81 protein-coding genes and 3 pseudogenes are annotated in these 97630 nt (G+C 70.5%); 44 read left to right on the forward strand and 40 right to left on the reverse strand.

All coding sequences use genetic code 11. From position 1 onward, the window contains the following. Positions 1-44: 44 nt before the first annotated feature. The gene (locus ABZ570_RS04850; RefSeq protein ID WP_358056865.1) at positions 45-332 is read left to right on the forward strand and encodes a hypothetical protein; all 288 of its coding nucleotides are present in this window, start codon (positions 45-47) and stop codon (positions 330-332) included. On the opposite strand, the gene ABZ570_RS04855 is transcribed toward ABZ570_RS04850, so the two are convergent. Continuing rightward, entirely contained in the window at positions 329-1507 is a 1179-nt protein-coding gene (locus tag ABZ570_RS04855) for an acyltransferase (protein WP_358056867.1), read from the reverse strand. The two genes, ABZ570_RS04850 and ABZ570_RS04855, sit on opposite strands and share 4 nt — an antisense overlap. Positions 1508-1931: 424 nt before the next feature. Between ABZ570_RS04855 and ABZ570_RS04860 the strand changes: the two genes are divergently transcribed. The 3 genes from ABZ570_RS04860 to ABZ570_RS04870 all read left to right on the forward strand — a co-directional run bounded on the left by ABZ570_RS04860 (position 1932) and on the right by ABZ570_RS04870 (position 6253). Next, the gene (locus ABZ570_RS04860; protein WP_358056869.1) at positions 1932-2456 is read left to right on the forward strand and encodes a GNAT family N-acetyltransferase; all 525 of its coding nucleotides are present in this window, start codon (positions 1932-1934) and stop codon (positions 2454-2456) included. Between the two features lie 582 nt (positions 2457-3038). Beyond that, positions 3039-5237, forward strand: a complete 2199-nt coding sequence (locus ABZ570_RS04865) for a TRAP transporter fused permease subunit (RefSeq protein ID WP_358057058.1) — start codon at positions 3039-3041, stop codon at positions 5235-5237. Beyond that, on the forward strand, positions 5234-6253 hold the full coding sequence (locus ABZ570_RS04870; RefSeq protein ID WP_358056871.1) for a TAXI family TRAP transporter solute-binding subunit: 1020 nt from the start codon (positions 5234-5236) through the stop codon (positions 6251-6253). The genes ABZ570_RS04865 and ABZ570_RS04870 overlap by 4 nt, the downstream gene beginning before the upstream one ends. A gap of 258 nt (positions 6254-6511) precedes the next feature. Here ABZ570_RS04870 and ABZ570_RS04875 read toward each other — a convergent pair whose 3' ends face one another. Further along, the gene (locus ABZ570_RS04875; RefSeq protein ID WP_358056873.1) at positions 6512-7801 is read right to left on the reverse strand and encodes a hypothetical protein; all 1290 of its coding nucleotides are present in this window, start codon (positions 7799-7801) and stop codon (positions 6512-6514) included. Between the two features lie 479 nt (positions 7802-8280). Here ABZ570_RS04875 and ABZ570_RS04880 point away from each other — a divergent pair, with 479 nt between their 5' ends. Continuing rightward, entirely contained in the window at positions 8281-9948 is a 1668-nt protein-coding gene (locus ABZ570_RS04880) for an amidohydrolase family protein (RefSeq protein ID WP_358056875.1), read from the forward strand. A 219-nt stretch (positions 9949-10167) separates the two neighbouring features. Here the strand turns inward: ABZ570_RS04880 and ABZ570_RS04885 are convergent, their stop codons facing one another. Genes ABZ570_RS04885 through ABZ570_RS04925 form a run of 9 tightly spaced genes read right to left on the reverse strand, consistent with a single transcriptional unit; the run spans position 10168 to position 18979 of the window. Beyond that, positions 10168-11589 (reverse strand): FAD-dependent oxidoreductase, encoded by a 1422-nt coding sequence (locus tag ABZ570_RS04885; RefSeq protein WP_358056877.1) that lies wholly within the window; start codon positions 11587-11589, stop codon positions 10168-10170. After that, entirely contained in the window at positions 11573-11851 is a 279-nt protein-coding gene (locus ABZ570_RS04890) for a (2Fe-2S)-binding protein (RefSeq protein ID WP_089006521.1), read from the reverse strand. Before ABZ570_RS04890 ends, ABZ570_RS04885 begins: the two co-directional genes overlap by 17 nt. Next, positions 11848-12996, reverse strand: a complete 1149-nt coding sequence (locus tag ABZ570_RS04895) for an FAD-binding oxidoreductase (protein WP_358056879.1) — start codon at positions 12994-12996, stop codon at positions 11848-11850. The genes ABZ570_RS04890 and ABZ570_RS04895 overlap by 4 nt, the downstream gene beginning before the upstream one ends. Then, the gene (locus tag ABZ570_RS04900; RefSeq protein ID WP_358056881.1) at positions 12989-13924 is read right to left on the reverse strand and encodes an ornithine cyclodeaminase family protein; all 936 of its coding nucleotides are present in this window, start codon (positions 13922-13924) and stop codon (positions 12989-12991) included. Before ABZ570_RS04900 ends, ABZ570_RS04895 begins: the two co-directional genes overlap by 8 nt. Next, entirely contained in the window at positions 13921-14373 is a 453-nt protein-coding gene (locus ABZ570_RS04905) for a DUF126 domain-containing protein (protein WP_358056883.1), read from the reverse strand. The genes ABZ570_RS04900 and ABZ570_RS04905 overlap by 4 nt, the downstream gene beginning before the upstream one ends. Beyond that, complete coding sequence (locus ABZ570_RS04910; protein WP_358056885.1) at positions 14354-15640, reverse strand: aconitase X catalytic domain-containing protein; 1287 nt, start codon at positions 15638-15640, stop codon at positions 14354-14356. The genes ABZ570_RS04905 and ABZ570_RS04910 overlap by 20 nt, the downstream gene beginning before the upstream one ends. Then, complete coding sequence (locus tag ABZ570_RS04915) at positions 15640-17013, reverse strand: aldehyde dehydrogenase family protein (RefSeq protein WP_358056887.1); 1374 nt, start codon at positions 17011-17013, stop codon at positions 15640-15642. The genes ABZ570_RS04910 and ABZ570_RS04915 overlap by 1 nt, the downstream gene beginning before the upstream one ends. A 49-nt stretch (positions 17014-17062) precedes the next feature. Next, positions 17063-18067 (reverse strand): proline racemase family protein, encoded by a 1005-nt coding sequence (locus ABZ570_RS04920; RefSeq protein ID WP_358056889.1) that lies wholly within the window; start codon positions 18065-18067, stop codon positions 17063-17065. 3 nt (positions 18068-18070) lie between these two features. Beyond that, positions 18071-18979 (reverse strand): dihydrodipicolinate synthase family protein, encoded by a 909-nt coding sequence (locus tag ABZ570_RS04925; RefSeq protein WP_358056891.1) that lies wholly within the window; start codon positions 18977-18979, stop codon positions 18071-18073. A 203-nt stretch (positions 18980-19182) separates the two neighbouring features. Here ABZ570_RS04925 and ABZ570_RS04930 point away from each other — a divergent pair, with 203 nt between their 5' ends. From ABZ570_RS04930 to ABZ570_RS04960, 7 genes are all read left to right on the forward strand, one after another. Next, complete coding sequence (locus ABZ570_RS04930; protein ID WP_358056893.1) at positions 19183-20355, forward strand: branched-chain amino acid ABC transporter substrate-binding protein; 1173 nt, start codon at positions 19183-19185, stop codon at positions 20353-20355. 65 nt (positions 20356-20420) lie between these two features. Continuing rightward, a complete protein-coding gene (locus ABZ570_RS04935; protein WP_358056895.1) occupies positions 20421-21314 on the forward strand; it encodes a branched-chain amino acid ABC transporter permease in 894 nt (297 codons plus the stop codon). Further along, positions 21314-22351, forward strand: a complete 1038-nt coding sequence (locus ABZ570_RS04940; RefSeq protein WP_358056897.1) for a branched-chain amino acid ABC transporter permease — start codon at positions 21314-21316, stop codon at positions 22349-22351. The genes ABZ570_RS04935 and ABZ570_RS04940 overlap by 1 nt, the downstream gene beginning before the upstream one ends. Next, positions 22348-23166, forward strand: a complete 819-nt coding sequence (locus ABZ570_RS04945; RefSeq protein ID WP_358056899.1) for an ABC transporter ATP-binding protein — start codon at positions 22348-22350, stop codon at positions 23164-23166. The genes ABZ570_RS04940 and ABZ570_RS04945 overlap by 4 nt, the downstream gene beginning before the upstream one ends. Then, on the forward strand, positions 23159-23887 hold the full coding sequence (locus ABZ570_RS04950; protein WP_358056900.1) for an ABC transporter ATP-binding protein: 729 nt from the start codon (positions 23159-23161) through the stop codon (positions 23885-23887). The genes ABZ570_RS04945 and ABZ570_RS04950 overlap by 8 nt, the downstream gene beginning before the upstream one ends. A gap of 4 nt (positions 23888-23891) precedes the next feature. Continuing rightward, on the forward strand, positions 23892-24902 hold the full coding sequence (locus tag ABZ570_RS04955) for a proline racemase family protein (RefSeq protein WP_358056901.1): 1011 nt from the start codon (positions 23892-23894) through the stop codon (positions 24900-24902). A 20-nt stretch (positions 24903-24922) separates the two neighbouring features. Next, positions 24923-25621 (forward strand): GntR family transcriptional regulator, encoded by a 699-nt coding sequence (locus ABZ570_RS04960; protein WP_358056903.1) that lies wholly within the window; start codon positions 24923-24925, stop codon positions 25619-25621. A gap of 45 nt (positions 25622-25666) precedes the next feature. On the opposite strand, the gene ABZ570_RS04965 is transcribed toward ABZ570_RS04960, so the two are convergent. Beyond that, positions 25667-26665, reverse strand: a complete 999-nt coding sequence (locus tag ABZ570_RS04965; protein WP_358056905.1) for a LysR family transcriptional regulator — start codon at positions 26663-26665, stop codon at positions 25667-25669. Positions 26666-26733: 68 nt separating this feature from the next. Here ABZ570_RS04965 and ABZ570_RS04970 point away from each other — a divergent pair, with 68 nt between their 5' ends. From ABZ570_RS04970 to ABZ570_RS04980, 3 genes are all read left to right on the forward strand, one after another. Next, positions 26734-27675, forward strand: a complete 942-nt coding sequence (locus ABZ570_RS04970; RefSeq protein WP_358056907.1) for an EamA family transporter — start codon at positions 26734-26736, stop codon at positions 27673-27675. A 60-nt stretch (positions 27676-27735) separates the two neighbouring features. Next, a complete protein-coding gene (locus ABZ570_RS04975; protein WP_358056909.1) occupies positions 27736-28461 on the forward strand; it encodes a DUF2510 domain-containing protein in 726 nt (241 codons plus the stop codon). A 241-nt stretch (positions 28462-28702) separates the two neighbouring features. After that, positions 28703-30091: an alkaline phosphatase PhoX gene (locus ABZ570_RS04980; protein ID WP_358056911.1), complete on the forward strand. Its 1389-nt coding sequence runs from the start codon at positions 28703-28705 to the stop codon at positions 30089-30091. A 328-nt stretch (positions 30092-30419) separates the two neighbouring features. On the opposite strand, the gene ABZ570_RS04985 is transcribed toward ABZ570_RS04980, so the two are convergent. Then, positions 30420-30737: a helix-turn-helix transcriptional regulator gene (locus ABZ570_RS04985; protein WP_358056913.1), complete on the reverse strand. Its 318-nt coding sequence runs from the start codon at positions 30735-30737 to the stop codon at positions 30420-30422. After that, positions 30734-31099 carry a type II toxin-antitoxin system RelE/ParE family toxin gene (locus ABZ570_RS04990; protein ID WP_358056915.1) on the reverse strand — a complete coding sequence of 122 codons (366 nt, stop codon included), beginning with the start codon at positions 31097-31099 and terminating at the stop codon, positions 30734-30736. The genes ABZ570_RS04985 and ABZ570_RS04990 overlap by 4 nt, the downstream gene beginning before the upstream one ends. Positions 31100-31502: 403 nt before the next feature. On the opposite strand from ABZ570_RS04990, the gene ABZ570_RS04995 reads away from it, so the two are divergent. Then, positions 31503-31838, forward strand: coding sequence for a hypothetical protein (locus tag ABZ570_RS04995; RefSeq protein WP_358056917.1), 336 nt, complete (start codon positions 31503-31505; stop codon positions 31836-31838). A gap of 580 nt (positions 31839-32418) precedes the next feature. Here the strand turns inward: ABZ570_RS04995 and ABZ570_RS05000 are convergent. From ABZ570_RS05000 to ABZ570_RS05045, 10 genes are read right to left on the reverse strand one after another with little or no spacing between them, the layout of a single operon-like run. Next, positions 32419-33423, reverse strand: coding sequence for an LLM class flavin-dependent oxidoreductase (locus ABZ570_RS05000; protein WP_358056919.1), 1005 nt, complete (start codon positions 33421-33423; stop codon positions 32419-32421). After that, the gene (locus ABZ570_RS05005; protein ID WP_358056921.1) at positions 33420-33746 is read right to left on the reverse strand and encodes a TIGR04076 family protein; all 327 of its coding nucleotides are present in this window, start codon (positions 33744-33746) and stop codon (positions 33420-33422) included. The genes ABZ570_RS05000 and ABZ570_RS05005 overlap by 4 nt, the downstream gene beginning before the upstream one ends. After that, positions 33743-34117, reverse strand: a complete 375-nt coding sequence (locus tag ABZ570_RS05010) for a nuclear transport factor 2 family protein (RefSeq protein WP_358056923.1) — start codon at positions 34115-34117, stop codon at positions 33743-33745. Before ABZ570_RS05010 ends, ABZ570_RS05005 begins: the two co-directional genes overlap by 4 nt. A gap of 55 nt (positions 34118-34172) precedes the next feature. Further along, on the reverse strand, positions 34173-35819 hold the full coding sequence (locus tag ABZ570_RS05015) for a DUF885 domain-containing protein (RefSeq protein ID WP_358056925.1): 1647 nt from the start codon (positions 35817-35819) through the stop codon (positions 34173-34175). After that, the gene (locus tag ABZ570_RS05020) at positions 35816-37048 is read right to left on the reverse strand and encodes an amidohydrolase family protein (protein ID WP_358056927.1); all 1233 of its coding nucleotides are present in this window, start codon (positions 37046-37048) and stop codon (positions 35816-35818) included. Before ABZ570_RS05020 ends, ABZ570_RS05015 begins: the two co-directional genes overlap by 4 nt. Before the next feature lie 10 nt (positions 37049-37058). Further along, positions 37059-38033: an ABC transporter ATP-binding protein gene (locus tag ABZ570_RS05025; RefSeq protein ID WP_358056929.1), complete on the reverse strand. Its 975-nt coding sequence runs from the start codon at positions 38031-38033 to the stop codon at positions 37059-37061. Continuing rightward, positions 38030-39007: an ABC transporter ATP-binding protein gene (locus ABZ570_RS05030; protein ID WP_358056931.1), complete on the reverse strand. Its 978-nt coding sequence runs from the start codon at positions 39005-39007 to the stop codon at positions 38030-38032. Before ABZ570_RS05030 ends, ABZ570_RS05025 begins: the two co-directional genes overlap by 4 nt. Before the next feature lies 1 nt (position 39008). After that, complete coding sequence (locus ABZ570_RS05035; RefSeq protein ID WP_358056933.1) at positions 39009-39926, reverse strand: ABC transporter permease; 918 nt, start codon at positions 39924-39926, stop codon at positions 39009-39011. Further along, a complete protein-coding gene (locus ABZ570_RS05040; RefSeq protein ID WP_358056936.1) occupies positions 39923-41017 on the reverse strand; it encodes an ABC transporter permease in 1095 nt (364 codons plus the stop codon). The genes ABZ570_RS05035 and ABZ570_RS05040 overlap by 4 nt, the downstream gene beginning before the upstream one ends. 10 nt (positions 41018-41027) lie before the next feature. Continuing rightward, positions 41028-42635 (reverse strand): ABC transporter substrate-binding protein, encoded by a 1608-nt coding sequence (locus tag ABZ570_RS05045; protein WP_358056938.1) that lies wholly within the window; start codon positions 42633-42635, stop codon positions 41028-41030. A gap of 287 nt (positions 42636-42922) precedes the next feature. On the opposite strand from ABZ570_RS05045, the gene ABZ570_RS05050 reads away from it, so the two are divergent. The 5 genes from ABZ570_RS05050 (at position 42923) to ABZ570_RS05070 (ending at position 47420) form a co-directional block, all read left to right on the forward strand. Next, the gene (locus ABZ570_RS05050; protein ID WP_358056940.1) at positions 42923-43459 is read left to right on the forward strand and encodes a cupin domain-containing protein; all 537 of its coding nucleotides are present in this window, start codon (positions 42923-42925) and stop codon (positions 43457-43459) included. A gap of 65 nt (positions 43460-43524) precedes the next feature. Further along, positions 43525-44445 (forward strand): dihydrodipicolinate synthase family protein, encoded by a 921-nt coding sequence (locus tag ABZ570_RS05055; RefSeq protein ID WP_358056942.1) that lies wholly within the window; start codon positions 43525-43527, stop codon positions 44443-44445. Beyond that, positions 44442-45629: an FAD-dependent oxidoreductase gene (locus ABZ570_RS05060; RefSeq protein WP_358056945.1), complete on the forward strand. Its 1188-nt coding sequence runs from the start codon at positions 44442-44444 to the stop codon at positions 45627-45629. The genes ABZ570_RS05055 and ABZ570_RS05060 overlap by 4 nt, the downstream gene beginning before the upstream one ends. Next, positions 45622-45933, forward strand: coding sequence for a (2Fe-2S)-binding protein (locus ABZ570_RS05065; RefSeq protein ID WP_358056948.1), 312 nt, complete (start codon positions 45622-45624; stop codon positions 45931-45933). The genes ABZ570_RS05060 and ABZ570_RS05065 overlap by 8 nt, the downstream gene beginning before the upstream one ends. Further along, on the forward strand, positions 45930-47420 hold the full coding sequence (locus ABZ570_RS05070; protein ID WP_358056951.1) for an NAD(P)/FAD-dependent oxidoreductase: 1491 nt from the start codon (positions 45930-45932) through the stop codon (positions 47418-47420). Before ABZ570_RS05065 ends, ABZ570_RS05070 begins: the two co-directional genes overlap by 4 nt. Positions 47421-47606: 186 nt before the next feature. On the opposite strand, the gene ABZ570_RS05075 is transcribed toward ABZ570_RS05070, so the two are convergent. Beyond that, positions 47607-49001: a PKD domain-containing protein gene (locus ABZ570_RS05075; protein ID WP_358056954.1), complete on the reverse strand. Its 1395-nt coding sequence runs from the start codon at positions 48999-49001 to the stop codon at positions 47607-47609. 257 nt (positions 49002-49258) lie between these two features. On the opposite strand from ABZ570_RS05075, the gene ABZ570_RS05080 reads away from it, so the two are divergent. After that, the gene (locus ABZ570_RS05080) at positions 49259-49669 is read left to right on the forward strand and encodes a hypothetical protein (protein ID WP_358056957.1); all 411 of its coding nucleotides are present in this window, start codon (positions 49259-49261) and stop codon (positions 49667-49669) included. A gap of 338 nt (positions 49670-50007) precedes the next feature. On the opposite strand, the gene ABZ570_RS05085 is transcribed toward ABZ570_RS05080, so the two are convergent. Next, entirely contained in the window at positions 50008-50466 is a 459-nt protein-coding gene (locus ABZ570_RS05085; protein ID WP_358056960.1) for a DUF1801 domain-containing protein, read from the reverse strand. A gap of 120 nt (positions 50467-50586) precedes the next feature. After that, positions 50587-51042, reverse strand: coding sequence for a carboxymuconolactone decarboxylase family protein (locus tag ABZ570_RS05090; RefSeq protein ID WP_358056963.1), 456 nt, complete (start codon positions 51040-51042; stop codon positions 50587-50589). 166 nt (positions 51043-51208) lie between these two features. Here ABZ570_RS05090 and ABZ570_RS05095 point away from each other — a divergent pair, with 166 nt between their 5' ends. After that, positions 51209-53458 carry a tetratricopeptide repeat protein gene (locus ABZ570_RS05095; RefSeq protein WP_358056966.1) on the forward strand — a complete coding sequence of 750 codons (2250 nt, stop codon included), beginning with the start codon at positions 51209-51211 and terminating at the stop codon, positions 53456-53458. A 39-nt stretch (positions 53459-53497) separates the two neighbouring features. On the opposite strand, the gene ABZ570_RS05100 is transcribed toward ABZ570_RS05095, so the two are convergent. Next, positions 53498-55138, reverse strand: coding sequence for a low temperature requirement protein A (locus tag ABZ570_RS05100; RefSeq protein WP_358056969.1), 1641 nt, complete (start codon positions 55136-55138; stop codon positions 53498-53500). 5 nt (positions 55139-55143) lie between these two features. Here ABZ570_RS05100 and ABZ570_RS05105 point away from each other — a divergent pair, with 5 nt between their 5' ends. The 3 genes from ABZ570_RS05105 to ABZ570_RS05115 are packed head-to-tail and all read left to right on the forward strand — an operon-like array spanning position 55144 to position 58181. Next, positions 55144-56742: a radical SAM protein gene (locus tag ABZ570_RS05105; RefSeq protein ID WP_358057061.1), complete on the forward strand. Its 1599-nt coding sequence runs from the start codon at positions 55144-55146 to the stop codon at positions 56740-56742. Further along, complete coding sequence (locus tag ABZ570_RS05110; protein ID WP_358056972.1) at positions 56739-57560, forward strand: methyltransferase domain-containing protein; 822 nt, start codon at positions 56739-56741, stop codon at positions 57558-57560. The genes ABZ570_RS05105 and ABZ570_RS05110 overlap by 4 nt, the downstream gene beginning before the upstream one ends. A gap of 33 nt (positions 57561-57593) precedes the next feature. Then, positions 57594-58181 carry an SRPBCC family protein gene (locus ABZ570_RS05115; RefSeq protein WP_358056975.1) on the forward strand — a complete coding sequence of 196 codons (588 nt, stop codon included), beginning with the start codon at positions 57594-57596 and terminating at the stop codon, positions 58179-58181. Positions 58182-58313: 132 nt separating this feature from the next. Here the strand turns inward: ABZ570_RS05115 and ABZ570_RS05120 are convergent, their stop codons facing one another. Next, positions 58314-59984, reverse strand: a complete 1671-nt coding sequence (locus ABZ570_RS05120) for a PQQ-dependent sugar dehydrogenase (RefSeq protein ID WP_358056978.1) — start codon at positions 59982-59984, stop codon at positions 58314-58316. Positions 59985-60422: 438 nt separating this feature from the next. Beyond that, the gene (locus ABZ570_RS05125; protein WP_358056981.1) at positions 60423-60725 is read right to left on the reverse strand and encodes a helix-turn-helix transcriptional regulator; all 303 of its coding nucleotides are present in this window, start codon (positions 60723-60725) and stop codon (positions 60423-60425) included. 65 nt (positions 60726-60790) lie between these two features. Here ABZ570_RS05125 and map point away from each other — a divergent pair, with 65 nt between their 5' ends. The 11 genes and pseudogenes from map (at position 60791) to ABZ570_RS05180 (ending at position 68012) form a co-directional block, all read left to right on the forward strand. Next, entirely contained in the window at positions 60791-61567 is a 777-nt protein-coding gene (map, locus tag ABZ570_RS05130; protein WP_358056984.1) for a type I methionyl aminopeptidase, read from the forward strand. A gap of 76 nt (positions 61568-61643) precedes the next feature. After that, positions 61644-61843: pseudogene (locus ABZ570_RS05135) on the forward strand (IS481 family transposase); the annotation flags it as partial. A 696-nt stretch (positions 61844-62539) separates the two neighbouring features. Next, complete coding sequence (locus tag ABZ570_RS05140) at positions 62540-63196, forward strand: YeeE/YedE thiosulfate transporter family protein (RefSeq protein ID WP_358056987.1); 657 nt, start codon at positions 62540-62542, stop codon at positions 63194-63196. Next, positions 63196-63612 (forward strand): YeeE/YedE thiosulfate transporter family protein, encoded by a 417-nt coding sequence (locus ABZ570_RS05145; RefSeq protein WP_358056990.1) that lies wholly within the window; start codon positions 63196-63198, stop codon positions 63610-63612. The genes ABZ570_RS05140 and ABZ570_RS05145 overlap by 1 nt, the downstream gene beginning before the upstream one ends. 419 nt (positions 63613-64031) lie before the next feature. After that, positions 64032-64751 (forward strand): annotated as a pseudogene (locus ABZ570_RS05150) (IS5 family transposase); the annotation flags it as partial. Positions 64752-64875: 124 nt separating this feature from the next. Further along, positions 64876-65145: pseudogene (locus ABZ570_RS05155) on the forward strand (sporulation protein); the annotation flags it as partial. 130 nt (positions 65146-65275) lie between these two features. After that, positions 65276-65497 (forward strand): hypothetical protein, encoded by a 222-nt coding sequence (locus tag ABZ570_RS05160; protein ID WP_358056993.1) that lies wholly within the window; start codon positions 65276-65278, stop codon positions 65495-65497. A gap of 143 nt (positions 65498-65640) precedes the next feature. Beyond that, positions 65641-65907: a GlsB/YeaQ/YmgE family stress response membrane protein gene (locus ABZ570_RS05165; protein ID WP_358056996.1), complete on the forward strand. Its 267-nt coding sequence runs from the start codon at positions 65641-65643 to the stop codon at positions 65905-65907. 140 nt (positions 65908-66047) lie between these two features. Next, complete coding sequence (locus ABZ570_RS05170; protein WP_358056999.1) at positions 66048-66698, forward strand: cation transporter; 651 nt, start codon at positions 66048-66050, stop codon at positions 66696-66698. Beyond that, positions 66695-66970, forward strand: coding sequence for a hypothetical protein (locus ABZ570_RS05175; RefSeq protein ID WP_358057002.1), 276 nt, complete (start codon positions 66695-66697; stop codon positions 66968-66970). Before ABZ570_RS05170 ends, ABZ570_RS05175 begins: the two co-directional genes overlap by 4 nt. Positions 66971-67304: 334 nt before the next feature. Beyond that, positions 67305-68012, forward strand: coding sequence for a VOC family protein (locus ABZ570_RS05180; RefSeq protein WP_358057005.1), 708 nt, complete (start codon positions 67305-67307; stop codon positions 68010-68012). Positions 68013-68136: 124 nt separating this feature from the next. Here the strand turns inward: ABZ570_RS05180 and ABZ570_RS05185 are convergent, their stop codons facing one another. Beyond that, positions 68137-68613, reverse strand: a complete 477-nt coding sequence (locus ABZ570_RS05185) for a hypothetical protein (protein ID WP_358057008.1) — start codon at positions 68611-68613, stop codon at positions 68137-68139. Positions 68614-69316: 703 nt separating this feature from the next. On the opposite strand from ABZ570_RS05185, the gene ABZ570_RS05190 reads away from it, so the two are divergent. Then, positions 69317-69817 (forward strand): hypothetical protein, encoded by a 501-nt coding sequence (locus ABZ570_RS05190; RefSeq protein WP_358057011.1) that lies wholly within the window; start codon positions 69317-69319, stop codon positions 69815-69817. Between the two features lie 167 nt (positions 69818-69984). On the opposite strand, the gene ABZ570_RS05195 is transcribed toward ABZ570_RS05190, so the two are convergent. After that, complete coding sequence (locus ABZ570_RS05195; RefSeq protein WP_358057014.1) at positions 69985-71502, reverse strand: FAD-binding oxidoreductase; 1518 nt, start codon at positions 71500-71502, stop codon at positions 69985-69987. A 1031-nt stretch (positions 71503-72533) separates the two neighbouring features. Here ABZ570_RS05195 and ABZ570_RS05200 point away from each other — a divergent pair. Together ABZ570_RS05200 and ABZ570_RS05205 are read left to right on the forward strand one after the other, a co-directional pair. Next, a complete protein-coding gene (locus ABZ570_RS05200) occupies positions 72534-74117 on the forward strand; it encodes a class I adenylate-forming enzyme family protein (protein ID WP_358057017.1) in 1584 nt (527 codons plus the stop codon). Positions 74118-74214: 97 nt separating this feature from the next. Continuing rightward, positions 74215-76368, forward strand: coding sequence for an MMPL family transporter (locus ABZ570_RS05205; protein ID WP_358057020.1), 2154 nt, complete (start codon positions 74215-74217; stop codon positions 76366-76368). A 50-nt stretch (positions 76369-76418) separates the two neighbouring features. On the opposite strand, the gene ABZ570_RS05210 is transcribed toward ABZ570_RS05205, so the two are convergent. After that, positions 76419-78794: an acyl-CoA dehydrogenase family protein gene (locus ABZ570_RS05210; RefSeq protein WP_358057023.1), complete on the reverse strand. Its 2376-nt coding sequence runs from the start codon at positions 78792-78794 to the stop codon at positions 76419-76421. Between the two features lie 22 nt (positions 78795-78816). Further along, positions 78817-80460 (reverse strand): fatty acyl-AMP ligase, encoded by a 1644-nt coding sequence (locus ABZ570_RS05215; RefSeq protein WP_358057026.1) that lies wholly within the window; start codon positions 80458-80460, stop codon positions 78817-78819. 178 nt (positions 80461-80638) lie between these two features. On the opposite strand from ABZ570_RS05215, the gene ABZ570_RS05220 reads away from it, so the two are divergent. After that, positions 80639-86308, forward strand: a complete 5670-nt coding sequence (locus ABZ570_RS05220; protein ID WP_358057029.1) for an SDR family NAD(P)-dependent oxidoreductase — start codon at positions 80639-80641, stop codon at positions 86306-86308. Positions 86309-86382: 74 nt separating this feature from the next. On the opposite strand, the gene ABZ570_RS05225 is transcribed toward ABZ570_RS05220, so the two are convergent. Genes ABZ570_RS05225 through ABZ570_RS05235 form a run of 3 tightly spaced genes read right to left on the reverse strand, consistent with a single transcriptional unit; the run spans position 86383 to position 89151 of the window. Further along, positions 86383-86853 (reverse strand): SRPBCC family protein, encoded by a 471-nt coding sequence (locus tag ABZ570_RS05225; protein ID WP_358057032.1) that lies wholly within the window; start codon positions 86851-86853, stop codon positions 86383-86385. 31 nt (positions 86854-86884) lie between these two features. After that, on the reverse strand, positions 86885-87910 hold the full coding sequence (locus tag ABZ570_RS05230) for an SDR family oxidoreductase (RefSeq protein WP_358057035.1): 1026 nt from the start codon (positions 87908-87910) through the stop codon (positions 86885-86887). After that, a complete protein-coding gene (locus tag ABZ570_RS05235; RefSeq protein ID WP_358057038.1) occupies positions 87907-89151 on the reverse strand; it encodes an aminotransferase class III-fold pyridoxal phosphate-dependent enzyme in 1245 nt (414 codons plus the stop codon). The genes ABZ570_RS05230 and ABZ570_RS05235 overlap by 4 nt, the downstream gene beginning before the upstream one ends. Positions 89152-89273: 122 nt before the next feature. Between ABZ570_RS05235 and ABZ570_RS05240 the strand changes: the two genes are divergently transcribed. After that, on the forward strand, positions 89274-90107 hold the full coding sequence (locus ABZ570_RS05240) for an enoyl-CoA hydratase-related protein (protein WP_358057041.1): 834 nt from the start codon (positions 89274-89276) through the stop codon (positions 90105-90107). A 16-nt stretch (positions 90108-90123) separates the two neighbouring features. After that, positions 90124-90606, forward strand: a complete 483-nt coding sequence (locus ABZ570_RS05245) for an SRPBCC family protein (RefSeq protein WP_358057043.1) — start codon at positions 90124-90126, stop codon at positions 90604-90606. 137 nt (positions 90607-90743) lie between these two features. Here the strand turns inward: ABZ570_RS05245 and ABZ570_RS05250 are convergent, their stop codons facing one another. From ABZ570_RS05250 to ABZ570_RS05260, 3 genes are read right to left on the reverse strand one after another with little or no spacing between them, the layout of a single operon-like run. Then, positions 90744-91529: an ABC transporter ATP-binding protein gene (locus ABZ570_RS05250; RefSeq protein WP_358057046.1), complete on the reverse strand. Its 786-nt coding sequence runs from the start codon at positions 91527-91529 to the stop codon at positions 90744-90746. Continuing rightward, positions 91526-92512 carry an ABC transporter substrate-binding protein gene (locus tag ABZ570_RS05255; protein WP_358057049.1) on the reverse strand — a complete coding sequence of 329 codons (987 nt, stop codon included), beginning with the start codon at positions 92510-92512 and terminating at the stop codon, positions 91526-91528. The genes ABZ570_RS05250 and ABZ570_RS05255 overlap by 4 nt, the downstream gene beginning before the upstream one ends. 28 nt (positions 92513-92540) lie before the next feature. Next, entirely contained in the window at positions 92541-93626 is a 1086-nt protein-coding gene (locus tag ABZ570_RS05260) for an iron ABC transporter permease (protein WP_358057052.1), read from the reverse strand. A 276-nt stretch (positions 93627-93902) separates the two neighbouring features. Here ABZ570_RS05260 and ABZ570_RS05265 point away from each other — a divergent pair. Further along, positions 93903-97630 (forward strand): S8 family serine peptidase (locus tag ABZ570_RS05265; RefSeq protein WP_358057055.1); only part of this gene is annotated, 3728 nt, incomplete at its 3' end.

Consider the following 97630-nt stretch of genomic DNA (forward strand, 5'->3'; position numbering starts at 1 on the left):
GCACCACTATCAGCCCATCGCCTTGACGCTCGGCGCCCGCAACCATGTCGGCTACCAGCAGGTCCAGGCCTCTGATCACCGAGGAACACGGCATCCGGGAGATCACCTGGCGACTCGGCCTGGCCCGCGGCACCGTCCGCCGCTTCGCCCGCGCCGTCACCGTCGACGAGCTCCTGGCCAAGCCCACAGCGGCCGGCCCAGCGTCCTCCGACCACCTCGACCACCTGCACCAGCGCCTCAATGCCGGCGTCACGAACGCCACGCAGCTGTTCACCGAGCTCAACGCCCGCGGCCACCGCGTCAGCACCACCACCGTGACTTCGGCGCCCTAGGACCGGCCGGCACCGATCGTCGCGGGCTCGCCGGCCGGTCGCGGCGTCCGCCGGTCTGCCGGGAGCTGCCTCGGTACGACTACTCGGTGCGCCGGCTGCCGCCGCGCCGCGAGCCGGTGGCGGGTCCACCGCAGCACAGGGCGCTCCAGGCACCAGTACGACAGTTCGACCGCCACGACGGTCAGCGCGAGACCGAGGATCGTCCCGAGCCAACCGGTCCGCGATTCACCGAACATCATCCGCATGCTCTGGCCGGCCAGAAGGTTCCACAGGTAGAGCCCGTAGGAGATTTTGCCGATGTGCACGAGGGGCCGGGCCGCGAGCAGTCGCGCGGGCCCGCGGTCAGGCCGCGCGACGAGGCCGAGGATGAGCACCACGGTCGCTACCGACAGCAGAGGCAGCCCGACCAGGTTCATCACGGTCGTGCCGATGCGGAAGGCCGGCACGAAGTAGCAGAGCACCAGGAAGCCGAACGCGGCCCAGGTCAGCGGTACCGGGACGGCCAGCCGGCGACCGTGTGTGGCGAGCGCCGCCAGGCACCCGACGGCCAGCGCGTCCATCCGTGCGGGCGTCGAGTAGTAGACGAAGTCGTGCCAGGTGGTGGAGTCGTTCAGCAGCGCGCGCAGCGTGACGGCGACGGCGATCACCGCCCCGCAGCACCACATGGCGATGGTCCGCCCCCGCGGCTCGACGAGCGCGCGCCGCAGCGCCGCGGGCCAGAACAGGTAGAAGTGCTCCTCGACGGAGAGCGACCAGGTCCAGCCGAGTCCACCGGCGTCGAAGATCACCGGGTGTACCAGGCTCGTGAGGTAGAACAGCCCCACGGCGATCTGGAGGGCGACGGTCCAGGACGGCTGCTGCGTACCCCAGACGAGGGCGTGGACCACGAGCAGCAGCAGCAGCGCTGGCAGCAAGCGGGCGGCCCGGCGCGCGTAGAACGCGGGCATGTCCACCGTGTCGGTCCGGGTGTGCTCGTCCATCAGCAGCGTCGTGATCAGGTACCCGGAGAGCACGAAGAACATGGCGACGCCCAGGTGACCGCCGGGGGTCACAGGTGGCACGGCACCCCAGAGGTTGAGGTGCAGCAGCAGCACGCCGATGATCGCCAAGGCACGGACGCCGTCCAGGGCGGGCTGGTAGCCGAGGTTACGAGCGGTTGCGCCGTGGAAAAGCAATGGGTCGGGCTCCTTTCGCTGTGCGTCAGGCCGTCCCCGCGCGGCCGCGTCCGTCGCCTCTCCCTACCCGATTCGACGAGGTCGTACTGCCGCATCGGCCATGGCAGAAGCTCCGAATAGCCTGTCAGACATCGTCCGTCCGGTGGATGCCGGGGCTGGTCGGGCCCACCGACGGCGCCAAGGAAATACTCATGGTGAAGCTCCGCCTCCGTTGTGTGCTGAAGCCCGTGCGGCCGTCCGGCTCGTGCCCCCCTCGGGGGAAAGCGCCAGATGATCGACAGGCGGCAGGTCCCCACGGACCAGGAGTCCCAGCCTCGGCCGACGCGTGTGAGGTGATGTTCCGACGGTTGGCGCGACTCGTCCGGCCGTGGGCGGCTGCCCTCCCATGGGCGGTCCGTCGACCTGATCCTCGATATGCTCGACCATGCCGTTCGATCTGCAGCCCGTGCTCTGCCAGGGTCTCGTTGGCGTCAGGCCCTTGCGCTCGGCAGACTTCGATGAGCTCTATCAGGTTGCTCGTGACCCTTTGATCTGGGCTCAGCATCCCGTCAAGGATCGGTACCGCTACGACGTCTTCACGCGGTTTTTCGCGGAGTCCCTGGCATCCGACGGTGCTCTGGCGGTCACCTCGGCGACGGGCGACATCATCGGGTCGTCCCGATTCCACGGTTACGATCAGCGACGCAGCGAAGTCGAGATCGGGTGGACGTTTCTCGCCAGGTCGTACTGGGGTGGCCCGGCGAACGGCCAGCTCAAAGCCCTCATGCTGGGACACGCGTTCCGCTTCGTCGAGCGTGTCGTGTTTCTCGTCGGCCCAGACAATCGGCGTTCCCAACGAGCACTGGAGAAGGTCGGTGCGGTTCGCGTGGGAACCCGGCCTGACGGGGCAGGCCACGACAGCATCCTGTTCGAGATGCGGCGTCCAGCGGGCTCCACGAAGTCCGGGTGAGTCCTGGGGCCGCGCTGGTCAACGGTTGAGATGAGGCTTCGGAGGCGGCGGGACGGCGTTCGTGGTCGCGGGCCAGCAGGCGACAGAGGTTGAGCCGGGCAGGGTGCGCTCCACCACCCAGCACCTCGTCGCACCGCAGCGATCAACCAGGTGCACCGGATCGAGGAACGCTGACGCCGGTCGCTGGCGGCGCCTCCCGTGTGCTGGGTCGCGAAGCAATCGACGTGAGACGGTTGCGCCACGGCCGGGCCCAGCATCAGCAGGCGGGCGGTGAGTTCCCCGTACACCCGCCAGCACGCGGGCGCAGACTCCAGGTACGGGTGCCTCGGCGCATCCTCGACCGGTACCAGCCCCCCACAACCACCACGTTCCATGTCGAGGAACGTAAAGCCGCACCCTGCGCCAGGGTCAACCAACATGCGCTGGGTAATTGTCGGCCGTCACTTGGCGCAATCACGTCCGACAATGGTTCCCATAGTGTACGAGATTCGCGTATCGTGCCCCCTCGTGTCGCCCGTTCGCCCCTCCGACGGCCCCGCGCCGGCCCCCCTGCCCGCCGGAGCGCGGGACTCCGCGTCCGAGGTGGGCAACGAACCCGTCTCGCTCCCGCCCGACGACGGCGCGGCCGGCGAGCCGGCGCGGGCCGACGATCGTCCAGTCGCCACCCACCACGACGCCCGGGAACTCGCCGCCCAGTTCGAGGACGAAAAGCCGGGACGCGTCCTGTCCGGGCCGGTGGGGCTGCTGTTCACCGGCGTCACGGTCGCCGTCGCACTGCTCGCCCTCTGGCAGGTGTTCTTTCCGCTCTCCCAGGGCAGCAAGTACTACCTGATCATTTTCCTGACCGGCATCCTGCCGATGGTGTTCCTGGCGTACCCGTCCGGGATGCGGCTGCGGCGGCGGGCGACCGCCCCGGCGGCCGACGACCCGGCGGCTGCGACCGGCGACGCGATCGGCCCGGCGGGCAAGGAGGACGAGCCGGCGCGGCGTGGGGTGCCCACCCCGGTCGACTGGCTGCTGGCCCTCGCCGCGCTGCTGAGCTGCCTCTACCCGGTGCTACCGGTGGCCTTGGGCGCGGGCGGCGGCGGGTACGACGCGTTCCTCGACCGGCAGGGCCTGCTGGTGCCGCTGGACGTGGCCATGGGCACCGTGCTGATGCTCCTGCTGCTGGAGGCATGCCGGCGTACCACCGGCTGGATTCTCCCCGCCGTCTGCCTGCTCTTCCTGGCCTACGGCTACTACGGCGGGCTGCTGCCGCAGTCCTGGGCCGTGGCGCACGCCGGGCTCGACTTCGGCCAGCTCATCGACGCTTTCTACAACTCCGACAGCGGCTTCTACGGCACCCCACTGGACGTGGCCGCATCGTACATCGTGCTCTTCACCATCTACGGGGCGGTGCTGGACCTCTCCGGGGCCGGGCGATTCTTCGTGGAGCTCTCCGCAGCCGCGTTCCGTCGGTCCCGTACCGCCGCCGGACGGACCGCGGTCGCCTCGGGCTTCCTGCTCGGCACCGTCTCCGGCTCAGGGGCGGCCACCACGGTCAGCATCGGGGCGGTCACCTGGCCGATCCTGCGCCGCGCCGGATACCCCGCCGAGCGGGCCGGCGGCATGCTGGCCGCCGCCGGGGTCGGTGCGATCCTCTCCCCGCCCACGCTGGGCGCGGCGGCCTTCATCATCGCCGAGTACCTGGGCGTGTCCTACCTGCAGGTGCTCGGCTGGGCGACCGTGCCGACGATCCTCTACTACCTGGGTATCCTGCTCTCCGTCGAGATCGACGCCCGGCGCTCCGGCGTCCGCCCGGTGGTGATCGACAGCGGTTCCGCCTGGCGCCTGCTGGCCCGCTTCGGCTACCACTTCCTCTCACTCATCGTGATCATCGTGGTGCTCGCGGCGGGCGCCTCGGCCACCCGCGCCGTGGTGATCGCCACCATCCTGGCCGCCGCACTGTCCTTCCTGGACCGGCGCCACCGGCTCACCCCGGCCCGCCTCGTCGAGGCGCTCCGCGGCGGCGTACGCGGGGTGCTCGCGGTGAGCGCGGTCTGCGCCGCGGCCGGCATCATCACCGCCACCACCACGAAGACCGGCCTCGGCCCGCAGGCCGCCGCGCTGCTGATCGGCGGGGCCCAGGCGGTCAGCTCCGACCCGGCCGTGGTGCTGGTGCTCACCGCCCTGCTCGCCGCCGTCGCGCTCAGCCTGCTCGGCCTGGCCGTCCCGGTCACCGCGTCGTTCGTGATCGGTTGGGTGATCATTGGCCCGGCGCTGCTCAACCTCGGCGTCGCCGCCCCCGCCGCGGCGATGTTCGTCTTCTACTTCGCGGTGCTGTCCGAGGTCTCCCCACCGACCGCCCTCGCCGCGGTGGCCGCCGCCGCGGTGACCGGCGGCCGGCTGGTCCCGACCATGTGGCAGACCCTGCGGTACGCGCTGCCCGCGTACCTCATCCCGATCGCCTTCGTCATCACGCCGACCGGTCTCGGGCTGCTCGGCATCGGCGGGGTGGAACGGATCGCGGTGGCCGGCCTGATCTGCGTGCTCAGCGTCACCATGCTGGCGGTCGCGGCGGGCGGCTGGCTGCCCGGCGTCGGCCCGGCCGGCGTGCCGGAGCGGATCCTCGGCGCGGTCGCCGGGCTGGTGCTGCTCTGGCTCGAACCCGTCCCCGTCACCGTTGGCGCCGTCCTGGCCGCGCTGACCGTGGCGGGGGTGCTCGTCCGACGTGGATCCGCCGGCCGTGCCGGCGTCCCGTCGGTGCCGAAGCAGCTGGACCATGGGGAGGACAGAGAGTGAGACGGATCGACGTACGGGTTGCCGCAGGCGTCGGAGTGCTGGCCCTCGTCGCGGCCGGAGCCGCCGGGTGCGGGGGCCGGCAGGACGGAGCGGCAAAGGACGACACCGCCAGCGAGGTCACCTGCCAGGTCACCAAGGACACCCGGATCGGCATCGCCACCGGCAACGCCACCGGTGTGTACTACGTGGTCGGCAACGCGCTGGCCGGCCAGCTCTCCGCGACGACCGGCGGCAAGCTCACCGGGACCGCCGCCGAGACCGGCGCCTCGGTGCAGAACGTCGAACAGCTCGTGGCCGGCCAGTATGACGTCGCCTTCTCGCTCTTCGACACCGCGGTCAACGCGGTGCAGGGCAAGGGCAGCTTCAACTCGCCGCAGCCGGTCAAGGCGCTGGCCCGGATCTACGACAACTACACGCAGGTGGTCGTCCGGGCCGACGCGGGGATCACCTCGGTCGCCGACATGAAGGGCAAGAAGATCTCCACCGGCTCGCCCAAGTCCGGCACCGAGGTCATCGCCAACCGGCTGCTCACCGCCGCCGGCCTCGACCCGGCCAAGGACATCCAGGCGCAGCGGCTCGACCTGACCAAGACCGTCGACGGCATGAAGGACGGCAGCATCGACGGCTTCTTCTGGTCCGGCGGGGTACCCACCGGCGGCGTCACCGACCTCTTCACCACGGCCGGGGACAAGGTCAAGTTCATCGACATCAGCCCGCTGCAGCCGAAGATGGCCGAGGTGAACCCGGCGTACCAGGCCGGCACCATCGGCAAGGACGTGTACAAGACCGCGGCGGACACCCCGACCATCGTGGTGCCGAACGTGCTGCTAGTCCGGGACAACCTGGACGCCAACGTGGCATGCGCGATCACGAAGACGGTCTTCGAGAAGAAGGACGCTCTCGCCCAGGCCAACCCGGCCGCCAAGGCGATCGACCTGCAGAACGCCCGCAAGACCGACCCGGTGCCGCTGCACCGGGGCGCGGACAAGGCGCTCAAGGACCTGGGCACGAGCTGATCCGGCAACGCCGGGCCCGGACCCAGGGGCCGGGCCCGGCACCCCGACCGGGAGGCCCCCTGGCGCTCCCCGCTCCCGGCCGCCTACGCCGGCACCGCCACCCGCCGGACCGCACCTAGCGGCTCTGGCCGGCGCGCGCCCAACTGCCCGCGCCGATCCTGTTGCCGGCGGGCCCACGGAGCTGGGAGCCTGGCCACGCGGGCCCGGTCGACGGCCCACCGAGCTACGCCTCCGAGTTGGTGAGCACCGGTGCGGCTCTTATGGCGCGTCTCCCTTCGTGACGCGCACCACCGCGTTCGACTCGTCCTCCGAAATGACCTCGATCGTGACGTTGGTAGCGGGGTCGTGGAACAGCGGCACCTCATCCGCCCCGATGCCGAGCGTCCCGATGTCGGGCTCGGTGCACGGCCCCTGACGGCCGGACCCGGGCTTGGCGTCGTGCACCTGGATTGATCCGTCGCCGTTCGGGATCGATGTGTCGACCTTGTACACGAGCACTCCGGGGTCGCAGATCGTGCCCGCGTCGTTGCCCACTGCACGCCGCAGCTCCGCGGCCCAGGCGGTGTAGGGGCCGGTACGCACCACGACGAGCTTCTTCGCGGTCCCCGGCGGTCCGCCCTGCTCGATCGGAGTGAGCGTGTGCTCGGTGACTCCGCTCTGCGTCACGCAGCCGATCTGCGGGCGCTGCAGCCAGTCGAGCTTCCACTTGTTCCAGCCCATCAGCTCGGGCGCGCGGCCGGAGATGTTGCCCATCATGTCCCAGCCGCCGACGAACCGGTGCGTGCCGCCGATGCCGGTGGCGTTGTAGGACTCCGGCAGCGAGAACGCGTGGCCTGTCTCGTGGTTGAGGATCTTGAAGCCCCAGCCCCACATGTCCTGACCGAACGTGTCGCCGTTCTTGAGCACGGTCCCGTCGGCCACGATCGAGCGCGTGTAGTCGTTGAACTCGGGGGAGAAGGCGATGTGGCTGGCGTTGCGTGACGGCACGATGTACAGCAGCCGGTAGCCTGAGAAGTCGACGTCCGGGTCGGTCACCTTGACCACGTCGCGCACGTACTCGAGCTGGTTCTCCACGGTGAACGTGTTGCGCGAGAGCCCGTACTCGGTGTCTGGCAGCGGCATGCGGAACCATTGCGGCACCGTCGTGATCTCAAGGTTGAGCCGTCCGTAGGAGGAGCGGCGGAACCACTCAACCGACGGCGCGAGGAAGTCGTAGTAAGTGCCGGGGTCCGCGTACGGCGCCTGGTTGTCCTCGGCGCGGGCGTTCGGGAAGTCCACGAACAGCATGATCGCGCGCACGGTGTCGACCGGACGCACATGCAGCTTCCAGTCGCTGTCGAGCCCATGGTGCAGGTTCGTGTCGAACCCCGCGCTGGTCCCGTCGGGCCAGCCCTCCGGCGGCCTGGTGATCTCGCACGCCTTCGCGTTTTCCAGCTCGGCGGGCGTGACGGGCGGCGCGGAGTGCGCAGCCGGAGAGGCGACGCCCACGCCGGCCACCATGGTCAGGGTGGCAAGTGCTGCCCCCAGCGTTGCCCTGGCTGTCCGCATCGCTGCCCTCCGCTCGCCTCACCCGTCAGGGCCGGCTTCGACCTCCGTCTATCACGGAGTATCCGCCGCCGGTTCTACCGGGGCTTCGGATGGCTGTCTCGAATGGAGGCGAGCGCCTTCCAGCAGTTGTTGAACGACGTGCTCGTTCGGCACCGATGGTGAACTTTCCCGCCGGCGCGGCCTCGACCGCGGCGCGGTCGACGATGCCGAGACCCGGCGAACCCGCCGGCTTCGGTCGAGTTCGCCTCGGCACGTTCGCCCGTCGGCGGTGGGCTGAGGGCGGTCCTGGGGCGATGCCAGGTGTCGGCATCGACGTCTAGCGCTGTAAATCAATACCATGTTACGTTGCACTTTCATCGATGATCGACCGGATCGAGGATCGTGCGGAGACCGGCTCGACGGCTATCTGACGCAGCGTGGTGGCGGGCCGATGTCCACACACGACGAGCACGCAAACGGAAATCAGAAGGGGGAAGTCGATGGGACACGGCTTCACACGTCGGCGATTTCTGGAAGCTGGCACTGGCGCCATGGTGGGCACGTACGTGGCCCTCACGCCAGGTGCCGCCCGAGCGGAAGACGCGGGTGCACCGGCCAGTCAGGCATCGGCCGACCGGGCACCCGAGGAGGGCACGGGCCCGTTTCACAAGCTGGTGATCCGCGGCGGGACCCTGATCGACGGCACCGGAGCCCCGCCACGCGGCCCGGTTGACATCGTCGTGGTGAACCAGCGGATCACCCAGATCAAGCAGGTCAGCGAGCGTGACCTGCAGAAGGACAGGCCACCGTTCGACGCCGACCACGTGGTCGACGCGACCGGCATGTTTGTGATGCCGGGATTCGTCGACCTCCACGTGCATGCAGGCGGACCGCCAAAGAACCCGGAGACGTACGCCTACAAGCTGTGGCTCGCGCACGGTGTCACGACCGTACGCGGTGTGGCCCTGGCGTCGAACGACATCTCCGTCAGAGACAAAGAGCGCAGCGAACGCAACGAAATCGTCGCCCCGCGCATCTTCAACTACCAACACCCGGGAAACGCTTGGGGCAAGGGCCCGGTCAACAGCGCGCAGAGCGCGCGGGAGTGGGTGCGCTGGGCGAAGGACCACGGCGTGGACGGGATCAAGATCAGATCGGGAGCGCACATGCGCCCCGACATCATGGCTGCACTCCTCCCCGAAGCGAAGAGACTCCAGATGGGTACGGTCGCGCACCTCGATCAGACCGGTGTGGAGCAGATGAACGCCATCGACGCCGCCCGGCTCGGGCTGGGCACGGTCACCCACTTCTACGGCCACTTCGAGTCGCTCGTGCGCCCGGGCGTAAAGCTGTTCCCGTCCGACTACGACTACCGCAACGAACAGGTGCGCTTCAGCCAGGTGGCCGACTGGGTGAACAAGATCTACCCCGTCCGCGGCCAGGAGTGGCACAGGTACCTGCGGGAGCACCTCGAACTGGGAACCGTGTTCGACCCCACGTTCAACATCTACGTCGCGAGCCGGGACGTGACGAGGATGCGCGGCGCGGAGTGGCACGACAAGTACACGTTGCCGTCGCTGTGGGACTTCTTCCAGCCCAGCACCGCCGCCCACGGCTCGTACTACTGGGACTGGGGCACCGAGGTCGAAACGGCCTGGAAGGACTTCTACCAGGTCTGGTTCAAGCTCATGAAGGACTACCACGACATGGGCGGGCGGATCACCACCGGCTCAGACTCCGGCTTCATCTACCAGACCTACGGCTTCGCCTACATCATGGAGCTGGAGATGCTGCGAGAGGCTGGTCTCACCCCGCTCGAGGTCATCACGGCGGCGACATTGAACGGCGCCAAAACGCTCTACGAGCCGATGGGTATCGACAACCCGCCGATCGGGACGGTCGAACCCGGGAAACTCGCGGACCTCGTCATCGCCCCAGAAGACCCCACGGCGGACCTCACCGTGGATCCCTGGGGGCGGCGGGGAGGCGGTTTCAAGGCGCTGTACGGGACCGGCCATCAGCGCCTCAACCCCCAGACCGGCCAGATCGAGCGGGTCGGTGGCATCAGGTGGACGATCAAGGACGGTGTCGTCTACGACGCGAGGCGACTGCTCGAAGACGTGGCTGTCGAGGTGGAGAAGCAGAAGGCAGAAAGAGGCACCTCGTAGGTAGGTGGGCCGCACCTCGAACGGCCGGGTCCGCACGGCACACCAGGACACCCATGGTGACGAGCGCCGGTAGGAGCTGACGATCAACGCCCAAGGGGCGACCGCGGTCGCCCCTTGGGCGCCCGGGCGCGGTGGCGGGAGGACTGGCGGTGGTCGGTGCGCTTCGGCAGCGGGGTCGCCCTGCGTCGGGTCGTGTGCCCAGCCTCCCATCCTCCTCACTCAGCTGGCGGGTGAGTCGTGCTCCGCCGGAGAGGACGTTGCCAACGCGCCGAGGGTGAGGGGAGACGAGACGGGGCGTTCGGCGAAGCCGGAGGTGCGGGAGGCCTCTTGACCGAGGATGCAGCCGACGGCGTAGCCGCAGGTGCGTGCCTGGCAGTAACCCATGCCGGCTCGGGTGAGCATCTTCGCCGACCGGCCGTCGTGCGCGTCGAGGTCCTGCTGCATGGACCGCAGTGCCCCGAAAGGAACCTCCTCGCAGCGGCAGACGGTCGTGTCGTCGGACAGCCGGTCCACCCATCCTGCGGGCACCGGGTGGGACCGGTGCATCGCCTGCGCGAAGCGGCGGAGCGCCGCCCGCGAGCGGCGCAGCCGAGGTGCGACCGACGCGGCGCCCGCCGCGACGGTACCGGCGATCTCGCCTTCCACCGTCGCAAGCGCGGCACCGCCCACGCCGCAGGCTTCGCCGGCGACAAAGACACCCTCGACCGATGAGCGCTGCTCGTCGTCGACCTCGCACACCAGCGACCCGTCGACATCCACGCGCGTCGCGCAGCCGAGCGCCAGCGGCAGCTCCAGTTGCGGGGTGAAGCCCCACCCCACAGCCAGCACATCCACCGCCATCGTGCGCTCACTCCCGGGCACCACCCGGCCCCTGTGGTCCAATCGCATAATGGTGACCCGTTCCACAGCGTCCGTGCCGTCAGCGGAGACCACGACGGACCGGGTATGGACCGGAATCCGGCGCCGCGCCAGCACCCGGGCGTAGCTGGCGCCCTCGCCGAGCTTGCCCACATTACGGATCACGGCGCCGAGCTCCCTCAGCCACGCCAACGGGGAGCCGGCCTCGTGAACGCCCACGACGCTCGCTCCCGACTCGGCCAGCCCGGCCGCGACCGGAAGCAGGAAGGGGCCGGTTCCGGCCACCAGCACCCGCTGTCCGGCGACGACGCCGTGACCCTTGAGCAGAGCCTGCACACCCCCCGCCGTCATCACGCCCGGAAGATCCCACCCGGGGAACGGGATCTGACGGTCGTACGCCCCCGGGGCCAGGATGAGCCGACGGCTGCGGAGTTCGGCGGCTCGTTCGCCCCCACCGGTCCGGTCGACCACGTGCACGACGAAGCCGTCCCGGTCGCGGGTGACCGTCCACACGTGGTGTTGGGAGAACTGGGCAGCGGCCGCGAGCCCGGCCACAAGACGGCGATATGTCGCCAGGTCATGGTGAAGGTGGGCCACCTCGGCGGCGGACACCCCACGCTCGTTGGGTGCCGGGTGGCGCCAGTACTGGCCGCCGGGCACCACGCCGGCGTCTACGATGGCGGTGCGCGCGCCGGCGCGGGCGGCGCTGGTCGCGGCGGCCAGCCCGGCCGGCCCGGCACCGACGACCAGCACGTCGAAGATCCGCTCAGACTTCGAGGTCACCGTGACCGGTTCCTTCCTGCGTGCTGACCTCCATGCCCGGCTCGGCGAGCCGGAGGCAGGCGCGTTCGTTCGGGCGCCCGTCGACGACGACGAGACAGTCGAAGCACACGCCGATACCGCAGAACAACCCCCGCGGCCGGCCGCCGCGTCGGGTGCTGCGCCACGACCGCACGCCGGCCGCGGTCAACGCGGCACCCACGCTCTGCCCCGGCCGGAAGGGGATCTGGCTGCCGTCGAAGGAGAAGTGTGGCTGGCTCGTCATGCGGTCACCTGTGCGAACCTCGACGGCGCGAACGCCGAGGGGTCGATGTCCGGCTGGCCGTTGGCCAGCATCTGGCTGATCAGCCTGCCGGTTGCCGGGGCCAGACCGATGCCGGCACCCTCGTGCCCGCAGGCGTGGAACACCCCGGGAATCCGGGGGTCTGGACCGATGACCGGCAGGTGGTCTGGACAGTAGGGGCGAAACCCGCGGTAGGTCCGCATCAGCCTTACGTCGGCGAGGAAGGGGAAGAGGCGCACCGCCAGCGAGGCCAGCCGCCGCAGCACCGCCACGGACATGGTGTCGTCGAACCCCACCCGCTCCCGGCTCGCGCCGATGAGAACCGTTCCGCCCTGGGTGCCTTCGACGACGGTGGACGTCTCCAGCCCGGCGTCGTCGGACGCGACGTTCTCGACGTAGTCAGCGGAGTACACCTTGTGCCGGACCACCCGGGGCAGCGGCTCGGTCACCAGGATGAACCCGCGGCGGGGGAGGACCGGGATCGGCGCGCCGAGCCGCTCGCCGACCTGACCACCCCAGGTTCCGGCGGCGTTGACGATCGCGTTGGTGGGGTAGCTGCCGGTGCGCGTCCGGACCGCCGTGACCCGTCCGTCCGGACCCCGTTCGGCCGCCACGACCTCCTCGCCGCGGACCACCGTGGCGCCGAGGGACCGGGCCGCCGCGAGGAGTGACACCGCCGCCAGTACCGGCTGTACCTGCATGTCCTGGGGGTAGAGGACTCCTCCGGGCAGGTCCGGGGCGAGGTTCGGCTCGTGGTCGTGGAGCTGGTCCGCGCTCACCGCGACCGTCTCCACGCCGGCGGCCCGCTGCCCCTCGGCGAACCGGGTCAGGGCTGCGGCACCCGGATCCGAGGTGGCCACCACCAGGCCACCCTTCTCTTCGAGTTCGAACGGGTCGGGGCCGAACTCGGCGGCCAGCTCCAGCCAGCGCGTACGGGATGCCAGAGCCAGGTTCAGTTCGGGGCCGGGTTCCTTGTCGGAGACGAGGATGTTGCCCTCACCGCGGCTGGTGGTGCCGCCAGCCACCGTTCCCCGCTCGAGGACGGTCACCGTTAGCCCCTCACGCGCGGCATAGTAGGCGCAGGCGGCCCCCACGATGCCCGCTCCGACGACGACCACGTCAGGCATGCCTTTTCTCCGTCCAGCGCTGGTAGGCCAGATCGGCCACCACGAGGTCCTGCCAGCCCATGCCGACGCTCTTGAAGACCGATGAACCGGTGGTGGGCGCCAGGTGCACCGCGTCGCGAAGCTCGATGAGGCCGTCCTGGCGGACGACGCCGGCGCGTACGGCCTGGATGATGTCACCGGCTTCGCGCAGGGCGACGCCGTGGGACTCGACCACCACCCGTTCGGCAGCGCCGATCGTCGCCTCGTCGAGTTCACGGACGTCCGGCTCGTGGGAGCCCACCGCGACGACACAGGTCCCCGGGCGCAACCGGCGGCCGTCGAAAAGCGGCTGGCGGGCTGTGGTGGCGCACACCACCACGTCCGCATCCGCGACGTCCTCATGGCTACCCACGCGCGCGTCCAGACCGCCGTCCCGGACCCTGGCCACCAGGGCCGCCGCGCGGTCGGGGTCCCGGCCGACCACCGTGACGGCGCCGAGGGGCCGAACGGCTCGCAGCGCCTCCACATGCCCCCACGCTTGCGGGCCGGAGCCGAACACGACCAGGTGCCGCGCCTCGGGCGCGGCGAGGTGGTCCACCGCGACCGCGGAGACAGCAGGAGTTCGCAACGTCGTCAGGGCCGTGCCGTCCAGCAGCGCCACCGGGGCCAGCGTGACCCGGTCGTAGAGCACGTACAGCGCCTGGACGCGGGGGAGTCCACGGTCGGAGTTGCCCGGAGCCACCGTGCTCAGCTTCACGCCCACGACGGCCGCGGTCTCGGCGGGCATCAGCAGCAGCTGTCCGTGCTCCACGTCGTGAATGGAGCGCTGCAGGGACGCCTGCGGGTCGAGCCCGCCGGACAGGGCCTTCGCCAGTGCGGTGACGGCATCGGCGAACGGCACCAGGCCGAAGATGTCGGCTTCGTCGAGGTACGGCAGTGTCGCGATCATCGGCTTCTCGCAATGACGGTCGCCGCGAGGGGCGCGGTGTGGGCAAGGACGGCGGCTCGGGTGCCGGTGTGCAGTCGTGCCAGATCGGCGTGGGCGAGCTGCACGATGGGCAGGGTGGTGCCGTAGATCTCGGCGGCGACAAGGGCCCCGATCACCAGGATCGCGTCGCACTCGGCCAGGAGGAGGGCCGCCGGCGCGTGGCCCGACCGGATGAGCTCGGCGAGCACGGCGGTGGAGGAGCTGGAGCCGCGCCCGGCCTGCATCGCGAGGACCTGCCCGGCGACCGTGCAGCCGCGTTGCGGATGGTGGGCGTCGACGATCATTCCGGACGGGTCGACCCCGCCCCAGAACGAGAGCGGCTCGTCGAGCGCGAGTACGGCGCCGTTCGCCTGCCCCGGATGGAGGGAGCGGCCGGACAGCGTCACCGGGTCAGCCCCACAGCCGCTCATCGCGTACCACCCTCCCGGCCCTCGCCGAGGCGACACACTCGGCCAGGCTTCCCAGCACCGTGTCGATTCCGAGATTGGCCGGCGCGTACCAGGCCCACTTGCCCGAGTTCGTCATCACGGTGCGGATCCCGTCCCGCAGCACGGGCGTCACGTACGTGCAGGTGTCGGTGAGGATGCGGCCACCCGCATCGCGCACCGCGTCGGCGTACCCGCGTTCCTCCGCCTCGGCCAGCACGGCCCGGCTGGTCGACACGAACACGTCAACCGACGAGCTGAACGGCGGGCCGCCCCGCAGCTCGAGCGCCAGCGCCGCGAACTCGGAGAGCGAGAAGTGCGGGGTGCCGAGGCTGATGGCGTCGATTGACTCTGTAGCGGCGGTACTCAACCGCTCCCGCGCTCGCCTGAGGTCGTGTGTCGTCACCGGCACCGTGGTGGCCTCAGGCCCGCGCACCGCGTCCAGCGTCGGCGCCTCCGGCGTCACCCCCACCACGTGGAACAGCGCGACGCCGCCGGCGGATGCGGCGGTCGCGCCGAGCGCCTTGAGCCGGTCCTCGGTGACCCCGCCGTCGTTCAGGTCGCCCGGCAGACCGGTGAGCGCCGCGACCCGGGTTCCGGCGAGCTCGCCGAGCAGCGCCCCGATCGCGGGCCAGGCGACGTCGTCGTCGAGCAGCGCGGCGGGGACCGCTGAGAAGTCGAGCACCAGCGCGGCGGCACGGTTTCGCTTCAGGTGCAGGCCCGAGTAGGGGACCCGGCCGGCAACGCCGGCGGCGATGTCGATGAAGTCGCCGTACCGGTCGGTGCGCGCCCCGAGTACCGAGTTGACGAAGGCGATGGCGTTCGACTCCGCCCACGCTACGTGGCTGCCTTCGGTCGGTCGGTGGCCGGACTGGTACGGCGCGCACGACCAGGTCGGCTCGCAGCCGAGGGCCACGTGCGCGTCCATCAGGCGCCGGCCGTTCTCGGCCACCTCGACGTCGGCGCGTACCAGTCCGGGATGCAGCAGGTCGAGCGAGCCGACGTTGAGCGTCGTACGCACCCGCACCCGGCCGCCGAGGGAGACCAGCCGCTCGGTGAACTCCAGCCCCGCCACGCCGTGGTACAGGCAGCCGTCGGCGTGCGCTGACTCGATCGGCACCAGCCGTTCGGCCCCGTTCGCGCGCGCGACCCCGACGATCAGCCGCATGCACATCGCGGTGGCCGGGCCCTGCTCTCCGGCCAGCATCGACTGTTCCTCGGCCGTGAGGACCAGGCCGTCGTCGCCGGGCATCAGGCTCCTTCGCCGGGGGCCAGCGTCACAGTGTGCAGCGAGGTGAAGAAGTCCTGCGCGGCCTTGCCCTGCTCACGGCCGCCCACACTGGATGCCTTCTCGCCGCCGAACGGCAGGTAGAAGTCGACCCCGGTGGTCGGTGCGTTGACCTTCACCAGGCCGGCCTCCAACGCGTCCGCCATGGCGAGCGCGGCGTTGAGATCGCGCGTATACACGCCGGCGGCGAGTCCCTGTGGAACATTGTTGGCCACCGCCACCGCTTCCTCGAGCGTAGGCACCGCGTGCAGCGTGGCGATCGGCCCGAACACCTCGTCGCACGAGAGCGGGTGGTCGGCGGGGACATCCTCGAGCAGGGTCGGACGCACGAACCAGCCGGGGTCGTCGGTCGCCACGCCGCCGGTGAGGAGACGGGCTCCGGCGGCGGTCGCGCTGCCGGCGGCGGCCAACACCTTGTCCCGGGCGGCTTCGTTGATGACCGGCCCCACCGCGGTCGTCGCCTGCGCGGGGTCGCCGAACCCCAGCGCCTCGATCGCCGCGACGAGCGCGTCCCGCAACGGCGTGACGTCCCCGACGACGATCACCCGCTTGGTCGCCGTGCACTTCTGGCCGGCGAACCCCATCGCGGCCGCGGCGATCTGTCTGGCGGTGGACTCCACGTCGGCGTCGGGCAGGACGATCGCCGGGTTCTGGCCGCCCATCTCCGCCTGTACCCGCACCCCGCGGGCCGCGGCCGAGCGCACCACGTCGCCACCGACCGCCGTGGATCCGGTGAACGACACCACGTCGGCCTCGGCCACGATCGCCCGGCCGGTGTCGCCGTCACCGGGAAGGACCGTGAACAGCCCCTCGGGCAGGACCTCGTCCAGCAGGGTGGCCAGCCGCAGCGCCGTCGCCGTCGCGTCCGGCGACGGCTTGAGCGCCACGGCGTTGCCGAACGCCAATGCCGGTGCGGCCTTCCACAGCGGGATGGCGATGGGGAAGTTCCACGGGGTGATGAGCCCGGCGACGCCGAGCGGTCGGCGCCGGGTGAAGAGCAGGCCGGCGCTCGACGGCTCGTGCATCGCGCCCACCGGGTCGTACACCTGCTGTGCGTAGTAGCGAAGGATGGCCACCGCCCGTGCTACCTCACCGCGCGCTTCGCCGACTGGTTTGCCGACCTCGCGAACCGCCAGTCGGGTCAGTTCGTCGGACGCCGCCGCCACCGCGTCGGCGGCGTCGGACAGTGCCTGCGCCCGCGCGGCCGCGGGGCCGCGCCCCCATTGGGCCTGGGCCGCGCGAGCGCGGGCGAACGCCTTCGCCACCTCGTCGGCACTGGTCACGGGCGCCTCGACAACGAGGTCTTCGGGTGCGTGCGGTGAGTAGCTCTTGATCACGAAGGCTCCCTCAGCGTCGGTACGTGGGCCGGGTGGGGATGAGGTCAGGTCAGAGCAGGAAACCCGCCGGGAACGGGTCGTCCGGGTCGAGGAAGTACTGTGCCGTGCCGGTCAGCCAGGCACGCCCGGTGATGGTCGGTACCACTGCGGCGGCGCCGCTGGCGAGCCGGGTCTCCTGGATGAGCCGGCCGATGAAGCGGGTCCCGATAAAGGACTCGTTGACGAAGTCGATGTCCAACGCCAGCTCGCCACGCGCGTGCAGCTGTGCCATCCGGGCGCTCGTGCCGGTACCGCAGGGGCTCCGGTCGAACCAGCCCGGGTGGATGACCATCGCGTGGCGCGAATGCCGGGCGTCCGAGCCGGGAGCGATGAGCTGTACGTGGTGACACCCGCTGATGTCGGGGTCGTCGACGTGGACCGGGCGGCCCTTCTCGTTGATCGCTTCCATGATCGCCAGCCCGGCGTCCAGCAGGGCCTGCTTGTGTCCCCGGTCGAACGGCAGGCCGAGGTCTTCGAGGTGGACCATTGCGTAGAAGTTGCCGCCGTACGCGAGGTCGTAGCGGACCGTCCCGAAGCCGGGCACCTCGACCGTCGCGTCCAACTGGTGGGAGTAGGACGGCACGTTGCGAATCGTGACCGCCTTGGCCGCGCCGTCGGAGACGGCGACCTCCGCGACCACGAGGCCGGCGGGCGTGTCCAGGCGGATCGTCGTGACCGGCTCGGTCACCTCCACCATGCCGGTCTCCACCAGCACGGTGGCGACCCCGATGGTGCCGTGTCCGCACATCGGCAGGCAGCCGGACACCTCGATGTAGAGCACGCCCCAGTCGGCGTCGGGCCGCGTCGGCGGCTGCAGGATCGCTCCGGACATGGCGGAGTGCCCGCGTGGCTCGTACATCAGCAAGGTGCGCAGGTCGTCGCTGTTGTCGAGGAACCAGCGGCGGCGCTCCATCATCGTGGCGCCGGGCAGTGGCGCCACGCCGCCCGTGATGACCCTGGTCGGCATGCCCTCGGTGTGCGAGTCGACGGCGTGTAGTAGTCGGCGTGCGCGCATGTCTCAGGCCAGTCCGGCTTCGAGGGCCGCCTCGGTCGCGGTGCGGACCGACCGCTCCTGCTCGGCGGTCAGCGGCTGCCGCGGCGGCCGGCAGACGCCGCCCTTACGGCCGGCGATGTCCATGGAGAACTTGATCGCCTGGACGAACTCGGTCTTCGAGTCCCAGCGCAGCAGGGGGTGTAGCAGCCGGTACAGCGGCAGCGCGGTCTCCAGGTCCCCTGCCACGGAGGCCTCGTACAGCGCCACGGTCGAGCGGGGAAAGGCGTTCGTGTATCCGGCGACCCACCCCTTGGCGCCCGCGATGCCGACCTCGAGGACGACGTCGTCGGTGCCGATCATCAGGTCCAGCCCGGGCGCGAGCTCCGAGATCTCGTAGGCCCGACGCACGTCGCCGGTGAACTCCTTGACGCCCACGATGAGGCCCTCGTTGTACAGCGTGGCGAGGATCCGGGGCGTCAGGTCGGTTTTGGTGTCGATCGGGTTGTTGTACGCGGTCACGGGCAGGCCGGCCTTGGCGATCTCACGGTAGTGCTCCAGGACGGCGCGCTCGTCCGTGCGGTACGCGTTCGGAGGCAGTGCCATGACGGCCTGCGCACCGGCCTCGGCCGCCTGCTCGGCCCAGCGCCGTGACTCCAGGGCGCCGTAGGCGCCCACGCCAGGCATGACGACGAAGCCCTCGGGTGCGGCCTGGACCGCCACCTCGACGGCCTTCGCGCGCTCCTCGTTGGTCAGCACCTGGTACTCGCCCAGGGATCCGTTCGGGGTCACCCCGTGGGCGCCGTTCTCGGCCAGCCACCGCACGTGGTCGGCGTAGGCGTCGAAGTCCACGGACAGGTCGTCGCGGTAGGGCAGAGCGGCTGCGACGAGTACGCCGTGCCAGGGGCGGGTACGGGCAGCGGGGGAAGCAGTCATGTCGGAGAGCCCTTTCGTTGCCGTCAGTGCAATATCACATAGCAATTCACGGAGCTCAAGTCAAGCTTCGGTAACACCGCAACGTGCACCTCTGGAGCCGTGATGTGCTCTGTGCCATAGTGCAGTGCTACGTCACACGGCAGTGTTACCGATCGCTACGTGGGCCGTCCGCGGGTCGGTCCTTGAGAGAAGTGGGTTGGACAATGACGGCATACCTCACCCGCCGGCTGTCGCGAGTCGCCCTCGTGGGCGGCGCGGCGGTGGCGGCCATGATGCTCTCCGCCTGTGGTAACGGGCTCGCCTCGGGAGGGGGCGAGCAGTCGGACAACGGGCCCATCGTCCTCGGAATGCTAACGCCGCTGTCGGGGAGCAGCTCGGCCATCGGCCCGTACATGAAGAACGGCGCGCAACTCGCCGTTGACGAGATCAACGGCAAGGGTGGCGTCAACGGGCGCAAGCTCGAGCTCAAGGTCGAGGACGAGGCGTGCGACGCCAAGAGCGCCACGGCGGGCGCCAACAAGCTGGTCACCGAGGGTGTGAAGATCTCGGTCGGCGGCTACTGCTCGGGTGCGACGCTCCCGACACTGCCGATCTTCGAGAAGGCCGACGTGCCCATGCTCATCCCGGCCGCCAACTCCAACGAGCTGGTCAAGCAGCACAAGAAGAACGTCTTCCTGATCAACGGCACCGGCGTGCAGCAGTCCGATGCGGCGCTCAAGTTCATGAAGAAGGTGGGTGCCACCAAGGTCGCCCTCATGGACGACAACACCAGCTACTCCAAGGACATCGCGGACACCACCGCCAAGCTGCTGACGGGCTCGCCGGCGCTCGCCGGACGCGAGTCGGTCACCGCGGGTGAGAGCGACTACAGCGCCAACGTCAACGCCATCCTGAAGACCCAGCCGGACTTCATCTACTGGACCGGCTACTACCAGGAGGGCGGCCTCATCATCCGCCAGCTGCGGCAGGCCGGCTACACCGGCAAGATCATGGTCGCCGACGGATCGGTCGACCAGAAGCTGGTGGACATCGCCGGCCCAACGGTCGCCGAAGGCGTCTTCGCCACCATGACGCAGACCCCGGACACGATCCAGGGCGCCGAGAACTGGATCGCGGACTACAAGAGCAAGTTCGGCGCCGACCCCGGTCCGTACTCCACCCAGGCCTACGACGCCGTCCGGGTGGCCGCCGAGGCGGTCAAGCAGGCCGGCTCGACTGACGGCGACGCCGTCATCAAGGCGCTCGAGGGGATCGACGGTTTCCAGCTGTTCTCCGGGCCGCTGAAGTTCACGCCCGACCACACGCTCTCCAGCGGTGGCTTCCAGATCCTCGTGGTGGAGAACGGCAAGATCGTCCTCAAGGACACCCTGCAGTAGATCGTCTGCTCCCGGCGGCGCCCTCCCAGGAGCGCGCCGCCGGGGCGTTCCCCCGAAGGGCTCCCATGACCCAACTCATCTGGAACGGTCTCTTCGTCGGATCGTTCTACGCCCTGGTCGCCCTGGGCTACACCATGGTGTACGGCATCATCAGGCTCCTCAACTTCGCCCACGGCGACCTGTACATGGTCGGTGCGTTCGTCGGTTTCGGCGTCCTGAGCGTCGCCGGCGGGCTGGTGACCGGCCACGGCTTCGTGGCGCTGCTCATCGTCCTGGTCATCTCGATGCTGGTGACCGGAACGGCCGGCCTGCTGCTCGAGCGGATCGCCTACCGTCCCCTGCGCAGCGCACCCCGGCTCTCCGTACTGATCACCGCGGTGGGCGCCTCGTTCGCGCTCGAGTACGGGATGCGCCTGGTGGCCGGGCCCAACCCGGAGGTCTACCCGGTCCGGCTGGCGGGCGACTCGATCAACGTGCTCGGCGCCCGCATCACCATCCAGCAGGCCAGTCTCATCCTGATCGCGGTCCTGCTGATGGCCGGCCTCCAGTGGCTCGTCATGGGGACCGGGACCGGGCGGGCCATGCGCGCCATCTCCCAGGACCCGACGGCGGCCCTGTACATGGGCATCAACGTCGACGCCGTCATCGCGCGCACCTTCTTCATCGGGTCCGCCCTCGCCGGCGCCGCCGGCGTGATGGCCGGCGGCTACTACGGGAAGATCGACTTCCTGATGGGGTTCATCATCGGGCTCAAGGCGTTCACCGCGGCCGTCATCGGCGGCATCGGCAACATCAAGGGCGCGATGCTCGGCGGCCTGACGCTCGGCCTGCTCGAGTCGATCGGCACCGCCTGGATCGGCGGGCAGTGGCGCGACGTCTTCGCCTTCAGCTTCCTCATCGTCCTCCTCACGCTTCGCCCGACTGGCATCCTCGGCGAGCGCGTTACGGAGCGTGTCTAATGACCACCAATTTCGCAACCTCGCCCGCCCGCGCCCGTGCGCTCGTCGAGCGAATCCAGCAGAACCGCTACCTCGGCCTGATCGGACTGGCCTTCGCGTTGTTGGCGCCGTTCGTCACCGCGACCAACTACGCCCTGTCGGTCATGACCTCCGCGCTGCTCTTCGTGATGCTGGCGGTCGGCCTCAACATCGTCGTCGGCTACTGCGGCCTGCTCGACCTCGGGTACGCCGCGTTCTTCGCCATCGGCGCCTACGTCAGCGGAATCCTCGCCACCAGGTACGGCTGGCCGCTGCTGGCCACGGTGCCGGTCGTCATCGTCGCGGCGGTGGTCGCGGGCATCGTGATCGGCGGGCCCACCCTGCGGCTGCGCAGCGACTACCTGGCGATCGTGACGCTCGGCTTCGGGGAGATCATCCGGATCACGGCGAACAACCTCACCATCACCGGTGGGCCGTCCGGCATCTACGGAATCCCCGGCATCACGCTGCTCGGGCTCGACCTGACCGGCCCGGTCGGCCTCTATTACACCTGTGTGGTCGTCGTCGCCCTGGCCGTCCTCGGCGCGGCCCGGCTCGGACGCAGCCGGCTCGGACGCGCCTGGCGGTTCATCCGCGAGGACGAGGACGCCGCCGAGGCGATGGGCATCAACACGTACCGGGTCAAGCTCGCCGCCTACATCGGCGGCGCCATCTGGGGCGGCCTCGCCGGCATCCTCTTCGGCGCCCAGCTGTCCGCCATCTCCCCACCGAGCTTCACCTTCCTGTGGTCGGCCCTCATCCTGATGGCCGTCGTGCTCGGTGGCATGGGCTCGACGCCCGGCGTCGTGCTGGGCGCCATCTTCATCAGCGTGCTGCCCGAGCTTCTCCGGCAGGCCGCCGACTACCGGTACTTCGTATTCGGGCTCCTGCTCATCGTCGTGATGATCTTCCGTCGGCAGGGACTGTGGCCGGCGCGGGCCGTGGAACGGCAGTCCCGGCGTGACCTGCGCAAGGCCACGGAGCAGGACATGCGCAAGGCCAAGGAGGTAGTGCCGTGAGTACGCGAGAACCCGCACCGCTGCTGCGGGTGCAGGATCTGCACCTGGACTTCGGCGGCGTGAAGGCCGTCGACGGGCTGACCTTCCAGGTCGACGAAGGCGACGTCCTCTCGCTCGTCGGACCCAACGGCGCCGGCAAGACCAGCGCGTTCAACTGCATCACGGGCTTCTACAAGCCCACCGGCGGCTCGATCACCCTGCACGGCGCGGACATCACCGGCCTGCGGCCGTCCGCGATCGCGGCCCGGGGGATGTCGCGCACCTTCCAGAACCTGCGCCTCTTCGGTGAGCTGACGGTGCTCGACAACGTCCGCGCCGGGATGCACCTCCGGCTGCGGCAGAACGCCCTCGACGCGCTACTGCACACGCCGCGGTTCCGGCGCTCCGAACGGGAGGCGACCGACGAGGCGAACCGCTGGCTCGACTTCGTGGGCCTGCGCGGTGACCGTGGTGGCCTGGCGCGGAACCTTCCGTACGGCGAGCAGCGGCGCGTCGAGATCGCCCGCGCCCTCGCCCGCGGGCCCAAGGTGCTCCTGCTCGACGAGCCCGCCGCAGGCCTCAACTACGGCGAGAAGAGCGAGCTGCTCGATCTGCTGCACCGCATCAGTGTGCTGGGCATCGCCATCGTGCTCATCGAGCACGACATGGATCTCGTCATGCAGGTGTCGCGCCGGGTCGTCGTACTGAACTTCGGCCGGGAGATCGCCGACGGCACTCCCGACGAGGTACGCCGCAACCCGGACGTGATCGAGGCGTACCTCGGCAAGGACGACGAGGAGGAGGCCACGAGCGAGGAGATGATGAGCCATGAGTGACGCCGCCGGCCGCTATGCACTCGAAATCAACGCTCTCGACGTCCACTACGGCCGCGTCCACGCCCTCCGGGGCCTGACCCTGACCGTCGGCGAGGGCGAGATCATCACTCTGCTCGGCAACAACGGCGCGGGAAAGACCAGCACCCTCGCCACGGTTTCCGGCGTGGTGCGGTCCACCGGCGGCACCGTGCGCGCGTTCGGCACGGACATCACCAAGGCCAAACCCTGGGAGATCGTGGGCGCCGGGGTGGTGCACGTGCCGGAGGGGCGCCGCATCTTCTCCCGGCTGACCGTTCACGAGAACCTCCAACTCGGCGGCTACCAGGTGAACGACAAGGCCGCGGTCAACCGCCGGATCGACGAGGTCTACTCCCTGCTACCCCGGCTCGCCGAGCGGCGCAACCAGCAGGGCGGGAACCTGTCCGGCGGCGAGCAGCAGATGCTCGCCGTCGGTCGCGCGCTCGTCGCCGGGCCGAAACTGCTGATGCTGGACGAGCCCTCGATGGGGCTCGCGCCACTCGTGGTAGCCCAGATCATGGATCTGATCCGCCGGATCAACGCCGACGGCACCTCGGTGCTGCTCGTCGAGCAGAACGCCCGTGCCGCGCTCAAGATCGCTCACCGAGCGTACGTGGTGGAGAACGGTGTGATCACCCTGCAGGGAGCGGCCCGCGAGCTCGCGCGCGACTCCCGCGTGGTCGAGGCGTACCTGGGGGCCTGAGGCGATGCGGGACATTCGTGCCACCGACTACCACACGGCGGGAGAACCGTTCCGCATCGTCACCGAAGGCGTCCCGGAGATTCCCGGCACCACCGTGCTGGAACGGCGCGAACACGCCCAGCGCGACGAACAGGTCGACGCGGTGCGCCGCCTCCTGGTCAACGAACCGCGTGGCCACGCCGACATGTACGGCTGCTTCGTCGTGCCACCTGACGACGCGGGCGCACACTTCGGGGTGCTGTTCTGGCACAAGGACGGCTACTCGACGGCGTGCGGACACGGCACCATCGCGCTGGGTGTGTGGGCCGTCCGGAGCGGGCTCGTGACCGCCGCCCCCGACGGGGAGACCGACGTGGTGATCGACGTACCGTCGGGTCGCGTCACGGCCACGGTCTCCTGCGCGGCCGGCGAGGTCCGCGAGGTCAGCTTCCGTAACGTGCCGGCATACGTACTGGGCCAAGGCATCACCGTGAACACCAGCCGGGGCCCGGTGCGCGCGGACATCAGTTACGGGGGCGCGATCTACGCCTCCGTCGACGCCTCGGCCCTCGGCCTGTCGGTCAACCCGGCCCATTACGGTGATCTGCTGGCACTCGGCCGCGAAATCAAATGGAAACTCAACGAGACCGAATGGGCCCGGCATCCGAGCGAACCGCGGCTTGACGGTATCTACGGCACGATCCTTTTCGAGGATCTCGGCCGACGGTCCGGCGGCCCACACCAGCGCAACATCACCGTCTTCGCCGACGGTGAGGTCGACCGGTCACCGTGCGGGTCAGGCACGTCCGCGCGGGTCGCGCTGCTAGCATCGTCGGGGCAACTCGCCCCTGATCAGGTGCTGACGCACGACTCGGTGGTCGGAACACGGTTCCTCGGCCGGGTCGTGCAGGAGCTGGAAGCAGAAGGCCGCCCGGCCTATGTTTCGGAGGTGCGAGGGATGGCCTACCGAATTGGTGAACACCATTTCGTTCTCGAGGCCGACGATCCCGTCGGACTCGGATTTACGCTGCGATGAAGGAGACAGGGAGTGACCCCGTGACGACCGGGCGCCTGGCCCCGGACACGCTCTCTCTGCCGCAGTTCGGGGGCCGGCCCAACCTTCGACAGGAGATCGCCCATGCCCTGCGGGGCGCGGTCATCACGGGACAGATGCGACCCGGCGTGCTGTACTCCGCGCCGACGCTCGCTGAGCAGTTCGGTGTCTCCGCCACGCCGGTGCGCGAAGCGATGCTCGACCTCGCCAACGAGGAACTGATCACGATCGTCCGGAACAAGGGCTTCCGGGTCAGGGAGCTGAGTGACCGGGACCTGGACGAGATCACCTCGCTGCGCGCGCTGATCGAGGTGCCCACCGTGGCCGAGGTCGCCCGGGCCATCAACGAGCCCACCCGGGCAGCGGTCGAGGAGCTGCGTCCCCTGGCGAAGGAGGTGGAGCGGCTCGCCGAAACCGGCGACCTCATCGGCTATGTCGAGGTCGACCGGCGTTTCCATCTCTCGTTGCTCGCCTTCGCCGGCAACCGGCATCTCATCGACGTGGTGGGGAACCTGCGGGCCCGCAGCCGGCTCTACGGCCTGCAAGGGCTCGCCGAGCGCGGCGAGCTGGGGCGTTCGGCCGCCGAGCACGAGCAGATCGTCGATCTGGTGGTGGCCGGCGATGCGCCGGGGGTGGCGGAGCTGATGCGACGCCACATCGGCCACGTCCGCGGCTCCTGGGCCGGCTATCACGAACCCTGACCGCCAGCACCACGCGATGCCCGGCCCTACCGGGCGCGTACGACGTCATTGGCTCCGTCGTTCCGAAAGAACGATCCGCAGGCGGTTGCCGGCCGCACCCCACCGATGCTCGGCTCGGAGGTCGCCCCCAGGCCGGCCGGGCCGGTGCGGGGCGGCACTCCAGTACCCGCGGCGGTTCTGCCCAGGTTGGACCGTCCGGTAGGTTTCGCAGGCCAGGTTGACGAGTTCGGTCAGGTGGGCGGGTGGGTCGTCCTTCCACCAGGCCAGCCAGACCGGTATCGGCTGGGCGTCGTGGACGGCGCGGTACGCCACGCCGGGCCTGGGGTTCTGGTTGGCGGTGGCCTCGGAGGTGATGCCGACGGCCTGGCCGGCGGCGATGAGGGTGAGCCATTCGTCGACGCCGTGGGTGGTGCGGATGGTCGCGGGTTCGGCGCCTGGCGGAAACAGGGCGGGCGTGGTCGTGCCGGTTCGGCTGTCGATGGCGACGGTGTACCTGGCCAGGTCGGCGGTGCGTACCGATCGTCGCCGGGCCAGCGGGTTGTCGGTGGCCACGGCGGCGTAGCGGGCCTCCACGCCGAGCAGTGCGGTGTCGAAGCGGGGATCGTCCAGGTGCCGGCGGATCACGGCGACGTCGGCGGTGCCCTCGCTGAGCCCGGCGGTCGGGGTGTTGGACTGGACGAACACCAGCGGCACCTGGGGGTGGGCGGCGGCCCAGGTCTTCTGCAGTCGTCGGGTGTGTTTGCCCAGCGCCGCCCAGGCGTAGCCGACGCGCACCTCGGTGCGCGATTCCTCGACAATCCGTCGCAGGTGGGCGACCTCGTCGAGCACCCGGCGCGCGGCGGCGACGACGCGGGTGCCGGTGGGGGTGAGCGAGACGTGCCGGGTCGTTCGCTGGAGCAGGCGAGCGCCGAGGGCCGCCTCCAGGGCGCTGACGGAACGCGAGACCGCCGCCTGGGAGACCCCCAGGATAGCCGCCGCGTCGGTGAAAGTGCCGGCCTCGACCACTGCGACGAGGGTACGGAGCTGACGCAGCTGCACATCCATACGCCGAGCGTATAACTCTGGCGGCTAGTGCATTTCTCGTATCAGTCGGCGCGTTCGACACTGCCCTCATGACCGCGAAGACGGCAGGTGAACTTACTGCTCAGGGTCTCCGCCAACCGGCCGACGCCGGCCGTGGGCCGCTGCTGCGCGGAATCGCCACGATGACCGGAAGCGCGGCGAGCAACCAGGTCGGGGCGGCCCTGGGTGCCCACGCGTTCGCCACCCTCGGGCCCGCCGGGGTCGTCGCCGTGCGGCAGTTCGTCGCGGCGGCGATGCTACTGCCGGCCGTACGCCCGAACCTGCGTCGATTCACCTGGGCGCAATGGTGGCCGACCCTGCTGCTCGGGCTGGTCTTCGCCACGATGAACCTCAGCCTCTACACCGCGATCGACCGGATCGGGCTCGGCCTGGCCGTCACCCTGGAGTTCCTCGGCCCGCTGGCCGTCGCTCTGGCCGGTTCCCGAACCCGACGCGACCTGCTCTGCGCCGCGGGTGCCTGCGTCGGCGTGTACGTCCTGGTCCTACCGGGCCCGGCCAGCGACTACGTCGGGGTCGGGCTCGGCCTGCTCGCAGCCGCATGTTGGGCGGCGTACATCCTGCTCAACCGGCTGGTCGGGACCCGCCTGCCGGGGTTGCAGGCACCGGCGGCGGCAACCCTGGTGTCTGCACTGCTCTACCTGCCGGTCGCGGCCACCCTGCTCGTGCAGGGACGGCTGGCGGGCATCGGGATCCTCTACGCCATCGGTGCGGGCATCCTCAGCTCGGTCGTACCCTACGCCGCCGACCTGGTCGCGCTGCGTACCGTGCCGGCCCGCTTCTTCGGCGTGTTCATGAGTATCCACCCGGTACTGGCCGCGCTCGCCGGCCTCGTCCTGCTCGGCCAGGTGCTGAAACCGCACGAGTGGCTCGGGATCGTCGTCGTCGTGTCGACCAACGCCCTGGCCGTCCAAACCGTCACGGATCGTGAGGCCGCGACTGGCCTTCCTCGGAGACTTGAAACTGGCCGCTGACACACGTCGAAGCTCACGGCCCTCTTCATCCGCGCGGATGATCGTGGCAAGGTTTCCTCCGTGCAGGGTGGCGGGGACGGCACGACGGGTGGGCCGCGGCCCGGTTGGTACCCGGATCCCTCCGGGCGGCAGCCGGTCCGCTGGTTCGATGGCGACCGGTGGACAGCGCACGTGCTCGACGGCCGGCAGCAGCCACAACTGGACCCGCTGCCCGGTAACGCCGCCCCGGCGCCCGTTCCGCCCGGCCCGCCGCCGGGGGTGTCCGGTGCGCCGGCCCCCGCGCCGGGGCAGCCGTCCGCGAAGCTTCCGGTCGGGTCGCTGGTCGTACGGTGTCTGCTCCTCGGCATCGTGGCGGTGCTCCTGGTGCTCGGCTTCCTGGCGCTGCCGTACGCCGAGCTGGACAGCCCGCCCCGCGACTTCAACTACGCGCCGGTGCGCTATCTGGAGTTGGGCGCCTGGCTCAACGTGTACGACACGAAGATGAGCGCCTGGGGACGGGCGTACTCGCTGGGGCTCGGTCCGCTGATCGCGTTGGTGGTGTGGGCGGCGGTCGCCGGCACCGTGCTGCTGGTGGCGCTGGTGCCCCGCTACCGGGACCGCGAGCCGTGGTGGACGGTGCTGGTCTTCGCGCTGGTGGTCGCGGCGGTGTTCGGGGCGATGGTCGCCTCGCCCAGCAACGGCACCATTCTGCTGAGGTCGGCGGCTGGTTACCTGACGGTGCTGGCGGCGCACGCGCTGCTGGTGTTCACCTGCCCGCTCAAGAGCCGGCGGCGGCGGCCACGCTGATCGCGGTGCTTCGCGCGCCCTGCGGCAGCCGCCGAGGCGGCCGGGGCGACGCGCCGCTGCCGGCGGCCGGTCGGTGCTGGTCAGGGATTTTGACCGGTTGAGCCACGTCGGCTGTCACAGTTGGCAAGATCAAATCGATCGACATCTTGACGGGTGGGACGGGATGTGACGTAGTGGATCGAGCGGTTCGAATCGACATCGACCGGCCCGCTATGGTCTGTGACGTCTAGGAGGCTTGTCCGTGTCTTTGTCTCGCCGCCAGTTCCTGTCCAGCTCGTTCGGCGCCGGTCTCGCCGTGGCCGTGGTCGGTTCGGTCGACGCCCTGTTCACCGCGGCGCCCGCGCTGGGGATTTCCGGCCCGGAGGTCGGGTACGGTCCGCTCGTGCCTGACCCGGCCGGCATGCTCGACCTGCCGGTGGGCTTCCGCTACACGGTGCTGTCGCGCGAAGGCACCGCCCGGCCGGACGGTGGCATCGTGCCGAGCCGGTTCGACGGTATGGGGGCCTTCGCTGACCAGGCGCGCGGCACTCGCCTGGTCCGCAACCATGAGTGCTCCCCGACCGCGAAGATCACGGTCGTGGCTCCGCCGGAACGCACGTACGACCCGGCCGCCGGGGGCGGGACCAGCACGCTCGCCGTCGACGCGTCGAACCGCGCCGTCTCCGAGCACGTCAGCCTGGGCGGCACGGCCGTCAACTGTTCCGGCGGCCGGACGCCGTGGCACACCTGGCTGACCTGCGAGGAGACCGAAGACAAGGCGGGGGCCCGCGGGTACACGAAGGACCACGGGTTCATCTTCGAGGTTGACCCGTACGACGATGCTCGCAACACCGATCCGACACCGCTGACCGCGATGGGCCGGTTCCAGCACGAGGCGGTCGCGGTCGACCCGCGCACCGGCATCGTCTACGAGACCGAGGACGCGTTCGTGGCGCCGCTGGGCAGCTTCTACCGCTTCTTGCCGAACCGGCCGCTCGGCGGCCACGGGAGCCTGCGGGCAGGCGGCGTGCTGCAGGCTCTGCACGTCCCGGACCTGCCGGACCTGTCGGTGGTGACCGAGGCCGGCACCTCCTTCGCCGGCGTCGAGTGGCTGGACGTGCCGGACCCGCTGGCGACGACGGAGTCGGTCCGTGCGCAGGACTACCGCAAGCCCATCACCGGTGGGTACAAGATCGAGGGCGCCTGGTGGGGGGAGAAGGACGCCTGCGCCTACTTCGTCTCGTCGTTCGCCCGGCGTGAGCTGGGCTCGGCCCGCGACCACGACGGGCAGGTCTGGCGGTACGACCCGCGAGCCAACACGTTGCGACTGGAGACGATCTTCACCCGTCCGACGCCGGCGCCGGAGAACCCGGAGTTCGACGCCCCGGACAACATCTGCATGTCGCCGTACGGGGGCCTGATGATGTGCGAGGACGGGATCGGGGACCAGCACATCCTTGGTACGACCGCCGACGGCGAGGTGTTCGTCTTTGCCCGTAACCGGGTCAACGTCGGCACCGCGGGGGATCCGGAGTATGGCGAGCTGGCCGGCGCGGCGTTCTCCGCCGACGGCCGGACCATGTTCTTCAACGTCTACAACCCGGGCATCACGTACGCCGTCACCGGCCCCTGGAACCGCCGCCAGGGCTAACCCCGCAGCCGCCCTGCGTGCTCCCCGGTCCACAGGTGATCGGGGAGCACCGCCTCGTCACGAGAGCCGATGGCTTGGAGGACCCCTACACACCCTGAAGCGAGCCGTCAGACCAGCTCAGGCATCCGCTGTGCCGCGATCCGCACAGCATTCACCCGCACTGCAGTGGGCCTGACCCGCTCTGACGGACATCTGAGATCAGGAGCCGGTGGGCTCCAGCTGACCTCCACGCCGTCGCCACCGCCCTGGCGGCTATGATCGGCCAACCGCACCCACTCGCCAGCCTCACCGACGTCGATGGTGCGCCGCGAGTTGACTGGTGGTGGGGCTATGCGATGGCGGCGATGTCGCCGTCGTCGAAGTAGATTGCCTGGTGGAGGCGTCCGCCGAGGGCGGCGGCGTAGCGGGCTACGACGTCTTGGCCGGAGATTTTGCCTTGTTCGATCTGGGAGACGCGGCCTTTGGTGACGCCCATGCGGTCGGCGACCTGCTGTTGGGTCAGGCCGCGGGCGCGGCGTACCTCGGCGAGGCGGTGTCCGATCACGGTGGTGAGTAGTTCCTGCTTGCCCGCTTCGACGGCCTGCTCGCCGCCGGCGCGCTCGATGTGGGCGGTGCGGATGTCGCGCCAGCGTACGTAGCTGCTCATGGCTGTCTGTTCTCCTCCTCGGCGCGTTCCTTCAGGTAGATCTCGTAGCGTTGCTCGGCCAGAGGGATCGCTTCGGTGTACCACTGCTGCCAGCGTCCGGCTTTGTCTCCGGCGACGAGCAGGATGCTGGAGCGCCAGGGGTCGAAGGCAAACAGGATGCGCACGGTGCCGGGGCGCAGTTCTTTGAGGTTGGCGATCGACGAGCCGTGGATCGTGTCGACCAGCGGCCGGCCCAGCCCCGGGCCGGCTTGGGCGAGCAGGTCGATGGCTTGCACGACGCGAGCGTGGGTGAGTGGATCGAGGCTGTCGATCCACTCTTGTACCTCGTTGACGAGGTAGATCTCCCACTCGTCGGTCACCATTCCAAAAGTATAGCAACTGCTATACCGGGGGCGCCGCCGCGGGCTGATGTGCCAGCCCGGCACTGCTGATGGCCTTGGGCCGTCTGCGTACGGCTCTCCAGGTTGCCGTCACCGTCGCCGTCAACATCGATTGGCATCGACAAGGTGAGGCGGTGCCGCACGCAAAAGGTCAGGTAGAGGCCACGACGACGTGCATCACGCTCCGTGGCCAGGTGAAGATCCCACACGTACTAGTACTCGCCGGCAATGCTCCGGTCCTGGTTCACAACAACGACCCCGGTTTCATCAAACTCGGCGTCTCCGGTGGCGAGTCGTGCCCAGTCGACTTCGGCACGAATTCATGGACGCCGGATTCTGCTGACGGATACCAGCTACGACAAAGCTGGTGGCTGGTTGCAGGTGCATGGGCCCGCCAGGCGCGGTGTCGGCCGATGCACCGCTCGGGGTTGCTAGGCTCGCCCATGTCCATCGGGTCTTCAACGCGATTATGGGCGGCGGATTCGGCTATGCCGTGGAAGTCATCGAACTGGATGAGTTCGAGCGCGCGATTGACGCTTTTCGGTACCTAAATCTCGTCGAGGTTGCGGACCTGCTTGCCGAGCTGGTTAGGAGTTATGGTGAATCCAGCTACGACGAACGTAAAGAAGAGGCCTTTGACGCGCTAATCAACGAGAGCGCCTTGGTTCTGGATGCCTATCGCCGGAAGGCGTCCGAAAATCCTTCCGATTTCGGGCTTTGATGTCTCGATCCCCGCATTTGGCTGATTGTGCGGATCACCTCATGCGGCTCGACCACATCAATCGATGGTCATGGTGGCGACGCCGCCACCGGTTCAGGGCCAAAACAAGCCACTACCAGCGAAGACAACGACTCCGCGAAGTGCGGCTGGAGTATTAGTTGAAGGTGATGGCGAGTGAAGTGTCGAGGGCTTGGTCTTTGGACGACGGAAAATGGACGTCGCTGTGATATGGGACCAGAGGACCTTGCTAGGAATTGCCTAGGTTTGAAGCGCTGGCGGAAGCATGCATACCTGGAAATTGCCCCCAAATGCTTTGGCTTAACTTCCCTTGGAGGCTGGTAGTAACTCGCAGCATCGACGGAACAGGCTTGAGCCCACCTGCCCCAGGCATCACAGCAGCCGTGCAAGACCGCCTGTCCGTACCGGTCCTCACCACCTCCACCACCCGTCGACCTGCTCCGGCCAGGTAGCACGCTGACGCCACTGCCGCAACCGTCAGTGGCTCTCCGCCCTTGAGTCAGCCAAGACCACGTGGCGGAACCCGCCGCCGCCCGGGGGAGAGCCGGGCTGCGGCGGACGGTCACCCCCGCAGCAGGGGCAGCACCCGCCGGCCCAGAAGGTCGATACCGCCGTACGGGCTCAGACCGTGCGGGGTGCCGAACTCGACCCGGGTCGCCCCGGCGTCGAACACGGCTGCCGCCTGCGCGGCGACCTGCTCGGGGGTGCCGGAGAAGGCGAACAGGTCGAGCAGATCGTCGCCGATCAGCGCACCCGCCAGGTCGTCCTCCCGGCGGGCGACATGCTGCTGGATCCGGGCCAGCAGTTCCGGGTCGACCTCGACGGTCGGATCGAGCGCGGCCACCACCGCGAGGTACATCGCCACCTCGGTGCGCGCGACCCGGCGGGCCAGGACGCCGTCCTCGTCGACGACGGTCACCGCGCCGAGCACCACCCCGGTGGCTCCGGTACGCCCGGGAGGTGCCGCCTCGTCCAGCCAGGCCCGCATGGTCTTGGCCATCGCCGGATTCGCCGATCCGCCCACCTTCACCTCGCTGGCGAACGTGGCGGCGGATCGGGCGGTGCGCTGTCCCCAGGTGCCGACCAGAACCGGCACGGCGGAGCGCGCCGGGGCGTACCGCAGGCGGGTTCCCGGTGCCACGGTGAACTCGCGGCCCTGGAAGCCGCCGTCGTCGCCGGCGAGTAGCAGCCGCACCACCTCGGCCGTCTCGGCGATCCGCCGCAATGGGCGGGCCTGTGGCACCCCCACCTGGTCGAGCCAGGTGCCCCGGGCCAGCCCGAGGTAGGCCCGCCCCTGTGAGGCCAGATCCAAGGCGGCGACCTGCCCGGCGATCTCCACGGGATGCATGGTGAAGGGGTTGAGGCAGGCCGCGCCGAGGCGGATCCGACGGGTGTGCCGGGCGGCCACCAGAAGGGGGAAGATCGGTGGCTGGTACATCAGGTCGCCGAAGACCGACAGCACGTCAAAGCCGTGTCGTTCGGCCAGCTCGGCCAGCTCGGCGTACTCGTCGGCGCTCTTGTCGGACTGCAGGCCGATCCCGAACAGCCCGTGATGTGCGGCGCTCACGTCAACTCTCCAGTGGGGATCTGGCGGCGGGCGGTCCGCTCGATGCGCAGGATGACCCGCTCGTCGGGGTCCGGGCAGGCGACGTGGCAGTCCTGCGCCAGCCAGTCGCCGTCGGACAGCTCCCGCTGCTTGGCCGGGAGCAGCGGCAGGCAGGCGGCCAGGGCGTAGAGGCAGAAGTGCCGGCCGGCGGGGATGGTGAGGCGGCTGGAGCCGGTGAGGTCGATGTGGTCGCCGGGTTGCAGGCCGCACACCGATCGGCCCTCGATCCGTTCCACCACGACCCGCAGGTCATACAGGTCGGTGACCGGCTCGTCGGCGCTCATCGCACGGCCTCGGCGTGGTGGTGCACGATCCGCCAGGCGTCGCCCTCGCGGCGCAGCACGTCGGTCACCCGGAAGCACTCGTCCGGGCGGTCGCCACCGTGGCGGGCCCGCAGCACGTAGCGCACCAGGCCGGTGTCGCCCCAGGCGTCGGCGTGGAACTGTTCGGGCGCCACCGTCACCGGGGACGGAGCCGGCGCTTGTGCGGCCCGCCGGTCCCGCAGGTCGTCCAGGGCGGCCAGCCCGGACAGCAGCCCGTCCGCGTCGGACTCCCAGATGGTCAGGCCGGGATTCAGGTGGGCGTCGAAGGCGGGCCGGTCGCCCAGGCACCGGTACATGTCGGTGATGGTGGTGATGAGGTCGGCAACGGTCATGGGGGGCACTTTCTGGTCGAGGGGGTGACGGCGCCGCTGGCGCGAGGGGTGCCAGTCAGGTCAGTTCGGTGAGCCGGGCGCGCAGTGGATCCAGCCCCATCGGTCCGAGCCGCAGCGCGGTGGCGTGGAACCGCTTGCGGTCGAACGCGGCGCCCTCGCGCCGCTCGACCTGGCGGCGGGTCTGCTGCCACAACCGCGCACCGACCTTGAACGCCAGGGCCTGCGCCGGCCAGCCGAGATAGCGGTCGACCTCGAAGCGGGCGGTCGCGGTGTCCAGCCCGGCGACCCGGCCGAGGAAGTCCACGGCCAGGTCGGGCATCCAGCGCCGCTGGTCGGTGAAGCCGTTTCCGGCCGGGATCGGCAGACCGAGGTGCAGCCCGATGTCGATCACCACGCGGGCGGCCCGCCACATCTGCCCGTCGAGCATGCCGAGCCGTTCGGCGGGGCCGGCGTAGAGGCCGATCTCGTCCGCGAGCCGCTCGGCGTAGTGCGCCCAGCCTTCGGCGTATCCGTGCACGTGGCAGAGGTTGCGCTGCCAGGGGTGCAGATCCGCGGTGGTGAGCGTGAGGGCGTGCTGGAGGTGGTGTCCGGGCAGTCCCTCGTGGCAGAGCGTCCCGACGTGCCGCCACACCGGCACGCTCGCCTGGCCGGGTGGCACCGACCACCAGATCGCCCCGGGTCGGGTCAGGCCCGCGTCCGGTGGGGTGTAGTACATGACGCCGGAGGCGGCGGGGCTGAGCCGGCAGGTCACCGCACGGGTGGCGGCCGGGATGTCGAAATGGGTGCCGTCGAGCGCGTCGGTGAGCTGCGTGGTCCTCTCCCGCAGCCACTGCTCGAGGGCGGGGCCGACCGGCACCCGGCCGGCCCGGTCGGCGTCCAGCGCCGCCCGCGCGGTCGCCACGTCCGGGTGGCCGAGCTCGGCCGCCACGGTACGCAGCTCGGCGGCGGTCCGGTCCAGCTCCGCCCAGCCGTACGCGTACAGCTCGTCCAGGTCGACGGTCGCGCCGAGGAAGCTGCGCGCGGTGACCGTGTACAGCTCTCGGCCGACGGCGTCGGTCTCGGTCGCGGCCGGGGCCAGTTCGGTTCGGAGGAACGCGGCGAAGCGCATCGTGGCGGCCGTGGCCAGCCGCGCCCCGAGGTCCAGGTGCCCGGCGAGCGAGCCGCCGGGGTAGCCGGCGACCAGCCGGCCGTAGAAGTCGTCGGCGGTGGCCCAGGCGGCGCACTGGTCGGCGACCACCAGCACCTGCCGGCGGGCGACCAGGTGCCCCCGGCTCGCCGACCGGCGCAACGTCTCGGCGTACCGGTCGAGGGCGTCCGGCACCTGGCGCAGGTGCGCGGCGATGACCTCCCAGTCCTCTTCGGTGCGGTGGGGCAGGTTGTCGAAGACCTGCCGGACCAGGTGCACTGGGGTGGCGAGCGGGGCGAGCAGGCGGGTGGTGAACCCGGCGTCGTACAGTTCGACCTCGCTGGCCAGCCGGTCGAGCAGGGCGCCGGCCAGGGCGCGCTCGCTCGGCCCGTGGGCGTCGGCCGCGGCGGCGAGCCGGGCGGTGCGGCGGGCCAGTTCCGCGCGGGCGTCGAAGGCGTCGGGGGAGAGGTTCGGCAGGTGCGAGGCCGGGGTGCGGCCGGCGGCCTCGGTGGCCTCGGGATCGAGGTCGGCGAGCGCGTCGAGGTACCCGTCGGCGACCTGGGTGATGCCGGTCATCGTGCCAGCCGGTGGTGGTCGTCGCGGTACGTCACGCCGCCCTTCAGCACGGTGTGGAGGGTGCGCAGCGCGGACACCGACCGGGTCGGGTCGTCGCGCAGCACCAGCAGGTCGGCGTGCTTGCCGGCCTCGACGCTGCCCAGCGTGTCGGCGCGGCCGAGCCACTCGGCGGGGCGGACGGTGGCGGCCTTCAACGCGTGCGCGACGGACATCCCGGCGTCCACCATGAACTCCAGTTCCCGAACGGTCGCGCTGGTCTCGTCGTAGTCGGCGTGCGGGGGCATGTCGCTGCCCAGGGCGATCGGCACGTTGTTGCGGATGGCGTGCTGCAGGCTCTCCCAGTGCCGGGGCCCGGCCGCGAGGGCCCGGTCCATCAGCCAGCCGGGCACACCGGAGTCGCGGAAGAACTGCTCGCACCGGCTGACCACGATGGTCGGGACGTACCAGACGCCGCGGTCGGCCATCAGGCGGGTCACCTCGTCGGTCAGTTCGTAGCCGTGCTCGACGCAGTCGAGACCGAGCTCCACGGCGCGGCGGACCGATTCGGCGGGGCCGGCGTGCGCGGTGACCTTGCGCCCCCAGTCGTGGGCGACTCGGATGACCGCCGCCATCTCGTCGTCGAGCAGTTGGGGGGTGTCGATCGACTCGAACTGGCCGGCGATGCCACCGGAGATGCAGACCTTGATGAGGTCGGCGCCGGCCCGGATCTGTTGCCGGGTGACCCGGCGGAACCCGTCCGGACCGTCGGCTTCGAGGGCGTCGGCGTCCCAGCCGTGGCCGCCGGTGCAGCACAGCGCGTGCCCGGCGGTGAAGATCCGTGGGCCGTCGACCGCGCCGGCCTCGATGCCCTTGCGCAGGGCGAAGTCGGCGTAGCGGCTCTCCCCGACCAGCCGCGCGGTGGTGACCCCGGAGTGCAGGGTGCGCCGGGCCGAGTCGGCCATCAGCAGCACCAGCTCCGCCAGGTTGGACCGGTGCACCTCGTCGCCGAGATGACCCGGCAGGCCGAGTGAGAGATGCACGTGCATGTTGGTCAGGCCCGGCATGACGTGGTCGCCGCGGAGGTCGACCACCCGTGCGTCACCGGCCTCGGCGAGCACGTCGTCGACCTGGCCGACGGCGCGGATCATCCCGTCGGCGCCGATCCAGATCCCGCGGTCGGGCTGGAGGGAGTCGTCGACGCCGTCGTAGAGGGCGAGGTTGACCAGGACCTGTTCGGTGGCGGTGTGCATCACGGCATCCTCAGTGGGCGCGCGCGGTGGCCGGTGCCACCGCGGGGTCGGCGAGCCAGCAGGCGGCGCTGCGGCCGCCCAGGTCGATGGTGGGTGGTTGATCGCCGCACGGCGCGAAGGCGTGCGGGCAGCGCGGCCGGAACCGGCAGCCGGACGGGGCGTTGGCGGGGTCGGGAACCTCCCCGGCGAGGGTGGCCGGCAGCCGGGGGGCGGGACCGATCTGCGGCACCGCGTCGATCAGCGCCCGGGTGTACGGGTGCCGGGGCGAGCGCCACAGCTCGCGGGTGGCCGCCGTCTCCACGATCCGGCCCAGGTACATCACCGCGGTGACGTCGGCGATCTCGTGCACCAGCGCGAGGTCGTGCGAGATGAACAGCATCCCCATGTCGAGGTCCCGGACCAGCCCGACGAGCAGGTTGACCACCTGCGCCTGGGACGAGGCGTCCAGCGCGGTGACCGGCTCGTCGGCAATGATCATGCGGGGCTCGGGGGCGAGCGCCCGGGCGATGGCGAGCCGCTGCCGCTGGCCGCCGGAGAACTGGTGCGGGTACCGGTCGGCGGCGCTGGCCGGCATGCCCACCCGGTCCAGCAGTTCGGTCACCCGGGTCCGGCGGGCCGGGCCGGTGACCGCGGCGGGCACCCCGTCGAGGAGTTGCCCGCCGATGGTGCGTCGGGGGTTCAGCGAGGCGTACGGGTTCTGGAAGACCATCTGGAGGCCGACCTCGTCGGTGGGGCGACGCCGCCAGCCGAGCGGGGTGACCGGCCGGCCGGCGAAGCGGACGGTGCCGGCGCTCGGCGCGGCCAGCCCGACCGCGACCCGGGCCAGGGAGGACTTGCCGCACCCGGACTCGCCGACCAGGCCCACGATCTGTCCGGCCGCCACGTCCAGGCTGACTCCGGCGACCGCCCGGACCCGGGCCCGGCCCCGGGGGCGGTACTCGACCTCGACGTCACTGATGCGCAGCAGGTGAGCCTCGGGGCTCATGCGGCCACCTCCAGCTGGGGTCGGACCACGCAGGCCACCGAGCGGTCGGCGCCCGCGGGCGTGAGCGGGGGCGCCGCGCTGCCGCAGGCCGGTTCGGCGTACCCGCAGCGGGGCTGGAACGGGCAGCCCGGCGGCGCCTCCCCGGGTGCCGGCGGGCCGCCGGGGATGGGCCGCAGCGTGCCGACCGCCTGGGTGCCGTGCGGACGGGCGCCGAGCAGCGCCGCCGTGTACGGGTGCGTGGGTGCGGTGAGCAGCGCGCCGGTGGGGCCGGTCTCCACCACCCGCCCGGCGTAGAAGATGTACCCGCGGGAGGTGAGGGCGCTGAGCACTCCGAGGTCGTGGGTGATGAACGCGACGGCCAGCCCGGTCTCGGCGCACAGGCGGTCCAGCAGGGCCAGGATGCCGGCCTGCACGGTGACGTCGAGCGCGGTGGTCGGCTCGTCGGCGATCAGCAGCCGCGGCTGTGCGGCCAGGGCGATGGCGATGGCGACGCGCTGGCGCATCCCACCCGAGAACTGGTGCGGGTAGGCCCGCAGCGCGCGCTCCGGGTCGGGGATGCGGACCTCTTCGAGCAGTTCCACGGCCCGCCGGTCCGCGGCCCGGCGGGACATCCGCAGGTGTACGCGCATGTGCTCGGTGAGCTGCCGGCCGACGGTGAGCATCGGGTGCAGGGCTGCGGTGGGGTCCTGGAAGACCATCGCGATGCCCGCCCCGCGGACCCGCTGCCAGCCCCGGGCGTCGAGGCCGAGCAGGTCGGTGCCGGCGAACCGGGCCGAGCCGCTGACCTGCGCGCCCGGGGGCAGCAGGCCGAGCAGCGCCTGCGCGGTGAGGCTCTTGCCGCAGCCGCTTTCCCCCGCGATGCCGACCAGTTCCCCCTCGTCGACGGTGAGCGACACGTCGTGCAGGATCGGCAGCGGCCCGCGGGGACCGGGCAGGGTGACGGCCAGGGAGTCGACGTCGAGGAGCGGGGCCATCTCAGCGTCCCTTCGCGTAACGGGGGTCGAGCCGGTCGCGCAGCGCGTCGCCGAGCACGTTGAAGGCCATCACGACCGTGAGGATGGCCAGGCCGGGGAAGACGCTCACCCACCACATGGACAGGTCCTGCGAGCCGAGGGCCACCATGGAGCCCCACTCGGCGGCCGGTGGGCGGGGGCCCAGCCCGAGGAAGGACAGCGCGGCGAGCAGCAGCACCGCGTTGCCGAGTTCCAGGGTGGCCAGCACGATCGCCGGTCCGACGCTGTTGGGCAGCACGTCGCGGCGCAGCGCCCGGACGGGTCCGACGCCGAGCAGCCGCGCGGCGTTGAGGTAGTCGTCGCCACGCATGCTCAGCACCGCGCTGCGGATGACCCGGGCGTAGACCGGCCAGGAGACGATGACCAGGGCGAGCACGGCGTTGCGGGTGTTGGGCCCGAACGCGGCGGTCACCGCCATGGCCAGGATGATCTGAGGGAACGCGAACACCAGGTCGGTCAGGCGCATCAGCGCCTCGTCGACGAAGCGGCCCACGTATCCGGCGACCAGCCCGAGCAGCCCGCCGACCAGCAGCGCCAGCGAGACGATGGCCAGCGCCAGCGGGATGGACAGCCGGGCGCCGTAGACGACCCGGCTGAGCACGTCGCGGCCGAGTGAGTCGGTGCCGAACCAGTGTGCGCCGGACGGTGGGGCGTACCCGTCGGGGCTCTGCGCCAGGGGGTCGTACGGGGCGAGGACCGGGGCGAGGATCGCGACCAGCAGCCACCCGCCGAGGATGGCCAGGGCGGCGAGTGCGATCGGCTGGCGCCAGATCGGCCGGCTGGTCGGTCCGCCGCGCAGCCGGCTCAACCAGCGACGCCGGGCCAGCGACCGGCCCACCCTGGGGTCGGGTGCCACGGGGCCGGGGGCGAGTGTGGTCATGACAGGCGGATCCTCGGGTCGATGAGCCCGTACAGCAGGTCGACGGTCAGGTTGACCAGCGTGTAGACCAACGCCACGAACAGGCTGACGCCGAGGATCGCGGGCAGGTCCAGCGCGGTCGCGCTGCGGTAGGCGTACTGGCCGAGCCCGGGCCAGCCGAAGATGTTCTCGACCAGGACGGTCCCGGACAGCAGCGAGGCGAAGGCGAGGCCGGAGACCGTGATCACCGGGACCAGGCCGGCGCGCAGCAGATGCCGGCGGAACACCACCCGGCCGGGCAGGCCCTTGGCGTACGCGGCGCGGATGTAGTCCTGCTGGAGCACCTCGAGCATGGATGAGCGGACGAACCGGACCAGCATCGCCACGGTCAGCGAGGTCAGCACGAGCACCGGCAGGGCCAGGTGCTGGGCGGCGTCCCAGGCGACGTCCCACTGGCCGGCGAGGGCCGCGTCGACGGTGTACATGCCGGTCACGGTGGGGGGCGGGCTGAAGTCGGTGGAGAGTCGTCCGCCGCTGGGGGCGAGGCCGAGTTGGTAGAAGAAGACGTAGAGCACGACGAGCGACAGCCAGAAGGGCGGGGTGGAGAGCCCGAGCAGGGCACCCACCCGGACGACCTGGTCGGTGAACCGGCCGTTGCGGACGGCCGCGAGCATGCCGATCCCGGTCCCGATCAGCAGGGCCAGCACCATGGTGGGGATGGCCAGTTCCATGGTCGCGGGCACGTACTGGAACAGGTCGTCCAGCACGGCGCGGCCGGTCTGCTGCGAGATGCCCAGGTCGCCGTGCAGCAGGTTGCTCAGGTAGTGCAGGTACTGCGCCCAGAGCGGCTGGTCCAGGCCCCACTTCTCCCGGAAGGCGGCGACCGTGGCGGGGTCGTTCAGCGCCTGGTCGGAGAGATTGGCGGTGACCGGGTCACCCGGCACCACGTTGACCAGCCCGAACGTCACCACCGTGACGCCCAGCAGCAGCCCGGCCGTGATGGCGATCCGCTTGGCCAGGAAGGTCAGGAGGGGGTGGCCGCGCCGCGGCCGGGGCCGGGTCGCGGTCGGGGTGACCGCGCCCGGCTCGGCGTTGTCGACTGTCGTCGTCATGTCGTCCCTGTTACTCGCGGCCGACCGCGGCGACGTCCACCTGCCAGCCCGCGGCGGTGTAGTCCGCGCCGGTCAGGTCCTTGGTCGCCACCACGGTGGAGGAGTTGCTGGCCAGCACGATGTACGGCGAGGCCGCGTTCATCGCCCGCTGCCACTCCTGCATAGCGTTGGCACGCGCGCTCAGGTCGAGGGTCTCGGTGACCTTCTTGCCGGCGGCGACGACCGCGGGGTCGGCGCGGTCCACCGTCCAGCCGGAGCGCAGCGCGGTGGCCTGGCCAGGTGCCATGTTGTTGATCAGCGAGTCGGCGACGGGGTAGTTCAGGCTCTGCGGGGTGAAGCCCATGGCGGACTTTCCGCCGCGCATCTCGTCGAGGAAGGTGGTCAGCGGCTGCGGGTTCAGCTCCAGCTTGATGCCGGCCTCGGCGGCGTCGCCCTGCACCTTGGTGGCCACCGTGCCCAGGTCGACGCCCTTGTAGGTGATGGCCGGGTAGTTGAACTTCACCGTGGGGTTGGTCAGGCCGGCCTCGGCGAGCAGCGCCTTGGCCTTGGCCACGTCCCGCTTCGACTCCTCGCTGGCGGGCAGGGCGCCCGGGAAGGCCGGGGCGACCAGGCCCGCACCGGGCGCGGCGCCCTTGCCGTACAGGGCCGCGATGCCCTGGTAGTCGATGGCGGCGCGCAGGGCCTGGTTGAACTTCGGGTTCGAGGTCACCTTCGACACGGCGGGGTCGGCGTTGAGGAAGAGGAAGTAGACGGTGTCCTGTACGCCGGAGGTCCGCAGGCTGGCGGGCAGGCCGTCGAGCAGCTTGCCGGAGATGTCCAGGGAGATCTCCGCGCCCTCGGCGCGCTGCATGGTCAGCTTCTGGGTCTGCACGTCCATGTTTCGCAGCACCACCCGGGCGAACTGTGGCTTGGTGCCCCAGTAGCTCGGGTTGGCCTCCAGCACCACCTGGGAGGACGGGTCATAGGACTTCAGCACGTACGGGCCGCTGCCGACGGAGTTCGTGTCCAGGTACTGCTGCGCGGTGTCGCCCTGCGCGGCGTCGTCGCCGTCCTTGGCGCCGTGTTCCCTGGCGACCTTGGCGTTGATCACGCCGGTGGACGGCATCGCCAGGACGACCGGGATGTTCGGGTCGGGGGTGGCCGAGGTGACCACCACGGTCGCGTCGTCGGTCTTGCTGACGGTGAGCCCGCTGACCATGACCGCCGGGCTGGCCTTGACGTTCTTCAGCCGGTTGAGGGAGAAGACCACGTCGTCGGCGGTGAGCGGGGTGCCGTCGGAGAACTTCACCCCCTGCCGGAGCTTGAAGGTGAACGTCTTGGCGTCCGGCGACGCCTGGTACGACTCGGCGAGTGCCGGGACCGGCTTGCTCACGTCCGATCCCTTGAACGTCAGAAGGGTGTCGTACAGGGCGTGCACGGCGGTGAGGCCGGTCGCCTCGTAGACCCGGCCGGGGTCGAGGGTCTTGAGCACGAACGAGGTGTTCACGGTGAGCGTCTTGGCCGCACCGCCGTTTGCTTTTCCTCCGCTGCCGCCGGCGCTGCAGGCGGCGGTGGAGACGATGGCCAGCGTCGCCAGAGCGAACGCTCCGGCGCGGAGCCGGCGGGGGGACACCGACATGCTGTTCCTACCTTCTTATGGCGCGGTCTGGGGACCGGTCCGCGGGGTGTCGACGGCTGTGGCGACGACCGGAGCCGGCCGGGCCCGGCGTGGCGGGCGGCGTCTTGAGGGTTTTCGGGGATGTCGTCTCGGGGTTTGAGGTAGCCGGATTCGCTCGTCCGGTTCGTGCCTTGATGGGCGTTGTCCAGTACTATCAAACATGGCTACCCCGTCGTTTGACCATGCTAAACAGGCTCGTGTAGTTTGGTCAAACAATTTCATCCACACTGTTTGGGAACGAGGACTCCATGCTCGGTGACCGGCTCCGCGACCTGCGCCAGCAGCACTCCCTCACGCTGCGCCAGCTCGCGGCAGCGGCCGACGTGTCACCCGCGCTGCTCAGCCAGATCGAGAACGGCGCAACCGACCCCAGCCTGGCCACCCTCCGGAAACTCGCGCAGGTCTTCGACACCTCCATCGCGGCACTGTTCTCCGAGCCCGAGGCGCCACTGGTGCACATCAGCAGGGCCGGGGAACGCACCCGCCTGGCCGCTCCGCCCGGCCAGATCGCCTACGACCGACTCACTCCCGGCCGCGGCGACCTGGAGGTGCTCGCGGCCGACCTCGCGCCCGGCGACGCCAGCTCGGCCGAACCCTGGGCCCACCCGTCGACCGAGTGCGCCATCGTGATCACCGGCGAGGTCGTCGCAGAGATCGGCGGTGAGTCGTACCGCCTGACCGCCGGGGAAGCGGTCACCTTCGACTCACGCCTGGCCCACCTCTACCGCAACGCCAGCGACCAGCCGGCCCGACTGATCATCGCGGTGACCCCGCCAACCCCCTGAGAACACCGGCACGCCGGCCGTCCCGCACCGGTACGGCCGCCGCCGCCCCCCGAAAGGACCCACCCATGGACCGAGACCACGTCGACTGGTTCGGCTACCTCCCGGCCATCACCACCCCGTTCACCAGCACCGGGGAACTCGACCTCACCGCCTGGCGCGCCCAACTCGACTGGCTCGCCGGCGAACGCCTGCACGGCGTGATCGTCGCCGGCACCACCGGTGAGTGGTTCAGCCTCACTGAACAAGAGCGGTCCACGCTGTTCCAGGTCGCCGCCGAACAGGTCGGCGACCGGCTCACCGTGCTCGGCGGGTGCAACGCGTACACCCCGGCGGAGGCGATCCGGCACGCCCAGGCAGCCCGGGACGCCGGCCTGCACGGCATCCTGCTCACGCCCCCGCCGTACGTGGTACCCACCCGGACCGAGACCGTCGCCTTCTACCGGACCGTCGCCGAGGCGGTGGACATCCCGTTGTGCGTCTACAACTGGCCCCGCGGCACCGGCATCGACCTCGACACCGATCTCCTGCTGGAACTGGCCGAACTGGACACCGTCGTGGCGGTCAAGAACTCCACCCCGGACTTCGGCGGATTCGTCCGAAGCCTGGTCGCCCTGCGACACCGGGTGCGGTATTTCGGCATCCCCACCAACGAGGTGGGCATCGAGCTGATGACCACCATCGGCGGCGACGGACTGATGGGCGCCGGCGCGGTCCTCGGCCGCGACCACCCCGACTTCTTCCGGGCGCTGCAAGAGGGAGACCTGGACCGCGCCCGGGTCCTCGGCGCCCGCGACCGGGTGATCATGGAAGACTGGTTCGGACCGGACTACGGCGCCCGGTTCGGCAACGCCCAGGCCATCATGAAGTACGCCCTCACCCTGCGGGGCGTGCCCGCCGGGCACGTCCGAGCCCCGCTGCTACCTCTCACGCCCGCCGAACAGGACCGGGTACGCGCCACCATGACCCGGCTCAACCTGCTTCCATGAGCGGCTACGACACCGCCGTCATCGGCGCCGGCCTGCTCGGCTGCGCCACCGCGTGGAACCTGGCCCGGGCCGGCAACCGCGTCCTGCTACTCGAGAAAGACCAGGTCAACCGGCACGCCTCCGGCCAGAACGCCGGCAGCCTGCATTTTCAGCTCGAATTCCGGATGGTCGAGCACGGCGACGACGCCGCCCGGGCGGCCGCCCGCGCGCTCCCGCTGCACCTCGACGCCGTGCACGCGTGGGCCACCCTCGAGGACGAACTCGGCGAGCCGTGCGGCGTGACCCGGCGCGGCGGACTGATGCTGGCCGAAACGCCCGCCGAGATCGCCGTACTCGACCGCAAGGCCGCCCTCGAACGGCGATACGGCCTGGCGGTCGACGTCCTCTCCGGCGCCGAACTGCACACCCTCGCGCCATACCTGTCACCCGCCGTACGAGCCGCCGGCTACGTCCCCGACGAGGGCAAGGCCAACCCGCGACTGGTCACCCCGGCGCTCGCCCGGGCCGCCGTCCGGCACGGCACCGTGCTGCGCACCGGCGCCCGGGTCACCCGGCTGCACCGCCGCGACGGACGATGGGAACTGCACACCGCCCCCGAGGCCCCAGGCGGCGCCGGCGAGACCCACCGGGCCGACACCGTCGTGCTGGCCGGCGGGGTCTGGACCGCCGAACTGGCCGGAATGGCAGACGTCCGCCTGCCCGTGTTCCCGGTCGGCCTGACCATGAGCGCGACCGCCCGCACGGCACCGCTGCTGCCACACCTGATCCAGCACGTGGGCAAGCGCCTGTCGATGAAACAGACCGAGGAGGGCAACGTGCTGATCGGCGGCGGCTGGCCGGCCAAGCTGGTCAGCCGCTCTGGCCGGACCGACCTGGAGCTCAACCCGGAGCTCCGGTACGAATCGCTGACCGGCAACGCCGCCGCCGCACGGGTCGTCCCGGCCGTCCTCGCCCTGCCGGTGATCAGGACGTGGACCGGCATGACCACGCTCACCGCCGACCAGTTACCGCTGCTCGGCGCGGTACCCCGCCGGCCGGGGCTGTTCGTGGCCACCGGCGGCTCCGCGTTCACCCTCGGCCTCACCTACGCCCGGCTGCTCGCCGACATGGTGCTCACCGGCACGGCCGACAGGTCCGTCGCGGACTACTCACCATCCCGCTTCGGAGCGCTGAACTTTGCCTGACCGCGCCACCCCCACCCCACCCCCGACACCCGTCCGCGTCGGCCTGGACCGGCCCGACCCGATCACCATCGAGGTGGACGGCAACCCCGTCCCGACCCACCCGGGCGAGTCCCTGGCCACCGCACTCCTCGCCGCCGGGTACCGGGCGGTCCGCGTCACCGCTGCTGGGGCCCGGCGCGCGCCCTACTGCAACATGGGCGTCTGTTTCGAGTGCGTGGTCACCATCGACGATCTGCCCTACCAGCGATCCTGCCTGGTCCGCACCCGACCCGGGATGCGGGTGCACACCGGGACGGACCGGTGAACGCGCCCGACGTGGTGGTGGTCGGGGCCGGGCCGGCCGGCCTGGCCGCCGCCGCCACCCTGGGCCGACACGGGGCCACGGTCACCGTGGTCGACGAGCAGGAGCGACCCGGCGGGCAGATCTACCGGCGCCCGCCCACCGGCTTCACCCCGGCGAGTGGCCCGGCCGCCGCCGGGGTGGCGCTGCTCGCCGAGGCCGCCAGCACGCCCGGCGTACGGTGGCTGAACGACACCACCGTGTGGGCCGTCCTCGGCACCCGCGCCGGACTGGACGGGTTCACCGGCCGACCACCCACCCCCGGCCGGCACCGGGTGGCCACCCACGGGCCGGACGGCGTCCACCTACTCGAACCCCGGGCGGTGCTGCTCACCGCCGGTGCCTACGACCTGCCGGTACCGTTTCCCGGCTGGACCCTGCCGGGCGTGCTCACCGCCGGTGGTGTGCAGGCGTTCGTCAAGGCGCAGGGGCTGCTGCCGGGCGACCGGTTCGTCCTGGCCGGCGGCCACCCCCTGCTGCTGGTGGTCGCCGCCCAACTGGTCCGCGCCGGTGCCCGCGTCGTCGAGGTCGCTCTTCTGCAGCACCACCGGGACCTGCTCGTCGGCCCGGCCGGGCTGGCCGCCGTGGCCAGCGGAACCGCGAAGATCGCTGAGGGGATCGACGCGCTGCGGGTGCTCCGCCGCGCCCGGGTGCCGGTCCGGTTCGGCACGGTGGTCCGACGCGCCGACGGCGGCCCGGACCTGGCCACGGTGACCCTCGCGGCGGTGGACCGCGCCGGCCTGCCGGTGCCCGGCACCGACCGGGTACTGTCCTGCGACGTCCTCGCCCTCGGATACGGCTTCGTCGCCTCGGTCGAGCTGGCCCGCCAGGCCGGCTGCGTGGTCACCTGGAACTCCAGCGCTGGCGGCTGGGTCGTCCAGCACGACGACTGGCTCCGTACCTCGGTGCCGGGCATAGCGGTGGCCGGCGAGCTGACCGGGGTGGCCGGCGCCGAGCAGGCCACGGTCGAGGGACGCCTCGCCGCGCTCGGCATCCTGCCCGACCTCGGTCTGCTGGACACGGACCGGGCCACCGCGCTCGCCCGCCCGGTACGGCGGGACCTGCGCCGGCAGCGCCGGTTCGTCACCCATCTGCTCGACCGGTTCGCACCCAACCGGTCTGCGCTGGCCAGCCTGGTCACCGACGACACCGTGCTGTGCCGGTGCGAGGAGATCCGCGCCGGCGACGTCCGCCGGGCGCTGCGGGACCACCCGCACCTGCACACCGCGAACGCCGTGAAGCTGGTGACCCGGGTCGGCATGGGCCCCTGCCAGGGCCGATCCTGTCAGCCAGCGGTCTGCCAACTGATCGCCGACGAGACCGGTCGCACCCCGGAGCAGGTCGGTGCCTTCACCGCGCAGGCGCCGGTCAAGCCCGTACCGCTCGCGGCGCTCGCCGCAGCCGACGAGCCCGCCGCCTCGGCCGACCTGATCGGGATCGACGAACCATAGTGAGGCCGTCGCACGCCGTCGGGACGTGCACACCCGGCGCTCATCTCCACCAACACTCGGCGGAGGATCACCCTGGTCCTGATACCGATGTGGGTCACGCAGGTCCCGAGACCGGACTGAACCACCCGAGGGCTGGTAGAGACCTTGAGCGCCCCCCGGGCCCGGGGCCCGGGGGGAATCGAGCACTCAGATGATCTTCACGGGAGTGGAGAGCAGCTCGTTGTCCGCCGGGATCGCGTCCCGGTTCGGACTCAGGTCCGCGGCGGCCCGGAAGGTGAGCTTCCCGAGGGCCAGGTCGTCGGCGGTCACGGTGTAGGTGAACGCAAAGCGGGTGGTCTGGCCCGTCTCCCTGACCGGAACCACCTGTTTCAGCGCCCCGAGATGGGAGTAGTCCCCCGCGACGCTCTTGTAGAGGTCCACCTGGACGTTCTCCTCGTACCGGGTGTTCTGGACGTGCACCTCGACTGCGACGGTCTGTCCCACCCGGGCACTCGCCGGCACCTTCACCCGCACGATGGCCACGTCATGGGTACGCACCTCGACCACGCGGGTGATCGAGTCGCTGCGCCCGTCCGGCGTCTCCACCCTCAGCCGGACCGGGTAGTCGCCGTCGCGGGGGAAGCGGTGGCCGGGGTTCGGCTCCGTCGAGGTCGCGCCGTCGCCGAAGTCCCAGTCGAAGGACCCGAGCCCCGCGCCGGCCGGATCGTACGCGGTGTTGGAGAACGCCACGATCTCGAACGAATTGGGATCGCTCCGGTAGTAGGCGAAGTTGGCGACGGGATCCGGCGCCTCAGCCAACTGGAAGGCGTGCGAGGCGATGCCGTCCCCGCTGACCTGGAACAGGTACGTCCGGCCGGCTTGCGCCACGAAGGTCAGCGAACGGTAGTCGTAGAGACCGGTGCACCGGACGAAGGACAGATCGCCGAGCGAGGAGCCGACGTACACGTTGATGCCGGCGTACATCGGGTTCGTCCGGGCGACGACCGACACGGTGGTCGTCGGTGTGTACGAGTACCAGGTGGTGTGCGGCGACGAGGCGCAGACCGACGTCTCGCCCGCCTCCCGGGTGGCAGCCTCGTAAGGCTGGGTGTTCGAGTAAGGCAACCCGGTGACCGAGATCGCGTCGGCGAAGTTGTCGTTCGGCGGCGGCGGGACGTAGCTGACCGAGAACCGGAGCGACCCGCCGCCCACCCCTCCGTTGCCGCAGCAGACACCGACCATGAAGCGGTAGGTGGTCCCTGCGGTGACCGGGAAGGCGACCCTCGACTGCTGGCCCTGGTAGTCGTCGTTGCAGGCCAGCTGGGTGAACGCCCCCGGCTCGCCGATCCAGGCGGAGAGCACGGTGTCGTAGTCGCTCCCGATCGTGTCGGCCTGCAGGCGGCCGTCCCGCTCCGGCGTGACGGTGAACCAGACCGACCCCTTGTTGGAGCAGGTCGTCGGGTCCGTCGGGCCCGTCGTTGCTCCGCTGGCATCAATGGTGATGGTGGAAGGAACTGTCTCCACCGCGATGGCGGCGGAGTAGTCGTCGTTCGTCGGTGCCGCGAGGGCGGCGGTCTGCCCTGCGGCAAGCAGAGCGATCACTCCTACGACAGCGACGACGAGTCGTGCGGCATTGCGTCTGACCACTGGATGTCCTCCCGGGCCCCGTATCCCTTGTGGATATGACCGCCCGACGGTAAGGACTAGGACCCAGAGGCTTCGCTAAGAGAACCTTCAGTTTCGGTTAAGGAGCCGGTCGGCCTCCCTTGCCCCGAGGTGGAGGGGCGGCCGGCGCAACGCCTGCCGTTGTCTGCGACCGGCCGTCAGGCTGGCCGCGCCAACTAACGTAGAGTGCGGCGGTGGTTCCTGCTGCGGTCCGTTTGTCGTCCGTCCTGACCCGGCCCGTGCGCATCCCGGTATGGGTGGTGGTGCTCCTGCTTGCCGCTGTTGCGACGGCCGGAATGGTGACGTGGCAGACCGTCGGAGACCGTGGTCGGCCGGCGATCGTGCGGGGTGTGCTAACCGCGGTCAACGTGGACGGCACGGCGATCGGCTTCTCGGCCGACAACGGTCACCGTGAGGGGGAGGGCATGGTGCTGCTGGGGGAGGTGCCATGGACGGACGCCTCCGGCGCCGACTATCTGGGCAGCCGCCCGACCTGCCTGGCTGCTGACTCGTACGGGCAGCGGGTGGAGCTCGGCATCATCGACCTGCACGGGGCGGGCGACTGGCCGACCAAAGCCGTGGTGTGGGTGCACTGCCTGAGCTGACTGGTGAGTCTGCCGGCGGTTGGCCTCTTGCTGGGCGGCCTTCGTGAGGTCGGCGCCGGCTGCCGGCCGAGGTCTTCACATCCGGTCGACCGCCGACCGGGCGGGATGCCTCGTCGGCGAAGTCGTACGAGACCTCCTGCCCGCCGTGGTCCGGCGTGACATCTGGCTGATCTTCGACGGACGGCTCTGGCGAGTACGTGGCCGCCTCGGAGGCGACACTGGCCTGCTCCCTGGGGCTGGCAATGTTGGAATCGGCCGCGCCACCAGCAAGCCGGCCGGCCCGGAGCGCAGCTGGTCAGCCGGCGATCGGTGCCGGCTGACCAGGTGACGTCCTGCCCTCAGCTGACTGCCTGCTTCACGAGCGCGCCGATCCGCGCCTCGTCGTCGGCGGTCAGCCCGGTCAGGGCGAACGAGGTCGGCCAGATAGCGCCCTCGTCGAGATTCGCCCCGTCACTGAAGCCGAGCGTCGCGTACCGCGTCTTGAACTTCGCCGCGCTCTGGAAGAAGCAGACCACCTTGCCGTCGCGGGCGTACGCGGGCATCCCGTACCACAGCTTGGGTGTGAGGGCCGGCGCGTTGGCCTTGACCACGGCGTGCAACCGCTCGGCGATCACCCGGTCCGACTCCGGCATCTCGGCGATCTTCGCGAGCACGTCGCTCTCCGTGTCGGTCTTGGTGCCCCGCCGGGCGCTCGTCTTCAGCTCCTTGGCGCGCTCCTTCATCGCGTCGCGCTCTTCCTCGGTGAAACCGTCGTACTTCTTGCCCTTGGTGGCGGTGGTCTTCGTGGTGGTCGACATGGCAGCTCTCTCTCTGTGACGTGTGGCTACGGGTGGTGCTGGTCAGTGGGGCCCGGTCCGGGACGAGGCCCTACCGATGTTTCAGCGTTGATCGATCTTTTGGTCATGGTCGGAACGGTGTCACCATGTGCCGGCCTGCTGGCGGGTCGGCGCGTTGAGCCGGTTGAAGGCGTTGGTGATCGCGATGTTGAGCAGCAGCGCCGCCAGTTCCTTCTGGTCGAAGTGCTTGGCGGCCACGTCCCACACCTGGTCCGGCACCGGGTCCGGCTGGTCGGCGAGCCGGGTCACGGCCTCGGTCAGGGCCAGCGCGGCACGCTCCTCGTCGCTGAACCATGGCGTCTCCCGCCAGGCGGCGACGGCGTGCACCTGGTCTGCGCTCACGCCGTGCTGGCGGGCCTGGTGGACGCCCCCGGCCACACACGGGCCGCAGCCGTTGATCTGGCTGGCCCGCAAGTGGCTCAACGCCAGCAGCTTGCCGTCCACCCCGGCGCCCGCGATGGCCCGGTTGACCGCCATCAGGGCCTCCATCGCCTCGGGGACCAGAACGGCCGGGTTCGGCATGCGCTCGGTCGACATCGCTTCTCCTTCGTCGCGGGTGTGTTTCTGACCGGAGTCATCCGACCATCGGCGCGCCGGGCCGCGCGCGGCCCGTGGGACACCGTGGGACACAAAGAGCGCGGTTGAGCAGCGCAAACGCACTGCCGATCCGGTTGCGCGGGCCGGGACGGGTACGGTGTTGCACGTGCCCGGCCCCCAGGAGCGACTGGTGACTCAGCTCGCCCAGATCAAGGAGCTGAGCGGGCTCAGCCTGCGCGCCCTCGCCCGCGAGACGGGTCTGAGTAGCTCGTCGCTGTCGCGGTATCTGACCGGCCAGCTCGTGCCGCCATGGGAGGCCACCGTGGCGCTGTGCCGGGCAGTCGGCCGCGACCCCCGGCCACTGCGGGCGGTGTGGGCCGAGGCGGCCGAAGCCGGCGCGGCACCCGCCCCGCGCCGCAACGATCTACCGGCCGACCTGTTCGACTTCACCGGCCGGGAGGCGGAGTCCGCGCTGGTCGAAGAGCTGCTGCGCACTACTGGTGCGGTCGCGATCGACGGCATGGCGGGCGTGGGCAAGACCAGCCTCGCCGTGCGCGTCGCCCATCGGCTCGCCCCGGCATATCCGGACGGCGGGCTCTACCTCGACCTGCACGGCTTCACCCCGGGGCAGGAGCCGCTGGAGTCGCACACCGCGCTGGGTCGGCTACTGGGCGCGTTGGACGTCACGCACCCGCCGGCCGGCACCGCCGAACGCGCGGCGCTCTGGCGGTCGGAACTGTCCCGCCGGCGGGCGCTCGTCGTGCTCGACAACGCGGTCGACGCGGACCAGGTGCGCCCGCTGCTCCCCGGCGCGGGGAAGTCCGCGGTCCTGGTCACCAGCCGATACCGGCTGATCAGCCTGGACCGGGTGCCACCGGTGTCCCTGGAACCACTGGCCGACGCCGACGCCGCGCACCTGTTCGGCCGGGCGGCCGGGCTCGCGCTCACCGACAAGGAAGCGATGAGCCAGGTGCTACGGCAGTGCGGCGGGCTCCCGCTGGCGCTACGAATGGCGGGCGCCCGGCTCCGCCACCGCCCAGGCTGGACGGTCGCAGTGCTGGCCGAGCGGCTACGCGCCACCCCCAGCCGCTTCGACTCCGCCTTCGGCATGTCGCTCCGGCAGCTCGACGCGATGCAGCGTCGCATGTTCCGGCTGCTGGGCGTCCTGCCGGGCGCCGACTTCGACGCGGCGGCGGCGGGCGCGCTCACCGCCATGCCACCCGACCGGGTCGGCGCCGTGCTGGAGGAACTGGTCGACGCCCATCTGGTTCAGGAGCCCTCGCCCGGGCGGTACCGGATGCACGACCTGATCCGGCAGTACGCGGCGGACATCGCCGCCGACGAGGAGCCCCAGGCCGAAGCCGCCCTGCGCCGGGTCCTGAGCCACTATCTGGGCCAGGCTATCGCCCACGATCAGACGCTGCCCTCACCGCACCGTAAGGTGCCCTCGCCGGGAGATCCGGCGAGGGCCATGGCCTGGTTCGACCTCGAGTACGTCAACCTGGTCGCCTGCTTCGACGCCGCCGTGCGGCTGGGCGTGGACGAGGTGGTGGCCGAACTGCCGCAGGCCATGCGGGTCTGGTTCTTCCGACACCGCGGAACCGACGACCAGGCACGCCTGCTCGAAGCCGCCGCAGCCGCCGCGGCACGTCTCGGCCGCGACCAACAGCGGGCTTCGCTGCTCGCGGACCTCGGCTACGCCCATGCCGCCGCCGGACGCCTCACCGAGGCGCTCTCCGCCTACGAACTGGCCGAGCAGTCCGGACCGAACGACGACGACCTCGCAGCTGGTCTGGCCCTGCGCATCGGCTTCGTGCGTCGGGATCTCGGCGACCTGAGGGCGGCACAGGTCCAGTTCCGGCGGGCACGCGAGCTGTTCGAGAAGATCGGCAGCCACGCCGGGCAATCACAGGCGCTGGCCTTCGACGGCTGGGTCACCCTTCGCCTCGGGCGGCACAGCGAAGCCGTCGAACTCGCCCGAGCATCCGTCGCCCTGGCCGACGGGCCTGCCCAGATCACCGGCCTGGTCACCCTCGGCGTCGCCCTGGCATCGCACGACCCGGCGGAGTCGCTGCGAACTCTGCATGACGCGCTACAGCTTTCCGAACAGCACAACCTTCCCCACAACCAGGCCTGGTGCCACAACTACCTCGGCGTCGCGCTGCGGATCATGGGCTCACCCGAGAAGGCGCTCGAACACCACCGGCGCGCCTTCGAACTGCTGGAACCGCTGGCCGAGGTGCAGATGGAGATCGACTTCCTGCACACCTACGCCGAGACGTGCCGCGCGGCGGGCCGCCACGACGAAGCGACGGCGCTGCTCGACCGGACCATCAAGCTCGCGCGTGAGCTGGGCCGGCCGCATGACGAGAACCTCGCCCGCGCGGCGCGGGAGACCATACCCGCCGCCCGCTGAGTCCGCGCCGCCATGAAGGTCGGGTGGTCCGGCACCTTGTCAGGGTGGGGTGGGCTGTTCATCCGGGTGGCGGTATGAGCGTCTGGTGTCGGCGATGGCGACAAGCAGTAGCACGATGGCGGCGGCGCCGGAGACCGCCAGTGGTGGGACGAGGGTCAGCGGGGCGACCAGGGCCACGAGAGCGACGATGCCGGCAGGACGGGGCGGGGAGACGCGGGCGTACACGACGTACTCCAGCACGGAGCGGCCGACGAGGAAGATGGCAGGCCCGGTGAGGATGACGAACGACCAGGCGACGGGGGTGTGCACGCTGGGGTGTTTCTCGACCAGGTCGTGTCCCACGCTGGTGGTGATGATCCCGAGGATCATGGTCAGGTGAGCAACGCCGGCGACGCGCCCAGTGTGGGCCGGATGGGAGGAGGCCAGGACCGCGTCGTCGACAAGTTGACCGGCGACGTGAAAGTACAGACGCCACAGCAGGACGGTGGTCAGGAACGCGACGATCAGTGCGGTGATCCGGTACGGGCTGGCCGGTACCTGGGTGAAGGTGACGCCCACGGCCAGCAGCGGCTCACCGAAAGAGATCATCAGCAGTTGTTGGTAGCGCTCGGCGAGGTACCGGGCAGCCGTCGCCCACAGGTTCGCCAGGCTCGCACCGAGTCGGGGCACGGGCCAACCGCGGGCGTTCGCGACATACTCGACGAGCACCGCCAAGGCCCACAGCGCCGTGCGGGCCGTCCCGTCGCACACCGCGCCGATCAGCCACGGGATGGAAACGACCGCGTACCAGCAGAAGGACCGTAGATACCCGGTACGTACCTCGGGTTCTGTGGCGACGAGGCTGATCGCGAGGGTTCGGCCGGCCTGCATGACGATGTAGGTGGTGGCGAAGGCTATCGCTCGCCCATCGAAGGCCCACGACACGCTGACGCCGAAGATCAGCACGCCGAACACGCTGGCGATGACCGATCCCTGCACCGCGGGTCGCCGCGGATCGAATTGGGCGGTGATGTAGGTGGTCAACGTCCAGACCCGCATCAGTGGCAGGAACAGCAAGAGACTCTTCCCCAGCACCACCCAGCCTGACACGCCGTGAGGCTCGGCCAGCCTCTCGAATGCCTGTTCGACCAGCCGGCTCAGGATGAACACCATGGCGAGGTCGAAGAACAGTTCGACGAACGTCGCCTGCTCCGCCGCCCCTTCCCGGAGCAGCGAGCCCCGGTCCCAGCGCGGAACGTTCCTCGTCATCACCGCAGTAAACCCAGGCGTTGACGACCTGGCCCAAGAACCGACGGTCGGTTCAGCCGCATGGACGGTTCGCGGCGGTCGCCGATACGGCAAACGAGGTGCCGGCCTGGACCGCTGGTCAACGGTTTGCCGGTTTCCCCCAGACGTGGCTCGGCACCTGCGGAACAGGTGATTGACCCCCGCGCCGCGCGGGCTGGCCTCCGCTGCTCGTCCGTGTGAGTAAGCATGGTTTGGCACGTACGGCTGCTGCGGGCATGGCAGTGTGACCGGTTGACGGGCCGGCAAAGAGGCAGAGTGGGCCAGCGACGATGGCAGCCACACCACGGAAGGATGCGGTTGATCTTCGCGAGGCCGATCACGGCAAGCAGAATCGCCCGCCGCGAGGAGCATCCATGGCCGCTGTTGAACGCGTCCCCGTTCCTTCCGTGTCATCAGCGGTGAAGCGGGACCGCGACGAGGTGTTCGTGGAGTACACCAAGTCGATCTGCCCGGTGTGCAAGATCGTCGTCGACGGCCAGGTCAACATCCGCGACGACAAGGTGTACCTGCGTAAGCGCTGCCCGGAGCACGGCCCGTTCGAGGCGTTGGTGTACGGCGACGCGCAGATGTATCTCGACAGCGCCCGGTTCAACAAGCCCGGCACGATCCCGCTGACCTTTCAGACCGAGGTCCGCGACGGCTGCCCCTCGGACTGCGGTCTGTGTCCGGAGCACAAGCAGCACGCCTGCCTGGGCATCATCGAGGTCAACACCGGCTGCAACCTGGACTGCCCGATCTGTTTCGCCGACTCCGGTCACCAACCCGACGGCTACTCGATCAATCTGCAGCAGTGTGAGCGGATGCTCGATGTCTTCGTGGAAAGCGAAGGCGAGGCCGAGGTGGTGATGTTCTCCGGCGGCGAGCCCACGATCCACAAGCAGATCCTCGACTTCATCGACGCCGCCCAGGCCCGCCCGATCAAGGCGGTCAACCTCAACACCAACGGCATCCGCCTCGCCTCCGACGCAGGATTTGTGACCGCACTGGCGGAACGCAACCGGCCCGGCCGGCCGGTCAACATCTATCTGCAGTTCGACGGGTTCGACGAGCGCACCCACCGGGAGATCCGCGGCCGGGACCTGCGCGCCATCAAGCAGCAGGCCCTGGACAACTGTGCCGACGTCGGGCTGACGGTCACCCTCGTCGCTGCGGTCGAACGCGGCCTCAACGAACACGAACTCGGCGCCATCATCAGTCACGGCCTGGCTCACCCCGCGGTGCGCAGCGTCTCGTTCCAGCCGGTCACCCACTCCGGCCGACACGTCACCTTCGACCCGCTGACCCGGCTGACGAACTCCGACATCATCCGCCTCATCGCCCAGCAGTTGCCCGACTGGTTCCACGCCAAGGACTTCTTCCCGGTGCCGTGTTGCTTCCCGACCTGCCGCTCGATCACCTACCTGCTTACCGAAGGTGATCCCGGCACCCCGGACTTCGCTGTGGTGCCGATCCCCCGGTTGCTCAACGTCGAGGACTACCTCGACTACGTGTCCAACCGGGTCGTGCCGGACCACGCCATTCGAGAGGCGCTGGAAAAGCTGTGGTCGGCGTCGGCGTTCATGGGCACCGACAGCACGCGCGACCGCCTCGCTCAGACCGCCGCGGCTCTGGACTGCGCCGACGCCTGCGGCATCAACCTGCCCGAGGCGGTCGCGAACCTCACTGAACGCGCCTTCATGATCGTCATCCAGGATTTCCAAGATCCCTACACCCTCAACGTCAAGCAGTTGATGAAGTGCTGCGTCGAGGAGATCACCCCGGACGGCAGATTGATACCGTTCTGCGCCTACAACTCCGTCGGCTACCGCGAACAGGTCCGCGAACAGATGTCCGGCGTAGCCGTGGCCGACGTGGTGCCCAACGCCCAGCCGCTGCAGCCGATCGTCATCGACTCGCCCTACGGTTCGAAGATCGCCCGGCACGGAGCGGGGTATCGCCCGAACGATGGGCGCCGCATCGCGCCGGACGGCACCAACGTCGGTCGAGGGATCCGATGAGCGTCCCGATCCAGCCGCCCGCGGCCGCTAAGGCCAAGGCATGCTGCGCCGCCACCTACGGCTCTGACGCGGTGGCCCTGCTGCTCGGCGACTCCTACCATCCTGGTGGCCTCGCCCTCACCCGCCGGCTGGCCGACCGGCTGGACCTGCGCGCCGGGGAGATCGTCCTCGATGTCGCGAGTGGCCGGGGGACCACCGGTCTGGCGCTCGCCGCCGAGTACGCCGTCGACGTCACCGGCGTGGACCTGTCCGGCGCCAACGTCGCCCGCGCCACCGACGTGGCACAGGCCGACGGCCTCGCCGACCGCGTCCGGTTCGAGATCGGCGATGCCGAGCGGCTACCCGTCAACGCGCAGTCGATCGACGCGGTGGTGTGTGAGTGCGCCCTTTGCACCTTTCCCGACAAGCCCACTGCCGCCGGTGAGCTAGCCCGGGTGCTGCGCCCCGGCGGCCGGATCGGCATCACCGACGTCACCGTCACGTCCGAGCGGCTCCCACCCGAGCTGACCGGGCTGGGAGCATGGATCGCCTGTATCGCCGACGCCCGCCCCCTCGACGAGTACGCCGCCCTGCTGCACGACGCAGGGCTGACAGTCATCCACACCGAGCGCCACGACGACGCGATGGTGGCCATGATCGATCAAATCGAGGCCCGTCTCACCCTCGTGCGGATGACCGCACGAGCACCGGCCGAGGCCCTCGGCATGGACTTCGACCGCGCCCCGGCGGTGCTGGCCGCCGCCCGCGCCGCCGTCGCCGATCACGTCCTCGGCTACGCCCTGCTGATAGCTGTGAAACCGGTTGACGGCGAACGGTGACTCCGGGCACCAGACGGGAGAAAGGAGACGATCATGGCCGCCCGGCTCGGCTGGACCATCGCGGCCGCGGCCGCGGCGGCTGGTGCGGTCGCGTACCGTGCAGTGGTTTCCGGCCGGCTCATCATGGACTTGGGCATCGGCAGGCGGACACGCGCCCTCGGGCCGCAGGTACTCGACATCGCAGCGCCCCGTGAGCTGGTCTTCGAGGTGATTGCCCAGCCCTACCTCGGCCGGCCCACGAGGACCCAGCGGGAGAAGATCCAGGTGCTGGAACGCGGCGAGGGGATGGTTCTGGCCGCCCACCGCACGCCGGTCGGCCATGGCCTGGTCACCCAGACGGTCGAGACGGTTACCTTCACCCGCCCGGACACCGTCGACTTCCGCCTCGTGCGCGGCCCTGTGCCATACGTTCGGGAACGGTTCTCCCTCATCAAACGCTGCGGCCACACCCGACTGCGGTACACCGGCGAGATGGGCGCCGACGGCTGGGCACTGGGGGCCCGGTGGGCGGCCGTGGTCGCGCGGCGATGGGAGGCGACGGTTGCCGACGCGCTGGCCACAGTGAAGGCCGAGGCCGAACGTCGGCACGCACTCGGTCGCAAGCAGCCGGCCCACCCCTAACGTGCCGGTCTGGCCACCAGAGAACCTCGACTGTGGGTGGCTATGAGGTGAGTTGGGTCCCTACGCCGACGGGGCGACCCGCCCGTCCGGCACCGCGGACAGGCGGGGCCACCCCGTCGGGTTTGGTGGTCGTCAGCGCCGGTAGATCGTGTAGACCGCGCCGTTGGTCAGCGAGAGGACGGACAGGTTGCCGTCCGGGCTGGTTTCGATGTCCGTGACGACGCCGAAGTCCCGGCCGATCAGGAGGCTCTCGCTTTCCGTGATCTCGTGCTTGGCGAGGTTGTCCGCCACTCGGTCCTTCAGTCGAGGATCGTCGACGGCGATTTTCCGGCGATTGCCAGTTAGGTTGAAGTGGAAGAGATAGCCCCCGTTGAGGGCGGCCGTCGCGGCACCCATGAACAGGTCACCCTGGAACTCCGGCCCGAGCGCTCGGCTGTTGAGGAAGCCCAGCCCGCCGGGGGCGACCTCCCATCTCCAGCTGAACTCGGGATCGCGGTAGTGCGCCCCGGGGAGCATGAACAGCCTGCCGAGCGCCTGGTCCGGGGTGTCTGCGATGTTGCTCGGCGGCCAGCGTAGTTGCTGGAGGTTCTGCCCGCCGAACGTCGTTTCGATCTCCTTGAACTGGGCGACCCGCTGCACCGGCCCGGCGATCTGGACCCAGCCGCCGTTCATGCCCGGCTCGAGCCGGTTGATCTCGCTGAAGCTGTCGTCGCCGTTCTCCTGTAGCCACACGTTTCCCGTGGCGGGGTCGACGGCCATGCCGAAGCCGTTGCGGTGGCCGTACGAGAAGATCTTCTGCACGGTGGCGCCGATCTCGCCGCCCATGGCCGCGCCGGGACCGTAGAAGGGGTTGTCGGTCGGCGTGGTGCCGTCGTCGTTGAGGCGCAGGACGACACCGCTGAGGTGGGCGTTGTCTGGTGCCGGTCCGCCGAACTGGTCGTCGGGCACGGTCTGCCCCGGGCAGACGGCGGTCGGGCCGCAGGTGAGGTTCTGCAGTTGGCCACGCCGACCGAGGTCGCCGGTGAAGGTGTACAGCTTCCCGTCGCGGCCGAAGCTGATCACCCCGCCGTTGTGGTTGGCGCGTGCGGGCTGGCCGGCGTCCTCCTGGCGGGCGCGGATCTTGATCAGGTTGCGGTCGAAGGTGAGTGTGCTGCCGTTCCACACGAATCGGTCGACCCGGTTGCCGAGCAGGGGGGTTTCGCCGAGGATGCTGGTGTCGCTGCCGGTCGTGCTCTCCGTCCAGTACAGGTAGACCCCAGGATTCGTCGGGAAGTCCGGGTGCAGGGCGATTCCGAGCAGACCTCGCTCGGAGCCGGAATTGACAGCGAGGTCCAGTGGCGTGCCGGCGATGACTCCGTTGACGACGCGCTGGACCCGCCCGGTCGTCTTCTCCAGCACGAACATGTCGTCGTCGCCGATGAAGGCCAGGCCGGTGGGGCTGACCAACCCCGTGGCGGCCGTGCGCACCGCCAGCTTCCGGTCGAGCATCGTCGGGCCGCCCGGCTCGGCGTTCGCCGGGGCACCGACCGCGGTCATGGACAGTCCCGATGCGGCCAGGGCCAACATCGCGATGATCGCTCGCTTCTGGCGGCGGACGCGCGTCGGCGCCACGCCGCCACCAGATGATCCATTCGGTGCTTCCACGGTCTGGCGGCGTGGGACGACGGTGCGGCTAGGTCGTGCGTGCATGCCACGTTCCCTTCTTGCCCGAGTGGGAAAAGCGTTCCGCGGACGGCGTCGGCCGGTCGTGAAGCCCGACTGCCGTCGCCTGGTGCCGTTCGTGCAGTGGCCCCCTTCGTCCAACGGCGGCGCAGGCGGGCCGTTACGTCTGGACGAACCCGCTGGTGAGGGCCGGGCCTTGCGACCACTGGACGCCCGGCAGGGCCCGAGGTGGCACCGCTCACCGACAGGTCGCCGGCGAAGCCAGGCCGGGATCTCGGGTCCCACCGGAAGACACGCGTCCCAGGTGCGCCCGGTTCACTATCAATCGAAAAAGCTCGACGGAGCGTGGGGATGGCATCCGTAGCTGCCGTCGAACTCCTCGGTCGGCCCGGTCGCGGCGTTGGGCAGGGCGACTGCTGGTCAAGGGTGATCTCTCCGGCTCAGCCTTGACCCGGGGGCCGCCCGCACGCCTGCCCGAACCCCTCAGGGCCGGAGGCGTAGGGCGCGCCGGCGCGGGGGCTGCCGGCCGCGCAGCGCGAACGCTCGGTGCGCGGCGCCGACCCGGGGGCCAGGCCTAGCTCACGAGGCCAACCGCTCACCTTCGTGGCGACCTGATCTTGCGAGTTCGGCCCCGCCATCTGACTGGTTGATCTCCGACCACACCGCATCGAGGGAAAGGCCGAGGACGGCGGCGATCGCAGCGATGGTCGGGAAGGCAGGGGTGGCTACGCGACCGGACTCGATCTTCCGAAGGGTCTCCGGCGAGACGCCCGCGTCCAGCGCGGTGCCGAGCATTGAACGCTCGCCCCTGGCTCGACGCAGGAGGGCGCCGAGGCGCTGTCCGCGTTCGACCTCTGCGGGGGTGAGCGGCAACCTGACCATGCTCCGATTCTAGTACCGGGATAACATGGCCGGGATACTTATTGGTCGCACGAGTGAGGCGTCGCATGATCGAGTTCCTGAACCCCACAGAGCTGTCACGAGCCAGGGAGGCAGGCGCCCTCGTCGCTGGCACATTGCAGACGTTGAGGAGTCGCTGTGAGGTAGGCACGAACCTCCGGGACATCAACCGGTGGGCCCAGGCCATGATCACCGAGGCCGGAGGGCAGTCCTGTTACGTCGACTACGAGCCGTCCTTCGGACGTGGGCCGTTCGGCCACTACATCTGCACGTCAGTCAACGACGCGGTGCTCCACGGACTGCCGTACGACTACACGCTTGCCGACGGCGACCTGTTGACGCTCGACCTTGCCGTCTCCAAAGGCGGAGTTGTCGCTGACTCCGCTATCAGCTTCATCGTGGGCGACTCGAGCCCCCCGGAGAGCGTTGCGCTGATCAGCGCGACCGAGCGCGCATTGAGCGCGGGGATTGCCGCGGCCGGACCAGGGGCTCGCATCGGTGACATCTCCCACGCCATCGGCTCGGTCCTCAGCGAGGCGGGATATCTGATCAACACCGAGTTCGGAGGTCATGGCGTCGGATCGACGATGCACCAGGACCCGCACGTCCCAAACAGGGGGCGGCCCGGTCGCGGATACAGGCTGCGCCCTGGGCTGTTGCTGGCATTGGAGCCATGGGTCATGGCGGACACCGCCGAGCTCGTTACCGATGCCGATGGCTGGACACTCCGAAGCGCGACAGGCTGCCGGACAGCGCACAGTGAGCACACGATCGCCATCACCAACGACGGAGCTGAAATTCTCACCTTGCCGAAGCAGGCGTAGCCGTGAGGTGACAGCCATCCGCGTCTTCCGCTCCCAGCAGTTCACCACCCATCGCCGCTGAACTGGGAGCCGGCCGATGTCCCACGTCAACGCTGCCCTGACCCCCCGACACCGGCTCATCGTCGCTCGTCTCGTGGTCAATGCTGGGTGGCCGATCAACGAGGTTGCGGCCGGCTTCCAGGCTCCCTCACCCAGGTGGAACGGTGGGTCGGTCAACGACGAAACGGCGTCAGCCTGCGAATGCGCTTGCGGGAAGGGCGGGCTCCGCTCGCCGCGTGACTCGACATCGCCCCGTCCAGGGCACACCCCAACCCAGGCGGCGCGGACGTGCCATCGACAACGGACGCGACCGCCCCGGGCCGGAGCGGGGCGTGACCAGGCCGTGGATCAAAGTGCCGTCGAACGTGGACGCCTCCGGATCGCTATTCATCCATACGGTATGTATGCTCGCTGACCGAGACCTACCCCTCCAACTCATGCCATCCCGCCCAATCGCCCCGGGCGACGCTGGCCAGATCGGAGTGACATGGGCTGCTCACACGCCCAGGAGTGCCCCCTCTTCCCATTGCTCAACGCGAGCTTGCGGGACTGGCGTAACTACTACTGCGACAGTGCGGAGGGCTGGCGGACGTGTGCTCGGTACCAGCTGTCCAGGACGGGCCGGCTCGTGCCGATCACGCTCCTGCCGAATGGGGTCGACGCGTCACACCTGAGACGCACTCCCGACGCTGATGGGCCGGACGCCGCCAACCCGCTACAGACGGCCCCGGCGCGGCTCAATCCGGGGCCCTCGCAGCGGTTCGAGCCGATACCGGCCCGCGAGCCCAACCCTTCACCGGCAGCCGCTCAAGGCTTCCACACCGGGTCACCCGCACCGGGTCCGCACCACCCCACCACAACCCCATCGACCCCACCGGCGCCTCGGCGCGCCCGGTGGTGGACCCGACTCGCAGAATGGATTGCAGGTCCCGCATGACTGAATACTGGCCCTGGTGGGCGGGGGCTGCCGGGCTCGCCCTCCTCACCATCAACTACGCCGTCACGACCGATCGATCCTTCGGAGTGTCCGGTGCGTGGGACCGCGTGCTGCACTGGCGCGCCGAACGCCGTGTCGAGCGGGTGAACGCCCAGTTCGATGACGAACGTGTCCTCGCCGAGGCCCTCGCCGCAGCCACCGTCGACCAGTTCGGAGTCGGTCCGGCTGCACCTGCCGTTCGCCCCGCCCCGCACGGCGACGCGCGGACCCCGGAACAGGACGCGCGACCGCCAGAGGCGGCGAACTCCTCACTGGCGAGGCTGCTCCCGGCGCCCCTGGCCAGCCAGGTCGCCCTGCTCCTGGCGGTCTTCGTCGGCGGGTGGGCAGCGGCGGTCACCAGCGGGCGATTTCAGCTCCGCCTCGACATGGGCGACGCCTTCGGCCAGATCGTGACCGATAAACCGATCGCGATGATCGGCGCGCTGTTTGTCGGCGGTGTACTCGTCGGCTTCGGCACCCGTCTCGCCGGCGGGTGCAGCAGCGGTCACGGGCTCAATGGCTGTGGCCGGCTACAGCCGGTCAGCATCGTCGCGACTGCCGTCTTTTTCGGTACCGGCGTCCTCGTGTCGTTCCTGCTGTGGAAGGTGATCTGATGCGTACGAGGGGCGGGCTGCTCGTCGCCAACATCATTGCTGGGCTGGCCCTCGGCTACACCGTCGCGAACATCGGGTTCGCTGACTACGGCGAGCTGAACCGCATGTTCACCTTCCAGGACCTTCGCATGCTCCTGGCCTTCGCCGGCGCCGTAGCAATCATCGTGGTGGTATTCGCCGTATTGCGCGTCCGCCGTACCCCGGGACGCATCCATGCCGGCGTGATCCCCGGCGCAGTGCTCTTCGGCACCGGCTGGGCGATCTCGGGCGGCTGTCCGGCGATCCCGATCGTGCAAGTCGCCAGCGGGTACCTTCCCGCCTTGGTCACCATCGCCGGCATTGTCGTCGGCGTCCGGCTCTGCCGCTGGGCGAACACGAGGTACTTCCACATCGACAGTGGATCCTGCGAGCGGTAGCCGATCGCGAGCGCGTGCACGGCCCGCCTGGGAAGATCGCCGACGATGTCAGCACCGGAGTTGGCCGAACGGCGACTTTGGTGGCTGGATCGTCGGCGGGAAAGGGCCCTCGTGCCCGCCGCCGCCGACCGCCTACGGGCTCAACAACGGAAAGGCGTCCTCGACCGGTTCCGCTCACTGCCCACGGCCCGCTCCGCCGTACTGACCGGCAGGGCACGAGCCAGCCCGGTGAGCCCGCCAGGGCTGCCGGGCAGGAGACGGCGACGGCGACTCAGAAAGTGTTGGGTAATTGGTCAACTACATGCGGTGATGCGTCGGTGGTGATCTCCGTGGTCTAGCCCGTCCATGAAGATCACCATCATGTGTGTCTGTGCGTACAAGCCGTTCTACGACTCGTCGTTGACGGATGCTCAGTGGGCGTGATCGAGCCCCTTCTCCCGGAACGGGATCCGCGCCGCGCTGGTCGTCCGCTGAAGTTCCCGCGCCGGCTGGTTGTGGACACCGTGTTGTACGTGCTGGTCAGCGGCTGCGCGTGGTGGCTGGTACCGAGCGACCTTGCTCCGTGGGACGTGGCCTACCGGTGGTTCCGCGCATGGGCGGCGGACGGTACCTGGGGCCGGGTTCACGACACGTTGCGCGAGCGGGTCCGGGAGGCGGGCGGCCGGGATCCGCAGCCTTCGGCGGCGGTGCTGGACTCGCAGTCGGCCCGCAGTCACCAGGGCGGCCAGGCGATCGGATACGACGCGGGCAAGCGGGTGCGGGGCCGAAAGCGGCACCTGCTGGTGGACATTTGCGGGCTCGTGCTGCGGGCGGTCGTGCACTCGGCCTCGGTGCAGGATCGGGCGGGCGCGAAGTTGGTCCTCACCGGCATCCGGGACCTGTTTCCGCAGGTCGGACTGGTCTGGGTCGACGGCGGCTACGTCAACGTGGTCGATGCCGGCCTGGTCGGCTGGGCGGCCGAGCATGAGAACCTGGAGCTCGTCGCGGTGCCGCGCAATGCGGATGTGAAAGGCTTCCACGTGCTGCCCCGCAGGTGGGTGGTCGAGCGGACATTCTCCTGCCTGGGACGGTGCAGACGGTTGGCACGGGACTACGAGCGCAAGACCGCGCACGCCAAAGCGATGATCAAAGTCACCATGATCCGCCTCATGGCCGCCCGCCTCGCCGGCGAGGAGATCGAACCGCGCGGCCCCATCGAGACCGAAGCGGCCCGCCGCCTCGCCGACGACCTCAAGAACGAGTGGTCACCCCCGATTACCCAGCACCCGGGTGGAGATGGAGGGCGCGGGGGAGGAGTACGACGGGTTCGTCGAGTTCCACCGGTTCGGTGTGGCCGGCGGGCTGCTGCTGCGGAAGGGGCAGCAGTTGTCGCTGCCGTTCCAGCTGCACCCGCTGCCGGTGCAGGAACGCATCCTGGAGGCATTCGGTCGGCTCGGGTTCCAGTTCAAGGGTGCCGACCTGGAGCGCGGCCACATCCACGGCCTGCACCAGAGCCTGTCCTTCTACCAGGAGGTCGAGTACGTCGCCGCCCCGCGAGGGCGGCGAGGACGAAGGCTGACCCGGGGAAGTCCCTTGTGGACTTCCCTGTGCGGGTGATGATCTAATTCAACCCGGTTCACCCGATGTAGCTGGAAATGCCAGGCTACGTGGAGAAGGAGTGTTCATGCCCGTCACCGCCGACCTCACCAAGCTGGTCGACAAGGCCTACCAGGACAAGACCCTCGCCGAGCTGGTCGACGCCCCGGTGTCCGCCCTTGCCGGAGTCAGCGACGGTGGTGCCAAGCTGCTCAAGGAGGCGCTCGGCATCGTCACGATCGGTGACCTCGGCCGCAACCCGTACTTCCGCACCGCCAGCGGCCTGGTCGCCCTGGCCGACGGCAAGTAACACACCCCTACGGTGGATGTCCGAGCGGCCAGGTCCAGTGGCCGCCCGGACATCCGACCGCTCCACGAGATGACAGGGGCTGGCCCCCTTGCGGGACTGGGCGACGCTGGAAGCAGACAACCCGCCTGGGAAGGGACGCTCTCGTGGAAGTCACCGGCATCTTCACCGGGATCCTCATCGGTCTGATCATCGGCGCGCTGGGCCGGCTGGTCGTACCCGGCAGGCAGAACATCCCGATCTGGCTCACCCTGCTCATCGGCGTGGTCGCCGCGCTCCTCGGCACCCTCGTCGCCGGAGCCTTCGGCGTCGCCGACACCCGCGGCATCGACTGGATCGAGCTGGCCCTACAGATCGGCTTCGCCGCAATCGGCGTCTCGATCGCCTCCGGCGCCTCCGGCCGCCGCCGCTGACCCGAGCCCGGCCGCCGGCCCGCCCATCGCTGGGCGGGCCGGTGCCGTGCTCCCGCAATCCAGCCGACGCGAACCAGCCCGGGCGGGTTCGCTGGCAGACTGATCACCCATCTGACCCGATCATGGAAAGGACTACGCCGATGGCGGCGGAGGGCAGCACCAAGGCCGTGGTGACAGCGCTGGCGGCGAACCTGGGTATCGCGATCAGCAAGTTCGTCGCAGCCGCGATCACCGGATCGGCGTCCATGCTCGCCGAAGGCGTGCACTCGGTGGCCGACTCGACCAACCAGGCGCTGCTGCTCGTCGGCGGAAAACGCGCCCGCCGCGCCCCGTCGGCTCTGCACCCGTTCGGCTACGCCCGCGAGCGGTACATCTATGCCTTCCTCGTGGCGATCATCCTGTTCACCCTCGGCGGCCTCTACGCCCTCTACGAGAGCTGGCACAAGATCAGCCACCGGCAGGAACTGTCCTCCCCGCTGATCGCGGTGATCGTCCTGCTGATCGCGATGGCTCTGGAGGGGTACGCGCTGCGCACCGCGGTCGCGGAGGCCAACCGCATCCGCAATGGCCAGAGCTGGGTCGCCTTCGTCCGCCGGGCCCGCGCCCCGGCACTGCCGGTGATCCTCCTCGAAGACGCCGGCGCGCTGCTCGGCCTGGTCCTCGCGCTGCTCGGCGTCGGCTCAGCATCATCACCGGCAACGGCATCTTCGACGGCATCGCCACCGGCTGCATCGGCCTGCTGCTGGTCAGTATCGCCGTCATCCTGGCCATCGAGATCAAGAGCCTGTTGATCGGCGAGTCGGCCCTGCCGGAGGAGGTTGCCGCCATCCACACCGCGCTGCTGTCCACCCCGGGCGTGGACCGGGTGATCCACCTGCGGACCATGCACCTCGGCCCCGAGGATCTTCTCGTCGTCGCCAAGATCGCCATCGCCGCGCGCGACAACGGGGCAACCGTCGCCGCCGCCATCGACGACGCCGAAGCACGCCTGCGCCAGGCGCTGCCGGCCGCCCGCGTCGTCTACCTCGAACCCGACATCGACCGTGCCACAGTGACCGCCTGACCGGTGCCCGGCGGGCACGCAGCGGGCTCAAGGCGCCGGCCACGACGGGCAGTGCCGCCGTGGCCGGCGCCTGTCCGGAGCCGGGAACGAGGTAATGGGTTGCCGCCAGCGCCCGGACGGCAGCAGACCAGCGAGTGCGTCCTGTCGTCGCCAACCCCGGGCGGGTCCAGCGACCGCCGGTGATCCCGTAACCGCTGGCAAAGCCGCGAAGCAGAGCGCTGCGCCGGGCAGCAACGCCGCGACCGTCCACCATCTGGCGGGAACCGTGCCACCCCCACCATCCGGCCCGGCCAATTACCTTGTTGCTCTGCTGGCCCCTGCCTACTGTGACGTGATGATCCCGCGACCGCTGACGGTGACCTTCGATGCGCACGACGCGGCCCGCCTGGCGCAGTTCTGGGCCGGCATGCTCGGCCGGAAGGTCGTCGAGGACGCCGCAGGCGCGCTCCTGCCCGGCGAAGACGGTCAGCTCAGCCTCCGGTTCGCCCCAAGCCGCACGGAAGAGATGGGGCCAAACCGCCGCATGCACCTTCACCTGACCAGCGCCAGCCACGACGACCAGCAGCACACGGTCGCGACGGCGCTGGGACTCGGCGCCAGCCACCTCGACGTCGGGCAACGCCCCGAGGAGGGGCACGTCGTCCTGGCCGACCCCGAGGGCAACGAGTTCTGCGTGATCGAGCCGGGCAACAACTTCCTCGCCGGGTGCGGCCTGCTCGGGGAGCTCGCCTGCGACGGCACCCGGGAGGTCGGCCTCTTCTGGAGCGAGGCGCTGGGCTGGCCACTGGTGTGGGATCAGGACCAGGAGACCGCGATCCAGTCACCGCGCGGCGGCACGAAGGTCGCGTGGGGAGGCCCGCCCGTGGCCCCGAAAGAAATGAGGAACCCGCAGCGCTTCGACCTCACCCCGGCCGGTGGCGACCAGCAAGCGGAGATCGACCGGCTGGTCTCCCTCGGGGCCACTCGGCTCGAGGTCGGTGAGGACGGCACGGTCGTGCTGGCCGATCCCGACGGCAACGAGTTCTGCGTGACAGGGAGCTGACCACAGCGCAGCCGGCCTGCCCAGCGGGTCAGAGCGCCCTCATCGCCCTGAGCAGTGCCGCAACGGAAGACGACGGCGGCCATGACAGGTGACCGCCTGGCCGTAGCTTCAGGCGGTATGGGCATTACCGCCGGGAGGCGACGACCACGGTGGCGAGGACCCAACCGACGAACAGTCCGTAGATCCCGCCACCTGCGACCCAGCCGAAGGCACCGCGCAGGCTGGCGTCCACCTGGATGAACGCGGCCAGGAGGCCGGCGAACGCCGCAGCGAAAACGTAGGCTCCCCAGCTCGAGAAGAACAGCCTTGCGCTACGCGGTGACCCTGGGGCAACCATCAGGGAGACGAAGACGCCGGTCAGCACGATGAGCAGGATTGCCTTGATGTCGTCGGCGAGGATGGTCCGCACCGACTCATCCGAGCTGAACGACCAGGTCGGCCACGCCAACTGCTTCAGGAAGAATCCCCACGCGTCGTTCGACGTGTGGTTCCTCGCCCAGTCGGTGTAGGCCGGGTTGCCGAATGCGATCACCAGGATCAGGGCGGCGAGTACCGCTGTGCCCGTCACGGTGCGGACCCGTCCGGCTGTAGTGGTAGCCATACAGACAGTGTGGGGTGTGCCTCCCGGGCAAGGCAATCTATGAAGGTGAATGGTTTCAGGGGCCCAACGGCCCCGCAGTGGCACCGAGTGCCCGCTTCGGCCGATGATGCTCGCCGACAGGTATCCCGCACCGGCCCCGGCGAGCGGCCACCTCGGGCCGGTCCAGCCTCGTCGACGCTTTTCGATGTGGTCCTGACGGACGTGAACGCTGCCGGTGGGCGATGCGGTTGGTGTCGGTGCACTCGGTGGCACAGGAAGAGGCAGGGGAGAGCAGAGGGCTTCGGCGCGTGTTCGGCGTGGCGGCGCTCCGCACGGCCGGCGCGCTGGTCCGTGGTGACCATGATCCGGTAGGTAGGCTGCGCTCATGATCGCGCTGCCCCTCGCCGCAGGTTCATGGCGACTTCGCACCGCAGCAACTGTCGCCGTCGTTCTCGCGCGCTGTGTCAGGGGCGCCGTTGGCTGGGCCGCTGTCAAGGCGGCCGAAGCGGACCGGGGTGAGGCGACCCCCGTTGCTGCCGCGAACGCCTACCTTCTGGCGGTGTTCAGCGGCTCCGATGGCCAGCCGCGCATTCGCCGCTGCCCGTACCGTGCCGCGAATCGGAACTCTTGGCGGAGGTATGCGAGACAACGTTGCCTCAGTGGAGTCCGAAACCGAGATGGAATCCGGGCACGCGCGGGGGTATTTCATTCGAAGGTGGGCTGAGTGATGATAGTTAACTCGAAGGTTCTGGCGTTGATTATGGGCATAGTCTTCATCCCATTAGCCTTAATTGGCTGCGCAGGGAGCGGCGAGCCAAGCCGGGAACCCGCGATCTTCGAAATCGCCAACACCGAAGAGGTTGTCGGCAAGAAAGGCGATGAAGTGTTGACGCTCAGGAAGCATTACATGATCCTGAACCCGCCGGAAGACCTGGTGGAGCTGAAGGATTTCATCGAAGGGTACGTCAAGGATCATCCGGTCGAAGGTGACAACAGATTCATTGACTTGTCTTTCTACAGGGAAAGTGACGATTTGCCGAGGGACTGGCAGCCTGATGAAAGTTACATGAATACGGATCGGCTGGAGCATCACAAGAACGATCTCATTGCATCGATCACCTGGTCGGATTCCCGGCCGCAGAAAGAATACGATGTTTATGATAAGAGCGAGGAAGGGGGAATCCTGAAACGGATGCGTTTCGTTGAGGATCGGCTCGTTGACTGAGAGCGTGTGGTGAGATCGGGTTGATCAGGCCTGGTAGCCCAACCTGGGATCGTTGTGTAGGTACGAGTCAATGGCTGGGGTGGCCTCGGCGGCGGTAGTGACCCGCATCTCGGTTGGACCTGATCGGCACCGACTTTGCCACGGTGGCCGCTGGGGTCGGAAACAGCTCAGAACGACGCGGGTGGGATGCTCTGCTCGTACTGGAAGATGTTGTGGGGGTCGTACTTCGCCTTGATCTTGCGCAGCCGGTTGAAGTTGGCTCCCCAGTAGGCGGTTTCCCAATCCGCCATTCCAATGTTCGGCACGTTGACGTAGGCGCCGTTCACGTAGGGCCGCAGCGCCTGGCTGAACTCGGCGATCCAGGCCTGGGCAATCGGGGTGATGGCGTCGCCGCTGTTTGGCACTCCACGAGTGCCCCAGCCGACGCCGGGCTCGGAGTAGAAGAGCGCGTTGCGATGCGGGAACGCCGAGCCGCCGCGGGGTTCGCGCATTTGAGCTCCCGTGCCGAAGGCCTGAGTGAAGAAGTTGCTGTCATCCGTGGGAGCGTCTTCCATGAATGCGCGGACCACGCTGATCGCCTTCTTCGGAAACGGCTCGGTGGTGAACTGCGAGAAGAACTTCCAGTCTGCGGGCTCGTCCTCGGTCGGTATCTGGAATCCGGCATATATGTCGCCCCAGGGCCCGGTCTGCACCGTGACCTCGGGTTTGCCAATCGACAGGATCGGGGCCAGCAGCTTCTTCGCCTCCGCTGCCGATCCGTCGGCGAGCACCCCGAACAGCAGGATCTGGGATTTGTGGATCTCGAGCTGGGTTCCGAGGCGGTTGTCGGTGAACGGTGCGGTGCGCTGCCAGGTGTCGAAGATCCCGTGCAGGTCGTTGAGGCCTGCCCAGGTCGCTTGCAGGTAAGCCACACTCTTCAGTGGAGTCACCTTGTAGGTGAGTGAGGTGACGATCCCGAAGTTGCCGTTTCCCGCGCCGCGGAGCGCCCAGAGCAGGTCCGCGTGGTTCTTCAGGTCCACCTCGATCGCCTTGGCGCCGTCGGCCCCCCACGGGACGACGATCTCCGCCCCTATCAGGTTGTCGCAGGCCATGCCGAGGTAGCGGGTGAGGAAGCCGAGTCCGCCGCCGAGGGTCGCACCGGACAGGCCGACGCTTCCCTCCGTTCCCGTCGTCACCGCAAAGCCCTGCTTCCCGAGGGCGGTCACCGCCTCCAACTGGTTGAGCCCGGCGCCGACTGTTGCGGTGCGAGTGGCAGCATCGATCTGGGCCGACTTCAGTTCGCTGACGTCGATCACGATGCCGTTGTCTACGTTCGACCAGCCCTCGAGGCTGTGGCGGCCGCTCCGCACCCGCAGCGCGACGTCGTTCTGCCGCGCCCACGTGAGGGCGTTGACCACGTCCTGGGTCTCCTGGGCGAACACGATGACCAGCGGATAGTGCACGAAGAGTTCGTCCCAGCCGAGGCTCGCACTCGCGTACCCGGGGTCCTGGGGACGGACGATGCGGCCGGTCAGCGTCGCTGGCGGGCATTTCGCGCTGTAGGACGAGCCCGAGCCGTCGGGCGCAAAGCCCGGGGTGACTCCGTCCGCGACGCCGGGGAGAGCGACCGCGCCGGCGCCAACGACCGCGCCGGCGCCCACGGCCGCCGTTGCCTTGAGCAGCTCGCGGCGAGAAAGGTCGTTCATGGTCCGTGTCCTCTCGATCGGGTTACGCCAGGGTTCGACTACGGGAACTCCCGCCCGCCAGCTGGCACCAACAAACGGTAATAGAGGGGACTTCTCGGGCGATCTGAGACTTACTCTCGGAACCCGGTCGGGTGATGCCGGCCTGCCTCTTGTGGGTAGCTGGTTCGAAAGTGACGACCCGGCGGCGGTCGGCGGCCTTGACCGGGATTGGGGGTGCGGGTGCCAGGCGCGGGCCTGGGTGAGCTCGACGGGTTGAGGGTGACGGTGTAGCCGGGGGTTGCTCAGGGTGGGGCCCGGTGGTAGGCGGTCGCGTCAACGGGCAGCGGGTGGTCGGACGGAGGTCCGACCCTCGCCGTTCGATCCTGTCTGACGCGTCCCGCGGGCAGGGCTGCCGACTGGACCGGAAGGGCCGATCGGTGGAACGCGCCGGGCGCCGTCAGGTCTCGGTCGATGATCAGAACATGTGGGCGAAGATCGACGTACCGTGCGTCGGGGGCCGCAGGCACCGACCCGGCCCGTGGAGCCGATCAATCCGTTGCGGGCAACGACGGGCCCGCATGTTCCGCGCTGTTTCGGCGGCAGTCGGGGCGATGCCGGAACACCGACAGGTCGTGATCCTGCTGGTCGTCTCATGCGGTCGCGGTCGGTGCTCACGGCGGGTAGGGGGCGGCGCGCCGACGGGGCTGCCACCGGCGGGCATTATGGCTGGTCGTCGATTCGTCCACACTGGCCTGACGGTCTGGAGTCGGATGCGTTCGGCGTTGCCTTTCCGCCCACCCAGATCTGGTCTGCACCAGACAATGGCGATATTGTTACCGGCCAATTGAACGGCCGATGATTATTCGTCGTCAGCCGATCTCCTCACGCCCCGAGAACAGGAGGACGCGCTCGTGGCCTCACCCGCCGATTCGACGGTCACCGGCGACGACGTCGAGCCGCAGCGGCCCATTCCGCGGTTTCTCACCGAGTTCACGCCGACCCGGTGGCGCCGTAGGCTGAGCCCCTTTTCGCGCGTACCGAAGCACTCCAAGATGGGCGAGACCTGGCATGTGGCGGCGAAGACCGCCCCGGACGAGCTGGTCATCGTCGATCGCCCGCCGGACATCGACCCCGGCGGAGCCGAAGCCCGCACCTACACCCAGTGGGCGGAACTCGTCGATCGCGCCGCGGCCTGGCTGCACAAGGCGGGCGTGCGCCCGTGGGACCGGGTGGCGATCCTCAAGCAGAACCACCTGGACATCGTCATTCTCGGGTGCGCCATCGCCCGGATCGGCGCCATTCCCTGCATGTTCTCCGGCTCCTACGGGCCGGAGGCGATGATCCCGATGCTGGAACGGCTGGAACGGCCGTTCCTGTTGACCGACCAGAAGCACCTCGACCAGTGCGGCATCACCCCGGAGGTGGTGGCGGAGCTCACCGTACGGACGATCAGCGTCGACGCGGTCGCGGACCGGCCGGACGTGCTGCACCTGGACGACTTCAAGGACGCGCCGCCGGTCCAGCCGAACATGCGCGAGTTCAAGGAGCCGGTGGTCATCACCCACACCTCCGGCACCACCGGCGTACCCAAGCTGGTCATGCACTCCGCCGAGTCCATCTACGCGATGGCGATCGTGGAGACCGAGCGGTGGCCCAGGTTCGGGCTCCGGCGCAGCGACACGGTGGCGTTCTGCGACCCCTACACGCACGAGCGGCTCACCACCATGCAGTTGGCGATGGCCGCGGTCGGCCCGCGGGTGCTCTTCCTGTCCGACCCGCTCTCGCCAAGGGTCCGGGAGCTGCTGGCCGAGCACAAGCCGACGCTGGTGGAGGCGCTGCCGAACATCTACCTCGCCTGGGAGCCGCTGGCCCGCGACCCCGCCGGCCTGTTCAGCAACGTGCGGGAGTACGTCAACTCGTTCGACGCCATCCACACCCGCACGATCCGCACCTTCATGGCCGCCACCAAGCGCCGGTTCCCGATCTGGGTCCAGTCGTGGAGCCAGAGCGAGAACGGCGCGCTGTGCATCCGGCCGTTCTTCCGCTTCGTCGTGCGCCGCAAGGCGCACCGGCCGCCGCCGACGCAGCTGATCGGCTGGCCCATCCCGTTCCACGCCAAGATGCGGGCGGTGGACCCGGAGACCGGCAAGGAGGTCCCGCGCGGCCAGGTCGGCCTGATCGAGATCGACCAACCGGGACGGTGCCTCGCGTACGTGGGTGAGCAGGACCGGCATGACCTGAAGTGCAACGGCAGGTGGTGGAACACCGGCGACCTCGCGGTCATCAACAAGTGGGGCGCCGTGCGGATCGTGGACCGGGAGATCGACCGGATCCCCGGCGGCAGCGCGATCGAGTTCGAGGACCTCATCCTCGACCGGATCGACTACACCACCGAGGTCGTCATCCTTCCGGTCGCCGGTGACCTGCCGGTACCCGTGGTCAGTACCGCGGACGACGTTCCGCTGGACAAGGCCGACTGGGAGCGGGCGGTCGCCGACCTGAGCCCGATGGCCCCGCCGATCCAGATAAAGTGGGACGAGTTCCCGCGAACCGGCACATGGAAGATCCGCCGGGTCACGCTCCGGGAGAAGCTGCTCTCCGATGCCCAGGCGATCGGCATCGGGCGCTGGACCTGACCGTCCTCATCCCCTGATCACCCCGACGCGGCGCCGGTCCTGACTGTGCCGGCGCCGCGTCGTCCGGACCACCGCGGCCGAGCGAAGGGCACCTGCGATGTTGGATCTCCTCGGCCGGGTCGTGCACCGGGCGCGTTGGTGGGTGATCGCCGCCGCCGCGGTGTTTTTGGTCGCCGCGGGCGGCTGGGGAGCCGGCGCCTTCGACGATCTGGCCGTCGGCGGGTTCACCTACGCGGCCAGTGAGAGTTCCCGCGCCGACGAGGTCGAACGCGAGGCGCTCGGCCGCAACGACGCGGACGTCATCGTGCTGTTCGGCAGCGACCGCTGGACGGTGGAGGACCCCGCGTACGCCGGCGCCGCCCGGCGCGTGCTGGACGGGCTGCCGGCGGACCGGGTCGAGGGCGTGACCGACTACTGGCGGGCCAAGGTTCCCGCCCTGGTCGGCACCGACCGGCACGAGACGTTCGCGGCGGTGCAGATCGCCGGTGCCACCGAGAACGAACGCCTCACCAACTACCTGGCCATCAAGGACAGTCTGACCAGCCCGGATCTCGAGGTCACCGTCGGGGGGCCGCTGGCGCTGATCGACGACGTCAACAACCAGAGCAAAGCGGACCTGACCCGCGCCGAGGCGCTGGCGTTGCCGATCCTGTTTCTGCTGCTGGTGCTCATCTTCCGTAACCTGCTGGCGGCGCTGCTGCCGGTCGCGGTCGGGGTGCTGGCGATCGTCGGCTCGTTGGCTGGCCTGCGGCTGCTGGCGCAGTTCACCGACATCTCGATCTTCGCGGTCAACGTGGTCACGCTGCTCGGTCTCGGGCTGGCCGTGGACTACAGCCTGTTCATGGTCAGCCGGTTCCGGGAGGAACTCGGCGCGGGCCACTCCGTCCCGGCGGCGTTGCGGCGGACCATGGTCACCGCGGGCCGGACCATCGTCGTCTCCGCGGTGACCGTCGCACTCGCGCTGGCCAGCCTGGCCGTCTTCCCACAGGTGTTCCTCCGGTCCATCGCCGTCGGTGGGGTCGCCGCGGTGCTGCTGGCGGGGTTCTTCGCGATGACCGTGATGGCGGCGATGTTGGCTCTGTTCGGGCTGCGGCTGCGGGAGCGTCGCCCCAGGCCGGCCGACAGCGACCCGAACTCGGGCGCGTGGGCGCGGATCGCGTGGACGGTGATGCGCCGACCCGTACTGGTCGGTGGCGCGGTCATCGCCGTGCTGGTGGTTCTCGGTCTGCCGTTCCTGCGCATCTCCTACGGCTGGCTGGACACCCGGGTGCTGCCTGCCTCGGCGGAGAGCCGGCAGGTCCAGGACGCCATCGAGCGGTCGTTCCCGGACAGCGTCACCCGGCCGATCGAAGCCATCGTCACGCTGGACGGCCCGGTGACCGGTTCTCCCGGCCGGGAGGAGATCGCCGCGTACGTGGAGCGGGTGGCCGCGTTGCCGGGCGTACGGCAGGCAGACGTCACCGGTCTGGCCGGCGACACCGCGCGGGTCACCGTCCGGTTCGACGCGGAACCGATCTCCGAGCAGGGACGGGAGCTGGTCGACGCGGTGCGCGGCGTGGCAGCGCCGCCCTCCGGCACGGTGCTGGTCGGAGGGGACGCCGCCGGGTTCGCCGACCTGATGGACATGCTCGCGAAGCGGTTGCCGTGGATGGGCCTGCTGGTCGTCGTCACCACGTTCGTGCTGCTGTTCCTGTCCTTCGGCTCGCTGGTGCTGCCGGTCAAGGCGATCCTGATGAACGTGCTCAGCCTGACCGCGGCGTTCGGCGCGGTGGTGTGGGTGTTCCAGGACGGCCACCTCGACGGGCTGCTGCGGTTCACCTCCACCGGCAACATCGACGTGGTGCAGCCCATCCTGATCTTCGCCGTCGCGTTCGGGCTGTCGATGGACTACGAGGTGTTCCTGCTCTCGCGCATCCGTGAGCACTACGACCTCAGCGGCGACAACACCGAGGCGGTCGCGGTCGGCCTGCAGCGCTCCGGCCGGATCATCACCAGCGCGGCTCTGCTGCTGGTGGTGGTGATCGTGTCGTTCGCGACCGCGAGCGTGCTGGTCGTGAAGATCATCGGAATCGGGCTCGCCCTCGCCGTCATCGTCGACGCCACCATCGTCCGGGCGCTGCTGATGCCGGCCACCATGCGGCTGCTCGGCCGGCTCAACTGGTGGGTGCCCGGGCCACTGCGACCGCTCTACGCCAGGTGGGGGATCCGCACGGAGGGCAGCCAACCGGACGGGGAACGGGCGGCCGCGTAGGGCCTCCCGTCGCCGTCCGTGCAGACCCGCGTCGCCCCGTCCGGGGCCCGTCAGTAAATCAGCGACCGGCCCAGGCCCATGTCGGTCAGGCGGGTGGAGTGCACGATGCTCGTGACCTCGACAGCCTTCTGGATGCGTTCCTCCGGCGTGGTGTCGACCAGCCGCCGGCCCGCCCAGATCTCGTAGTCACCGATCATCGCCAGGTGCGGTGCGATGCCCTCCTGGAACCAGTCCTCCCAGCGGGTGAGCTGGTCCGCCACCGGCAACCGCTCCCACAGCCGCATGCCGTCGCGGATCAGCTCGACCAGGCGGTCCTTCTCGTCGGGGTGCTGCTGCAGGTGCTCGCGGACGATCGAGGTGCCGACGGCCAGGTGGCGCACCTCGTCGATGGCGGCGCCCTTCTCCATGTCCGCCATCCGACGGTCGATCGGCCGCCACTTGCGCTCGCTGAGCTCGAACGACGGGGCGAGGAAACCCTCGACCAGGATCGTCAGCAGCACCACGCCGCCGACGAAGTCCTGGCGCTCGCGCACGATCGGCATACCGTACTCCTCCAGCGGATCGAGGATGGTCGCCTTGTCGTGCGCCGTCTGCCGCGCGATGACGGCGGCCACGTCCTGCTCGGCGACGCCGAGGTTCACCAGATGGTTCCGGAAGATCATCGCGTGGCGGGTCTCGTCCATCAGTTGTGTGGCGTAGAACTCCGCCGTCGTGGAGTCCGGCGCGCACGCCACGATGTGCCCGATCGCGCGGGCCGCCCGCTCCTCGGCGAGTGCGCGGAACGCGACCTCCTGGATCAGCGCGTCCCGGAGCGGGCCCGGCTCGTGCAGGAAGTCCGGGGTCACCAGCTCCGGCGGGTAGCCGACGATGTTGCCGCGCAACGTGCGCTGCGGGACGTTGGCGAACCAGTACCGCAGGTCGCAGTCGCGTGCGCTGAGCCGGATGCCCTCCGCGCCGTCGAAGAGGGACGACGCCAGGTCCCAGTCGGCGGCATCGTCCGCGGTCGTCCCCGACCGCCCGTCGGTACGGGAGACGGCGGGCCGGGGGCTGTACGCGACCATCGGCTGCGGGCGCGGGCCGGGCACGGTGACCGGTGCCGGTGCCGGTGCCGGTGCTGGTGCCGGTGCCGGGGCCGGGGCGTCGGCGGGGCGGGGCGAAGCCGGGGCCTGGACCGGCGCGGCCACCGGTGCGGGCGCGGGCGCGCCGGCCGGCGGGGCCACGAACGCAGGCGCGGGCGCCGCGGCGGCCGGCGCCGCCGGTGGCTGCGCGGCCGGCGCCGGGGCGCTGTCGGTCATGATGAACGGGCGGGTGCCGTCGAGGTAGTCGACCAGCGGCGAGGCGACGCTGGCCCGCGACGGCGGGTGGAACGCGACGCACTGGCACGCCGCGATCAGGTACGCCACCTCGGGGGAGCCGATGAACGACATCCCGCCGAGCATCTCGGTGGCCTGGCGGGCGGCGTCGGTGATGGCGTCCTGCGCGCCGTAGCGGGCCATCAGGGCACGGGCCAGGGCGTCGTTGTCGGTCTCGCCGGCCTGCGTGGCGCGGGCCGCGCCCTCCAGCAGTTGGGTGGCGGTCTCCAGCCGGGTGCCCAGGGCGGCGCGGTCGGTGACCGCGCCGCGCCCGGCGGCCAACGCGCGTTCGACGAGCGCGCTGGCCATGCCCAGGTACGACGCGGTGATGAGCAGCTCGAACCAGATGAACCCGACCGTCTGCAGGTCGTCGAGCATCCCGTCCGGGCCGTTCTCGGTCGGGATGACCAGCTCCTCCTCGATGAACACGTCGGTTAGCCGTACCTCGTCGCTCTCCGCGCCCGCGAGCACGCTGCTGCCCCAGAACGGGTGCCGCGTGACGCCGCGCAGCGTGGCCGGCATGAGCAGGAAGGCCGTCTGCTGGCCGCCGTCCGGGGCGGGCACCGCCACGCTGGCCGTCAGCAGGTCCATCGAGTGGCTCAGGCTGCACGGCTTCTTCGACCCGTTGATCCGGTAGCCGCCGTCCACCCGGGTCGCCGTCATCGTGGGGGAGAGGATCCCCTGGGCCGGGCGACCCTCGGCGAACCCTGAGGAGACCAGCAGGTTGCGGCTGGTGATCGCCTCCAGAAGGGCCCACTCCATGCCGGAGTTCTTGATGCTCTCGGCGAAGGTGAACAGCGTCGCCACCGAGAAGTGGTGCATCGTGGTCGCGACCGCCAGCGACGGCGCGTGGGCGCCGATCGCGCGGGTCACCCGTACCGCGTCCAACGGGGTGGCGCCGAGCCCGCCGTAGTCCTTGGGAATCACCAGGCTCGGGCCGCCGCTGGCCCGGAACACCGGCAGCGTGCCGCCGCCGGAGGCCTCCCGCTGCGCGAACGGGATCTCCGCCAACCCGTCGAGCAGCCCGGGCAGGTACGACTCGCAGAGGGCGCGGGCCTGGTCGAGCGATCGCACAGGGTTCCTCCGGCAGGGGCGGTCAACGGGAGATGAGCGCGCGGGCCGCCGCGCGGCGCAGCTTGCCCGACGGTGTCTTCGGCAGGCTGCCCGGCGGCAGCACCACGACCTCGGCCGGACGGGCTTCTACGTCCGCGACGATCCGGTTGGCGACGGCGTCGGCCAGCGCCCTCTCGGCTGCCAGGTCACCGACGAGCCGCGACTCGACCAGTACCGCGAACGACTCCCGCGCCACGCCGTCGCCGGCCATCAGCCGCACCGCCGCGACGTTGCCGTCCCGGACACCGTCGACCCCGGCGGCCGCGCGTTCGATGTCGGTGGGGTAGATGTTGCGGCCGCCCATGATGATGACGTCCTTGCGGCGCCCGCAGACCACGATCTGGCCGTCGACCAGGTATCCCTCGTCGCCGATGTCCAGCCAACCGGCGTCGTCCAGGGCCGGGGCCGGGCCGTCCTCGGTGAGGTAGCCCGTGGTCACCGAGTCGCCGCGCAGCTGCACCCGGCCGACCTCACGGTCGCCCAGCTCGGCGCCGGAGTCGTCGACCACCCGGACGACGACGCTCGGCAGGGCGGCGCCGAGCAGGGGCAGCCGGCGCACGCCGGCCGGATGGTCGTCGCGTACGGGGACCGCCCGCCGGTTCTTCTCCAGTTCCCGGGCGTCGACGGTGTCGAGGAGCATCGGGTCGGACAGCGCCGACAACGAGATGACCAGGGCGCTCTCCGCCGCGCCGTAGCAGCAGTTCACCGCCTCGGGCCGCAGGCCGAACCGCGCGCCGGCCGCGACGAACGCCTCCACCGTGGACGGGTCGATCGGCTCCGCGCCGTTGCACAGGGTTTTCAACCGGGACAGGTCGAGCGACCCGGCGTCGGCGCGGGCAAGTTGCCGGGTCAGGATCGCGTACGCGAAGTTCGGCGCGGCGGTGATCGTGCCGCCGTAGTGGCTCATCAGTTCCGCCCACACCATCGGACGGCCGAGGAACTCCGCGGGAGTGACCATGACCAGGTCGATGCCGGTGAACATGGGCAGCAGCAGGCAGCCGACCATGCCCATGTCGTGGAACAGCGGCAGCCAGCTGACCAGCACGTCGTTCTCGCCGCACTCGAGGTGGTTCGCGCTGTCGACCAGGTTGGCGCGGAGATTGCGGTGGGTGATCCGCACCGCCTTCGGCTCGGCGGTCGAGCCGCTGGTGAGCTGGAGCAGCGCTGTGTCGTCCTCGGCGGCGGGCACGACGTCGAACTCCCGGTCGCTGTCGAGGTCGCCGATCATCCGATGTGGGATGCCCTGCTCGCGCAGCAGGCCGGCCATCGCCTCGAACGGGGCACCCACCAGCACCAGACGCGCGTCGATCATGCGCAGGACCCGCAGCGTGTCGTCGCGCCAGACGGTCAGGTCGGTCCGCGGGGTCGGCTGGTGCAGCATGGTCACACTGCCGCCGGCCAGCCACGTCCCCTGCGCGACCCGCGCGACCTCTGCCGGGTCACCGGCCAGGACCGCGACGGCCTGGCGGGGGGCCAACCCGTCCGCGACCAGCGCCGCCGCCGTACGTCGGGCCGCCTCGTGCAACTGCCCCCAGCCGCGCCGCACCGGGTTCCCGGGAGCGCCGGTGACCATGCCGCGCGACGACCGCCCGGCGGTGTCGACCACGGCATCGACGAAACGGCTCACCTCAGCCTCGCCTGAATCATGCGGGACAGCGTAGACAGGGCGATCGACAAAGACCATAGATCCTCTGTGGAGTCCGGACGGGCGATTGTGCCGGCCGCCGTGACCGATGGACGATGACCGCGGCACGGTGGGTGACCGCCGGCACTGACATTCCCGATCGCGGAAGGCGGCCGCCTGAATGGGTGACTCCAGGACGCAGTGGTGGTTGGATGTCGTACGTACCCAGGCTGCTGAAGTGCTCGGTCGGCCGCGCGGCGACGTCACTCCGGACGGTGCCTTCGCCGACCTGGGCTTCGACTCACTGACCGCGCTCGAACTGGCTGACCGGCTGTCCGAGGCGAGTGGGCTCCACCTGTCCGGCACCATTGCCTTCGACTACCCCAGCCCGTCGGCCCTGGCCGGGTACCTGGCCGAACGGGTCGGTGGCCCGGACGCGGAACCGGGGCCGGGGCACCGCGTCGCCACGCCGATGGCCGACGAGCCGGACGGCACGCCGTCGGGGGGTCCCGAGCCGATCGCCATCGTGGCGATGGCCTGCCGTTTCCCCGGCGGAGTGGCCACCCCCGAGGACTTCTGGGCCTTCCTGGCGGACGGCCGCGACGGCGTCGGACCGTTCCCGACCGACCGGGGCTGGGACCCGCAGGTGTTCCATCCCGACCCCGACCGTCCCGGCTCCACCTACGCCCGCCACGGGGGATTCCTCTACGACGCCGGCGACTTCGACGCCGGATTCTTCGGCCTGTCGCCCCGCGAGGCGCTGGCCACCGACCCGCAGCAACGGCTGATGCTGGAGATCTCCTGGGAGGCGCTGGAACGCGCCGGCATCGACCCGCGCACGCTGCGCGGAAGCCGCACCGGCGTGTACACCGGCGTCATCGCCAGCGACTACGCCCCGCGCCTCGGGGCCGTCCCGCCGGAGGTCGCCGGCTTCCTGATGGCCGGCAACGCCTCCAGCATCGTCTCCGGCCGGGTGTCGTACGCGTTGGGCCTGGAAGGGCCCTCGCTGTCGGTCGACACCGCCTGCTCGTCGTCCCTGGTCGCGCTGCACCTGGCGGCCCGCTCGCTGCGTACCGGCGAGTGCGACCTCGCACTGGCCGGCGGGGTCACCGTGATCGGGACGCCGCTGGTGTTCACCGAGTTCAGCCGCCAGCGCGGGCTCTCCCCGGACGGGCGGTGCCGGTCGTTCGCCGCGTCCGCCGACGGCACCGGGTGGGCCGAGGGCGCTGGTGTGCTGGTTCTCGAACGGCTCGCCGACGCACGCCGCCACGGCCGGCGCGTCCTGGCGGTCCTGCGGGGCAGCGCGGTCAACTCCGACGGGGCGTCCAACGGCCTCACCGCGCCCAACGGTCCGTCCCAGCAACGCCTGATCGCCGACGCGCTCGCCGATGCGGGACTCGACGCACCCGACGTGGACGTGGTGGAGGCGCACGGCACCGGCACCCGGCTGGGCGACCCGATCGAGGCTCAGGCGCTGATCGCCGCGTACGGCTCCGGCCGGCAGCGCCCGCTGTGGCTCGGGTCGGTCAAGTCGAACATCGGACACACCCAGGCGGCGGCCGGGGTGGCCGGGGTCATCAAGATGGTGCTGGCACTGCGGCACGGCCGGCTGCCCCGCACGCTGCACGTCGACGAGCCCACCCCGTACGTGGACTGGTCCGCCGGCCCGCTGCGGCTGCTCACCGGCGAGCAGCCCTGGCCGGCCGGCGCGCGGCCCCGCCGGGCGGCGGTGTCCGCGTTCGGGATCAGCGGCACCAACGCACACGTCATCGTCGAGGAGGCGCCGCAGGACGAGCCCGCCGCTCCGACCGGCAGCCCGGCCGTGCCGACGCCGCTGGTGCTCTCCGCGCGGACCGTCCCCGCACTGCGCGAACTTGCCCGCCGCCTCGACGCCTTCCTCGATGCCCACCCCGACCTGCCGGCCCGCGCGGCGGCGGTCGCGGCAGCCCGGCGTACGGCGTTCGAACAACGCGCCGTGGTCCTCGACCGCAACGCCCTCGCGTCCCTCGCCGCCGGACGGGACACCCCGGCCGTGGTCACCGGCACGGCAAGCGAGGGCAGGCTGGCCCTGGTCTTCCCCGGACAGGGATCGCAGCGACCCGGGATGGGGCGGGACCTCGCCGCGGCAGAACCGCGGTTCGCCGCTGCGCTGGACGAGGTCTGCGCCGCACTGGACCGGCACCTGGACCGTCCCATCCGCGCGGTCATCGACGGCGACCCGGACCTGCTGGACCAGACCGAGTACACCCAGCCGGCGCTGTTCGCCGTGGAGGTGGCGCTGTATCGGCTGCTGCGACACTGGGGCGTCCGGCCGGACTTCGTCCTCGGCCACTCGATCGGGGAGATCACCGCCGCCCACGTGGCCGCAGCGCTGTCGCTGGACGACGCCGCCCGCCTCGTCGTCGCCCGCGGACGGCTGATGCAGGCGCTGCCCGCCGGCGGCGCGATGGTCGCGATCCAGGCCACCCCGCACGAGGTCGAGCCGCTGATCGCCGACCCTGCGGCGCAGGTCGGGCTCGCCGCCGTCAACGGCCCGGCGTCGGTCGTCATCGCCGGCCCGCAGGACGCGGTGCAGACCGTCGCCGACGCGTTCGCCGCACGAGGCCGCCGGACCACCCGGCTACGCGTCAGCCACGCGTTCCACTCCCCGTTGATGGAGCCGATGCTCGCGGACCTCGCCAAGCTGGAGGCGGACCTCACCCACCGGGCGCCGCAGATCCCGCTGGTCTCCAACGAGACGGGCCTGCCGGTGGACATGATCACACCGGGGCACTGGAGCCGACACGCGCGGCAACCGGTGCGGTTCGCGCAGAGCGTACGCCGGCTACGCGAGCAGGGGGTGAGCCGGTTCCTGGAGGTCGGGCCCGGCGGCCTGCTGTCGGCCATGGTCCTCGACTCCGTCGCCAACCTGGACAGCGACCCGGGTGACCCGACGATCGCCGTGCCGCTGCTGCGCGGCGGGCGCGACGAACAGGACTCCGCCTGGGAGGCGGCCGCCCGCCTCTTCGCCCGCGGCGTGGACGTCGACTGGCCCGCGCTGCTCGGCGGGGACGTCCCGCCCGCGGAGCTGCCCACCTATCCGTTCCAGCACCGGCGGTACTGGTTGACCCCGCCGGCCCGGCCGCGGCTCGGCCAGCCGGTCGAGACGCCGGACGCCGGACTGCTGTTGACCGGCGAACTGTCGATCGCCGCCCAACCGTGGCTCGCCCAGCACCGCGTGGGCGGGGCGGTCGTCGTACCGGGCGCGCTGCTGGCGGAGCTGGCGGCGCGCGCGGGTGCCCACGCCGGCTGCCCCGAGGTGGTGGAGCTCCTGCTTCAGGCGCCGCTGGTGCTCCCCGAGGCCGGCGCCGTCGAGACCCGGGTGGTCGTCGCCGGGACGGACGGCGACCGGACCCGCCCGCTGACGATCCACGCGCGCCCACCCGGTGGAACGTGGACGCCGCACGCGACGGGAACCGTCGCCCCGGTGCGGACCAGCGACGCCACCCGGTTGAAGCTGTGGCCACCGCCGGGCGCGGTGCCGTTGGACACGGACGGCTTCTACGACCGCCTGCGCGCCGGCGGCTACGACTACGGCCCGGTGTTCCAGGGCGTCGGTCGGGCGTGGAAGCGGGGCGACGAGATCTTCGCCGACGTGACGCTGCCCGCCGACGCCGCCGGCGCGGCCGAGGGTTTCCTGCTGCACCCGGCGCTGCTCGACGCTTCGCTGCACGCCCTCGGCCTGCTCGGCGACGCCGGCGCGGACCACAAAATCGCGCTGCCGTTCTCCTGGGCGGGCCTGCAGGTGCACGCCCGAGGCGCCACGGCCCTGCGGGTCCGGCTGACCCGCGACGGCGACGGCGTCGACGTCGTCCTCGCCGACCCGTCCGGTGCGCCGGTCGCCTCGGTCCGGCACGTCGCGCTGCGGCCGATCACCCCCGACCGGCTCGCCCCCGGGCCGTCCGGGCCCGGCGGAGGGTACGAGCTGCGCTGGGTGCCGGCCGCTCCGGCCCGCTCCGACCAGCCGGTGGTCTGGCTCGACCAGCTGACGGCCAGCGACCAGCTGCCCGACGTCGTCTTCACCGAACTGCCGCCGGGCGGTGACGACCCGCACCCCACCGTCGCCGCCGCGCTCTACCTGGCACACCGCTGGCTGGCCGACCCGCGGTACGGCGCCGCCCGGTTGGCGGTGGTGACCCGGCGGGCCGTCGCCGACCAGCCCCGGGACCTGGCTCAGGCGGCGGCGTGGGGGCTGCTGCGGTCGGCGCAGTCCGAGCACCCCGGCCGGTTCGCGTTGATCGATCTGGACGACGACCCGGCCTCGCGGCAGGCCCTCGCCGCGGCCGGCGCCGCCGGAGAACCGCAGGTCGCGATCCGCGCTGGCGGACTGCTGGTGCCTCGGCTGCAGCCGTCGACCGCCGACCGCCTCGCCCCGGAGACCGGGACCCCCACTGATCCCGGGGCCGTCACCCGCGTCGGACCCCGGGCCTGGGCCCCGCAGGGCACCGTCCTGGTCACCGGCGCGACCGGCGCCATCGGCCGGCTCGTGGCACGGCACCTGGTCCAGCGGCGCAGGATGCGGCACCTGGTGCTCACGTCCCGGCGTGGCGCCGACGCCCCCGGCGTCGCCGACCTGGTCGGCGAGCTGACCGCGCTCGGCGCGAAGTCGGTACGCGTCGTCGCCTGCGACGTCGCCGACCCGGCGGCCCTGGCCGACCTGCTGGCGTCCATCCCCGCCGAGCATCCGCTCACCGCCGTGCTGCACCTGGCCGGTGTGCTGGACGACGGGGTGGTCGACTCGCAGACCCCGCAGCGGGTGGCTGGAGTGCTGCGGCCGAAGGCGGACGGCGCACGGCAGCTGCACGAGCAGACCCGCGAGTGCGACCTGGCCGCGTTCGTGCTCTTCTCCTCCGCCGCCGGCCTGCTCGGCTCGCCCGGGCAGTCGGGTTACGCCGCCGCCAACGCCTACCTCGACGCCCTCGCCGAGCAGCGGTGCGCGCAGGGGCTGCCGGGGCAGTCGCTGGCGTGGGGCTTGTGGGAGCTGCCGGACGGGATGGCCGAGCAGGTCGACGCCACCGGCCTGCGTCGCATGCGCGGGATCGGGCTGACGCCGTTGTCGCCGGAACGCGGACTGGCCCTGCTGGAACGGGCGCTCGACTCGGACGCGGCGACGCCGGTCCTCGTCGACGTGGACAGCGCCCTGCTCGACGGGCACGACCGGCGGTCGGTGCCGCCGATGCTGCACGACCTGACGACCACCGACCGCCCGTCCGGCGCGGACGGCGTCGGCCTGACGGACCCCATGGTCGCCACCATCACCCAGACACCGGCCACCGCGTCGATCGACCCGACAACCGGCGGCACGCCCGGCCCGGCCGGCGACACCCGGGCGGGCGGCACCGACCTCGCCAGGACGCTGCCCGGGCTCGCTCCCGCCGAACAGGACCGGGTGCTGCGTGAGATGGTGCTCGCCGAGGCCGCCACGGTTCTCGGCCACACCTCCGCCGCCGACCTGGACGGCACCCGGAGCCTGCCCGAGCTCGGATTCGACTCGCTGACGGCGGTCGAGCTGCGCAACCGGCTCGCCGCCGCGACCGGGCTGACCCTGCCGGCGACCCTGGTGCTGGACCACCCGAACGTGCGGGAACTGGTCGGCTACCTGCGGGGTGAGCTGCTACCCGAGCAGGCATCCACCCCGCTCGGGGTGCTGGAGGAGTTGACCCGGCTGGAGTCCAGCCTGGCCAACCTGACGATGGACGGTGTGGCGCGCAAGCGGCTCGCCGACGCCCTGAACCAGCTGCTGTCGCTGGTCGACACCGAGTCGGACAAGATCGCCGCGGCGAAGGACGATTTTTTCGACCTGCTCGACTAAAAGCCCCGCCTCGGCCCTCAAGAAGGCGGTCGTCGTCCAGCCGCTCGGGCGGCTGGAGGACGACCCGCGGCCGCTCAGCCGAGCGGGGTGGCCTCCACCACGGTGACCTCGATGTCGGAGCCGAACAGCCCGAGCAGGATGTCCCGGATCGAGTCGCGCATCGCCGCGCACGCCACCGGGTCGATCAGGCTCGCCAGGGAGGCGATGCCCAGGTCGAATCTGCTGTCGAACTGGACCCGCACCCCCTCGTCGGCCTCGACGACCAGCCACGAGCCGGTGAACGTCGCGAAGTCGCCCGTGGTCTGTTCGAAGTCGATGCGGCGGCTGATCGGGTCGATCTCGTCGCGTTCGGCCCAGACGAGGATGCCCCGGCGGAAGTTCACCTCCCACTTCGACTCCACCTGGGTCGGGCTGACCTGGGTCACCCCAACCGTCCGTACGGTGTCGGTGAACTCCGGATACGCGGCGAAGTCGGCCAACCGGTCGAACGACTCCTTGGCGTCTGCCCTGGGCAGCAGAGCGTGCACGATGACGGAGCACTCCATCGCGGGTGGCCTCCTCAGTTCGGGTTGACGATCACTGCCGCAATTCCCGGATCAGGTGACGCAGGCTGACCCGCCACGCGTCCTCGGCCTGCGCCGGGGTCATCGCGGCCGGTCCGCCGGGAATCGTGCCGAACGACGTCGGCAGCAGTTCGGGGATGATGACCAGCCCGCAGACGGCGACCACGCCGTCCAGCCGCGCCAGGTCCTCGGCGGGAAGGACATCCGCGAACGCGGGCCGGACCAGCCGATCCACGATGGACGGGTCCGCGATCCGGCCGTCGGGTAGGTCCATGCCGTGCTCGCGGGCGGTCTCCGTCACCAGTTCGAGGTAACGCTCCACCGGGATGCCGGCGGGTCCGGCGGTCAGCCAGTAGTCGCCCTTGCGCAGGTCGGCGTCGAGCACCGCGCGGATTCCCTGCGCGACCATGTCCTGCGGGACGAGGTCGAAGAACGTGCCGGGATGCGCCGGGATGAAGGGCAGCTTGCCGGTCACCAGATACTCGGCGAGCTGGTGCACTCCCTGGTGCTGACGGATGACACCGGTACGGGAGTCGCCGATGACGATCGCCGGCCGGACGATCAGCGCGTCGATGCCGCTGTCGCGGACCAGCTGTTCGCCGAGGTACTTCGACGTGACGTACTCGTCGGTCCGGGCGGCCACCTTCTCGGTGCCCAGCCTGCCGCCGCCACCGGCCCGGCCGTAGCGGGACACGTAGGCGGTGCTGACGTGGACCAGGGTGGCGTCCGCCTCGGCGGCGAACTCGACGACCCGGCCGAGGCCCTCGATGTTGAGCCGGTCCACCTCCGCCTGGTCGGCGGAGAAGTTGACGATGGCGGCGGAGTGGATCACCGCGTCGACCTCGGCGCACAGCTCGCGGTAGGCGCGGCGGTCGAGCCCGAGCGAGGGGGCGTGCAGATCCAGCCGGACCACCCGGTTCGAGCCGCCCGGCAAGCGTCGGTAGGCGGCGGCGATCACGTCGTACCCGGAGAGCTCGGCCAGGACGGCGGTGCCCACGACGCCGCTGGCCCCGGTGACCAGGACGGTACGTCGCGTCATGCCGGGGCGTCGCTTCCGGTGGCGGGGAAACGCGCGCCCAGGGCGGCGCAGGCCCGCTCGAACGAGGCGACCAGCCGTTTTTCCTCGTCGGGAGTCATCGTGGCGGGTGGGGTCAGCCGCAGCACCGGGTGCGCGTTCATCGAGTGGTTGACGACCACGTCGTTGTCGAGCAGGTCCATCAGGAACTCTGCGGCGTGCATTCCGGAGTGGAACTCCACTCCGAGGAGCAGCCCGGCCCCGCGTACGTCGGCCACCAGGTGCCCGATCGACCGCACCGTCTCGGTGATCGCGGCAAGGAGCCGCCCGCCCAGCTCGGCCGCCCGCTCCACCAGCTTCTCCTCCCTGATCACCTCGACCGTCGCGCGGACGGCGGCCATGGCCAGGGGATTCGCGGAGAACGTGGACGTATGCAGGTAGGGGTCCTTGTCGAACGGGGCGAAGGCCTCCTCGGTCGCCAGGGTCGCCGCGACCGGCACCAGTCCGCCGCTGAGCGCCTTGCCGACCAGCAGGACATCCGGCCGTACGCCGTCGCGGTCCGCTGCCCACCAGGTCCCGAGCCGCCCCAGCCCGGTCATCACCTCGTCCAGGACGAGCATCGCCCCCCGATCGCGGCACAGCGCCTCGACCGCCTTGAGATAGCCGGGCTGCGGGATGATCACCCCGCCCTCGCTCTGCACCGGTTCGACGACCACGCAGACGTCACGGTCGACGACGGCGGCCAGCTCGTCCAGGTCGCCGAACCTGACGTGGGCGACCTCGGGCAGCAGCGGGCGGAACGGATCCTGATAGAGCGACCGCGCGGTGAGCGACAGCGCGCCGACCGTCTTGCCGTGGTAACCGCGGTGCATGGAGACCAGCCGGTGCCGCCCGTTCGCCCGGGCGATCTTGATCGCGGTCTCCACCGCCTCCGCGCCCGAGTTGGAGAAGTGCACCTTGACCAGGCCCTCCGGTGCCACCGAGGTCAGCGCCTCGGCGGCCCGGGCGGCGGGCTCGTTCAGCAGCACCCGGGTGGACAACGCCTGGCGTTCGAGCTGGTCGCGCACCGCCGCGAGGACGAACGGATTCCCGGCACCGACGAAGAACACGCCGTAACCCGCGCAGTTCAGCAGTTGGCGGCCGTCCGCCGTGCGCACCACCGTGCCCGTGGCGCCGACCTCCAACGGTGTGTGGAGCATGGCGGCGACCCGGCCCAGCCCCTCGCCGAGATGCCGGCGGTAGAGATCGAAGACAGTGGAGGACACCGAGGGAAGTCTGCCCGATCGGCACCACCTCGACAATTGTCTACTCAGGACAAGCGGCGATGACCGAACAGCCGACCCATCGAGGATTGCTGGTGGCGTTGACGGTGCTCTAGGGTGCCGGCGTGGACACGTACAGCGAGATCCTCTACTCCGTTTCCGACCGGATCGCCACGGTCTCGCTCAACCGTCCCGAGGAGCGCAACGGCTACACCCTGCGGATGGCCGACGAGCTGGCGCACGCGTTCGACCGCGCCGACCGCGACGACGACGTCCGGGTCGTCGTCCTCACCGGTACGGGTGAGCACTTCTGCGCCGGGTTGGACATGTCCGTGACGGAGTTCGACACCCCCGACGACCCCGAGGCCGAGTGGGCGGAACCGGCGGGACGGTGCTCGATGCGGATCTTCGCGATGAACAAGCCGGTCATCGCCGCGATCCGGGGCGCGGCCGTCGGCGCGGGCGCCACCATCATCCTGCCGGCCGACTACCGACTCGCCGCCACCGACGCGCGATTCGGGTACGTCTTCAGCCGGCGCGGCATCTACGCCGAAGGCGCGTCCACCTGGTTCCTCCCGCGGCTGGTCGGAATGGGCTGCGCGCTCGACTGGATGATCAGCGGGCGGGCGTTCGACGCCGCCGAGGCGCTCTCGGCCGGCCTGGTGCACAGCGTCCACGAACCGGAGCACCTGCTCGACAAGGCGTACCAGCTCGCGCGGACCATCATCGCCACCACCGCGCCGGTGTCCGTGGCGGTCATCCGGCAGATGCTGTACCGGACCGGCGCGCTGGACTCGCCGTACCCGGCGCACCGGCTGGACTCCCGACTCTCCGCCGCTGCCCTGACCAGCTCGGACGCGAGGGAGGGCTTCGACTCCTTCCGGCAGCGACGCGCTCCGGCCTTCCCCGGGCGGGTCAGCAGCGACCTGCCCGACCACCTCCCGTGGAGGAACGAATGACGCCTTTGGTTGCGGCATGACCGGGCAGGAAGCCGGGCACGGTCCGGAAATCGCCGAACAGATCACCGTCGCGGCACCGGCGGGAACGGTCTACGCGGCCGTCGCCGAGGTGCGGCGGATGGCCCGGTGGAGCCCGGAGTGCTTCGCGGTCTGGGTCACCCGGCGCGACGGTGGGCAGCCGCGACGGTTCGTCGGCTGGAACCGCCGTGGACCGTTCCTCTGGTTCACCACCTGCCGCGTCGTCGCCGCGACCCCGGGCAGCGAGTTCGCCTTCGACGTCACCACCTTCGGCCAGCCGGTGGCCCGCTGGGGCTACCGCTTCAGCGAGACCGACGGCGGCACCCAGGTGACCGAGTACTGGCAGGACCGGCGCAACGGGGCCTCCCGCGTCCTCGGCCGGATCTTCACCGGCAGGGCCGCGGCGGAGCGTCCGACGGTGAACCGGGACGGCATGCGGGAGACCCTGCGCCGGCTGAAGCGGGAGCTGGAAGCGGCCTGACCCGGCGGCGGCCGACCGGGCCCCGCTGTCTGGCCCTGACCAGCCCGCGCGCCACCCTGCGCGCTGGCCAGGGACGAGTTCGCCGATCGGGCGGGAAAGGTCGAGCGGCGTTCATGCGTTGGCGCGGTCCCGTGCCGTCATTCGGCGGTTCTCTCGTCGGCGGTCTGGTCGCGCGGCTGGAACAGGAGATGGATGGCGTTGTCGAGGTCCAGGCGCCGGATGCCGATGCCGTAGACAGGCTCGAGGAGCACCGGGTCCAGCACCTCACCGGTGGCGCCGGCGGCGACTACCCCGCCTGAACCGAGCAGCACCAGGTCGTCGCAGTAGCGCGCGGCGAGGTTGAGGTCGTGCAGCACGACGACGGAGCAGGTCTCCAGGTTGCGCACCAGGTGCAGGATCTCGTGCTGGTAGCGGATGTCCAGGTGGTTGGTGGGCTCGTCGAGCAGCAGGTGGGTGGCCTCCTGGGCCAGGGCACGGGCGATCAGCACCCGCTGGCGTTCACCGCCGGAGAGACGGGCGAACGCCCGCGCGCCCAGGTGCGCGGCACCGACCCGCATCAGGCAGCGGGCCGCGACCTCGTGGTCGGCCCGACCCGTGCGCTGGAACGTCGACAGGTGCGGCGTCCGGCCCAGGAGCACCAGCTCCGCCACGGTCAGGGCGGTCTCGCCGCCGGTTTCCTGCACGACCACGGCAAGCCGCCGCGCGGCCTCCCGCGACGGCAGGGTGGACAACTCGTCGCCGTCGACCAGGACCTGCCCGGTGCCGCTGCGCAGGGCGCCGTAGAGCAGCCGCAGCAGGGTGGTCTTGCCGCTGCCGTTCGGGCCGATCAGCCCGAGCACCCGACCCGGTCGCGCGGTCACGCTGACCCCGTCGATCACGGGGTTCGCGCCGTAGTGCCAGGAGATCGCGGTCGCCTGGATCACGCGCCGTCCTTGAACCGCTGCACGATCCGCTCCAGGCCGTCGACCGACAGCGGGGTGGGCGGCTCGGTGAAGTTGAACAGCTGGGTCATGAGGTCGCCGTTGCGGACGGCCTTGAGCCTCTCGGCACCGGGCAGCCCGGTCAGACCCTGCTCGGCGGCCTTGGCATCGCCGTCGCTGTACAGCAGGATCAGCACGTCGGGATCGCGGCCGAGCAGTTCCTCCACGCTGACCTCGAAGACCCGCTCCGGCACGTCGCCGAAGACGTTGCGGAAGCCGGCGGCCTCCAGCTGCGGATGGGCCATGCTGGCGGTTCCGTAGGCGTAAGTGGTGCCGCCGCCGGCCGTCGGGTACAGCACCGCCGCGGTACGTCCGGACGAAGGGTCCGTACCGGCCTGGATCTCCGTCATCCGTTCCTTGAGTGCGGTGACCGCGGCGTCGGCCTCAGACGTACGGCCGAACACCTTGCCGTACGTCTGAAGCTGGCGGTAGACGTCGTCGAAGGTCGGTGTGGTCGTGCTGCCGGGACACATGGCGGGCTCCTCCAGCAGGGGGATGTCCACCGCCGACAGCGTGTCGCGGGAGAGGTTGTCCACCTGGCCGAGCACCAGATCGGGCTGTTGGCTGATCACCGCTTCCTTGGAGATTTGCAGGTGGCCGCTGGTGTCGGTCCGGTCGGTCAGCAGTGGGATGCGATCCAGTTCGGTGCGGGTCGCCGCGTCGTAGTACTCCTTCGGGTAGTGCCCGGCGCGGGCGGTGACCCGGTCCATGACGCCGAGTGCGTGCAGGTACGGAACGGCCGCGCTCCTGAGCAGGACGACCCGCTGCGGCGCGGCGTCGAAGGTCACGTCCGTGCCGCAGTTGTTGACGGTGACCGGGTATCCGCGGCCGGCCGCAGCCGGTTCGGCGCCGGTGCCGCCGCAGGCGGCGGCGAGCAGGACGGTCGCGGAGATCGCCCCGGTGACGGCGAGACGCGTTGCCTTCATGATTCTCTTCCTTGACGGGTCGGGCGCCTCACGCGCCGGTGGAGTGCAGACGACGGATCAGGATCAGCAGGAAGGGTGCGCCGAGCAGGGCGGTGATGATGCCGATCGGGATCTCCTGCGGGGCCAGCAGGACCCGGGCGAGCACGTCGGCCCAGACCAGGAGGATGGCCCCGAGGAGCGCGGCGACCGGCAGCACGCGTACGTGCGGCGCGCCGACGATGCGCCGGGCGAGGTGGGGGATGACGAGGCCGACGAAGCCGATGCTGCCGGCTGCGGAGACCAGTACGCCGACGCTGAGCGAGACGATCACGAGCAGGCGTAGCCGGAAGCGGTCGGGTGACACGCCCAGGGTCTGCGCGGTCTCGTCACCGACGGCCAGGACGTCGAGTCGCCGCCCGACGACGGTCAGGTAGCAGATCGTGCCGCCCAGCACGATCGCGGTGACCGCCAGCATGGCGTTCCACCGGGCCAGTCCCAGGGATCCGAGGAGCCAGAACATCACCGATCGGGCGCCTTCGGCGGATCCCGAGGCGAAGATGAGGAAACTGGTGGTGGCGTACAGCGCGTAGCCGACGGCGACTCCGGACAGGAGCAACCGGATCGAGGTCACCCGGCCTCCGCTGCGGGCGATCAGAAAGACCAGCAGCGACGCCCCGAGCGCGCCGGCGAAGGCGCTGCTGGACAGGGCGTACTGTCCGAAGCCGGCGCCGGCCCCGAACAGGATCGCCGCGGCCGCGCCGCTGGAGGCTCCGGAGTTGATTCCCAACAGGTAGGGGTCGGCCAGCACGTTGCGCACCATGGCCTGCAGCGCCACCCCGCACACCGCCAGCCCGGCGCCGACGAGCATGCCGAGCAGCACCCGGGGCAGTCGGACCTGCCAGACGATGGCGTCCTGCGGGGGCGTCCAGTTCACCTCGACGGGCAGGCCGAGATGGTGCCCGACGACCGAGGCCACGGTCATCGGAGGGATCCCGATCGCTCCGGACCCGACCGCGGCCAGTCCGGTCAGGATCAGCCCGACCGTCAGCGCGAGCAGCCAGATGCCGGTGCGGCGGCGCTGCGCCACGACACCGAGCAGATCCGGTTGATTCTTCGGCAGGGCGGTGGCGGTCACCATACCCTCCTTCTGCAACTTCTTGGTTCTTGCAAAGTCTTGGCAAAAGCTAACAGCAAGATCAAGACAGCGGAAGCGGGGTGAGGTGTTGTTCACCTCATCGACCGCCGTCGCCGCGCGCGAGGCGGACGAGGGCTGTGCCGACGAGCGGTGGCCGCGGCGGGTGCGCCAGCCCGTCCAGCGCCGGCGTCTGCTTGTGGCGGAGTAATGCCGTGGCGCGACTCCGCCAGCGCCAGCTATTCACCCGGCTGCGCTGGCATCGGTAGAAATTTCCGCATGTCACTTCCCTTACCGCCCTCCGAGCCTGGCCGGCTGCGACGCCGGTTGATCGCGGCAGCGACAGCGACGGCACTGATCGCTGGCGGAATCGCCGCGATCCCGACGACCGCGACCGCGGCAAGCGCCGCCGCGGCCCCCAAGGCCGAGACCAGGTCCACCCACACCATCACCCTGATCACTGGCGACGTGGTCACGGTGACCACCTCCGCCGACGGCAAGGAAACGGTCGATGTGGACCGGCCCGACAACGCCACCGGCGGCGTCCATCTGCAGGAGAGCGGCGGTGACCTGTTCGTCCTCCCCGACGAGGCGCTGCCCCTGCTGACCAGCGACAAACTGGACCGGCGGCTGTTCAACATCACCGATCTCATCGAGATGGGCTACGACGACGCGAAGACCGCGAGCGTCCCACTCATCGCCACCTACGCGCCGGCCAAGGCACGCGCGGCCAAGCCGGTCGTTCCCAAGGGCACCAAACTGGTCCGCGACCTGCGGCAGGTCGGGGCCGCGTCGCTGGCGGCCGACAAGAAGCAGGCCCGCACCTTCTGGACCACCGTCGCACCGGCCGCCTCCGGTTCCAGCCCCACCCTCGGCGCCGGGGTGGCGAAGCTCTGGCTGGACGGCCGGGTTGCTGCCAGCCTCAAGGAGAGCGTGCCGCAGATCGGCGCGCCCGAGGCGTGGGCGGCCGGGTACGACGGCCGCGGGGTCAAGGTCGCGGTGCTGGACACCGGGGTCGACGCCAGCCACCCTGACCTGGCCGACCAGATCGACGACAAGGTCAGCTTCGTGCCGAACGAGGACACCTCCGACGTCAACGGGCACGGCACCCACGTCGCTTCGACGATCGTGGGCACCGGCGCGGCCTCCGGCGGCACGTACAAGGGCGTCGCGCCCGGTGCGGACCTCATCGTCGGCAAGGTGCTCGGCAACGACGGTTTCGGCATGGACTCCTGGGTGCTCGCGGGCATGCAGTGGGCGGCCGAGTCCGGCGCGGACGTCGTGAGCATGAGTCTGAGTGACCCGACTCTCTCCGACGGCACCGACCCCATGGCGGTCGCGGTCGACACGCTGTCCGCGCAGTACGGCACGCTGTTCGTCATCGCATCCGGCAACGCCGGGCCGCAGAGCATCGGCACGCCCAGCTCCGCCGCCAGCGCGCTGACCGTCGGCGCGGTCGACAAGCAGGACCGGCTCGCGTACTTCTCCAGCACCGGCCCGCTGGTGCGCAGCGGCGCGCTCAAGCCGGACATCACCGCCCCCGGGGTCGACATCACCGCCGCCCGCTCGCAGCAGATGACCACCGGCACCGGCCAGTACCGGACGATCAGCGGCACCTCGATGGCGACTCCGCACGTGTCGGGCGCCGCGGCGATCCTGGCTCAGCGCCACCCCGACTGGTCCGGCGCGCAGCTCAAGGAAGCGCTGATGAGCAGCTCGAAGGGCCTGGCCGCGGGGTACACGCCGTACGAGGTGGGCGCCGGCCGGCTCGACGTCGCCGCCGCCGTACGCACGGACGCCCGGGCCACCGGATCGGTCTTCTTCGGCAACTTCGACTGGCCGCACGAGCCCACCGACGCCCCGGTGACCAAGCCGGTGACCTTCACCAACTCGGGCAGCAGCGACGTGACCCTGAACCTCGCCATCACCGGATCCGGCCCGTTCTCGTTGGGCGCCTCCGCGGTGACGGTGCCCGCGGGCGGCAGCGCGTCCGTCCCGGTCACCGGCGATCCGACCAAGCCCGGCACCGGCCAGTTCACCGGTTACCTCGTCGGCACCGACGCCGCCACGGGCACCGCGGTCACGCGCACCTCTCTGGGTCTGCTGAAGGAGGACGAGCGCTACGACCTGAAGGTCAAGCTGATCGGCCGGGACGGCAAGCCCGCCGCCGCCACCGTCGTGATCAAGAAGGCCGGCGAGTTCTACCCGTGGATGTACACCATCGACGGCGAGATGACGCTGCGGCTGCCGCCGGGCACCTACACCGTCGAGTCGACGCTGGACGTGCCGGGGGAGCGGTCCGACTCACTCGGCCTGGCCCTGCTGGTGGACCCGGAGACCGTGCTCAACGACTCCGGAGCCGAGGTGGTGCTGGACGCGAGCAAGGCCCGCCTGCTGGACACTGTCGCGCCGCAGCGCAGCCAGGACCGGCAGCGCAAGCTCGACTACACCGTCAGGTACGCCAACGGCGACAGCTTCCGCGACGGGTTCGTGGTGCCGGTGAAGTACGACGACCTCTACGTCACGCCGACGGACGAGGTCACCCAGGGGTCGTTCACGATGATCACCCGGTGGCGCAAGGGCGAGCCGCAGCTGAGCGTCGATGTCCCTGGTCTGCAGCCGGTGGATGTCACGGTCCAGCCGGGCAGCACGCTCACCGCCGGCAGGGAGACCCTGCCCACGGTCTACGCGGGCAACGGCGCGGCCGCCGACTACGCGACGCTCGACGCGAAGGGCAAGGCCGTGGTGGTGACCCGCAGCGACGCGGTCGGCGCCAGGGACCGTGCCGCCGCCGCCGTGGCCGCCGGGGCGAAGCTGCTGCTGGTCGTCAACGACGGCGTCGGCGTGCTCAACGAGTCGGTCGGCGCGTCCCCGATCCCGGTCGCCACCGTGCACCGCGACGCCGGCGCGCAGCTGATCGCCCGGGCCAGGACCGGCACGCTGCAGCTGATCACCAACAAGGTGCCGTACGCGACCTACCTCTACGACCTGACCCGCAACTACTCCGGACAGGTACCGGACCGGCCACTCAGCTACCACCCGCAGCGGCAGGACCTTGCCCGGATCGACGCGCACTACTACAACATCACGAAGGGGATGGAGGGCAGCGGCAACCGGTACGACGTGACCTTCACCCCGTCCCTCGGCTTCGCCGAGCGGGAGTGGCACCCCGCCACCCGTACGGAGTGGGTCACCCCGGACCAGGCCTGGCACGAGGTGCACAGCCAGGGCACCTGGACGGACACGGCCAACCGCAACACGTACGCCAAGGGCAGCACCACCCGGCAGGACTGGTTCGCCCCGGCGATCCGTCCGGCGTTCAACCGGGCGTTCGCGGTCCAGAACAGCCGCTACCGCGACTACATGACCATCAACGTGCAGGCCTGGAGCCCGTCCGGGGACGGTTTGGAGCACGGCGGAAACCTGGAGTGGGGTTCGGTGCCGACCAACCTGAAGCTCTACCAGGGCGACCGGATGCTGTACGAGAACAAGTACTCGTCGAGCATGCAGTGGCAGTCGGTGCCGGCCGGGATGCTGCCGTACCGGCTGGTGCTCGACGCGTCCCGCCCGGCCGAACAGTGGCGGCTGTCGACGCGTACGCACACCGAGTGGGACTTCGTCTCCAGCTCCAACGAGGCGGACAAGTTCGAGCCGTTCGCGTTGCTGCAGATGGAGTACCGCCTCGACACCGACCTGCACGGTGACGTGAAGGCGGGCACCACCGAGGAGATCCGCCTCAAGCCGATCCCCCAGGCGGGCGGCGGTCCCAGCACCGGCAATGTCACCTCCGTGACCCTGGAGGTGTCGTACGACGACGGCGCCACCTGGCAGCGGGTGACGCTCAGCAAGGACGCCGACTGGTGGACCGGCGCGCTCAAGCTGGCGAAGCAGCCGGGCGGCTACGTGTCGCTGCGGGCCACCGGCAAGACCGACGCCGGCTTCGGCATCAACCCCGCCACCCGAACGGTCCGGGACTTCGTCCCCAGGGAAGCCGGCAAGGTGGGCGT

The organism is Micromonospora sp. NPDC007271 (assembly GCF_040634005.1).
GTDB lineage: Bacteria > Actinomycetota > Actinomycetes > Mycobacteriales > Micromonosporaceae > Micromonospora.

Excerpts from the sequence above, each read along its gene's own strand:
- ABZ570_RS04850 (WP_358056865.1), top strand. The coding sequence starts at position 45 with ATGTCGGCTACCAGCAGGTCCAGGCCTCTGATCACCGAGGAACACGGC.
- ABZ570_RS04860 (WP_358056869.1), top strand. The coding sequence starts at position 1,932 with ATGCCGTTCGATCTGCAGCCCGTGCTCTGCCAGGGTCTCGTTGGCGTC.
- ABZ570_RS04875 (WP_358056873.1), bottom strand. The coding sequence starts at position 7,801 with ATGCGGACAGCCAGGGCAACGCTGGGGGCAGCACTTGCCACCCTGACC.
- ABZ570_RS04880 (WP_358056875.1), top strand. The coding sequence starts at position 8,281 with ATGGGACACGGCTTCACACGTCGGCGATTTCTGGAAGCTGGCACTGGC.
- ABZ570_RS04890 (WP_089006521.1), bottom strand. The coding sequence starts at position 11,851 with ATGACGAGCCAGCCACACTTCTCCTTCGACGGCAGCCAGATCCCCTTC.
- ABZ570_RS04895 (WP_358056879.1), bottom strand. The coding sequence starts at position 12,996 with ATGCCTGACGTGGTCGTCGTCGGAGCGGGCATCGTGGGGGCCGCCTGC.
- ABZ570_RS04900 (WP_358056881.1), bottom strand. The coding sequence starts at position 13,924 with ATGATCGCGACACTGCCGTACCTCGACGAAGCCGACATCTTCGGCCTG.
- ABZ570_RS04905 (WP_358056883.1), bottom strand. The coding sequence starts at position 14,373 with ATGAGCGGCTGTGGGGCTGACCCGGTGACGCTGTCCGGCCGCTCCCTC.
- ABZ570_RS04910 (WP_358056885.1), bottom strand. The coding sequence starts at position 15,640 with ATGCCCGGCGACGACGGCCTGGTCCTCACGGCCGAGGAACAGTCGATG.
- ABZ570_RS04920 (WP_358056889.1), bottom strand. The coding sequence starts at position 18,067 with ATGCGCGCACGCCGACTACTACACGCCGTCGACTCGCACACCGAGGGC.
- ABZ570_RS04925 (WP_358056891.1), bottom strand. The coding sequence starts at position 18,979 with ATGACTGCTTCCCCCGCTGCCCGTACCCGCCCCTGGCACGGCGTACTC.
- ABZ570_RS04930 (WP_358056893.1), top strand. The coding sequence starts at position 19,183 with ATGACGGCATACCTCACCCGCCGGCTGTCGCGAGTCGCCCTCGTGGGC.
- ABZ570_RS04935 (WP_358056895.1), top strand. The coding sequence starts at position 20,421 with ATGACCCAACTCATCTGGAACGGTCTCTTCGTCGGATCGTTCTACGCC.
- ABZ570_RS04940 (WP_358056897.1), top strand. The coding sequence starts at position 21,314 with ATGACCACCAATTTCGCAACCTCGCCCGCCCGCGCCCGTGCGCTCGTC.
- ABZ570_RS04950 (WP_358056900.1), top strand. The coding sequence starts at position 23,159 with ATGAGTGACGCCGCCGGCCGCTATGCACTCGAAATCAACGCTCTCGAC.
- ABZ570_RS04955 (WP_358056901.1), top strand. The coding sequence starts at position 23,892 with ATGCGGGACATTCGTGCCACCGACTACCACACGGCGGGAGAACCGTTC.
- ABZ570_RS04965 (WP_358056905.1), bottom strand. The coding sequence starts at position 26,665 with ATGGATGTGCAGCTGCGTCAGCTCCGTACCCTCGTCGCAGTGGTCGAG.
- ABZ570_RS04970 (WP_358056907.1), top strand. The coding sequence starts at position 26,734 with ATGACCGCGAAGACGGCAGGTGAACTTACTGCTCAGGGTCTCCGCCAA.
- ABZ570_RS04985 (WP_358056913.1), bottom strand. The coding sequence starts at position 30,737 with ATGAGCAGCTACGTACGCTGGCGCGACATCCGCACCGCCCACATCGAG.
- ABZ570_RS04990 (WP_358056915.1), bottom strand. The coding sequence starts at position 31,099 with ATGGTGACCGACGAGTGGGAGATCTACCTCGTCAACGAGGTACAAGAG.
- ABZ570_RS04995 (WP_358056917.1), top strand. The coding sequence starts at position 31,503 with ATGGGCCCGCCAGGCGCGGTGTCGGCCGATGCACCGCTCGGGGTTGCT.
- ABZ570_RS05005 (WP_358056921.1), bottom strand. The coding sequence starts at position 33,746 with ATGAGCGCCGACGAGCCGGTCACCGACCTGTATGACCTGCGGGTCGTG.
- ABZ570_RS05010 (WP_358056923.1), bottom strand. The coding sequence starts at position 34,117 with ATGACCGTTGCCGACCTCATCACCACCATCACCGACATGTACCGGTGC.
- ABZ570_RS05015 (WP_358056925.1), bottom strand. The coding sequence starts at position 35,819 with ATGACCGGCATCACCCAGGTCGCCGACGGGTACCTCGACGCGCTCGCC.
- ABZ570_RS05020 (WP_358056927.1), bottom strand. The coding sequence starts at position 37,048 with ATGCACACCGCCACCGAACAGGTCCTGGTCAACCTCGCCCTCTACGAC.
- ABZ570_RS05025 (WP_358056929.1), bottom strand. The coding sequence starts at position 38,033 with ATGAGCCCCGAGGCTCACCTGCTGCGCATCAGTGACGTCGAGGTCGAG.
- ABZ570_RS05030 (WP_358056931.1), bottom strand. The coding sequence starts at position 39,007 with ATGGCCCCGCTCCTCGACGTCGACTCCCTGGCCGTCACCCTGCCCGGT.
- ABZ570_RS05035 (WP_358056933.1), bottom strand. The coding sequence starts at position 39,926 with ATGACCACACTCGCCCCCGGCCCCGTGGCACCCGACCCCAGGGTGGGC.
- ABZ570_RS05040 (WP_358056936.1), bottom strand. The coding sequence starts at position 41,017 with ATGACGACGACAGTCGACAACGCCGAGCCGGGCGCGGTCACCCCGACC.
- ABZ570_RS05045 (WP_358056938.1), bottom strand. The coding sequence starts at position 42,635 with ATGTCGGTGTCCCCCCGCCGGCTCCGCGCCGGAGCGTTCGCTCTGGCG.
- ABZ570_RS05050 (WP_358056940.1), top strand. The coding sequence starts at position 42,923 with ATGCTCGGTGACCGGCTCCGCGACCTGCGCCAGCAGCACTCCCTCACG.
- ABZ570_RS05055 (WP_358056942.1), top strand. The coding sequence starts at position 43,525 with ATGGACCGAGACCACGTCGACTGGTTCGGCTACCTCCCGGCCATCACC.
- ABZ570_RS05060 (WP_358056945.1), top strand. The coding sequence starts at position 44,442 with ATGAGCGGCTACGACACCGCCGTCATCGGCGCCGGCCTGCTCGGCTGC.
- ABZ570_RS05085 (WP_358056960.1), bottom strand. The coding sequence starts at position 50,466 with ATGTCGACCACCACGAAGACCACCGCCACCAAGGGCAAGAAGTACGAC.
- ABZ570_RS05090 (WP_358056963.1), bottom strand. The coding sequence starts at position 51,042 with ATGTCGACCGAGCGCATGCCGAACCCGGCCGTTCTGGTCCCCGAGGCG.
- ABZ570_RS05100 (WP_358056969.1), bottom strand. The coding sequence starts at position 55,138 with ATGACACGGAAGGAACGGGGACGCGTTCAACAGCGGCCATGGATGCTC.
- ABZ570_RS05110 (WP_358056972.1), top strand. The coding sequence starts at position 56,739 with ATGAGCGTCCCGATCCAGCCGCCCGCGGCCGCTAAGGCCAAGGCATGC.
- ABZ570_RS05115 (WP_358056975.1), top strand. The coding sequence starts at position 57,594 with ATGGCCGCCCGGCTCGGCTGGACCATCGCGGCCGCGGCCGCGGCGGCT.
- ABZ570_RS05125 (WP_358056981.1), bottom strand. The coding sequence starts at position 60,725 with ATGGTCAGGTTGCCGCTCACCCCCGCAGAGGTCGAACGCGGACAGCGC.
- map (WP_358056984.1), top strand. The coding sequence starts at position 60,791 with ATGATCGAGTTCCTGAACCCCACAGAGCTGTCACGAGCCAGGGAGGCA.
- ABZ570_RS05140 (WP_358056987.1), top strand. The coding sequence starts at position 62,540 with ATGACTGAATACTGGCCCTGGTGGGCGGGGGCTGCCGGGCTCGCCCTC.
- ABZ570_RS05145 (WP_358056990.1), top strand. The coding sequence starts at position 63,196 with ATGCGTACGAGGGGCGGGCTGCTCGTCGCCAACATCATTGCTGGGCTG.
- ABZ570_RS05160 (WP_358056993.1), top strand. The coding sequence starts at position 65,276 with ATGCCCGTCACCGCCGACCTCACCAAGCTGGTCGACAAGGCCTACCAG.
- ABZ570_RS05170 (WP_358056999.1), top strand. The coding sequence starts at position 66,048 with ATGGCGGCGGAGGGCAGCACCAAGGCCGTGGTGACAGCGCTGGCGGCG.
- ABZ570_RS05180 (WP_358057005.1), top strand. The coding sequence starts at position 67,305 with ATGATCCCGCGACCGCTGACGGTGACCTTCGATGCGCACGACGCGGCC.
- ABZ570_RS05185 (WP_358057008.1), bottom strand. The coding sequence starts at position 68,613 with ATGGCTACCACTACAGCCGGACGGGTCCGCACCGTGACGGGCACAGCG.
- ABZ570_RS05195 (WP_358057014.1), bottom strand. The coding sequence starts at position 71,502 with ATGAACGACCTTTCTCGCCGCGAGCTGCTCAAGGCAACGGCGGCCGTG.
- ABZ570_RS05200 (WP_358057017.1), top strand. The coding sequence starts at position 72,534 with ATGGGCGAGACCTGGCATGTGGCGGCGAAGACCGCCCCGGACGAGCTG.
- ABZ570_RS05205 (WP_358057020.1), top strand. The coding sequence starts at position 74,215 with ATGTTGGATCTCCTCGGCCGGGTCGTGCACCGGGCGCGTTGGTGGGTG.
- ABZ570_RS05220 (WP_358057029.1), top strand. The coding sequence starts at position 80,639 with ATGGGTGACTCCAGGACGCAGTGGTGGTTGGATGTCGTACGTACCCAG.
- ABZ570_RS05225 (WP_358057032.1), bottom strand. The coding sequence starts at position 86,853 with ATGGAGTGCTCCGTCATCGTGCACGCTCTGCTGCCCAGGGCAGACGCC.
- ABZ570_RS05230 (WP_358057035.1), bottom strand. The coding sequence starts at position 87,910 with ATGACGCGACGTACCGTCCTGGTCACCGGGGCCAGCGGCGTCGTGGGC.
- ABZ570_RS05245 (WP_358057043.1), top strand. The coding sequence starts at position 90,124 with ATGACCGGGCAGGAAGCCGGGCACGGTCCGGAAATCGCCGAACAGATC.
- ABZ570_RS05255 (WP_358057049.1), bottom strand. The coding sequence starts at position 92,512 with ATGAAGGCAACGCGTCTCGCCGTCACCGGGGCGATCTCCGCGACCGTC.